Raw genomic sequence first — 86,606 nt, 5'->3', positions numbered from 1 at the left:
TACGAATAATAGCAATTATAAACTAGAGCGATATTTATTTACTAAAGATACTTTTTAATCTGCTTTAATTCAGAAACTTGAACATTATGTGCCGGCAATTCTTCTTTATGGTAATTAAAACATATAGTTCTTAAACCTGCTGCCTCTGCTCCCATTATATCTGCTTCATAGTTATCTCCTATCATCATACTACTATCGAGTTTTGCGCCGGATTTTTGTATTGCCTGTTCAAAAATAAATGGATTGGGTTTTTTAACCCCTGCTTCTTCACTATTCGTTATTGTTTTAAAATAATGTAGTATTCCAGAATTTGACAGCTTCATGTTTTGTACTTCTCTAAAACCATTGGTAATGATATGCAAATCATATTTTGGATTAAGATATTCTAATAAATCTTGGGTTCCATCAATCAAATAGTTATGAAGTGGTAAAAAATTAATATAATCATCAGACATTGCATCTATAACTTCTAAAGAAAATGCGATATCAAGATGCATAAAAGCTTCTGTAAGCCTACTTCTGCGGAGTTGTGTTTTACTTACTTTCTCTTCTCTGTATAATTTCCAATATTTCATATTAATTGGCTGATATATAGCCAGAAAATCTTCTATTTTGGTATTAACATCAAATTTTTCAAAAATCATCTTAAATGCTAAAGATGAGTTCCTGTCAAAATCCCAAAGAGTATGGTCTAGATCAAAAAAAATATGTTTTATTGTATTATTCATCTTCTGCTGTCCAAATAAATTCTAAAATTGATTTCCAAAAAGGTTCATTTTGTAAATCACTAAACAATGTATTACAAAAAACCGGAATAAAAATTCCATTTACCTTTTTTACTTTATCCATATATACGCTGATTTCTTTTCTTGCAGACATCAGGTCATTAATATCTTCTCTATCGCCCTGACTGGCAAAACAAAATGAATGTACCACCAAAGGAGTTTGCACCTCATAATCAAGATCATAGAACATAAACGGAGTGCAAGTTCCTGCCCTAAAACCTGATTGCTTGGGATATCCCATAGAGTAATCTTCTCCTATCTCTAATTCGATAAAATTGCGATATGCTTCTGGTAATTTTATTTTGAAAAAAGAACAAAGTGAATATCGAAGTCTTCTGTTAACAATATTCTCTATTCGTAACTTTTCCTTTTTCAACAGTGATAAATCAGAGATAGCTTCATATGAGACCTTTAATCCTACATCAATATAATCTGCAATATGCTTAATGATTGCATGGTGTTTTGGGCGATTATAACCTACATTTTTCTCATATTTAGAGTAATCTCCTAATCCAAATAGCACTTTAGCTTTTCTTTTTTTCTTTTTTTGAAGTTGAATTATAAAATCAAATACATCATATGGATCTTTTTTAAATCCAATTAATACTTTTATCCTATCTGTTAGTTTATCAAATTGCAATTTCCACAAATCACGAATCCCTCCTCCTATAGATCGTAAAACTCCTTTGTTTTTATACACAAAAGTCTGAGCTACAGAAACAACAGGTATAATTGTAAATTTCTTTTCTCGAAATTCGAGGTTAGGGTATTTATCTAAAAGAACTTTTTTGAATTTATATGCCCATATATCTACTACCGGATCCTGTAAAAAATCATGGATATACCCAATACTTTCTGTAGCCGGAAAACGTCCCATATCATCTTTCACATGTGGCAAATATTCCTCATATCGTGTTAAGAGATAAAAAGTAGCCGCAAAAATATCAAAAGGCAATGCAGAGTCGGAATGCTTTACATCAAAAAAACATTTTGTTTCTTCCCAATCAAAAACCTGAACATCTATATCATTTAGTCCATGTTCAAAAAGTAAATCAACACTCTGAAAATAAAGTTCCTTTCCCAATGGTTGTTTACCGTATGAAAGCTTAGGTCCATCATGAGCGATAAAAGGCTCTATTTTAGATGTCAGATCAACATCAAAACCTAATATTCGCTTACATATTTGTTTAAATGTGTAGGATACTCTGGGGGTAATTTTTTGTACGTGAATTAATAGCATATTGTTGTATTATGACTTATGATTTATAATTTCGTAAGTCTCACTTTTATAATATGGATTCGTCTGCAAAGCTAAAATAGTTTTTTTCTGTAATAACAAGATGATCCAGTAGATTGATATCCAAAGTTACTCCTGCCTGTTTTAGTTTCTGGGTTAACATTTTATCTGATTGACTAGGCATCAATACTCCACTAGGGTGATTATGTCCCAGTATTATTCCTGTTGCTCCATATTCTAGTGCAGATCTAAAAACGATTCGAGCATCTACCAGAGTTCCTGTCTTTCCCCCAACACTTATCTGCTTTTTCTGGATTACTTTATTTGCATTATTCAAAAACAGCACCCAAAATTCTTCATGCTCCAGATCACCCATGATAGGTTGAAAAAGATGAAAAGCATCTTTGCTACACGTAATTTTTGGTACTATGGGTACGTTTTCATCTCTTCGTCTTCGCCCTAATTCTAAACCGGCAACAATAGTTATAGCCTTAGCCTCACCAATTCCTTTAAATTTCATCAATTGTTTCACTGATAATTTTCCCAACGCATTAATTTCATGATCTACACTAGACAAAATACGCTTACTTAATGCAACAGCACTTTCTTCACGATTGCCCGAGCTAATAAGTATTGCGATCAGCTCTGCATCTGTTAGCGTATTTTTCCCTTTAGCGATTAATTTTTCTCTTGGACGATCATCTTCACTCCATTCCTTGATAGAAAATGAAGAATTTAATTCACTCATATAATAAGTTTAACAATTAAAAATAGCTAATAAATCCTATCTGTAAGTATAAACTATTTATCTCAATTACAACAACTTATTACCGAATTAATATCACTATATTAACACTTCATTTACGATCAAATAACATTATTTTTCTACATATATTTGTTTGAAAATGAAAGTTTTACTATATTTGGACACCCTTAATCCAAAAATGAATATTTTAACACCTTCAAATTGACCTATTTATGAAGAATATTTTTACTTTCGTTTTACTTCTTGCGACCATAAGTTTTTATGGGCAGGATAAGAAGATTTCGTTTCTTAGTTTAGTAGGAAATAACATACAAGTCCCTAGAGGATGTGAAGCTCAATCTCAATATGAATTGCAGGCTTGTGACGGAACATCTATTAAATGGGATTATTATAGTGATGACATGTTATCTGCAGTTTTTGATGCTACAATAACGGCATTTGCAGAAAGTAATAGTTCAAAAACAGAAGTAACTTTTACTTCTTTTGGCGCTCAACTAAAAGGATATAAATTTAAGATGGGCACTACTTTCCAATATTTTTTGAAAGGAACAATTAAAGATCAACCGCTAATGATCAATCTGGGAACTCCAAAAGATATTGCAAATAATGACGATCTAGATGGGTTTCTAAGTCTTTTCTTTGATGAGGTAAGTTAAAAAAACATATATATAATATTCTATAAAGGCTAATCATATGATTAGCCTTTATTTTTTTGGTATAAAAGTGGTATTTTTGAGTATACGTCATCTAAAAAATTTGATATGAAATCTCTCCTCGATTCAACTGCACAAAACGAAATAGAAAATCGTATAAACAAACTATCTGTTACCAGTACTGCTATCTGGGGGAAAATGAATGTTTCGCAAATGTTTCATCATTGTCAATTTCCATTAAAAATTGCTTTAAAAAAAGATCATCCCGAGCTTAAACCTAATGTATTTGCAAAGCTATTCTTCAAAAAATCTATGTATAATGATAAACCATGGAGAAAAAATCTACCAACGCATTCAAAATTAAAAGTAGTTGAACAAAAAGATTTTGAAACCGAAAAAGAAGAACTTTTACATCTTGTAGCCAAATTCTCTAACCAGAGAGACAAAAAAGAATGGGAACCTCATCCAATGTTTGGAAAATTTACTAATAAGCAATGGGGACAACTACAATATAAACATCTGGATCATCATCTTCAACAATTTAATGCGTAAGTCTCTAAACATTAATATAAGAGTATTTTGAAGTATTTAAGCTGCGAACTAACCAATAAGTATAGTAAACTTACAATTAGAGGCTATTAAAAACACTTTCAGTTTTCAATCCAATGTTTCACTTCATCAAAGTCTAATCCTCCATAATTACCACTACTCATAAGTAATAATGCTGAATTAGCTAAGTCTTTCTGCTTTAAGTATTGCTGAAAACTCTCTGGATCAGTATAAATAATCAAATCATTACGATTAAAAGCTTCAGCGATTTGGGAAGCAGAGACTTCTTTAAGTTGTTTTATTTTTACTGCATGAGGAGAATAAAACACTACCGCTTCATCGGCTGCGTTTAAAGCTCCTTCATACTCTTTTAAAAAAGAAGCATCCAGACTACTATACGTGTGTAACTCGAGACAAGCCACCACATTTCTATTTTGATATTGCTCTTTTACTGCTTTTGTAGTTGCACTTACTTTAGATGGACTATGAGCAAAATCTTTATATGCCACAGCATTATCACTCTCTGCAATTTTTTCTAATCGTTTTGATGCTCCTTTAAAAGAAGCAATAGCCTCATAAAAATCATCCTCATCAATTCCCATATGTTGGCAAATCCATTTTGCTCCGGCAAGATTATTTAGATTATGTGCTCCAAATATTTCAATAGGCATCTCTCCTTCGGGAGTATTTAATAAAGTTTCTCCATCCTCTACACTATACTCTGGGGTGGTATATTCAAATTTTCGAATAGGATTTTCTGTTAATTCTGCTAATTTTTTTACCTCAGGATCTTCTTCATTATACACCAATGCGCCTCCGTTAACAATAGAATTCATAAAAATTCTAAACTGATCAACATAAGTATCAAAAGTCGGAAATACATTGATATGATCCCAGGCAATCCCACTTACTAAAGCAATATTGGGGTGGTACAAATGAAATTTTGGCCTGCGATCAATCGGTGAAGACAAATACTCATCTCCTTCTAAAACGATAAAATCATTTTCTTCTGTGAGGTGTACCATAGTATCAAAACCTTCTAACTGCGCTCCTACCATATAATCCACCTCTTTATCATGATAATGCAATACATGCAAAATCATAGAGGTAATCGTTGTTTTACCATGTGACCCTCCTATTACTACACGGGTCTTATTTTTGGACTGTTCATACAAAAATTCTGGATATGAATATATTTTCAACCCTAATTCCTGAGCCTTAAGAAGTTCTTCATTATCTTTTTTGGCATGCATCCCCAAAATAATTGCATCAAGATCAGAAGTGATTTTTTCTGGAAACCAACCAAATTCATTTGGTAATAATTCATACCGCTCTAATCTTGATTTTGAAGGTTCAAAAATAGTATCGTCACTTCCTGTTATTTGATATCCTTTTTGATGTAATGCTATGGCAAGGTTATGCATCGCACTACCTCCAATAGCTATAAAATGTACACGCATAGTAAACTCTTAAATAAGAGAGTAAAGATACAATTAACAATTAGCTAATAAAATAATGAGGTAATGAAAAATAATTTCGGTTCTTATTATTTTCCTCATTAGATCATAAGGTTTCCTAAACAAAACAGAGACTTCCCTCATTTATCATTTTATCTATCCATTTTTAAGCCTTACTTAGTCTTCAAATAAAATGTGGCAGAAATTTTGATTTATAGCAACAAAATTATCTTGGCTCATTTCAAATACGTAGTTTTATGATGTTATTTATGAATTATGAAGCGTTATCATATAAAATAATACAGCATTTCTTTACGTTTATTTCACAACCTAAAATATATATGATGAAAAAGCATATCATCCTTATTATAATCTGTATATCAAACCTGTATATTATGAAAGGTCAAAATGACTATCAAAGTGATTGGAAAAAAGTTGAAGCTTTTAACCAGGAAGGGTTACCAAAATCTGCTTTGGAAGTAGTTGAAACTATATATGGTAAAGCCAAAAAAGAAAATAATGACAACCAGGTAATCAAAGCGTTACTTCACAAGGCGAAGTATATGCTTACTCTAGAAGAAAATGCGCAACTTACCATTATCAAAAACTTAAAAAGTGAGATTGATAATAGCAAATTTCCAAAAAGAAACATTCTGGAAAGCATTCTTGCCAATTTATACTGGCAGTATTTTCAACAAAATCGATGGAAGTTTTATAATAGAACTCAAACTTCAGAAAAAGTTGATGTCGAAGATTTTAGAACCTGGGACCTAGAAACATTATTTGCAGAAACGCATCTTTATTATCAAAAATCTCTTAAAAATGGGGTTTTAGCCCAGCAAACAAATCTTAATGCATTTGATCAAATCTTAGACACTCGTAGTGATTCTAAAAAATATCGTCCTACACTGTATGATTTTTTAACTCATAATGCTTTAGATTTTTATAAGACTTCTGAAACGAATATTACCAAACCTTCATATGCTTTTACTATAAATGACAAGAAATACCTACAGGAACACACTGTTTTTTCATCTTTAAAAATAGAAACTAAAGACTCATTATCATTACAGTTTAATGCTTTAAAACTATTTCAGGATTTAATAAAATTTCATGCAAGAGATAAAGCTCCAGATGCTTTGACCGAAGTAAATATAGAACGCATAAAATTTGTATCAGAAAATGCTGTTTTTGGTGATAAAAAAACCGTTTTACTCGAATGTTTACGATCAGAAAAAAAGAAATTTGCCACCCATAATGCTTCAGCTTTATATGATTATGAAATTGCGAATTTATATAAAGAATATGCTTCTACTTATATTCCAGGAGAAAACGATACGCATCGCTGGAAATTAAAAGAAGCCTTAGAAATATGTGATGCTACAATTAAGAAGTTCCCTGATTCGAGAGGAGCCAATCAATGTAAAGCATTAAAAAGTCAGATACTTCATACCGAATTAAGCATCAAAACCGAAAAATATGTTCCTATACAGAAACCTGGTAGATTACTAATCACATATAAAAACCTTAATAAGCTTTATTTTAATGCTTTTAAAATTACTCCTAAGCAACTAAAAGACTTAAATAAGTTATACAAAACTGAAGATCAGATCAAATTCTTGAGTTCCTTAAAGGTAACTAAAACATGGGAAGCAGAAATTTGCGATGAACATGACTATCAAACACATACTACCGAAGTATTATTACCAGAACTAGAGCAAGACTCATATCTTATTTTAGCAACTATATCAAAAGATCTTTCTCAAAAAAGCTTGTTTTCTTATGGAAACACCCAAGTTAGCAATTTGGCATTATCAGAAAACAGGACACCGCAAAAATCAATTTTTCAGGTTTTAAATCGTAATAATGGAGCGCCTATTGCCAATGCTAAAATACATTTGAAAACAAGTAATCAAAGAGGATACGGTAACAAATTAGATAAAACACTAATTACCGATGCAAAAGGCCAGGCATATTTAACAGTAAACACATATCACTATGATGTTAACATTACTGTTTCGTATGAGAAAGATGCTGCCAGATTTGAGGGGTACTATCTAAATCAATCTTATAAACCAGATTATAGTACCAAAACCAATACTACTACTTTTCTTTTTACAGATCGTAGTATTTACAGACCTGGACAAACTGTATATTTTAAAGGGATTATGATGTCTTCTGATGGCAAAGAAGAATTTAAAGTAGTATCTAATCAACCCACTTTTGTTACACTAAAAGATGTAAACGGGCAAGATGTAAAAACTTTACAATTTACAACTAATGATTACGGATCTTATAGCGGTGAGTTTATTGTCCCTGCTTCTGGACTTACTGGGGTGTATACCATACAAACTAATAATTATAATAATACTTCATTTTCTGTTGAAGAGTATAAACGACCTAAGTTTGAGACTAAATTTAATCCGGTTACAGAGACCTATAAAGTTAATGATGAAATAAAACTAACCGGAGTTGCAACGGCATATGCCGGTAGTGCAATTACTGATGCCAAAGTAGTGTATAGAGTACACCGTAAAGTGCAATATCCCCGTTGGTGCTATTGGTATCCAAGATACACAGTAGAACCTCAGGAAATTACCCATGGAGAGACCATAACCGATGAAAAAGGGGAGTACAACATTAGTTTTAAGGCACTCCCCGACCTTGGAGTATCTAAAGAGGATTTACCAATCTTTAATTACGAGGTTACGGCAGATGTAATTGATATTAATGGAGAAACACGCAGTAGCACAACGATAGTTAATGTAGGATATCATGCGTTAACCGCAGATATTGCAATCAAAGATAAGATTGATAAAACACAAAAAGACAACACATTTACTATAACAACTATAAATTTAAATAATGAATCTGTTGCAGCAGCAGGAACGGTTAAGGTATACAAGCTGAAAGCTCCTAAAAAACCTATGCGAATTCGACCATGGAAAGCACCTGATTATGAAGGTTTCAAAGAAGAAAAATTCGCAGCACTATTTCCTCATGATGCTTTTAAAAATGAACATGATTATCGAAAATGGGATAAAGGAAATATAGTACTAGATAAACCTTTTAATACTGCATCGACAAAAGAAAATGAAGTAGGAACACAACAACTTTCTTTAGGCACTATCAAAAAATGGGAATCGGGTAAATATGTTATTGAATTAAATACCAAAGATCGATTTGGCCAGGACGTAAAGGACATACAATATATCACACTATATAGTCAGGAAGATAAAAATATTAGTGATCAGCAATTGTTTGAAATCACAACAAATAAATCGACTTACAAAATTGGAGACGAAGCGATTATAAAGTTTAGTTCTGCTTCAGAAGACATAACAATCACAGTAGATATTGAGAAGAATCATAAAATTATTGAGACAAAACTTATTAAACTCTCAAAAAATAGTAAAACTATCAAAATCCCGGTTACAAAAGAGGATCTGGGAGGGTTTTCAATCGGATATAGCTACCTAAACTACAACGGTTATCAGAGTGGAGCAATGATAATTCCTGTTCCTTATGAGCCTACAGAGCTTAGTATAGAAACCAAAACTTTTAGAGACAAATTACTTCCTGGTCAACAGGAAACCTGGAGTTTTACAATCAAAGGTCCTAAAGGAGATAAGGTTAGTGCAGAACTATTGGCTAGTATGTATGATGCTTCTTTAGATCAGTTTAGACCTCATCAATGGTATTTTGATCCTATCAATCGTCCTACATATTATACACAAAGTAAAAGACATGCTACACAGAGTTTTGGAGTACTCACATTTAGATTACAAAACCATAACAACCCATCGTATCATTATAGCAGTCAAGGGTATGATCAATTAAATTGGTATGGTCTATATTTTGGGCAACAATATTTTGGAGGTCGAAATAAAAATTATGACATTATGGAAAGCGGAGCTCCCGCTCCGATGATGAAAAGATCTGCCGCCAAATCTGCCGTTTCTAATGAAGTTGCAATGGAAGAAGCAGAATTTAATGATGATGGGGTTGCCGGAGTTGCCGGTGACGTTGCAGAGAAAGACAAAAAGGAAAGTAAAGCAAATAAACCGCAAGAACAGCAATCTCTGGAAGGTGTTAAAATTCGGAAAAACCTACAGGAAACTGCTTTTTTCTTTCCGCAGTTAACCACTGATGCAGACGGCAATGTAAGTTTCAATTTTACTGCTCCCGAAGCATTAACAAAATGGAAATTACAGCTACTATCACATACCAAAGGTTTAAATGCAGCAACAACAACTTTAGAAACAGTAACTCAAAAAGAGTTGATGATTCTTCCTAATCCACCCAGGTTCTTAAGAGAAGGTGATAGAATTATATTAAGTTCTAAAATATCAAATCTTGCTACCAAAGATCTTAATGGTATTGTAGAGTTACAACTATTTGATGCTTTAACCAATAAAGTGATAGATACAAAGCTTCAAAATAATAATGCTCGTCAAGATTTTATGGTAAAAGCCAAAGGAAACACTAATGTATCCTGGGAGCTTCAGATTCCTGATGATGTACAGACTGTACAATATAAAATTATAGCCAAAGCAGGAGATTTTTCTGATGGAGAACAAAATGTGCTTCCGGTATTAAGTAATCGAATGCTAGTTACCGAGACACTACCTATGTGGATTCGTTCTGACCAAACAAAAACATTTACGCTAGACAAATTAAAGGATAACACCTCCAGTACACTAAAACACCATAAGCTTACTCTGGAGATGACCTCTAACCCGGCTTGGTATGCTGTACAGGCACTACCCTACCTTATGGAATATCCTTATGAGTGCGCAGAACAAACGTTCTCTAGATATTATGCAAATACTTTAGCTAGCCATATTGCTAACTCTAATCCCAGAATCCAGGAAGTATTTAACCAATGGAAATCCAGTGATGCACTACTAAGTAATCTTGAAAAAAACCAGGAATTAAAATCTCTGATGATTCAAGAAACGCCTTGGTTACGTGATGCACAAAGCGAAACAGAACAAAAGAAACGAATCGCTTTGCTGTTTGATCTTAATAAGATGAATAATGAACTACAATCGGCATTAAACAAATTAAAACAAATGCAGTATGGTTCTGGTGGATTCCCGTGGTTTCAGGGAGGGCGAGAAAATAGGTTCATCACACAACATATTACCACAGGGTTCGGACATCTAAAAAAACTAGGGGTTACGAAGTATGATGGAGATACCGCAAATATGCTACAAAATGCAGTTCGTTTTCTTGATGCAGAATTTGTAAAAGAATACAAGGAGCTTAAGCGATATTGTGAGAAACATAAGATTGACATCAATAAAAACCATTTAAGCTATACTCAGATTCATTATTTGTATATGCGTAGTTTCTTCACAAATATCAAAAGGCCAAAAAATACTAACGAGGCCTGGAACTACTACCTGGGACAATCTAAAAAATATTGGTTAAGTCAAAGCCTATATGCACAAGGAATGCTAGCCTTAATAACACACAGAAATGATGATAGCACAACAGCTAACAAAATCATAAGATCACTAGATGAAAAAAGTGTATCTAGTGAAGAATTAGGGATGTATTGGAAATCAAATACAGCAAGTTGGTTCTGGTATCAGGCTCCAATCGAAACTCAATCTCTAATGATTGAAGTCTTTTCTGAAGTAGAAGCAGAACCAAAACGAACTGAAATTGTTGATAATCTAAAAATCTGGTTACTTAAAAACAAACAGACCAATCGTTGGAAAACTACCAAAGCCACTTCTGATGCCGTATATGCATTATTATTGCAAGGCAGTGATTGGCTATCGGTAACGGATATGGTAGACATTGTATTGGGAGATCAAAAAATCGATCCAGGTAAAATGGAAGATGTAAAGGTCGAAGCTGGAACAGGGTATTTTAAAACCTCCTGGAATGGTAATGAAATAAAACCTAATATGGCAACTGCCAAAATCTCTAAAAAAGGAAAAGGTATTGCCTGGGGAGCTTTATACTGGCAATATTTTGAAGAGTTAGACAAAATTACTTCGGCAAAAACACCACTATCCTTAAAGAAAAAATTGTTCTTAAAAAAGAATACAGATACCGGTGAAGAAATTACAGAAATTACTTCAAAAACCAAACTAGAATTAGGTGATCTGATAAGAGTGCGTATCGAATTGAGATCTGATCGCGCAATGGAGTTTGTTCACATGAAAGATATGCGTGCATCTGGCCTGGAACCAATCAATGTAATCTCACAATATAAATGGCAAGATGGTTTAGGCTATTACGAAAGTACTAAAGATGCTTCTACTAACTTTTTCTTTGATTATTTACCCAAAGGAGTATATGTTTTTGAATATGATCTTCGTGTCAATAACAAAGGAGATTTTTCTAATGGTATTACTACTATACAGAGTATGTATGCACCAGAGTTCTCTAGTCATTCTGAAGGAATTAGAGTAACCATCAAATAGAATAATAAATTTCTTTTAATTATTTTAGCCCTCATTTAGAATACCGAGCATGATTCGGTATTCTAAATGAGGGCTAACTAATATTTATACTTTATCATATGAGGTTAATCAAAAAGATACTGAAATACATTGGGGTTATTTTAATACTTCCAACACTATATCTCATAGTATCTCTGGTATTAACCTATATTCCGGTAAACGGAAAAAAAGACAACGAAGAAAAGAATCACACCGTCTATTTAAGTTCTAATGGTGTTCATTTAGAAATTATCATTGCCAAAAATGATTTAAACACTATTGTTTTAGATGACCAGTTGAATACTCCTCAGGTGCAATATTTCTCATTTGGCTGGGGCGACAAAAACTTTTATGTCGAAACTCCATTATGGGCTGATCTTACTTTTGTTAATGGATTTCAAGCTTTATTTCTTAATACTCCAACCTTATTACATGTTACCAGACATTCTTCTATGCAGGAGGGCTGGATAGCTCTAAAAGTCAATCAAAAACAACTTAGAAAGATAAACCAATATATATCTGCTACTTTTAGATTAAATGGTGAAAATAAAAAGATAGTATTACCTGGGTTAGGATATTATAAAAACGATGATTTTTATGAAGCTACAGGAAATTATACGTGCTTTAACACCTGTAATACCTGGGTAAATACCGGATTAAAACAAAGTGACATAAAAGCATGTTTATGGACTCCTTTTGATTTTGGGTTACTTAACATGCATAAAAATCAATCCAGATAGATAAAAAAAAAGACCTGCTTGGTTTTAAACCAACAGGTCTGAGAATATTATAAAGATATGATCTATTTCTTAGGCATCATTACCGCATCTATAGTATGAATAAGTCCATTAGATGCTTTAACATCTGTAGTTACTAAATGACCTCCATTACCCATTTGATCTATAAGAAAAACTCTATCTCCTTTCATTGTTGCAGTCAATAATGCTCCTCCTATTGTTTTTAACTTTACACTTCCATTACCCTCATTAATCGCAATAACAATATCCTCTTTTGTAATTACACTAGGTATGATATGACAACTTAAAATAGTCTTTAGTTGCTCTTTATTTTCTTGTTTCAATAGCTTTTCTACAGTAGTAGGGTTTAATTTATCAAAAGCTAAATTTACTGGGGCAAATATGGTAAACGAACCTTTATCCTCTAACGATTTTGCTAATTCGGTCACTTTAATTGCAGATGTGAGTGTAGAAAACCCCTTATCCATAGAGGCAAATTCAAGTATAGTAGGTAGTTTTTCCTTAATCGTTTCCGATGATGCCACATTCTGTGCTATCAATTTATCGTTTTCTTCTTGCGTAGTCCTATCATTCTTCGTTTCGCTACAAGCGGTAATTAACAACAACCCTGATAAGGTAAAAACAGGTAATACATTTCTAATTTTCATTGTAAGAATTTTTCGTTTTTTTGTTTGTATAGGAACGGTATAGAAATGTTTTTCTTTGGTAAACTTCGGTTAAATAAATCTTAACAAAATACTAAATTCATTATTCAACAAATTTTAAAAAGCAAAGAATAATACCATATGATTACTCTATAAAGGTAGTAGGGATGACCAAATTATGAACGTTAACTTATTATCCGTAGCGTTTCTTCTAGTATTCGTTTTTTAATCATATTCGTAATGAATTTCTTAATCTAGATTATTTTTTTAGTCATCTTATATATTGAATTTTGTCTTAAGTAATTAAAATCAAAGACATGGAAACAGATAGAATCAATATTAGTGAGGTTAACCCAAACGCTTACAAGCCCATTTTTGCGCTTTATAATGATATCAAAAAAAGCTCATTAACTGATTTAGAATTTTTATTGATAGAAATTAGAGCATCACAAATTAACGGTTGTGCTTATTGTGTGCAAATGCATATTCAGGAAGCTGTTAATCTAGGGGAAAAACAATATCGTATACATGCCTTACCTTTTTGGAGAGAATCCCCTTATTTCACAGAAGAAGAACAAATCATCCTCGAAATAACAGAAGAGGTAACCCATATTTCTGTAAATGGATTAAATAACGAATTATATCAAAAAGCCATTCATCTTTTTGGTGAAGAAAAAGTAGCAGATATTATCATGGCAATTTGCTGTATTAATGTATGGAATAGAATAGGAAGAGCTACTTTAATGACTCCAATACCTTCTCAAGAATAATTAATTATTATTTTATATCAAGCTCTTTTTAAGGATGAATATTGATCTAGGGGATATATCCTATAGTAACTTATTTTGGACTTAGTCTGATCAAAGAAAAACATCTCGAAATTGGGTATGTTATTGAATAAAAAGTGAATTGTATCGAATTACATCAAAACAACATAATTCGATACAATTCACTTTTTATTCTTCTTATTTTTGGGTCTTCTAATGATTACTTCCCTACTCATAGCTATTTTATTATTTCCTTAGTTGCGCTATCGACATCTACAGCTTCTAATCTATAAATCAATTCTCCGTATCTAATTCGGCTAGGCATATCTTCATATACATCAATGAATGTACGATCTGTATAAGTTTCTGAAATTAAAAAAGGTCGATCTCCTTTATAAGTTTCTACTACCAAAATATCATCTTGATATGTTCCTACTGCTTTAGACATCGTATTTACCAACGAGTTCCCTTCATAAACTGCTGCCATATCTACAACTCTAAAATCCTTGTTCATAGCTAGATCAAATCTGTAATAATTATAGTTTGATTCTTCTGGATTAGGTAGACTAAATGAAAACTCAAATTCGTTTTCCAGCACATCTTCATGATCCCATACTTTTACCAAATAAGTACCCGGAAGGAGTTTTGTATTTACAACATTTTCAGAATCAATTATTTCATTTATTGCCCAAACATTACTTGGTGTACCATTTTCATAAATCATCTCAAAAGTGACTGACTTTTGTTCTTCACTAGTATTAAACATTCTAAAATATTGTCTGGCTCCATCATATTCATTTTCTATAATACCAAGAATACCCCCACATAAGATCAAAAAAACGACAAACCCAAGAAAAATTTTTATAATTGTTTTCATATTAAACTTTCTGAAATGTATTACCTGTTGCGCTTAGCGCTTTTTCCCTAAGGCTTTCATTTTCTTCTTTATGTTTTTTTAGTATAATTGATTTAATAAGAGTCATCAAAATCATTCCTGGAACAAAAGCTATAACACCTCCCAAAGCTCCTGCCAATTTATAGCCTGGTAAAAAGTCTAATGGCGCTATACGATTAGCTCCCATATAAGCCCCCACAAACATAAAAGGAAAGACTATGCCATACATTAAGAAACTACCAATCTTTGTAGATTCTGAAACCTCTATATTTAGGTCACTAAAATGTTGCTTCTTCCAATTTAAAGACAAAGAAGCTCCGATTTTATTTCCTTTTCTTATTTTTATATCATAACTCCAATCATCTTCTATTTCGGTATCTTTCCCTAAAGAAACTATATATTCGTTTCCAAAATCATTATTTAACTTAGCTGCTAATCCAGAAACAAATTCTTTGATTTCTTCTTTTGCTGCACTTACTTCTTTTATGTTTAATTTGTAAACCATCTGGCTATTATTCATGTATTAAAAATTACTTGATTCTCTTTAATTGTGCTTTCTATTTCTTTTTCAAATCGTAACCATTTTGGTAGTAATATTAAGATAGGAAGAATCCCAGAAACTAATATTCTTGCCATTGTTGATGGTGAAAACCCACTTATAACTAAATAGTTGTTACCAGATTTAGTTTTCCACTTAATAGAAGCACCTACCCAGTTATTCTTTTTAATGACAATGTCTGCTCCTATCAAGGAACTTAAATACACTTCATATCCAAAAGAAGAAAACATCATATCCAGATAGTCTTTTAAGGCTTTTTTGGTAAGAGTTTTCTCTGTGATTATTTGAATCTTTTTTGCCATATTTATTTTCTTACAGTTCTTTAATCGTTTATCTTAATGTAATGTTGGCAATCTCTTTTTTTGTTATTCAGATCTAAACACTACAGCTTTTGATTCAATTCATTTTCCCATTCTTCATAATTTTTCACAATGATTCGATATGTTTCATTTTGCTTATCTGTAACCTCTAGGACATTTTTTGTTACGCCGTGTTTTCCTTGGGTTATTTTCTCTATATCTTTAAACTCAAGGTTAAATCCAAAACTTTTCTTTTCGACCTGTCTTTTTAATAAAGCGCCTAAAATACCTAACCCACTAACTCCTGTCTTATGCGCATCTAAAACAAGTCTATTGGGTGTTAGGTAAAGTGTTCCTTGCATCAAGTTTAATTTTGATTTGAGGTATCCTACTTTTTCTTCTTTTTGGATTCCTTCTCTTACTAATTCTTCTTTCATAACTATTTTTTTACCAGCTAAGTAACAGTCTTTATATCAGCATCTATAGCTTCAGTTCATGCCGTTTTTTCATATAGCTACACGAGTATTGTCTATTTCACTTTATCACAACTTAATTCTCCTCTATGACCAATAGTATGTTGCTTGATGTTTTCATCATATTGCCCATTACCTAAATAGGTTTTTAAAAATCCGAAATTTCTATAACCACAGCCCTCATTATCAGAATACAACACATCTCCTTCTACATAATTCCCTTTAATATTACCATAATCATCTTTTAAGATTTGCCAATCTAATGTGATCATAACTTTATGAAATTTCACTCCTGGCCAGTCTTTAGTATTTGCCCATAACTCAATTTGTTGCATCATTTCTGCTTCCAAATTTGCATTACGCATTACAGGAGTAGGCGCTCTTTTTGCTTTTAAAGCTCCTTCTTCAATTTCTTTAGCCATCATTATTAAATCTTCGGTGCCCTCTGTTGTGTCATAGGTAATCGTACCAAAATAGAGTTCATCTTCTTGATCCATTTTCCCATCGGTAAGTGAAATCCTTAAATTATGCTTATAAGGATCTAAGCGCTCCCCCATTCTCCCTAGCAAAAAGGAAGCCCCATCTCTATCTATTTTCATACTCGCTAAAGAAGAAGGAACTACTTGAAACACAACATAATTTTTTTCTAAATCTGCTTTTTTCAGACTTTTCACAGTACACTGATTTACTATTTCATTTTCTTTTGGCAACAGGTCTTTTTCCATTTTATCCATCCCGATAGTTATCCAATAGTGATTTCGTCCAAAATTATCTTGAAAATGATTACTTAGTTGTTTCAAATAATAGCTTTCTTTCATTACTGTAGAAAAGTAAGCTACTCCCCAAATTTCATCTCCAATTTTAAAATCTGTTTTGATTGTTGAGATATCTTCTTTACCAACGGTAGGCTCTTTAGAGAAGAAAATTATTTTCCCTACATTTTTTTGATGAAAATCTGAAGTTGCTTCTTTCACAAAATATTCAAGGGGTCCCTTTTTTTCTTCTTCCTTCTTTTTTTTCTTTCCCCAGAGGCTTCCTAATTCATTAGATAATTCGGATTTAATACCTAATTGCTTTTTTGCAGCTTTTAGTTCTTTTTTACTAATTGCCAAAACTTCCTTTTTCACAATTAGGTTCATGTCTCCCAATACCAGAAGTGTTAAAAGATTATTTCTTTTTGTCAGAACATGATTTTCTTTAGTATTAACACTTTCATAACTACCTGGCAAATTTTTTAGTGATGAAAAAGCCATCTCTAAAGCCCCTCGATACGTGTCGAATGTTGCTTTTATACTTCCATCTCTTCTATTAAGAATAGTGATTTGGTTTATTTCATTTCCGCTTACAAAATAGAGTCCATCAGGGATTTTTTGAGCGTTTGTCTTTACAGAAAACAATACTAAAATGACAATGAGGATATTCTTAGATTTATTCATACTTATTAAAGCAATTTTTTACGTGCTCAAATATAGATATCGGTCAAAACAAAAAAAGCATTACTTCATATCCGCGTTACTTTTAGTGATATTCGATATGCATTATTTGATATTTGAAAATTAACAACGAATCTTTTTAGCTTTTTTATTGAATGGTATTATAGCTGCATATAACAATGCAATGAGAAACCCTAGAATGTTCATTCTTTTGGTTTTCACTTTTCAGAAAAGGAAATTGAAGAATTATGAGTGCTTTTTTATTAGAATAATAACAAGTATAGCAAAAATGAAAGAGGGCTACGCTAAAAAAGTTAATGCGTAATTTTAATAATGAAGCAGAGTTGATACGCTACAAAACAAACCAATCGTAGCTTAATCAAAACGTATCTGTAATTTGATTTTTAGTTGCTATAGTATAGAGAAAAGCAATATTTTATAAATGAAATACCATTTTTCATACGACAAAACAGTAATTCTTTTTTTGCGAATACGAAACACACTCTAATTTAAGAAATCAAAGTTTTAATCATTCAACATTTGCCAAAGTTTATCCTTTAGCTCCTGCAATCCTTGTTGTGCTACCGAAGAAATAAACAAATAAGGAACGCTAAGTTGTTGATCTAACTCAACCTTCATTTCTTTTTTTAGTTCCTCATCCAGCATATCAGATTTTGATATTGCTATAAGTCGTTCTTTATCTAATAAATCAGGGTTGTAACGTCTTAGTTCATCCAAAAGAATTTCATATTGTGCTTCGATATCAGGGGCATCTGCCGGAACCAAAAACAACAAGGTAGAATTACGTTCGATATGACGTAAAAAACGATGTCCTATACCTTTACCTTCTGCTGCTCCTTCAATAATACCAGGGATATCAGCCATCACAAAGGTTTGAAAATCTCTATACTCTACAATACCAAGGTTTGGTTTAAGTGTAGTAAACTCATAATCGGCAATTTTCGGTTTTGCTGCAGTAATAACCGATAGCAAAGTAGATTTTCCTGCATTAGGAAATCCTACCAATCCTACATCTGCCAGTACTTTGAGTTCTAGAGTAATATCATGTTCTTGCCCTTCTACGCCGGGTTGAGCATAGCGAGGTGTTTGGTTTGTTGGGCTTTTAAAATGCCAGTTACCTCTACCTCCCATACCGCCTTCGGCAGCAATATATTCCTGTCCTATTTCGGTAATTTCTTTAATAATATTTTGGGTCTCGCTATCCCGAATCACTGTTCCTAGAGGTACATCTACATAAACATCTTCTCCATCAGCCCCAGTACTCCTGCTTTTACTACCATGCCCTCCGTGATCAGCTCTTAAATGACGTTTAAATTTAAGATGATGTAGTGTCCACATATTAGGGTTTGCGCGAATAACAATATGACCTCCACGACCACCATCACCACCATCGGGGCCTCCTTTGGTAATGTATTTCTCACGATGTAAGTGTACAGATCCTTTCCCTCCGTTCCCGGAAGTTATATGTAATTTTACATAATCTACAAAATTCCCTTCTGTCATAATTCGTTTCCTATATCACCCTAATAAAAATCAGGAACATTTCAATTTTACGTTTACTACCCTGGATTAGATTCTGCTTTCACAGACTAAAGTTTGTCTATCACGCTACTCAATCTCTCTGTAATCTCATCAATACCACCTACTCCATCTACTCCAAAATACTTATCTTGTTTTTGGTAGTAATTCTTTAAAATGGCTGTTTCGTCATAATATACTTTAATACGATTACGTATCACTTTTTCATCCGCATCATCGGGTCGCCCTGATGTTTTTCCTCTTTCGAGTAATCGTTGTACCAATACCTCATCATCTACCTCTAGAGCTACCATTGCACTAACCATTGTGTCTTTTGACTCTAGCAAGTTGGCTAGTGAATCTGCTTGGGCCTCGGTTCTTGGAAATCCATCAAAAATAAAGCCTTTAGCCTCTGGATTTTTATCTACTTCGGCATTAAGCATATTAATTGTAACCTCATCAGGTACCAATTGGCCTTTATCAATATATGATTTTGCCAAAGTACCTAGCTCTGTTGCATTTTTTATGTTGTATCTAAACACATCTCCTGTAGAGATATGTACCAGATTATATTTTTGTTTTAAAACTTCTGCCTGTGTTCCTTTTCCCGCTCCTGGAGGTCCGAATAACACCAAATTTGTCATGTTGTTTGGTTTTAATTGATAAACTTCTGTAAGATTACGTCCTAATCCATTATAATCAAGTCCGTATCCTACAATAAATCGGTTTGGGATCTCTATCCCAATATAATTTATATTAATTTCTTTGGTATATGCCTCGGGTTTATAAAATAGAGTAGCAATTTTGTATGTTAAGCACCCTTTTTCTACTAACATCTCTGTTAGCACTTCGATTGTATTACCAGTATCTACAATATCTTCTAAGATCACTACTGTTCTTCCTGAAATCTCTTCCCCTAATCCAACTAACTCTTTAACCTTGTGTGTAGTTTCTGTTCCTTCATACGAAGCTAATTTCACAAAACTAATTTCGCAATCATGATCAAACCGTTTCAAAACCTCTGAAGCAAACATAAAAGCACCATTTAACACTCCTATAAACAAAGGGTTTTTATCAGCCAGATCTTTATTTAATCTATCAGATACTTTATCTATCGCAGTCTCTATTTCTTCCTCGTTAATAAAAGGAATAAACTGTAAGTCGTGCAGCTTTACCATTCTATTTTATACTTGTTCTGGTTTGATTTTTTAATTTAAAGCCGCAAAGATAGTGATTAGAAATGAGCATAGCTAAGAATTACGGCATCAACCTTCCTACGACTCCAGACAGGCTAAAATGGTTGTTATATAAATCATATATAGCTCTAGATTGGTATAGATTTAATCATCAACATATAAAAAACATACCTATCAAATAAGCTTTCTTATAGTTTACTTATTGCATTTACCTTACATTATTGTGGTTATTCCTTCTGAAAAAATTATTTTTGCATTTTATGATAAATTTGAAACCCCGAAAATGACAAATTTTTTCTCGTCAAACTTTAAGTTAGGAATATTAGGAGGAGGTCAATTAGGCAAGATGATACTCTATGATACCCGAAAATATGACATCCAAACATATGTCCTCGACCCAAGTCAAGATGCTCCTTGCAAAATTGCATGTGATCATTTCCAACAAGGTAATTTGATGGATTATGACACTGTTTATAATTTTGGAAAAAAGGTAGATGTACTTACTTTTGAAATTGAAACCGTAAATCTAAAAGCTTTAGTTCAGCTAGAGAAAGAAGGTAAGAAAGTCTATCCAAGTTCAAAAACTCTGGAGAAAATACAAAATAAAGGGAAACAAAAGCTTTTCTACGAAGAAAACAAAATCCCTACTGCAGAGTTTACCCGATTTTCTAATAAGGCACACCTTACCGAAGGAATTACCAATAATAGAATCAAACTTCCATTTGTCTGGAAAAGTACGCAGGGAGGATATGATGGCAAAGGTGTTTCGATTGTTAGATCTGGAGCCGACTTAGCAAAACTTCCTGACACAGAATGCATTGCAGAGCATCTAATTGATTTTAAAAATGAATTAGCTGTAATTGTTGTTCGTAACCCGAGTGGAGAAATCAAAACTTATCCTGTGGTAGAAATGGAGTTTCATCCAGAAGCCAATCAGGTAGAATATGTGATTTGCCCCGCAAGAATCGATGCTAAAATTGCTCAAAAAGCAATAAAAATTGCAGAAAAAGTATCTAAAGCCTTTGAACATGTAGGGGTACTGGCTGTAGAAATGTTTCAAACACAAGATGATAATATCCTTGTAAATGAAGTTGCACCAAGACCACATAACAGCGGGCATTATAGTATAGAGGCCAGTTATACTAATCAATTTGAGCAACACATAAGAGCCATTTTGGATTTACCTCTGGGAGCTACAGAAAGTAAAGTAGGTGGTATCATGGTGAACCTGGTAGGCAAAGAAGGATATACAGGAGATGTTATCTATAAAAACATAGAAGAAATCATGAAAATGAAGGGCGTTACTCCTCATATTTATGGTAAAAAACAAACACGGCCTTATAGAAAAATGGGGCATGTTACCATAATTCATGAAGACATCGACGAGGCTAGAAAAATAGCCGAAAAAGTAAAAAACACAATACAAGTAATTAGCTAATAAAGGTTTAGAAACTTATTTTATATACCTTCATACCTTATTATAACTAATAACTTTTAACAAACAAACACTAACAATAACAAACAATATAATGAGCAAGGTGGGAATAATAATGGGTAGTACTAGTGATATGCCAGTAATGGAAAAGGCTATCGAAGTATTACAAGGTTTTGATATCGAAGTCGAAGTAGATATTGTTTCGGCACATCGTACTCCAGAAAAATTATTTGACTATGCCAAAAATGCTCATACGAGAGGCATACAAGTTATCATAGCCGGTGCGGGTGGTGCTGCCCATCTTCCTGGGATGGTGGCTTCATTATCTCCTTTACCAGTGATTGGTGTTCCTGTTAAGTCACGTAACTCTATCGATGGGTGGGATTCTGTTCTATCTATTTTACAAATGCCTGGTGGAGTTCCTGTAGCTACTGTAGCTCTAGACGGAGCTCTAAATGCAGGTATTTTGGCAGCACAAATTATAGGCTCAAATGATAAATGTGTTTTAGATAAAATCTTAATCTATAAAGAAGGATTAAAGCAAAAAGTAATTGAAGGAGCTAAGCAGATAAAAAAATAACAAAAAAAAGAGTCACTTTTCAGTGACTCTTTTGAATATCAGGCCTTACAAAAGAATATAACAATATTTATTAACCAACTTAAATATATTACACAAAAAATTCATCGTAAGACCATTACTCTTAAAACCTACAACAAAGGTAAAACCTTACTTTAATTACACAATAAAAGTAATGCTAAAATATTCATAATTTTCGATGAAATACGAATATAATCGATAAAGAGCAATAATTGAGTGTTTTTTAAAGACTTTTTGATCGAAAAAACAGACAGAAAATCAGGATTTTTGCCTAAAAACCTGTTTTTTGGCAAAAAATAGAAGACAAAAGAGCCACAAAAATGCAGCTCTTTCGATATATTTGGTCTTTGCATTAGAATAATTATTTATATTCATACCCCAAATAAAAATAACCTTCTATTCTTAATACTAGACCATACTAATAAACCTAATCAAATCTATTGGTATAAAATTTAGTTTACTTAAAAACGCCCATAACCTGGAAGTGTTTTTCGACAAAAGACTATTTTTTCCGATATAAGGACATATAATAAAAAAATAAGAAGAAATTATCATTACAACAATGAACAATCCACTATTAAAACCATTTGATGCTGCACCATTTTCAGAAATAAAGTCAGATCATTTTCTACCGGCTATAAAAAACGGTATTTCTATCGCCAAAAAACAAGTCGATGCAATAGTCTCTAATCCCGAACTACCTTCATTCTCTAATACCATAGAGGGTTTGGAATATTGTGGTGAGCTATTAGACAGAGTTACCAGTGTCTTTTTTAATTTAAATAGTGCTGAGACCAATGAGGAAATTCAAAAAATAGCACAAGAAGCTTCTCCTTTGCTTTCAGAATTCAGTAATGACATAGCTCTTAATCTGGATTTATTTAAAAGAATCGAAGTGGTATACAAACAAAAAGAATCATTAGATCTTAATCCAGAGCAATCCAGACTTCTTGAAAAAAGATATAAATCATTCTCGAGAAATGGGGCTAATCTTCCTGACGAAAAAAAGGAGAAACTTAGAGAGATCGATAAAGAACTTTCTACACTAAGCTTAAAGTTTGGTGAAAACGTGCTCGCCGAAACTAATAAATTCGAGATGTTGCTTACCGACGAATCTGATGTATCTGGTTTGCCAGAGGGAGCAAAAGAAGCCGCTAAATCTATGGCAGAAGCAAAAGATAAAAAAGGATGGTTAATAACTTTGGATTATCCTAGTTATATTCCTTTTATCACTTATGCTGATAATCGCGAACTGCGAAAAAAACTTGCTCTTGCTTTTGGGTCTAAAGGATTTCACAATGACGATCTTGATAATCAGGATATTGTTTTAAAAATTGCAAATCTTAGACATCAACGCGCTCTTCTTTTAGGGTACTCCTCTCATGCCGACTATATACTCGAAGAACGAATGGCAGAAACACCTGATACTGTATTTTCTTTTCTAAATGAAATTTTGGAGAAAGCCAAACCTGCAGCAGAAAAAGAATTTAAACAACTAGAATCTTTTGCAAAGGAATTAGATGGGATTGATCAATTACAAAAATGGGACGGAGCCTACTATTCTGAAAAACTAAAACAAAAACTCTTTGATCTTGATGATGAAAAACTGAAACCTTATTTCAAGTTAGAAAATGTAATCGATGGAGTCTTTACTGTAGCTTATAAACTGTTTGGACTTCAATTTAAAGAAATCAATGATGTAGACACATATCACGAAGAGGTAAAAACGTATCGTGTTACAGATCTTGATGGTAATTTTGTTTCATTGTTTTATGCAGATTTTCATCCAAGACCAGGAAAGCGTAATGGAGCATGGATGACTTCTTATAAATCACAAATGAGGAAAAATAAGGAAAACATAAGGCCACATGTTTCTATTGTCTGCAATTTTACAAAACCTACACCTAGTAAACCTTCTTTATTAACGTTTAATGAAGTAACTACTCTATTTCATGAGTTTGGTCATGCATTGCATGGTATGTTGGCTAATACTACTTATCCAGGCCTATCAGGAACCAGTGTATATTGGGATTTTGTAGAATTACCAAGTCAGGTTATGGAAAACTGGTGTTATGAAAAAGAAGCTTTGGAGCTTTTTGCCAAACATTATGAAACAGGTGAAATAATCCCTATGGAATTGGTTGAAAAGATTAAAGAGTCTGCTACTTTTATGGAAGGTATGACTACACTACGCCAGTTGAGTTTTGGGTTACTTGATATGTCTTGGCATTCTCAAGATCCTACTGCTATCAAAAAGGTAAAGGATCACGAGAAAAAGACTTTTTCTACAACATCTTTGTATCCTAATGTAGACGAAAACTGTATGAGTACAGCTTTTTCGCATATTTTTCAAGGAGGGTATTCTGCAGGGTATTACTCGTATAAATGGGCAGAGGTATTAGATGCTGATGCTTTTGAATATTTTAAAGAAAATGGAATTTTTAATCGTGAGATTGCTACCAAATTTAAGGACCATGTTTTATCTAAAGGAGGTACAGAAAACCCAATGATTCTTTATAAACGTTTTAGAGGACAAGAACCTAAACCCGAAGCATTATTAAAACGAGCAGGATTAATTAAATAAAAAAATACCATATGAAGTCTGTTGAAGTTTTTAGCTTCAACAGACTTCATATGGTAAGATTTAATACACCTTTATTACTATTTTATAATCATCTGCTTTGTAGCACTTTTTGATCCATTAAAAAGTGTCAAAAAGTATACTCCAGAAGAAAATTTTGAGGTATTGATTTGAGTAGCTTTACTTTTAAGCTTCACCTCTTGTACGATATTTCCTTTTACATCTACAACCAACACACTTCCTGATTTCCATAATTCATTATTAACAGTAAGCTCTATATGACCTTCTGTTACAGGATTAGGGTAAAAATCAAAAGACAAGCTATCATCAGATAATAAATCGACAGCAGAACTTCTTGCAAAAAGAGCTCCACAAGGCCCAATATGATTCCAACCATTATTATTGGTTCTTTCATAAAGATTACCTTGATACGTTACTCGATCTCCAGGTTGGTAATTTGTAGAAGAGTTATATGGCGCAACACCAGCACAAGGATCACTGCTTCCTCCTGTGGTAGTTACATTTATCACATTACTTGCAGCAGATACATTACCAGCAGCATCTTTTGCTTTTACACTAAATGTATAGGCAGTACTAGCTGTTAATCCAGTGATATTAGCTGTGGTTCCAGAAACAGAAGTTTCAACCGTATTTCCTTTATACACATCATATCCAGTCACTCCAACATTATCTGTAGAAGATGTCCATGATAAAGTTAGTGTAGTTTGGGCTACATTTGACGATGCTAATCCTGCTGGAGTAGAAGGTGCCTGAGCATCTCCTCCAGTGGATCCCCCGATAACAACTGTATAGTCCTCTACCTCTCCATATTCAAAAGATTCACAAGCTGTAGGGATTGCATTATATTTCATAGAAACTCTCATTCTTGTGCTTCCATTTTTTGCTCCTGCTGGCACTGTAAAACTACCACTCACTGGTGTTGTTTTTGAAGCTGCTTTACTCCAAACTAATTCACCAGAATCAGCAAAATCTTTATCCTGGTTATAATCAATCCACACAGCATATCCTTCATTATAACTAGTTCCTGACCATTTTGGTGTAACCGTAATGGTATGTGATGTTCCTTTAGAAAGGTTGGTCGTTTCTGCTGTAAAATCACTATACCCTCCGCTTCCTGCAGTAGAGGTTTTATTTATTGTTCCTAGAGCAACTTTACCAATATATTCATCTGATGTTTTTTGCCCATTAGAAGCACAATATCCTGTTGGAGGATTACCACCAGAACCTGCATTAGAAATCTCTATAAGATACTCTAGAGCTAATTTTGCAAATTTGGCTGCATGAGTTGCATTTGCCGTAGGAAAATTAGATGATGTATCTCCAGAAGTATGAATCTTAGGGTTACTCTCACTAAATTTTGCTTCTATAGGGAATGCTGTTTCATATCCCTGTTGTGCAAAGCTATGGTGATCAGAACATCCATAGTTACATGCAGAATTGCTATACGTAATTTTATGTGTTCCTGAAGCATTATAGTGATCCATTAATTTCTTTAAGAAATTATTTAAAGAAGTACTATTGTATGAATCTGTTGTAATAAAGACATCCTGTGTAGAACCTTTATAGTTCGTCATATCCAATTGCATATAGCTCACTATATTCACATTACGATTTTTATAATCTCTCGCGATTTCTTTAGACCCTACCAAACCGATTTCTTCTGCGGCAAATGCCATAAATTCAACTGTTCTTTTTGGTTTGTAATTCATACTAAACAATACTCTGGCAACTTCTGTAATTGTTGCAATACCAGAAGCATTATCGTCTGCTCCCGGAGCATCACTCTGATTTCGTGGCGATGTCGAATCTAAATGCCCTCCTAAAACCACATACTCATTTGGTTTTTCTGTACCGGTAATAGTCATAATAACAGATGGCATAGAGGTCCCAGAATGATTTACAAGCCTAACAGATACATCACTACGACTACCAGCAAGTCCTTCCCATTTTGCTTTTAAATCTGTAGAAGCTCTTTTTGCGCTAGCTTTAGTATGGAAACGAGTACCATAATTCTCAAGCTCTTTAATTTGTCTATCAATATTAGAGTTATTTACCAGCCCCAAACTTTGATTTACCAATTGATTCTGGGTAATCTCAAAAGCGACTGCTGCTTTTGCTAAGGAACTATTTTTTGATTTTTGAATTGAATTAGCTTTTACTATTGCTTCTATAGCAGCTTTTTCTGAAGTCTCATAAAAATATCCTGGTCCATGTCTTAACCCGGTGTGATGCAATTCTTCTGCCGAATGTGCATTTAGCATTACTGCACTATACTCATTAACAGATTTAATGATTTTAACATCATTTGGGTGATTTTCTTTTAGTTTTAATGCATCATGAGCATCCATGGTTGCATAAAACATTTTTGATCGCTCCTGCGCGTATAAACATGATGTCAATACACTTAGCGATACCGCCAAAATAAATAGATTTAGTTTTCTCATCGTTAGTTTAATTTGTTGAGTTTGTATTTGTGTTTGTTTAGCTAAAGTACATAATATCAAGGTCGAACAAAAGACGTTTTATCATAGAATAATCAAGGTAAATCCGTAATAATCCATCAATTATAAAGAAGATAAAAGGTGAATACGTTTTATTAATTATCATCCATAAAACTTGAGATCTTTCACTCATTCTGATGGATTATAGTAACAACAAAAAGAAATTTGTTTCTACCAAATTATTAGATACGTACTTTACCCTAAATTAAGGTGATTCCAAAATTTACATCTTACCCCTTGTAGTAACCAAGTCCTTTTTGTGAAGCGATGTTATAGATCAATTGTAAAGATCGGGAAGAATCCCGGGTCGCATTACAAATGTCCCTAAGTAAGTTATTGAGTTTCATAAGTTGATTTTTGTGTATTTAAGCCAACTAAACTATCAAAAAAGTCTTGTCAAGACAATATATGCATGTCCTAAATCAATAAAAAGATGTCCTAAAACACAATTTAGTACACCCTAATTAAGTATATCACATACAATAAATCATATTAAAATACAGCTAACTCGGATTATTGGTCATTTTCAAAATACATTATTAATCTTTCAATATTTTTTGAAAGTTTGAAATTTTTCATATATTTGTAACATGAATTACGATGAAGCAAAAAATAAGTTTATTTCTACCTGGGGATCTTTAGGAACCTTATGGGGTATCAATAAAGCTATGGCACAGATCCATGCCTTATTATTAATATCTCCAGAACCTCTTTCTATGGAGGATATCATGGAGCAATTACAAATCTCCAGAGGAAATACCAGTATGAACTTACGCCAATTGATGGATTGGGGTATTGTATATAAAGAAAATAAAATGGGAGAACGAAAAGAATATTTCACCTCAGAAAAGGATGTACAAGAGCTGGCAAGGCAAATCGCCAAAGAAAGAAGTAGAAGAGAGTTGCAACCAACTATTAAAATCTTAAAAGATGTTTCGAACATCGATGAAGATGGAACTGCAAAAACCAAAGAATTAATAAAGCAAACCAAAGCATTACATGAAATGGCGGATACATTAGATATTTTAATGAACAGAGTTATTGGTCAGGATCATAACTGGATCACAAAGGCATTGGTAAAACTTATTAAATAAAAAACAGCACCCAAAAGAAAGGAGAATATCTCCTTTTTATTTTCAATGTTAGTTTCAATTTTTTCTGAAACTTTAAAATTATAGAAATATGAAATTTAGTATCCCGAACTGGTTAATTATTATAGGTGGTATTGGTCAAATATTCACTGCATTAATATATCCATACATAAGACATAAAGTATTTGATTGGTATACCGATGTAAAACAATTAAAACCACTTAATCAAGAAATTGCAAAAACTTACGGAAGGTACATTCAAGGTCTTAATTTTTCTTTTGGGTTGATAGCAATCCTACTTCCCTCCCATCTTAAAGGGCAATCTGAATTAGCGATTGCTTTAACTGGATTAATAGCAGCATATTGGGTTGGTAAAGTTGCAACTCAAATAGCATATTATCCTATGTATGAAATTCCGAAAAAAAAGATATTTAAAATAGGTAGCTATTTTATGAATTGCCTATTTGTACTTTTTGCTACTGTTTATACCTCATTGTTAATCTATAACTGTATTGGTTTTTTTAACCTTTAATAAAACTATATCATCATGAGTACACTTACCATATTACATAAACTAAAGCTTAAAAAATCTGCTACAAAAGAAAAAATAATCAGGTTTTATGATGAAGCAACAGAAGATTATGAGTTCTGGAGTACCGATTTCAATATGCATTTTGGATACTATATTCCCTTTAAAACCAATATCCTGAAAAGAGATTCAATGCTTAACGAAATGAATCAGCAGGTTTTTGATCGCTTACAAGCTCCTAAACAAAATTCACTTGTAGCAGATCTGGGATGTGGTATTGGTGGCGCTATACAGTATGGATTAAGAAAGTATCCTCTACTACATATTATTGGTGTAACACTTTCTTCTTTTCAGGTTAGAGAAGGAAATAAAAGATTACAACATAAGAATGGGGTAATTTTAGAAGAAAACTATTGTCATACATCTTTTAAAACTAGCAGTGTAGATGGAGCTTATGCTATAGAGAGTTTCTGTCATTCTGGGCATAGTAAAGAGGCTTTACAGGAAGCATATAGAATATTAAAACCAAATTCTAAACTAGTGATTGCCGATGCGTTCTTAAAAAAAGATGAAGAACAATTATGTATAGGTAGTAATTATTGCTATGAACAACTTTGCAAAGGATGGAGTCTAGAAGGTTTAGGAAGTATTAAAAAAGTAAAACAGACTTTAAAACATATAGGTTTTAAGAATGTAAGTGTCGAGGATGTATCATTTAGAGTTGCGCCTTCTGTTCTTCATGTTCCTTTTGCAATTACAGGGTTTATGTTAAAAAAACTATTTAGAAAAGAAACTCTAAAACCACAAAGTTGGAAAAACCTAAAAGGATCACTATTTGCACTACTTTCTGGTCTGCATACCAAAAGTTTTGGATATTATTTAATCACTGCAGAAAAATAAAATTAGAAAACATATGAAAAAAATAGTCATAGCAGCAGGAACAGGTTTTCTTGGAAAAGTACTCATAGCATATTTTAAAACGAAAGCAGAATCTATTACAATTCTAACCCGTGGAAAAAGTAGAATAGAAAATAATGTTCAATTTATTCATTGGAACGCAAAAACCTCTGGAGATTGGACACATGAACTAGAGAATGCAGAAATAGTAATCAATTTAGCAGGCAAGTCAGTAGATTGTAGATACACCCAAAAGAATAAAGATCGTATTCTAAATTCAAGAGTAACCTCTACAGCTATTTTGGGAGAAGTCATAAGTAAATGCAAAAACCCTCCCAGAATCTGGCTAAATTCATCAACCGCAACCATCTATAGACATTCTTTAGATAAAGAAATGGATGAAATTGATGGAGAAATAGGAACTGGTTTTTCTGTTGATGTCGCTACATCATGGGAAAAAACATTTTTTAGCCAACAAACTCCTAAAACCAGAAAAATTGCATTAAGAACCTCTATAGTCCTAGGTAAAAAAGGAGGAGCTTTGCCATCAATTCTTAATTTAACCAAAATCGGATTGGGAGGAAAACAAGGCTACGGAAATCAAAAATTAAGTTGGATACATGAGCTAGATTTTGCAAGAAGTATAGAATTTATTATAAATACTCCTAGCATTGAAGGTGTGGTAAATATTGTTTCTCCTAAACCAGTAACCAATTCAACCTTTATGAAAACACTTAGAAGGGTTGCAAAAATTCCCTTCGGAATTCCTATTTCAAAACCTATACTAGAATTTGGAGCAAGAATTATTAAAACAGAAACCGAACTTATACTCAAGAGCAGAAATGTAATTCCTTCAAAACTTATACATAATGGATTTCGGTTCTTGTATCCCGATATTAAACCAGCGTTAATTACTCTTATTTAGAAAATTATGACAATCATTCGACTAACAACTCAAATAAAAACTCCTGTCAAAAAAGTATTTGATTTAGCTAGAAGCATTGACTTTCACACAATATCTGCAGAAAAAACAAAAGAAAAAGCCATAGCAGGAAGAACTTCGGGGTTAATCGAATTAGGAGAAACCGTTACCTGGAGAGGACGGCATTTTGGAATTTATCTCATTCACAAAAGTATAATTACAGCGTATGATTATCCAAACAACTTTACCGATAAAATGATCAAAGGATGTTTTAAAACTTTTAAGCACCAGCATGTTTTTCATAAAACACCAGCAGGTACAGAAATGATCGATATACTCAAATACGAAACCCCCTACGGTGTTTTAGGCGTTTTTTTTGATCATCTAATCCTAAAAAAGCATCTTACCCAATTTCTTACCACTCGTAATCAATCTATAAAATTGCATTTAGAATCCAAAAACACAGTAAAATCGGTTCATAAAAGCTATTTATAAGGATTCAATATTAATAGGCACAAAGTACTGATTCGTTAAAGCATATATAGGATTCAACTTTTTATCCTATTTTTGGAGAATATAACAACAGGAAATATAATGTCAACAAATACCATAGACCCTAATGCGTGGGTGGATAAGTACAGTGATTACCTATTTAACTATACCATTGTAAGAGTTGATGATAAAGAAATTGCCCAAGATTTAGTGCAAGAAACATTCTTTGCCGGACTTAAATCCATGAAAAATTTCAAAGGTGAAGCAAGTGAGCGTACTTGGCTTATTTCTATTCTGAAAAGAAAAATCATTGATCACTATCGTAAAATAAATAGTAATAAAGGTAAAGCAGAAGTAAGAATGAACTACACTTCTGATTCTGAAACTGAAGGTGACTGGTTAGAAGAACGTGTTGCGGATCCTTTTGATGGTAATGCAGAAGGCGAGATCGAAAACGAAGAGTTGGGGTTAGCCATACATGATTGCATGGGGAAATTACCTCAAAAACAAGCTCTTATTTTTAAATTAAAAACAGTACAAGGTTTCGATACTGAAGCTATTTGTAATGAATTTGATATCACTGCGTCTAACCTATGGGTGATCATCCATAGAGCACGTACAGCTATGGCTGAATGTCTAGAAAAAAATTGGTTTTAGGAAAAATGAGTAATAAAAAGGGAATATTAGTAAATTGTTCAGAAGCAAATCACTTCTGTGATAAAAATCAGTATAAAGAAGCTACTTTTTGGGAAAAAGTAAAGTTAAACATACATTTGATATACTGTAGAGCTTGTAGAAAGTACACTGCAAAAAACATGAAATTAACCAAATTGGTAAAAAATCCAAAAGTGATTAGTATCAATCGTTCTGATAAAGAAGCAATGAAAGAACGACTAAAACAAAGAATGTAATCCTAAATAGTTATAATGCCCTCGAATAAAAGAATTACCCAAATAGTACAATGAAAACTACGAATAAGAAGAAATTACTTGTATCCTGTGAAGAAGCAAAACATATTTGTGATAAAAACCAATATGGAGAAGCTTCTTTTCTAGAAATAGTTAAACTTAACATTCGTCTTGTATATTGCAAAATAACCCGGGCGTATTCTAAAAGAAATACAAAACTCACAAAAACCCTCAACAAATCTAAATCACAATCGATCAGCGCTTCAGATAAAGAAGCTATGAAAAAAGAAATACAAAAAGAATTAACTAAATAAGGATTCCAGAATAACCAGAATTAGTAACCACATTATAGGAACACTCTCTACCCAAAAAGAACAATAATATTCTGATTGTTTTTTCTCTGTTCCCCACAAAAAGAAAAGACTTATTATAGTTATCAATATTGTACTCAAAATTTCTATCGAAGATAATAACTCATCTTTTGCGGCTGTCAACAATAAAAATATAACCAGCAAAATACTACCAAAAAGCTTAGTTCTTGTCACTCCAATTTTTTGTGGAACCGTTTCTAACTCTGCATTATCATACTGCAAATCTCTTACCTCAAAAGGTAGCATCATAACAACGATAAACAAAAACCGTTGAACCATTTCTATTAAAAAATTTGAATCTAAATTTCCATTAACATGTACTAATGGAACCAGTACAGTCATACCAGCCCATATCATACCTATAATAAAGATTTTCACCCCTGCAAGACTCCTTAAGTTCTTCTTGTTAGGAAAAACCGGTACAACATATAAAACAGTAAGTGCTATAAATGGAGCCATATATATCCACGTATCAATCGACACCTTAAACGAAAGATAGATAAAGGACAAACAAGAAAGAATGGTCAAAACACGAATCCCTTTCATTGATTTGGTCAATCTTTTGTGGTAAAGTTTAGAGACTTTAGAGTATTTCACAAAATTATATGCCATAATAGCACCTAAAAAAGAAAAAAGGATATAGGTAAATTGACCAGATATTCCATATTTCATAAAGGTAATTTGCACCAAAGCACATATAGCTAAAGCAACATGAATACTGCCGTTAATATAGAATCTGAATATGCTTTTTAAGGTTTTCACGTTACTTAATAGGGGTTATGTGTTAACAAAACCCGAATTTGGTTAAAAACTTGATAGGTCTAGGTTAATTAATTGTGAAAGTTTTAGCAATTAAATATGTATTTTTGAAATCTCAATTTCAACTGTTTTTTTTCGCTATGAAAACCGATTCCTTTAAACTACGTCATATAGGTCCTTCAACAAAAGATCTAGGTGAGATGTTAAACACAATTAAAGCAGATTCTTTAGAACAATTAATATATGAAACTGTTCCTGATGATATTCTTTTAAAAAAATCGTTAAATCTAGATTTTGCCTTGAGCGAACAAGAATATTCTGCACATATACAAAAGCTTTCTGCAAAAAATAAAGTATTCAAAACCTATATCGGTTTAGGATATCACGAAGCTAGTTTACCTGCAGTTATACAACGTAATATCCTTGAAAACCCGGGATGGTATACCGCATACACACCTTATCAAGCAGAAATTGCACAAGGTCGATTAGAAGCTTTGTTAAATTATCAAACCATGATCTGTGATCTTACAGGTATGGAATTAGCTAATGCCTCTTTATTAGATGAGAGTACAGCTGCTGCAGAAGCAATGACTATGTTATTCGCTGTACGATCCAGAGATCAGAAAAAAAATAATGTAAACAAGTTTTTTGTTTCAGAAGAAATATTACCTCAAACACTTTCCTTATTACAAACAAGAGCAATCCCTCTTGATATTCAATTGGTAGTAGGAAATCATCAACAATTTGATTTTTCGACCGAGTTTTATGGTGCTATTTTGCAATACCCAGGTAAATCAGGTCAAGTATATGATTATGCTGATTTTGTTGAAAAAGCTCACCTAGCAGAAATCAAAGTTGCTGTAGCTGCAGACATATTAAGCTTAGTATCATTAAAATCTCCGGGAAGCTTTGACGCAGATGTTGTCGTAGGAACTACACAACGTTTTGGGATTCCTCTTGGATATGGTGGACCACATGCTGGCTTTTTTGCTACAAGAGAAGCATATAAAAGAACTATCCCTGGAAGAATTATAGGGGTCACTCAAGATTTAAATGGAAGTCGTGCATTACGAATGGCATTGCAAACCCGTGAACAACATATTAAACGAGATAAAGCAACTTCTAATATCTGTACTGCACAAGTACTCTTAGCCGTTATGGCCGGAATGTATAGTGTATATCACGGTCCGGAAGGCCTAAGTTATATCGCTTCAAAAGTTAATGCATCCGCAGTAACATTAAGTGCAGAATTAGAAAAATTAGGTTTCAATCAACTTAACACAGCTTATTTTGATACCATTCGCATACAAGGTGATACAACCAAAATAAAAGAAATTGCCGAAGCTAGTGAAGTAAATTTCTTCTATCCAGATTCAGAAACAGCTTCAATTTCTTTAAATGAAGCAACAACAATTGAAGATTTAAATACGATCCTATCAATTTTTGCGAAAATTGCAGGAAAAGAATATACTCCTATTCAGGAAATTAAGAATTCAAATACCATAGATAAAAATCTAAAACGTAATACAGAGTTTTTAACAAATGAAGTATTCAATTCTTACCATTCTGAGACAGAATTGATGCGTTATATTAAAAAATTAGAACGAAAAGATCTGTCATTAAATCATTCTATGATTCCGTTGGGGTCCTGTACAATGAAACTTAATGCAGCGGCAGAAATGTTACCTCTTAGTGATCCACAATGGGGAAATATTCATCCTTTTGCTCCAGTATACCAAGCTCAGGGATATCAAGAAGTTCTAAAAAAACTCGAAGAACAACTTACAGAAATCACAGGATTTGCAGCTACCTCTCTACAACCAAACTCTGGTGCACAAGGAGAGTTTGCCGGGTTAATGGTAATTAGAGCATATCACGAATCGAATGGAGATCATCATCGTAATATTTGTTTGATTCCTTCATCTGCTCATGGCACTAATCCTGCCTCTGCAGTAATGGCAGGAATGAAAGTAATTGTTACCAAAGCTACCGAAGAAGGTAATATTGACATAGATGATCTAAGAGAAAAAGCATTAAAATATAAAGATAACCTTGCTGCTTTAATGGTTACCTATCCATCTACACATGGAGTATATGAATCTGGGATTAGAGAAATCACTCAAATTATTCATGATAATGGCGGACAAGTATATATGGATGGTGCCAATATGAATGCACAGGTTGGTTTAACCAATCCTGGTGCAATAGGCGCAGATGTATGTCACCTTAACTTGCACAAAACCTTTGCTATACCTCACGGTGGCGGTGGACCTGGTGTTGGCCCAATTTGTGTTGCACAACAGCTAGTCCCTTTTTTACCAGGCAATCCAATTATCACTACCGGAGGAGATCAGGCAATAACAGCAATTTCTGCAGCTCCTTGGGGATCTGCCCTGGCATGTTTGATTTCTTATGGATATATTACTATGCTTGGAGTAAATGGTTTAAAAGAATCTACTCAATATGCTATTTTGAATGCTAATTATATCAAAGAACGCTTAGATGGGCATTACAATGTATTGTATGTAGGAGAAAAAGGAAGAGCTGCTCATGAAATGATTATAGACTGTAGACCATTTAAAACAAATGGTATAGAGGTTACAGATATTGCAAAACGACTTATGGATTATGGATTTCATGCTCCAACGGTTTCTTTCCCGGTAGCAGGAACTATTATGATCGAACCTACCGAAAGTGAAAGTAAATCAGAATTAGATCGTTTTTGTGATGCAATGATCTCGATACGCAAGGAAATAGCCGAAGCTACAGCTGATAATCCAAATAATGTAATGAAAAACGCGCCGCATACTATGGCTATGCTTACAGCAGACTCTTGGGATTTCCCGTATTCGAGAGAGCAAGCAGCATATCCATTATCATATGTAGCCGATAACAAGTTTTGGCCATCTGTTCGTCGTGTAGATGATGCATATGGAGATAGAAACTTAATTTGTACATGTGCTCCTATTGAAGAGTATATGGAAACAGAAGCTTAAAAAAACTATTATCCCATAAATGATAAAGAGGTGACTTTATGGTTACCTCTTTTTCGTTAACCATACTATGATTAGAAAATAAGTGTAATTTTTAAAACTGCACAGCAAACCGATGAAAGATATCACTTCAAGACAAGACATAGAATTCTTAATGAACGCTTTTTATAAAGACGCTTTTGCAGATCCCGCTATTGGTATCTTTTTTACCAAAATTGCAAAAATTAATCTCGAAGAACATATTCCGGAAATCACAGATTTTTGGGAACAACAATTATTTAGAACAGGAAATTACAAAAAGAATGTGATGCAGATTCATAAAAACTTAAGCAGTAAAAAAAAGTTAGAAAAAATCCATTTCGATACTTGGCTATCCCTGTTTCACAAAACAGTAGATCGTAATTTTAAAGGAGAAAAAGCACACCTTATCAAAACAAGAGCCTTATCCATTGTAACGGTTATGCAACTAAAAATAGAATAGGCTTTATTGATTATAAATTTGGATTATGCATTAAAAAAATTGGTAAGTACAGTGGTATATTCCGAAGCAGATTTAAGCTGTAATAGATTTTCTAATACACAATCAAGGTTTAATCAAATACATAACAAAAAAGGTTGGGCATCGTAGTATCTGCTATGCGTGCATAATAAAATGATTCTTATTGTGTACCTTACCATTCCATAATATATAATTGGGTACAATGAATATCAAAATAACGGGTACAGGGAGCTATATTCCTAATGAAATTGAAAAAAACAACGACTTTATCAATCATGAATTCTTTACCGAAAACAAGGTCTTAATCGAACATAACACTACCGCTATAATTGATAAGTTCAAAAAAATTACTGGTATTGAAGAACGTAGATATGCCTCTGCCCATCAAAACACTTCTGATTTAGCATTTCTTTCCGCAGAAAAAGCAATTATAGACTCAAAAATTGATCCTGAAACCCTTGATTATATTATTGTAGCCCATAATTTTGGCGATGTAGACAAAAACTCCTCTCAGGCAGATACTGTCCCTAGTCTTGCAGCAAGAGTAAAACATAAATTAAAAATAAAAAACCCGTACTGCGTTGCATATGATTTGCTTTTTGGGTGCCCTGGTTGGATAGAAGGAGTCATACAAGCCCAATCATATATAAAAAGTAATATGGCTCAAAAATGTCTTGTTATTGGGGCAGAAACTTTATCTCGTGTTATAGATAAACATGATCGGGATTCTATGATTTATTCTGATGGATCTGGAGCCGTGATACTAGAAAAAACAAAACAACCAGGAGGGATAATTTCTTCAATAAGCGCTTCTCATACACTTGAAGAAAGTAATTTTCTATTCTTCGGAAAAACAAACAATAACATCTCTAATGATGATACGAGATACATCAAAATGCATGGGAGAAAAATATATGAATTTGCTTTAAATCAAGTACCAAAAGCAATGAAAGTCTGCCTTGACAAAACTGATATTAACATCACAGATATCAAAAAAATTATCATTCATCAAGCTAATGAGAAAATGGATGAAGCTATTGTAAAAAGATTCTATGATCTATACGACCAGGAAGTACCAGATGGTATTATGCCCATGACTATTCAAAAGCTAGGAAATAGTAGTGTTGCTACTGTTCCTACTCTATATGACCTTATTTTGAATGGTAAAGTAAAAAACCAATCCATTAAAGAAGGAGATATTTTGCTATTTGCCAGTGTTGGCGCAGGGATGAACATTAATACTCTTTTATACCAATTTTAAACCTTTTGTAAAATTCTCTTGGATGTGCAGATAGTAATCTGGGTAATTGTCTATTTTTACAATATAATTACTGATTTGACTATTATGTACGAAGGAAATTTTCCTCACCGACGATACCAAAAAACTTTAGAATTTCTTAGAGAAAATACCCCTGCCCCAGGTACTGTTCTGGATTTGGGCGTTAGAAATCCTTTTGTAGAGTTTATGGAAAAAGAAGGATATACAGTATCAAACACTTCTGGCGAAGATCTAGACCTCAACACAGAAGCTGTACAAAAAGAAGATATCCAAATTGTTACTGCTTTCGAAATTTTTGAGCACCTTATCGCCCCTTTTAATGTTTTACGTGACATCAAAGCTGATAAATTGGTCGCCTCTATCCCTTTAAAGTTATGGTTTTCTTCGGCATATCGTAGTAAAACTGATCACTGGGATAGACATTATCACGAATTTGAAGATTGGCAATTTGATTGGTTACTCGAAAAAGCAGGTTGGGAAATTAAAGCAAGAAACAAGTGGGCACATCCCGTTAAAAAAATTGGACTACGTCCTTTATTAAGACTTTTTACTCCCAGATATTATATTGTATATGCAGAAAGGGTAAAAAAATCTTAATATGACCTTATAATAGTAAAGCCCAAACGGAAACCTAAAATTATTTTTTTTGAATATATCTATTATCATACCAGCTCATAATGAGGAACGATTTATCAAAGAAACTCTTGATTCTCTCGTTTCACAAACATTGCTTCCTCAAAAAATAGTGGTAGTAAATGATAATTCTACAGATAATACTGTAAATATTATAAATAAATTTACAGATAAGTATCATTTTATATCATTGATCAATATCAGTAATTCTTCTAAAGAGCATATGCCCGGAAGCAAAGTGATTAATGCTTTTTATCAAGGTTTTCAGGCTTTGGATACTAATTATGACATCATTTGTAAATTTGATGCCGATCTGATTTTTCAAAAAAACTACTTAAAAAGTATCGCTGAAGTTTTTGAGTCTGATTCAAAAATCGGTATAGCTTCTGGCATCCTATACATCGAAAAAAAGAAAAAATGGATATATGAGCATATTGCAGACAAGAATCATGTTCGAGGACCAATAAAAGCATATCGAAAAGAATGTTTTGAAGCTATTAATGGGCTTAAAAAATCAATTGGCTGGGATACCTTAGATGTATTATTAGCTCAATATCATGGATGGAAAACCAAAACATCTCATAGTTTGATTGTAAAACACCTTAAACCTACAGGAAAAAACTATAATAAAAACACAAAATACGTACATGGTGAAGCCATGTATAAAATGAGATACGGGTTTTGGATTACACTAATTGCCTCTATAAAGTTGGCTCTACTTAAAAAACGACCAAGCCTGATCAATGATTATTTAACAGGGTATTATAAAGCAAAAGCAAGAAAAGAAGTATTCCTTGTTTCTGAAAAAGAAGGAGATTTTATTCGTAAACTTCGTTGGAAAAAAATGAAAAAGAAACTCATATAGCGAATAGCTCTAATTAGAAAAACTAGTACTTCTTTAACTTTTTTACAATAAATTATTCTTACATTGAACCATTAATTTTTTAAAAAATAATTTCATGAAAATCAAACAACTTCTTTGGGCATTAAGTTGCATATTATGCTTAGCTTCCTGTAATAAAGAAAGTAAAGCAGAAAAAGTAGATTACGTGCTTTTCTCTGGAAAGGTAAGTAATGCCGTAGAAAATGAGATTAATGTATTCGGAAATGGTAATGATTTCAAAAAAGTAATCTCGATTAATGAAGATGGGACATTCTCTGATACTTTAAAGATTGAATCCAAAGGCTCCTATCGTTTTATGATTGGCCGCGAAAGGTCACCCTTGTATTTAGATCATGGGGATCAACTAGAATTAACAATAGACACTAAGCAATTTGATGAAACCATAAAATACACAGGTACTGCTGCAGATGCCAACAACTATCTGGCAGAAAGAGCCTTAATAGAGGAAAGCCTTTTTGCTGGTGGCCCAGAAGGGTATAAAAAACTCTTTATTAGTGAGGTAGATGAATTTAAAAAATTAGTGTCGCAAAATGAACAAGCTAAAAATGATGCGATTAAAAAATATAAAGATTTAGATCCCGAATTTGTAACTACTCAAACTAAGGATAATCACTATGAATATTTAGCAATGCTAAATAATTATCAATCGACTCATAGTCATTATGCCAAAAAAGAAGACTATAAAACTCCAGAAGGTTTTTTGGATGAGTTAAAAGATTTTGATATTGACAATGCAGAAGATTATGAGAAATCTAGCGCTTATAAAAGATTAAGTTCTGATGTTTTCTATAGAATTTCTCAAGAAAAAGCAGCCAAGGATAGTATTTCTATGGATAAAGCAATGATGGAGAATTTGGCTCAAATAAAAAGTAAAAATATTAGAAATGCTTTTATGAAGAACATGGCATATCAAGTATCTCCAAGAAATGAGAATGCAGCAGAATTGTATGATATGCTTATGGCAGCCTCAGACGATGAAGAATTTAAAAGTGAATTAACTAATAAATTCGAAAAAATAAAAGTGCTGGTTAAAGGTAATGAGTCTCCTGTATTTAATAATTACGAAAATTATAAAGGAGGTACAACTTCATTAAGTGATCTTAAAGGAAAATATATATACATTGATGTTTGGGCTACCTGGTGTGGACCATGTAAAGCAGAAATCCCACATCTAAAGAAAATCGAAAAACAATATCACAATAAAAATATCGAATTTGTAAGTATCTCTGTAGATAAAAAACCACAACACGATGCCTGGAGAGCAATGGTTAAAGAAAAAGAATTAGGTGGAGTTCAATTATTCGCAGACAACGATTGGGGATCTCAATTTATTGTAGATTATGGCATAAGAGGAATCCCAAGATTTATCTTAATTGATCCTGAAGGTAAAATTGTAAGTGCAAGTGCACCAAGGCCATCTGACCCTAAACTTGTAGAAGTTTTTAACGAATTAAGTATCTAAGATTAATTTCTTATTCTTTAAAAAAATACAAATCCGCAAATTCTACTACTGTAGAATTTGCGGATTTGCTTTAAATAAACTACCCGTTTTTACTGCTCTTCAGAATAATTTTGATTTAAAAACAGACAGACTTGTCTATTTTTAAAATTATTTTGTAGTTTTGTATCGTGAAACACTCTTTAGTAAGACAACATATCATAGAAACTGCCTCTGATCTCTTTTACCAAAAAGGATATAATCGTACTGGTATAAATGAAATCATAAAAGAAGCAAGTATAGCAAAAGCAACACTATACAACCATTTTGCCTCAAAAGAAGATATTTGCCTTGCCTATCTAAGGTTTAGAAATGATCTATTTACAAAAAATATAAAAACCTTTGTAGGCAACGCCAAAAAAGGAAAAGATCAACTTTATGCTTTATTTCATTTTCTCGTAGAATTCTTTTCTGAAAAAGATTTTAATGGGTGCTGGTGTGTAAATACTATTGCTGAAATCCCAAGAGAAAACGAAAAAATTAGAAAAGAGATACAAAAACAAAAAGAAGAATTTATTGAATTCATAAAAGAACTGGTAGAGCAGAACTACAGTCAAAATACAGCTTCAGAAAATGAAGCACTCGCCAAAAGAATTTATTTAATATATGAAAGTTCTATTTCTGAAAGTAAGTTACACCAGAATCAATGGCCAATAGACACAGGTCTATCTCTTTGTAAAAGCATCGTGAACTAAAAAAATTTCATCAACTATAGACAGACTTGTCTGTCTAATTTTATTAATCTTAAAAACAATAGAAATGACAACATTTAAAAACAAGACAGCCTTAGTTGTTGGCGGAACTAGTGGAATTGGTAAAGCCACCGTAAATACTCTAATCGAAGGAGGTGCAATAGTGCATGTAGTAGGGAGGAATATATCCAAAATACCAGATGCAGATAACGTAATTAAGCACCAGGTGGATATTACAAATGCCGCTAGTGTAAATGAATTAACCGATACCATTTCTGGATTGGATCGTTTAGATTATCTCGTAAACGCATCCGGAATCTTTGGACCAAAAGCATTTTTGGATCATACAGTAGAGGATTATGATTCTTACCAAGATCTTAATAGAGGTTTCTTTTTTATTACTCAATCTGCCGCTAAAAAAATGAAAGAAAATAATAGCGGGGCCATTGTAAATGTCGGTTCGATGTGGGCAAAACAAGCTGTAAAAGCGACTCCTTCTTCTGCCTATTCTATGCAGAAAGCAGGGCTACACACTCTTACTCAACATCTGGCTATGGAGTTGGCAGATCACGGGATTAGAGTAAATGCAGTATCACCTGCTGTAGTCGAAACCCCAGTTTATGATAGTGTCTTTGGAAGTGCCGAAGAAGCAAAAAAAGCATTGGTAGGGTTTAATAATTTTCATCCTATAGGAAGAAATGGAACTCCGCAAGATATTGCAAATAGCATAACTTTTCTATTATCAGATAAAGCTTCCTGGGTAACCGGTGCAATATGGGATACCGATGGTGGTGTAATAGCTGGACGTAATTAACCAATCGCATAAGGCTAGCTCCATATAGTATTACTACTATCACTTGCCTTACTAAAAAACAAGAATTGTAAATTCATAAAATAATACCCGAGTAAAGTCTCAAAAAAGAGGCTTTACTCTTCATATTTAACCATAATGAAATCAGAAGTACTTATAATTGGCGCCGGACTAACGGGGTTATTACTAGCCTATAAATTAAAGAAGTCATCTATTTCTTTTAAAATCATCGAAGCCAGAAGTAGAATTGGAGGTAGAATACATACAATTCTTACTAATGATGAAACCCCAATCGAAATGGGAGCTACCTGGATAGGGATCCAGCATCAAGAGTTGTTAAAAGTATTAGAAGAATTAAAACTTCCTGTTTTTGAACAATTTATGAAAGGGACTGCCCTGTTTGAATCTCTATCTACTACCCCACCTCAACAAATACAATTGCCATCCGATCAGCAACCAAGTTATCGAATACAAGGAGGAACTATTGCTTTGATTAACACTTTGGCCTCTTCTCTAACTAAAAAAGAACTTATTTTAAATGAAAAAATAACGGGCATTAGTTATTCTAAAAATGAATTTGAAATTAATACTGCAAACCACAACTATCATGCGCATAAAGTAGTATCTACAGTACCACCTATGCTTCTTGTAAACACTATACAATTTAATCCTTCTCTACCTGATAATATTATCGAAATAGCTAACAATACCCATACCTGGATGGGAGATGCTATAAAATTCGGGATTTCATACAAAAGACCATTTTGGAAGGAAAACAAATATTCAGGAACTGTATTTAGTAATGTAGGCCCCATAACAGAATTATATGATCATTCAGATAATAGAAACACCAAATATGCTCTAAAAGGCTTTTTACAAAACGAAATGCATCTGGAGACCGAAAAGAACAGAAAATCCAAAGTAATACATCAACTCCAAAAACTCTTTGGTAATGATGCTTTAGAATACACCCTGTATAAGGAAAAAATCTGGAGAAAAGACTCCAATACCTTTAAGGATTCTCAACATTTTATCTTTCCTCATCAAAATAATGGCCATTCTGTTTACCAAAATGAATTTTTTGACGATAACTTATTTATTGCCGGGGCTGAAACCGCAATCCAATTTGGAGGATATATGGAAGGTGCAGTTAAAAGTGCACAATCCATATATCAAAAATTAAAAGGATAATCCCTACTCTAACACAAAGGATAGCACTTTTCCTGTGGCTCCGTTAGGAAAAGCAATTCCTAATAAAGCCGAGATAGTAGGTGCAATATCCGGGATATATGTTTCTTGAGTTGTACTTCCTTTTTGTATTCCTTGTCCAAAAAACAATAAAGGAGCATGAGTATCATAGGTTAAACCACTCCCATGAGTTGAACCTGTTTTAGAATAAGATATCGTAGCAGGATCCATTACATATACCACATCACCACTTCTTTTTTGATTATACCCTTTTTGAATCAATGCTGCTATACCCGTAACATATTCACCTGTTTCTAACTGGTTTCTTGTAAACACTTTATCAATTTGATTTTCCTGAAGTATATAATGAGCGAGTGCTTTCTCTAGCTTCTCAGCAGATATTGCATTCTTTTTCAATACATTATATTTAAAGAACACTTGATTATTTGATATATTTTCGATCAATCCATCTACCTTAAATTGTGCTTTTACAAATGCTTTAACTTTGGTTGTAAATGCATCTCTATCAAAGTAACCTGCAGGAATTTTAACCGATTTCAAATATGACGGTACATGTACAGCTCCATGATCTGCTGTAAGAAAAACAGTATATTGCCCTTTACCCACTTTAGTGTCCAAAGCATCAAAAAAACGTTCTAAATCTTTATCTAATCGTAAATATGTATCTTGAATTTCTTTAGAATTCACTCCAAAATTATGTCCGACATAATCTGTACTAGAAAAACTCACTGTAAGAAAATCAGTAGTCTTATCTGCTCCCAGTTGCTCTCCTTCAATTGCAGCAATTGCAAAGTCGGTGGTTAAGCTGTTTCCATAAGCTGATGATTTAATAATATCATATCCAGAATTTTGATCTTTTAGCTTTCCTAAATCATAAGGAAACGTAGCTGTTTCTTTACCTTTATATCCGCCCTCGAACTCATTCTGATCCGGACCACTTTCTGCATATGTATTAATATCATAAAGAGTATTCCATACTTTTAAGTAAGATTCTGCCTGGTTAGAGGTATTAAATTTTTTAACCCAATCTGGCAATTCATTACGATAATAGGTACTTGTTATCCATTTCCCTTCATCTTTACCTCTAAACCAATATGCACCATTCGCAGAATGACCAGCTGGTAGAATAGCACCTCGGTCCTTTATTGCAATACCTATTGTTTTTCCTTTTAATTGTGTATGCAATCTATTTTGATCGCTTATAGTAGACGTTTTCATGCGATGAGGAGACATTCGTTCCATTTCGCTACCAGATCCTACTGCTTTAACTAATGAATCGCTTGCGCAATATACCATTGCTTTGCCAAATTTATCATACCAGTGATTAGAGATAATTCCATGATTTTTTGGTGTAGTTCCTGTATATACAGAAGCATGACCAGGGCCTGTATAAGTGGGCACATAATTAAAATGATTGTTTTTGCAATTAAAACCTTCATTTATCATACGTTTAAAACCCTTATCTCCGAATCGATTATAGAAACGGGTTAAATAATCATATCGCATTTGGTCTACAACAATACCAACTACCAGCTTAGGTGAGTTACTGATCTCAACGGCTTCTTGCGCTTTACAAGGCATGCAGCACAATGCAACTAATAAGATTAGAAATATTCTTTTTGTCATTATATTTTGAATTTAAATAGCTAAAATACTATTAGTACAAATGTAAAACTTTAATAGAAGGTTAAATGCTATGGATATTTTTTTTTCTATTTTAGCCTTTCTAATTATAATGCATGTTTTACTTAGACGATATTGGTCGCTATTTTTTAATGTTAAAAGGCGTTTTTAGTCGAATGACTAAAGGTTCTGTAATACGGAACCTGATATTTAAAGAGATAGATGATTTAATTATTGGTTCTTTAGGAATAACCATATTTCTAGCCTTTTTTATTGGTGCTGTTGTAGCTATTCAAACTGCGCTCAATCTTACTAACCCCTTAATTCCAAAAAAACTTATTGCTTTTGCTTCAAGACAATCTGTAATACTTGAATTTGCACCAACATTTATTTCAGTTATCATGGCGGGTAAAGTAGGTTCTTTTATTACTTCAAGTATTGGTACAATGAGGGTAACCGAACAGATTGATGCATTAGAAGTAATGGGTATTAATTCACTTAATTATTTAGTTTTCCCTAAAATCATTGCAATGCTCACTTACCCCTTTATTATTGCAATAGCTATGTTTGTAGGTGTATTTGGAGGATACGTTGCTGGAGTTTATGGAGGATTTATTTCTAGCGCAGAATTTTTGACTGGACTACGAGAAGAGTTTATTCCCTATCATCTGGTGTATGCTTTTATAAAGACTTTTTTATATTCTTTTTTATTAGCAACCATTCCATCATTTCATGGATATTATATGAAAGGTGGCGCACTAGAGGTTGGTAAAGCCAGTACTTCTGCTTTTGTATGGACTACGGTGTCCATTGTTATATCTAATTATATTCTCACCCAATTATTACTAAGCTAATGATAGAAGTTACTAATCTGCATAAAGGTTTTAATGGAGAAGAGATTTTAAAAGGAATCACTACAACCTTTGATAGAGGCAAGACCAATCTTATTATCGGTACCAGTGGTAGTGGTAAAACTGTGTTTTTGAAATGTCTACTTGGGCTTTTTACTCCAGAACAAGGTTCTATTTGCTATGATGGCAGTACTTATTCTGAACTCAATGAAGAACAACAAAGAGACCTAAGAGAACAAATGGGAATGGTTTTTCAAGGCAGCGCTCTATTTGATTCTATGACAGTAGAAGAAAATGTAATGTTTCCTCTAATGATGTTTACCAAACAGAAAAAAGAAGAAATGTTAGAAAGAGTTCATGAGGTTTTAGATCGTGTACATCTTGAAAATGCTGAGAAAAAACTACCTTCAGAAATTAGTGGTGGAATGCAAAAACGTGTTGCTATTGCACGTGCTATAGTAACACGACCAAAATATTTATTCTGTGATGAACCTAACTCTGGGCTTGACCCTAGAACGGCTATTGTGATAGATAATCTTATTAAAGAAATTACCGAAGAATACAATATCACTACTGTAATTAACACCCATGATATGAACTCGGTAATGGAGATCGGAGAAAAAATCGTTTTTCTTAAAAATGGGAATTTAGAATGGGAAGGTGACAAGACCCAAATATTTAAAACCGATAATAAGGCAGTAACTGATTTTGTGTACTCTTCTAATTTGTTTAAAAAAGTTCGAGACGCTCAGTTAAAAGGATTATAACATTAGTCTAGCTGTTTAAATAAAAGCTATCTATTAAGTATTAGTTCGCCTTACCATAGATAATAGTACTCCACTAAAAATTAATAGAGTCCCTATAATTTTATTTTGCAAGTGAACCTTTTCTTTATTTTCAAGGTATTTTTTTAGTCTGGATGCAAATCTAACATACAAAAAAAGACTAATTCCATCAATTACTAGATAAGTTATTCCCAACAAGAGTACTTGAGGTGCAAAAGCAAGACTTTCATCAATAAACAAAGGAAACAATGCAGCAAAAAAAACAATTGCTTTTGGGTTTGATGCCGACATAAAAAAACCTTCACTATATAATTTTAAAAAACTTTTTTCCCTATTCTTCTTTTTGAATTGTTCGACATTTGGTTTTGAAATAATTTTTGTCACTCCCATATATATCAAATACCCAACACCAATCCATTTTATCAGGCTAAAAATTTCTCCCGAAGAAATAACAATAGATGCTAACCCCAGCGAAGACAAAAGTATCTGTATAGTGTTTGCAGATAAGTCCCCTAATATAGTTCCAACTGTTTTTTTTGTTCCGTAATTCATACTATTAGCAGAAGCAAGTAGTACACTTGGCCCAGGAGTTACCCCAATAATGAAAACTGTTCCTATAAATGAAATCCAAAGCGTAAGATTCATATCGATTGTTTTTTATAATTATTCTAAAAATAGTAAAATAACGCTTGCAAATCCAAGACTAGTATTATTAATTTAGTCTAAGCAATATTGTTCGTTCTTAGTTTATTTTGTTTAAAGTTATTCTATTTTTCTTTTACTTCACCCCATTACTTTTTCAATACCATGCTTCGATTTTTCTAAAATGATTTTTAGTTCACTCTTTTCTATATCAGTCAAAGGCTTTAATGGGCTTCTCAAATTTCCTCCCTCTTCTCCTAACATAGTTAAACCTGCCTGAACCGCTCTTGGTAGTCCTTTGTTAACTATAAATTTCAGAAGATTGATCTGTTTATAAAACATGTTCTGCGCATGTTGTAAATCATTTTCCCGAATGGCATCATACAACGCAATATTAAGTTCGGGAATAAGGTTTGGAGCTGCAGTACACCAACCCGTTGCTCCTGCAGAAAGAGCGGCTAATGCTAAAGGATTCGAACCATTATAAAAAGCTACATCTTCCCCCAATTCTTTTCTTAAATAGTGCATACGTTGCACATCACCTGTGCTTTCTTTAATCATGGTAACATTAGGGATTTCTAGCAAACGTTTTAGTAATGCAGGTGACATGTCTACGCCACTTGTAGCTGGATTATTATAGGCCATAATTGGAATAGAAATCTGTTTTGCTACCGTGTCGTAGTGCCGAACGATCTCATCATCTGTCAATTTCCAGTAACTCATTGGGATGATCATAACTGCTGTAGCACCAGCTTTTTCTGCAAACTTAGCATGATGCACTGTTCTTTCTGTTGTTAGATTCGAAACTCCAACTAAAACAGGAAGCCGTTTATTCACTTGCTGAATTGTTGCTTCGGTTATTGCCTCTTTTTCCTGATCCGTAAGATAAGGAAGTACACCTGTACTTCCTAAAGGAGCAATACCGTGAGATCCATTTCTTATTAATCGTTCTAAAAGTTTTCTAAACAAATCAATATCTACCTTTTCATTAGTATCAAATGGTGTTATTGGATAAGCAATCACACCCTTAAATGGTACATTTTTCATAATATATATTTTTTTTGATGATTATAAATCTCTACCTTCTTCTTCACGAAGTGCTACACCTAAGTTTTGAAGTTGTGGCGCATTTTCGCTGGCAATGTATTTTGCATTTTTTGTACTACTCAAATTTTTATGACGATGCCAGGTCCAACTGGGAATATAAACAGCATCTCCTGCTTTCCAATCCACTCTCACACCTTCTATTTCGGTATACCCTTCTCCTTCGATTACATACAATAATGTTTCATACGTATGCCTATGTTTATTTGTCATTTGATCTGGTAACAAACCTCCAATCGTCATACTTACATTTTTACTAGGTAGATCTATAAAAAAAACAGGATGTTTTCTTTCTGTAGAGAACTGATCGTGTACCCCTGCATTTTCTACATTTTTATGTATTAATGTATCGGGCATTACAAATTTTGGTCTTGCAAAAGTTTCATGAAAATCTTTTGAACTGAATTTTTTTTCTTTAGTTTCCATTGTTTTCTAATTTTTTGTTCATTGTATTATTACAATGTAAAAGTATTTCATATTTGGACTATCTTTATGGTACAGAAAATACATAAATAGATAGTCCAGATGCTTAGACCTTGGGAACTTCAAATTAAAATCGATCTTACTAGTAAGAAAGCTATATATCTACAAATTGCAGATGCTATTATTAATGCAATTAAAAATGAGCAATTACATAAAAACCAGGCCTTGCCAGGAAGCAGACAATTAGCAGAATTAATAAAAGTAAACAGAAATACGGTTGTTGAAGGTTTAAATGTCTTAATCGCAGAAGGGTGGCTTGTTTCTAAAGAAAGAAAAGGAACATTTGTGGCTAATGTTTTTCCTAAACAGAACCAACATAAAAGCGTATATAGGCAAAATACTATTGATGATGAGCATTCATCAAAACCATTAATTGTTTTTGATGATGGGTTTCCGGATAGTAGACTTGCTCCTACCATAGCATTAGCAAGAGCATACAGGCAAATTTTTAATCGCAAAGCTCGTTGGCAAATGATGGGGTACAGTAGTGAACTAGGGGATTCTGAGTTTAGAAATGCAATGGTACAAATGCTAAATTTTAAGCGTGGGATGAATATTTCAATTCATGAAATTTGCATCACAAGAGGTAGCCAAATGGCAATGTATTTAACAAGTCATTGTTTATTAGAAAAAGATGATTTTGTACTAATAGAAAATCCAGGTTATAAACCAGCATGGCGAGCTTTTGAAAGTATTGGAGCCAATCTTCTTCCTGTTTCGATAGATGATCAAGGGCTAAGTATCGATGATGTAAAGTATTATTTAAAAAAGCATAAAAAGATAAAAGCAATATACACAACTCCTCATCATCAATTTCCTACAACTGTAACAATGAGCCTGCAAAGACGCTTAGAGTTAATCTCATTATCTAATCAATATGGGTTTACCATCATTGAGGATGATTATGATAATGAATTCCATTTTGGATACAGGCCTGTTTTACCGATTTCTAGTTTTGATAACGTTCAACATTTTATTTACATAGGAACATTAAGTAAGATCATTGCACCTGCTCTGCGTATTGGTTATTTGGTGGGAAGCCAAAGTTTTATAAAAAAGGCAGGAGATCTTCGTAAAATTATTGATGTACAAGGTGATAATATCATGGAGCAAGCTATTTTACAACTAATAAAAGACGGAGAAGTAAAACGTCATCTAAAAAAAACCTCGACAATATACAAAGCCAAAAGAGACTATTTCGAAACCTTACTTCATACATATCTAAAAGAAAAAGTATCTTTTAGTAAACCAGATGGAGGGCTTGCTTTTTGGTTGGTGCCTAAAAAAGAGGTAGATGTTTTTCAGATTGCCAAAAAACTAAACATGCAAGGTATAGATATTATTACACCCAATAAATTTAGTTTTATCAACCCCATACATGGTTTCCGTTTAGGGTATGCGTCATTATCTGAAGAGCATTTAAAAAAAGGAGTTATTGCACTTTCTAAGTTATTATAACGATATACCACACAAATCTCATCGTTATGTTCTTATTTATGATAATGATCTAAACCTGTTGTACTCATTACAGGAGTGAACTCTATTATACTATATTCTGCTACTTCTTTTTGTATTAGCGGATCTTTATCTAAGATTCTATAAACTTCTTCTTCAGACTCACAATTTGCAATTACAATTCCTCCATTTCGAGGTGATTTAGGCCCTCCTATTATAAATTTCCCTGTCCTGTATTGTTTTGAAATATAACTACGATGGGCTTCAGTAAAACGATTAACTTCTTCTATTGGTTTAACAAAATTAAAATTGATAATAAACATCGTATATTTTTTTAGTTCTTAGTTACAATTTTGACATCTAAACTATTCCGGTTTTATATCTAAATACCGTTCTTTTATGATATTAAAATGTCTTAATTCATGTCCCGCTATATGATATGCTAATCCCCTGACGGTTCTTTTATTAATATTTCCGTCAGATACACCACTTCTCATAAAACAATCATCTGGTAAATATTTAAAAAGGGCTATGGTCGATTTTCTTACCATCTCATATTCATCAAATATACTTTCTAAACTTCGATCGTTAGCTTTAGAATAAATTGCATACTCATTTTCTTCGAATCCCGGTAAAGACGTTTTGTCATTTCTTGCATACCGCAATGCCCGGTAAGAAAAAATACGTTCATCATCAATAATATGTACCAGAATTTCTTTAATAGTCCACTTATTCTTAGCATACCTATGGTACAATTTTTCTTCCGGCAGATTGTATATAAAGTTTTTGATTGCTATGAAGTTATTCCACAAATGATTCAAAATCTTGCCGTCATCCTTCAACAAGTCTATGTATATGTGAGAATAAGATGGAAACTCACCAGATACAGGTTTATCAATTATTCTCATAGCACTTTGTTTATATTGTTATTCGCCCAGGTTTCTATTAAAAATCTGGCGATAGAATCTGGTCTTGAAAGTGTTAGCTCATCTTTTGAAACACTCTCATATAGTTGTTCTGCCGAAAACCAACCCGCATCTTTAATTTCTTCGCCATCTACCTGAAATGCCGTATGCTCTACCTCAGCTACAAACCCCATCATTAAAGAAGATGAAAACGACCATGGTTGCGAATCAACATAGCGTAAATTGGTTACATCTACATTTACTTCTTCTTTCATTTCTCTTACCACAGCATCTTCAAGGGTTTCGCCAATCTCGACAAATCCTGCAAATGTCGAACACATATATCCATTATCAATTTTTCTTTTACTCAATAAACATAATGACTGCCCCTCTTTTGGTTTATATTCAATAAGTACAATGATAGCTGGTGAGATTTGTGGATAGAAAATAGTAGCGCATTTCGGGTTTTTACATTTTTTGCTATGCCCGTTTTCCCAACTTTTAGTATCTGATCCACAAGCACCACAAAACCTGGTTATCTGATGCCACTTATTAATCCCCAAAGCATAGGCCAAAAGTGCTGCCTCTTCGTTTTCTAATTGACCTCCCAAATCTCTAATATCATAAAACCGACCTCCTTTTAAAATTTCTGAAACACTTTTCACATTTGCCTCTGTTAGCTCGGCTGTCCATATTTTTTTGTCTTTCTGTACTCCCAAAAAAGAGCTGTTAAGTGAAATCTGATTGAAGAGTTCTAATGGAAATAACGCCAACTCTTTTCTTTTTCTCTCTTGAAAGAAGTAAAATTTATGCTGAAACGAAATAATTAAAACATCATTTGCAGAAATGGTTGAAGAAACTCTTCTGTTTTCAATATCTCTATCAAAAAAGGGATTGCTATAATATTGTTTTTTCATTTCGAGGTATAATTATTTGCCCAGATTTTTGCCCATTTGCCCAGAGGAGATAATAATTCGAATAACTCTTTTCCCTGCTGAGTTAAGATGTATCCATCAATAGAACGTTCAATAAGGTGAGATTCAGTTAATTCTTTTAATCTCTTATTTAACGTAGTAGGAGAAATTGATTCGCAATATTCTTGTAACTTTCTAAACGTACTTGGACCTTTGTATAAATGCCATATTACTCCCATAGTCCAACTTCTTCCTAATAGATCAAAAAGAGCCATAATAGGTTGACCGGTTTTTGATCCTCTAACTGGTTTTCCTGGTTTTGGTGTTGCCATAATAAATCTTGCTACATATTTGATAGCAAAGCTACATAAAGTGTAGCAATCAAACAACAAAAATAATACTTAAATAAAATATCAACTCTACCTCCTCTATTATATATTCTTTTAAAAATGATATTTTTCGATTTCTTTTTCTGACATCATATTTGATTCATAGTATCCTCGGTAGATGGGATTAATTATATACTATTTTATAATTGCACTTATATAGGTATAGAAATTCTTTGAATTTTCTATCATGTGCCAATGTCCTACACCTGTATAGAGTTTATTTGGAATATATTGCTCGTTTATAAATTCCTGAGTTTCTTTTGGGGTATCCAAATCGCCCCAAATATATACCTTATTACAAGTCAATTTCTTGAACTCAAACCCACATTGATTGTCCTTAATATATTCCTGACTCGTAATCGCCCAGTTACGCATTCCCTGAGGCTCAGCAAACCTAAGACTACTATAATATCTTTTATATCGTTCTTCTTTTATTGCATTTTCAAAAACCTCCTTTTCAAAGGATTCTATAAATTCTGCTGCTGTAGTATACTGCAAAGGTTTGCTTGAAAAATAGCTATCTGCTTCTGTTAGATTCCCCTCTATATTGATATAATAATTAATCTTATTTACTAATTGTTGGCAGACCCAGGTACCTATTAGCGCCCCTATCGAATGTGCCACAATATTTACTTTTATATTGTTCTCTGTTTCTTTTTCTATTACTTTGGAAAGCAAATCTGCTTGCTCTTTAATCGATATATAATCAAAATTCACAGGGCTAACTCCAAACCCGGGAAGATCTACAACATAAAGATTAAATTTGGATACTAGATCAGAGTTAAAAACCTCTTTATATGCTAAACCAGAATCAGCAAATCCATGTAAAAACCAAATCGATTGTTTAGTCTCATCTACGATATTACATCTTATAAATACACCATCAACAACTTTTATTGTCATATATCTTATTTTTTTAAAATGTAGAAATTATCATTTGTGCTCAAAAAATCTATATGCTTTTCATGACATATTAATGCATTCTACCTTTTATAATTTGCTAGTCATTTTACCAAGATTTATTTTTTCGACTTTCGTAAAATGTATTTCCCTTACAAACTCCATTTTTCCCCATAGGTAAGTATTACCTTTTAGTCCTTTTGTAGTTTTCATTCTTCTGTTTAATCGTCCTGTTTCTTTATCAGTTGCTTTTCTCCTTTCTCCTAGCTCTCCATAGAGTTTAACCGCTGGATAATTAGGAAAATTTCCTTTAAACAATGATTTGATCCAAAAAAAACGATTACTATTTACTCCCAAGGCACATATATTTTTATTTGCTTTGGCATGTTCTGGCAATTTTGAAGGGAATTTTTCAAAATAAAAACCTGTTTGATTGTCATTCAGAAATAATGATCCTATTGGGGTAACGGTTGGGTTATTATCAGCATCAACAGATGCAATTGACACATAAAAATTAGATTTAAAACTTTTATTAAAATGCTGTCGTACTGCGTTCCAATTTGTTTGTATATCCATACAGTTTCTTACTTTTTTAGTATCCTATATTTAATAGCTCTTTATATGGATCTCCTTTCAAGCCTAAAAGTTGAGCAAACGCCTGTTCGGTTTTTATTCCGTTAGATTTTAATTCTTTTATTTTAGACCGAAATTCAACTCCTTTTTCCTTCAAAATCTTATATTCTACGATCATATGCCTATATGCATCTTGTTTTTCGACAGGAATATTTTGCCCAAAAATTTCTATATCAAAACCACTGGATCGAAATTGACAAATCGTTCTTTTTATTTCATCAAATATTCGAGTCGATATCACAAAACTGTTTTCTTTTTCAAATGACTTGATAATTAACTTTGAAAACTTTGTATGATCTTCACATTCACAAATGATATCCAGATCACTTTCCGGCACATCAATATCAATAGGTATAGTTCCTGTAAGAATTGGGGTATATACTCTCAATACCTGCATAATATCTAACTTCAATAAGACATCGTATGTTTTTCTTTGTCGAATATTTCCAAATTTTAAATATTCTATATTTCTAAAATCTGTCATGACTAATTAAACAAAAACTATTATCAGTGTAAGGTATAAAACAGCTATAAAAGTATATTATAAAATTAAGTTAATGCCTTTCAAAATAACCATTTGATCCTTTATCGTCACTTTAAAAGTATTACCCACAAACTATTTCATTAATTCACAAGGTTACTTATATCTAATCCTGTTTGTTTTTTAAATATAGAGAAGACTTCATTTTTTTATCTCCCTGTTTTCAGTGAAATAATGGTATCAGCAATTCACCTTATAAAGATTCTGATATGTTTTTTGTTCTTCAGAAAAACAAACTACTATCCTACTTGCCTCTTGATGGATTTAACTTTACTTCTGAATTCAAGATTTGAAATTGTATAAATCAGGTATTCTGGTTTCAATATATTAGTTTACATACCATTTATTCTTTGTTGTATGTAGTTTGTTTTTGTATTGTATTAATATCTATTCTATATCCAGTAGCATTTTGTCCATCTGGACTCCCTATTATTATACCGTAAAACACATTACCATCAATCAATATGTTTTTTTTATTGTATATAGATAGATCTAATCTTTGATCTTTGCTCATTACGGGTATTGCTATTTCATCATCTAACAGTATTTCCCAATCCCAGAACATATGGCCAGCCCCTTTTCCTGTTTTATTGGGAGTATATGTTCTAAGTATTCCTTTAACAATTATTCGTTTATTTTTATTTTTTTCAAGGCATTTAAAATTAGTACAAGTAGTATAATTCTGATCTTTTAGAACCTTACCATCTTTTCCTTCTTGTCCATATGAAATCGTGATTACCATAATCAAAAGAAGAATGGTACTAAGCTTTGTATCTATTTTTTTAAACATTGGAATATATCTTTTTGAAATCACACAAAATAATAACACTTGTGTACCATTACCAAACATCGAGAATAAAAACAATGTTGCCTAATGTTTAGCTGTTTATTTATATTTTACTCAGAGCTAACCTTTCTATGGTTCTACTTTTAATTAAAAGCCATATTGTCAATAAAAATTCACCTAAAAAAGTATAGTCAGAAAGAGTAGGTATTTGCAGGTTTGGATAGAGAAACAAGAATATCGAATCTAGGGTATAACCAATACCTGCAATCACTAACATCACTCCGATAAATTCAGAGATTCGAGTATCTAATTTAAAGATCAAAATACCAAGTGGAAAAAGCCAAAGTCCCCAAAAAATTACAGCAATATGTGCACCATGATTGTGAATGGTTGAAAAGAAATCCGTTAGATTTTGGCTTTCTGTTGCAGAGAGATCACTCATACCATTAATTACTATCATGGCAAAATGATTAACCTCGTTAACCAAAGAAATGGCTGCTCCAAATAACATTAAGATTAGCATAGATAATCCCATTGTTTTATTAATGGATGACAATAGTCTATAGAGGTAAATTACAAGCAGGATACTAATAACATTCATAACAAGAATACTAAATATTCCTACTCTAAACATAAATGAGTTGTTTTTAATGTTTTCTACGGTTTTTGCAATATCCCCTTTTATTTCTATTTGAGGCAGAGCATAAACAAAACCATACATACCTATTATAATAAGTGCTAAATAAAAAAAACCTGCCATTAATGCATTTTTTGTCGGTTTGATGTTTTCGATGTTTTTCATTTCATTTATTTTTCATAGGTGAATACCTCTTCTAGAGATTTATTAAAAACTTCGGCTATCTTAAAAGCTAGCTCTAGCGTAGGGGAATATTTTCCTTTTTCGATTGCCATTATTGTATGCCTTGTAACCCCAACTTTTTCTGCTAATTCTTGCTGTGTCATTTCCTTGTCGAGAAAGCGCAATGTTCTAATGGTATTAGTTATTTTAATGTCTTTCATTTTAAATACTTTTTTTTGCGTAATAAAATTCAGATAGATTCTGGACTACAAAAGCAGCAAATATCGAAAGGAATAGAAGTTTGAACATAGTCGTAATTGATATTCCCAGAACGAGAAGTCCCATCGTTATCACAAAGCCGATCATAAATGTGTTGTTGAAATTTCGAGTGGCTCTAAGTTTGATCAGTTGACCAAATTCATCTGTTAAAAATTTCTCCTCTCTCTTTTTGGTCATAACAGAATTCATTATACTGTATAACACATACAAAACAATTCGTGAAATAATCATTATAGGAATAAACAGTAGTATTGAGGCTCCCCAAAAAGGTAATTCTCCCATAGATAAAATTTTGTTATTATAAACATTTAATAGAATGATATAATAACTTAGAAATGTGATGATATCAATGATCAAAAATACAATTGGTCGTTTTTCTTGTGTTGTCATATGTTTTCATGTTAAGTTAACAAAATACGACACAAAGGTAATGATTTTTTACTCAATGTAAAATATTTTTAACATTGCTTGTTATTTCAACCCACTTTACGAAGATTAAAATTTAAAAAAAAATTAATTGATTATTATGAATACCAAGGAATTACAGGCACTATAAGAGTATAAAAATTCTTACTACTAATTTATTCTACATACAATGTATCTGCTTTCATTTCTTTGGTTATCCATTCTTGTAGTTTGTTTACTCTAATGGTATTAAGGCTATCGGATACCTGAAATTTCCATCTAGGGAAGATAACTTGCACGGTATCTACTTTTAAGAAGTTTGACTTTTGCACCTCGCCATATCCTAGTTCTGCCAAATCAGGGAATCGTATTTTTGCATCTTTTGCTATACTGGCGTATGGCATCACAGTTATTGGAACCACTTTATTCGCTTCTCTAAGTTGGGTTTCTAGACCCGCCATCTTAATCTTAAGATCTTCAATCTCATCCAGAAGTTTATCGTTTTCTTTTTCTACACGATTTAACTGCACTATAGATCTGTCGTATGCTTTGGATATCTGATCAATACCTCTCGACTTATTACCATTTATTGCTAGTGCAAAATCACTAATACTAGTATATTTTTTAATTTCATTTTGCAAATCACTTACTGTTGCTTCATTAATTTCCCCATCAAAATATAATTTTATAGACTCATTATTATAGTCGTAAAAATCCTTTCTTAGGTACAAATTTTCATTAGCATCAATTTCATTAGCTTTAAACGCTTTATAATCCCGATCTGCATTACTTTCATTAAGAGTAACATAAAATGTATAACTCGCAGGTATCATTACCAATATTGCCAATAAAGAGGCTAACTGTGCAATACGTTTCCTTTTAGCAGAGTTAGCGTACCGTAACATAGGAAAACGCAATAATTTGGAAACAATAAAAGTAGATAATGCAATAAATGTGGCATTAATAGAAAACAAATACAATGCTCCCAAAGCATACTCCAATTTCCATTCTGCAATACCATATCCTACCGTACACAGAGGAGGCATTAACGCAGTAGCAATAGCTACTCCTGCTATGGCATTAGGCATTGTTCCTTTTTTCGACTTGGCGACAATCAATGCCAAACCTCCAAAAACTGCAACTAATACATCGAGTATAGTAGGTGCCGTCCTGGATTCTAACTCGGGAGTCAATTCTGTTAACGGAGAAGCCCAGAAATATAAAGTGGCAGCAAGAACACTTAGACCTACCATTACACCCAGGTTAACCAGGGATCGTCTTAAAGTATCAATATCATTAATAGCAATGGATAACCCAACTCCAACAATCGGCCCCATTAATGGAGAAATTAACATCGCTCCTATCACTACTGCGGTAGAACTTACATTAAGGCCAATAGACGCTACAAATACCGAAAAAATAAGAATCCAGGCATTATGTCCTTTAAAAGGGATATCATTTTTAACATCCTCTATCGTTTGATCTTTATCTGTTTCTGATCTTATATCTAATAGTTCTCTAACAAATGTATTAGCGCTGGCAAAAAGACCTTTGGCATCTCTCTTTACTGTTTCTGCCATCTCGTCCTGATCAGGAACGGGTTGATTTGTATTTTCTGTCATTGTACTTTATCCGTATTGTTCTCCGTATGTTTCTTTTACTTTTTTAAGCACCTTTTTAATATCCTGTTCTTTCTTTTTGGGATAGATTAAAAGCACTTCTTCTTTATCTATAATAATATAATCCTGTAGCCCATCGACTACTACTATTTTATCATCAGACGTTCTAATCATATTACCAGATGCATCTTCTGGTAATACTCTGGCATTAACTACAGCATTATTAGCTTCTGTTTTATCCAACTTATCGTATAACGATCCCCAGGTTCCTAAGTCATTCCAATCAAAAGTTGCCGGAAGCACGTATACATTATCTGCTTTCTCCAAAATAGCATAATCAATAGATATATTCTCTGCCAGCGGATAATTTTCTTGTATAAAATCGTTCTCCTGCATCGTATTATAGACGACCGACCCTTTTTTGAATAAAGCAGTCATCTCTTGCTGAAATTTTGCAAAAGCAGTTATAATACTTTGCACACTCCAGATAAAAATCCCGGCATTCCATAGATAGTTTCCTTCACTTAAAAACTTTTTGGCAGTATCATAATCTGGTTTCTCTGTAAACTGAACTACTTTTTTCTTAGCGTCTTCGCTTTCTTTATTATATTGAATATAACCATATCCTGTATTAGGAAATGTGGGTTGAATTCCTAAGGTCATCAAAATATCATTTTCTAAACATGCTTTAAAGCTATATTCTAAATTTGCTATAAATGCATTTTCATCCTCGATCCAATGATCACTAGGAGCGACTACCATTACTGCATCGGGGTTATCTTTCTGGATCTTTAATGCCGCATACAAAATACATGGTGCGGTATTACGCATTGCAGGCTCCGTTACTACCTGTCGTTGTTCTGCTTCTGGCAACTGTTCTAAAACCAGATCATTATATCGTTCGTTAGTAAGAATAAATATATTTTCTTTGGGAACGATCTTAGCCAGACGTGAAAATGTACGCTGGATCAACGTTTCTCCAGTTCCTAACATATCGTGGAACTGTTTTGGAAACTCTGACGTACTCACAGGCCAAAACCTTGATCCTACTCCACCTGCCATCAATATTGCATAAAAATTTTTGTTCATAATCAATTTAATAGTTCAACTTCTGCGTTTGGGTTAAAAAGGTAAATTCTGCCAGTATTGAGTTCTACGCATTCATAGCGTTTTACTTTCTTATTACCTTTCTTAAAGACTTTTCCATTGTATAAACGGAAGACACTTCCGAGGGGTAACTCAAAGATATAATTTTTATCATTAGCAGGGTCATATTGTTTTAATGCCAATGATAACTTTTCATCGGTATCACTACTAGCTCTTGGGTTTTTAAAATGGTGCGCTATAACTGGTAATAATCTGGTTGGAAATACTTCAGGATTAATATAGGGTAACATTAATTGCTGGAAGGTTTTTTTCCATTCTATCCCATGCGGTTTTATATAACGTCCATATTTCTCAAAAGCAACAAGATGTGCTACTTCATGAATCAATGTAATAAGGAAACGGTATTTATTAAGAGATGCATTTACAGTAATCTGGTGTCTCCCATCCGGCATTTTGCGATAATCTCCATGCCGAGTAACTCTCTCATTAACGATTTTAAGATGTACATTACATTTTATAACGAGATCAAATGCCTTATCTACAGATCGTTCTGGAATATATTTCCTTAATATTTCTTTCAAATGCACAAAATTATTAATCTTCCTTTTACTTGCGCAAAATACAAAATTAAGCGCACGGGAATAGCACGCTTAATTTAATATTTTTTTTACTTTTTTACCCATTTAAAATACACAAAGATTACACCCCCTAATACTAGTAATGGCCAGATATAAAACAATAGCAATGTTAGGTTTTCTATAATCGACCAACCAAAAGACAACCCTTGTTTTGCTTTGTCTAAAAAACGAGGTTGGTATTCTGCAGGCTCTTCTTTTGGAATTATAGTTTGATATACATCGACCTGAACTGTACTATAAGACACTTTATTACTTAAATATTTTAATCTTCCCTGAGCAGATTCGATTTCTTCCTGGAGTAAACTAAGCTTTTCTTCGGTCTTTAAAATATCCTCTACCGTTTTAGCCCTTGTTCTTAAAATGGTTTCATAACGCTCTTTTACATCCAATTTTGTTTTTAATCGTGATGTAATATCAATATACTCTTCAGTCACATCTATTGTAGATATATTTTTATAATCCACGAATTCTGCCAACCCACACACACTATCCAAAACAGTATCGAATTGATCTTGAGGAATTCTGATCGTAAAACGATTTTCTTTAGTATAATTTGTATTTGTAAATCGCTCGTCAGAAATATATCCTTGGTATTTTAAAGCTATTTTTCTAGCCAATACCGTTGCTTCTTCAACATCTTTCACTTTAATTCGACAATTAGCATTCTTAATAATCTTTAGCTTGGTATCAACATTATTTTTTTTAGTTTTCACTCTATCACTATCCAGCAGCGTTACTTCTTCTGTTTTTTCTTCAGATTCAATACTTGCTAACACAGGTGTTTCTCCTGTATCTTCGAGCATAATATTCTCTGAGTCTAAAGCATATTTACTTTCTCTATTAGAACAAGAATATCCCAATAATGTAACTCCTACTAAAATTATTATTCTGCTTATTTTAAATTTGTTCGTTTTCATTTTTTATATTTTTTATCTTGTTAAACTGAAAACAAACTTAAAACCAAACCTCATCTATCTATTGTAGAATACTTGTAAAGGAATTGTAAAACATTTTACAAAACATAAAATATTCATTATCAAAATATTACAATCATAACATCTGAAGAAAAAATACTATTCGATCTCCTTAAAAAAGCAGTTGCGCAACAGTTTTTAAAGGAAAATACTGCTTCGAGTTATGATATTTCTGATTGGAAAGGACAGGATATTATATGGTTTCAGGAAGATTTACAAAAACGAGTAAAAGCTTCGATTAGCGAAAAATCTTTCTATAGTTATTTTAAAAATTCTTCAGAAAAATTACCTCGTGTTGATATCCTTAATCTACTCTCACAATACTGTGAATATAGAAACTGGAATGATTTTAAAAGTAATCACACCGTTTCTTCAAATTCTACAAAGGCTCTAGATATCCCTAAATGGTTTTGGGTTGTACCATTAAGTCTTGGTCTATTCATGATAACATATTTCTTAATTCCTACTGAAAACACCTTTAGTTTTTGCTTTATCGATCAGGATAGAAATCGACCTATTACTAAGATTCCTATTGATATTATTATACTAAACGATGAAGAATCTCCCTTTTACTCAAAAAGTGATAGTACAGGCTGCTTTATCTGGAAAACAAAAGATGATTATATTCGTTTTGTAGTCCAGTCTCCTTATCATAAAACCGATACCATATATCGAATATCCTCTTCTGATCGTCGTGAAGATTTACATATTAAGACAGATGATTATGCATTGATGCTTCATTATTATGCTAACGGAAAAGTTAACGATTGGCAAAACAGACGAAAAGAGTTGTCTAGAATAATAGCTAATGATGCAACTATTTTTCAGGTACTACCACAGCGATTAGGTATTGAAATGTATACCAAAGATGAATTTATAAATAAACTAACTACACCAACACAAAGCTTAAAAGATATTGAAATTATAGAATCCCGAAGATTAAATGGACAGATTGTTAAACTAAAATTCAGGATAAAATCATGAAAAGATTGATATACATCATAGTTCTTTTGTTCTCATTTGGCTGTGCTAATAATGCATCTAAATCAATGGAAATGGATACTGTAGAGAGTTTTGAAAAAGTAGAAGAGCAATCTGAGCTTTCTGAGCATGATGCCTACACCCTGATAATCTCCCAGAAACTTCAGGAATATCTGGACAAAAAGACATTGGCCAAGACCAATCCTGATTTTACTGTAGATACAAATAAAAATGAATTGCTCTCTATAGAGGAAGGAGCCCAGCTCAAACATATTAATTTTATCACTCCTTTTGAAACTGTTTCAGATTCTGTAAAAAAAGTAGTAACACAAGTTGTTCTTGAACATCAGACTGATACTATTATAACATTGATTAAAACGTCTATCATTACTATTGATAACGAAGTTTTTAAAACGCATAAAATAGAGTTCGAAAAAACAGAAGGTGTCCAAAATTAATAAAACCATCGATTAAGATATAATCGATGGCTTTTCATATTCAATTTTATAACATCAACAGTGTAGTAAGGTCAAGGATCTGTTTACCAAGCCCAAACTCTATATGATGACGTTTTATCATTCCATGATTTTTTCCAGAACCACCATCCCGATAGAGTGTAATTCCTTAAATCGTTTACTCCGGCAACAGTTTGGAAATATGGAGAATAAAAATTTAAGGTTCTACCGTTATAACAACTATGCTGGTATAATCTCACATATGCTCTTCTCCCCCATGGTTTGGTAAATATAAGAGAAGACATATGGTCATTATATCCTCCCAAATTCCAATCTTTATAATAGTATTTATTCGTTCTTCGTATACCTGTCATTTCTGCAACATAGTTTATATGGTAGTAGAAATAGAAGTTTCCGGTACCATTAATCGATCCATCGACACAAGCTCCCTTAGTTATTTGCTGTTCTGATCTTTCCTTAGGAAAATCTCCTGCTAGTTTAGCAACATATTCATCCACCTCATCATTAGTATTAAAAACTTTTACATTAATGGTTGTTTCTCCTTCTTTTTGATCTTCAAAAAACAATCCTTGAGGAGCGTCTTTTTTTCCAAAAATACGCTCTGCCATTTGTACATCTCCATCTACTTTTACCACTTGGGATTCTTTGGTATCTAAAACATAAAGGACTTTAAATTTTTCCCCATAATAATCATAATTGTGTACAATCTCCACAATTCCTTGTTCTGGGGCTTTATCTTGAAGACTCTTAGTTGATTCAACACCAGATTCTTCGATATTTATTTCATCTTTATCACAACTCGTAAAGACAAAAAGCATCATAACTGACACTACGCAGAATTTAAAAATTATTTTCATTTTTTATGGTTTTAAGATTCCTACTCTATTTAAGGCTTTTCGGAGTTCGCCTATAGCTTTGGTTAGGGCTATCAATCATTTTTGGCGCCTTTAAAACTCTTAATAGCATATGTAAATGTATTCTTTTTCTCCTAAGTAAAAAGGGGGAAATATCCCCTTTTCTAAAAAAGAATACCTTACTCATAATGTGTACATCCATCAAAGCGTATAATGGTTACCCATTACCTACTTAATGAATAACCACTATGTGTTTTTATTAAAAAAATCAAGCTATTGCTCTAAGTAGTAAATACTATAGTGTTCGGCTATTGTAGCTTATATTAAAACTTTTGAAATTGGGGTTGATATAAAACAATTAATAAAGGAATAAGGATTCCTTTGACACTTTATAGAAGTGGTCTCAAATATACTTCTAAATGATTGTTGTTACATAATAAAACAGGTCTCACAGATTTTAAAAACATGTGAGACCTTATTAGGTTATGGTGTACTACTAGACACCTGAAGAGCTTTTCCGTTATAAAATTTATTTCCGTTTAAGGAGAATTCTTTTATATATTTTGCCATTTCTATTGCAGTCAAAGGTGCTTGATATCCCGGGAATGCTTCTTCCAACATTTCGGTCTGCACAGCTCCAAGAGCAAGAACATTAAAAGCAATGCCACTTTCTTTATATTCTTCTGCCAATAACTCGCTTAAGGTAATTACCGCACCTTTACTAGAACTATACGCTGCTAATCCAGGAAACTTCATACTTCCCTGTATGCCTCCCATACTACTTACAGTAACCACATGGCTTCCTGATTTCATATATGGTAAAGTCAAACGTGTAATTTCAGCTACTCCAAAAACATTTACCTTATACACCTCTTCAAAATCCTGAGTAGAAATTTCGCTAAAAGGTTTATTTAATAATTTACCAGCATTATTGATCAAGACATCTACTTCTTTCCACGAAGAAGAAATATAGTTACTCATCTTTTTAAGATCTTGTGGGTTACAGATATCAAAAGAAAATGTATGTATATTTTTATGTTGTAGGGCATAGATAGGCTTTTCATTTCTTGATAATGCCAAAACCTGATGACCTTCATCGGCAAATAGCTTTGCCATTTCATACCCTATACCTCTACTTGCACCTGTTATGATGATATTTTTCATTCTTCTGTAAAATTAAGCCCTATAAAAAATCATATGTTTCTTGACTTTTCAGATAGTCTCTTTTTATTAATTTAACTTAATTTCTTTATCCGATGTATTTGCCATTTTTGTAAGCACAGGAACACAATTGTTAATGAGTTCTGCCATAAATTCAAAATTCATTTCGGATGCTTCATCATCTACATGATGGTAATAGTCATAGTTTGTAAAATCAAAAGTAGAAATAGTCTGACAAGGCACCTTAAATTGTTCATAGAACGGATAATTATCGCTTCTTCTAAACAGTTGAAATTCTTTGGCTTTTGGTAAATACCCTATCAGTTCCGAACCTGCATATTCATTCATTTTTTGAGCCATATTAGATATTTCATACCCAGTAATATAGGCTTTATAGGGTTTATCATTTAATGGCACTCCTATCATTTCAAAATTAACCATAGCATACACATTAATATTCTTTTCTTTTAATACTTCTGCGAGATGTGCCGATCCTAGTAATCCTCTTTCTTCTGCTCCAAACAACACAAAAAGAATACTACGCTTGTTATTTTTCAATTGAGCAAACTGTTTAGACAGAGAAATTACCGCACTGCTCCCTGCTGCATTATCATTAGCGCCATTAGCAATTACATCTCCATTAACTTCTTTTCCTTTACCTATATGATCAAAATGCGCTCCTAATATGATATATTCTTTTGATAGCTCATCATCTGTACCTTTAAGAAATCCAACAACATTATATGTTGCTGTTCCTTTTGCATCAAAAGCGTCTCTATAAGTTTCAAAATAAGGTGCTATTTTATTTTTTTTAAACTCTTCTTCAATAAATTTTGCGGCTTTTTCTAGACCTTCACTTCCAGTATCTCTTCCTTCTAACTCATCACTAGCTAAAAAATCCACAATATTCTTAACATCAGAAACTTTAGTCTTTTCTACAGAAGTACTTTCTGTTGTCTTAGCTTGCGGTTGAGCAATTGTTCCTTGTTTGCAATTGATAAATAAAACCGAAATCAGGATGATCAATATGTTCTTTGTCATAAAAATATGTTTTGGATAAAGATAAAAAATCCCGCTTCATTAGAAGCAGGATTGAATATGAATATTATAATGGTGGTCATCTACGCAAGCATAGTAACCGGATTTTCAAGATACTGTTTTAATGTTTGTAAAAACTGAGCTCCTGTTGCTCCATCTACAGTTCTGTGGTCACAAGCTAAGGTCACTTTCATTGTATTACCAACTACAATTTGACCATCTTTAACAACTGGTTTTTCTACAATAGCACCAACTGAAAGTATAGATGAATTAGGTTGGTTAATAATTGAGGTAAATTCCTGAATTCCAAACATACCAAGATTGGATACCGTAAATGTACTACCGCTCATTTCTTGCGGAGTTAATTTTTTATTACGGGCTCTACCTGCTAAATCCTTAACCTTCGCTCCTATTTGAGTAAGAGACATATGATCTGTAAAAGGCAAAACAGGAACTACCAATCCATCTGGTACCGCTACAGCAACCCCAACACTAATATGTTTAGCATATCTAGTTGCTACGTCTGTCCACTGTGTATTAACCTGTGGGTGTTTACGAAGTGCCATTGCACATGCCTTAACCACCATATCATTAAAAGACACTTTGATATCTGGTAATTCATTAATCTTCTTACGTGAAGCCATTGCATTCCCCATGTTTACCTCGATAGTAAGATAGTAATGTGGTGCGTTAAATTTAGAAGCCGAAAGACTCTTAGCAATAGCTTTACGCATTTGTGAATTTTTCACTTCTTCGAAACTTTCTTCTCCTGCTGGAGTAAACGTTTGTGCTACAGGAGCAGAAGTTGTTTCTTTAGCTGGTTGCGAAGTACTAATGCCAGCTGCTGAAGAAGGTGTAAATGATTCTACGTCTTTCTTAACAACACGTCCGTTTTCACCTGTTCCTTTTACCAAAGAAAGGTCAATTCCTTTATCAGCTGCAATCTTCTTTGCCAACGGAGAAGCAAATATTCGTCCTCCTGACGAAGCACTTCCTCCTGAATTTGCAACTGTTGTTTCTATTTTTTCTTCTTTTGCAGGGGCAGTGTCTTTTGCTACAGTAGCTGTTGCTGGAACACCATCTTTAAGTCCGGATACATCTGTTCCTGCAGGGCCAATTATCGCCAGTAAAACATCCACCGGAGCTGTTTGCCCTTCTTCTATACCAATATGCAATAAGGTTCCGTTATAGAATGACTCAAACTCCATAGTAGCTTTATCTGTCTCTATTTCGGCAAGGATATCTCCTTCTTCAACAGTATCTCCTACTTTTTTCAACCAGGTAGCTACGGTTCCTTCTTCCATTGTATCACTAAGACGAGGCATAGTAATAATCTCTACGCCATCAGGAATTGTAGTCACTTGATTAGAAGCGGGAGCAGATTCTTCTACTTTTTCTTCTTTTACCGGTTCGGCATTTGGTGTAGTATTTCCATTTAATAAATCAGAAATATCTTCATTTTCTTCTCCGATAATAGCAAGCAATTGATCTACTGGAGCTGTCTCTCCTTCTTCAATCCCTACATGAAGTAGTGTTCCTTCATAGAAAGACTCAAACTCCATTGTCGCTTTATCTGTTTCTATTTCAGCAAGGATATCTCCTTCGCTAATTTTATCTCCTTTTTTAACAAGCCACTTCGCAACCACTCCTTCTTCCATGGTGTCGCTCAATCGCGGCATATTAATTACTGTAGCCATAATTTATTGTGGTTTGTGTGATAAAAATGGATAATTATCCTGTTCGTATACAACATCATACATCACATTCTTCTCAGGGAATGGTGATTCTTCAGCAAACTTTTGACATTCTGCAACTCTATCCTTTACTCGTTTGTCTATTGTTGCAATTTCTTCATCTGTAGCGTGCTTTTTCTCTTTTATAATATCCAAAATCTGAGTTATTGGGTCTATTTTTTGATATTCTGCTACTTCTTCCTTGGTACGATATTTTTGCGCATCACTCATAGAATGACCTCTATATCGATATGTTTTTAATTCTAAAAATGTTGGCCCACCACCTGTTCTTGCTCTCGTAATAGCCTCATCCATAGCCTCTGCTACTTTTATAGGATTCATTGCATCTACCGGACCAGAAGGCATTTCATATCCCTGTCCTAATTTCCAAATATCTGTATGATTTGCTGTTCTTTCTACAGATGTTCCCATAGCATACCCATTATTCTCTACACAAAACACTACAGGTAATTTCCATAGCATTGCCAGGTTAAAAGTTTCATGTAATGATCCTTGGCGAGCAGCTCCATCACCAAAAAACGTAAGCGTTACTGCATCTCTTTTATGATATTTATCTGCAAATGCCAAACCTGCTCCCAAAGGTATTTGTCCTCCAACAATCCCGTGTCCTCCATAAAATCGATGCTCTTTTGAGAAAATATGCATCGATCCTCCTAAACCTTGAGAAGTACCAGTAGCTTTACCATACAACTCTGCCATTACTCGTTTTGGATCAACCCCCATACCAATTGGCTGAACGTGATTACGATATGCTGTAATCATTTTATCTTTGGTAAGATCCATCGCATGTAAAGCTCCCGCCAAAATTGCTTCCTGACCATTGTATAAGTGTAAAAAACCTCTTACTTTTTGCTGAATATAAACTTGAGCTAACTTATCCTCGAATTTTCTCCAGAAAAGCATTTCTTCGTACCAATTTAGGTAAACATCTTTGGTTATCTTTTTCATTTAGTTGTACTGATGTGTATGTCTAAAAAAACTAGCTACAAAACTAGCCATTATTTATTTTTTTCTCTTATTTTTTAAGAGAACGAAAAACAAAAATAACATATTCGAAATTAAGGGGAAAGGAGTTTGCTGATAAAATCAACGAAAACGTTATAAATATGAATTATCAAAAATAAGCGGCAATATATTAGATAAAGAAGATGACTTAACTACTTTTCCTGTTTCTCCCATAAAATAAATAGCAATTGGTATATTTTGTTTCACCTCATATTCTGCTATTGCTTGTCTGCAGGCACCGCAAGGAGGTGTTGGAGTTAGTAATTGATATTTTAAAGATTTGGCAGAAAGCGCCATGGTAACAATAGGAACTTCTGGAAAATTAGCCCCAGCATAGTATATGGCTGTACGTTCTGCACACAATCCTGATGGATAACAAGCATTTTCCTGGTTATTTCCTAAAACCACCTCTCCATTCTCTAATAAAAGTGCTGCACCCACCAAAAACTCAGAGTAAGGGGCATATGCCTTATCTCTAATTGCAATCGACTGTTGCATCAATCTCTGAATATCTTCTGGCAATTCATCAAATGAATCATATACCTGTAAGACAGATTTTATCTCTATTTCTTTCATGTGTATATTATATTATTTTCTAACACCTCTTCATATCGTATTATTAATACTCATACAGCTTTCTTTTAAATACCCCAGAGTGCACATCGTATTCCTTCAGTTTTAACTACAAATAAAAGTATCACAATGTACTATAAACAAAAAAAGTATCAAACCCTTCGGCTCGATACTTTTTTTATATTATTATACTGTATTTTCTAGTCGTAATATTCGTCTCCAAAATTAAAGGAAAGACCAAAACGTAATGTTCCTTCAAGTGGACTTCTAACAGAAGAAGTAGAAAATAAATATGATATATCTAAGTTTACGATATTATATCTAAAACCAGCACCCAGTGATAAGAATTTACGTGCTCCTTTTTCTTCAGATTCATTGAAGTATCCAGCTCTAAATGCAAATACATCACGATACATATATTCTGCTCCTAGTGACCAGGTAATTTCTTTTAATTCTTCGCTAAACCCATCTGGCGCATCTCCCCAAGAAGAAAAGATAGATCCAAATGCGCTTTTACTATTATACTCATCGTTTGCAGCCTGCTGTTCTTCTGCAGTGATATCACCATCACCATTAGTATCCGGATCTAAAGGAGTAGGTACCAGCAATTTACTAAACTCTATTGAAGGAGTAATTCGATTATCTTCATTAAGGATAAAATCAAATGCAGCTCCTAATCTAAAATTAGTAGGTATAAAGTTTTCTTGACCTGCATCATCATATTTTATTTTTGGCCCTATATTAGAAATAGTAGCTCCTGCTCTCCATCTACCGTTAAAAGAATTAAAAGCAATTTCATCACTTCTATAAAAACCAGCGATATCTACACCAAAGCTTCCCGCTGCACTAGCATCTGCACCCAGACCTTGTAATCTAAGATCTGAACGTAAATAACGTCCTGCTACTGCCATAGAGATCCTATCACTCAGTTTTAATGCATATGAAACATCAAGAGTTAATTCATTTGGCTTTTGAACATTAGGCTCATCATTAGGCCCTTGTCTAAATTCTATATCCCCTAAGCTAAAATATCTAAAACTTGCTGCTACAGCACTTCGTTCATTAATACGGTTATAATAATTTACATTCCCCAAGAATATGTCATTAACCAGATTACTTAAGTAAGGAGTATAGTTAACCCCAACCCCTTGCTTATTTTTTATGAATGCATATTTAGCTGGATTCCATTGTTGTGAAAATGCATCTGGAGAAGTAGCAACCCCTTGGTCTGCTAAACCAGCCGCTCTTGCATCTGCAGCTATTAATAAAAATGGAGTAGCAGTTGTTATTGCTCTGTTTTGTTCCTGAGCCTGAGTTTTAAAAGTGAAAACTGTAACACACAATAGGCTAAGGGTTAATAATCTTTTCATATCCTTTAAAAATTGAGTTTGACAAATATATAGTTATTTAGTTAGTTAAGAATAGTGAGTTCTTAATTTTTTTAAGTTGATGGTTTATAAACGCTGATTTTAAGGATATCTTATATTTCATTTTAGTTTCCGTGATTAATTTTTATTAAAACACCTCAAATATACGTTCTCGACTCCCATTTAATCTTTTAAATTTCAAGTGATTGGCAATTTTACCTCTTCATAAGTTTGCCTACCACAATAAGTGAAAATAATGTTAAATAATTGCATTATTTAACGTTTTGTTAAGAATTATGTTTTTTGCAAAAAAATAAGCGCAATGTTTTTTTTTAATATTTTAAATTTCTTGTTTTTATTACATCACAAATAATAAACTCATGAATATTGCGTTAAACCAGAGTCGTTATAAATTCATAAAAAAATGTGAATTGATAATATTTTGAAAAAATTAGGGTAATTTTAACGTTTATTATTTATATTGCAAGCCCTAATTTCTACTTAAACGAACTTAAGATTATGAAAAACGCGTTTATTTTTAAGTCGCTAATGGCACTTTCCATTAGTGTTTTACTGTTTAGTTGTTCTAAGAACGATTATGGGAGCAGTTCTAGAGCCACAGGTTGGAAATACAATTCCAAAGATGGTGGATTTCAGGTACAGACAAATTACAAAGAGCAAGAGACTGGTCCTGGTCTAGTATTTATTGAAGGAGGTACATTTACTATGGGACGTGTACAGGATGATGTAATGCACGACTGGAACAACACTCCAACTCAACAACACGTTCAGTCCTTTTATATGGATGAAACCGAAGTTACCAATGTTATGTATTTGGAATACCTTGATTGGTTAAAAGGAGTATATCCTCCTACAGAACCAAAATATAGGAACATATATTATGGAGCTCTTCCTGATACTTTGGTATGGAGAAATCGACTTGGTTTTAATGAAATGATGACCAATAATTACTTACGTCACCCTGCGTATGCTAATTATCCTGTTGTAGGGGTAAATTGGATTCAAGCAATAGAATTCAGTAATTGGAGGACTAATCGCGTTAATGAAAGAATTCTTGAAGAAGAAGATGTAATTAAAAAGAATGCTCCTTTTGAAGATGTTTCTGCAGAAAGTACTTTTGACACAGACACATACTTAAACGCTCCTACTCAAACTTATGGAGGTAATGATGAAGCCATCAGAGGTGGTAGAGCATCAGAAAAATACGCAAAAACAAATGACTCTACTGGTCTATATATACAACGTAAAGACGGATTACTTTTACCCAAGTACAGACTTCCGACCGAAGCTGAATGGGAATATGCAGCTTTAGGTTTAGTAGAAATTAGAAGTTACAACATCTATAGAGGTAGAAAAAAATACCCATGGACTGGAAAATACACACGTTCTGGAAAAAGAAGAACTCGTGGAGATCAATTAGCTAACTTTAAGCAAGGTGATGGTGATTATGGTGGAATCGCTGGATGGAGTGATGATGGTGCAGATATTACTGCTCCTGTAAAATCTTACAACCCTAACGATTATGGTTTATATGATATGGCAGGAAATGTTGCAGAATGGGTAGCTGATGTATACAGACCTATTGTAGATGATGAATATAATGACTTCAACTACTATAGAGGGAACGTATATACCAAAAATGCTATCAATCCTGACGGAACTGTAAAAATTGTTATGACAGATTCTATAGTATATGATACACTTAGTAATGGAAAAATTATAGCTCGAGTATTACCTGGCGGAATTTTACAAGTTCCTATTGATGAACAGGAAACATATATGAGAACTAACTTTACAGATAGTGACAACAGAAACTATAGAGATGGTGATAAAAGTTCTTCTAGATACTATGAAGGATTTCAGGATCAAGCCACTCCTAACAGAAGAATGTATAACGCACCTATTCATTATGTAGGCCCTGATGCAGAAGATAGCACACAAATGGACAGAAGATATGATGAATCTAGTAAGAGAACTACTATCGTTGATGATGAAGTACGTGTATACAAAGGTGGTTCTTGGAAAGATAGAGCCTATTGGTTAGATCCGGCGCAAAGAAGATTTATGCCTCAAGATATGGCCACAGATTATATTGGTTTCAGAAATGCAATGTCTCGTGTTGGTACTAAAGCCAGAAAGAAAAAAACACCAAGGCACCAGAAGCCAAAAGGATAATAGTTTAGAATTTAATTAAAGTTCGTTATAAATACAAAAGCCCTGTACATATTTGTCAGGGCTTTTTAATATCATATAGTTAATGACCATCACCCAAATACATCAATTATTCTTAGCTAGCAGTGGCGTGTGTACAGATACTCGAAAAATTGAGCATAATGTTATCTTTTTTGCTTTAAAAGGAGAGAATTTTAATGGAAATACGTATGCGCAAAAAGCTCTGGAACACGGAGCAGCATATGCAATAATTGATGAAGTAGCATTTAAAACTACAGAAAAACATATTCTTGTGGATGATGTTCTAAAAACACTACAAAACTTAGCTTCGTTTCATCGTCAATACCTAAATATTCCTATCATTGCTTTAACAGGAAGTAATGGAAAAACTACTACAAAAGAATTAATCAACAGTGTTCTCTCGTCTTCTTTTAAGACAACCGCCACTAAGGGTAATCTAAATAATCATATAGGCGTTCCTCTTACGCTTTTATCAATGACCAAGGAAACTCAAATAGGAATTGTAGAAATGGGAGCCAATCACTTGGGGGAAATAGCATTTTTATGCTCTATTGCTACTCCAGATTATGGTTATATCACAAATATTGGCAAAGCTCACCTAGAAGGTTTTGGAAGCATTGAAGGTGTTTTAAAAGGAAAAACAGAGCTTTATGATTACTTAAAAAAACATGATAAACTAGTTTTTCTTAATCTTGAGGATAAAAAACTAGTGAATGCCTCTTCCGAAATAAGGACATATAGTTTTTCACAATCCAATACAAGTGATACTATTATTAAATTGACAGATACCAATCCTAATGTAATTATCTCTTTTCAAGGAGATACCATACACAGCAATCTAATAGGTCAGTACAACTTTACAAATATTGCTGCGGCTATAGCTATTGGATCCTATTTCAAAATTAGCTTAGATAAAATCAAAGGCGCAATAGAATCCTACACCCCTACAAATAATCGTTCGCAAATCATTAAAAAAGGAAACCATACAATTATTCTGGACGCTTATAATGCAAATCCAACAAGCATGGAAGCCGCCATCAATAATTTGGCTCAATTACAATACGATACTAAAATTGTCTTTTTGGGAGATATGTTTGAATTGGGTGATGATGCATCTCTAGAGCATCAAAAAATAGTCGATCGGATAAGTGATACAGAAACAAACGAAATATATTTAATCGGGAGTCATTTTTTTACCACTAAATGCACTAATCCGAATGTTCGAAAATTTAAATCTTATGAAGATCTTGAGACTAGTTGGAGTCTAAAAAATCAAAAAGATGTTATTCTTATCAAAGGATCACGAGGCATGAAGCTAGAAAGAATTCTGGATCTTCTCTAACTAAGCTATAGTATCGTTTCTTACAAATGCTTCAAGATTATCCAAAGATGCCTTCATAGACTTCTTAATGGCTTTTTTTATCAGAAGAAACAACATAAGCTTATGTACTATTGATTTTGCTTTAGGATAGACCTCTACAGTAAGTAAGCATTTATTACCAGGTAATGGTTTTATAATAAAAAACTGATACAGTGCATGCAAAGGAACATCCGTAGTACGTTCTCCGTACACAATCTCATCAAGGCTAGCTTTTTTGGTCACTGTTGTAAAATTGAGTCGTTTTCCATCAATTACACAGACATGTTCGGTACCTAATCGAGTAACTTCCCCTGGGTTGTACTCGAATTTATCAACTCCCTTTGCCCAATAATGTCTATAACTATAATTAGTAATATATTCTAATAATTGTGCTGCAGGAATTTCAAACTCTCTCTTTAAAACTATAGATGGAGAATATTGAAAATCTACCACTTCTGGAATAGCAAAAGGAGTAAGTTTTAACTTATTTTTATTTATTTCAGAAAACAAATAAATAATCTCCTTAGTATCATAAGTATCTTTACTCTCTCTAAAATGATATAATTTACTCTTATAATCAACAGAAAGTCCAATAGTTTTTGATACTTCTTCACTTAATAAAGCATAGTTATCACTTACAATAGAATTTTTAAGCAACCTATGAGCCTCAATAACTACCTGACCAAAAGGCTTGCGCTTTTCTTGAACCGTAATAAACTGTAATTCCCCACAATGCACTACTATTTTTAATTGTAAATTAGGTGCTGTAGCACATGCATTACAAGGGCAAACACGATTTTTCTCTAAAAGCTTAAGATGGCTATAAAATGCAGTAAACATTGTTTCTACCTGCGCCAGTAGCTTTTCTTGTGATGGGATTTCATTTTCTTTATAAAAAAACAATGCATCCCCTTCTACTTCCGCTAATTTCAAATCTTGTGTATTGGCATTAATCAAAACCTCTAACAACTCAGAAATCACGTGTTGACTATGTTCTACCTCGGTATTCTGAACAAAGTGCGTGAAACCCGAAATATCTGGTATAAAGAGTAATGATTTTGCCATCTGAAAATATACTATTTGTTTTGACTAAAATGATAAAAAGCATAATCCTTGTATACTTTTCGAATCATAGACTAACTATTTCTATGTATAGGTAGTAGGTATTTTTCTTTATACCTAACAATATACAAATCCTTATTGATCATCAACGTGTCAATAAATCTATTTAACTCTTCATTACTATTTTATGGTTTGATCATTTTTAGCTTATTCACTTTAGAATTCTTCTTGGTGTCAAAAAAAGCAATCCATAAATAACTAACCCTGCATAGGTTATAATTCTTTATTAGAAATGTCATTTATAAATCAGTCTTTTTGTATAAATACATCCACTCATAAATACTGATATCAAAGGGGTCATAAGCGCTGTTTCCACTACCTTTCCCTGTATTATCATAAGTTCTCGACCAAGAGTCATGACCGATACCAGAGTATATGGTTATCTTGGCTTTTGTTGTTGGGTTTTCTGCATTAATTGCATTAACCATTGAAATCGATTTATCATGTGAAATAATCCTATCTGCATCCCCATGAAATGCCCAAACAGGAATATTAGTAAATTGATTTCCTGTTGACACATCTCCCCATCCTGCGATAGGAATTATGGCCGCTACATATGATTTATTGCCTTTTGAAGAAACATAATCATAACAACCTTTCCCTCCCATACTAAACCCTGTCATATATATTCGTTGCGTATCTATCTTTAGGTTATCAATCAAAAAGGTAATAAAATTGTGCAAGTTTTCCGTATTCCAAATAGATGGAGATTGGGGCGATACAACAATCATAGGATGTTTGGGATTCCATTGATTTTTATGTATTAATGACGGAAGGCCATCAAATAAAATAGAATTTAAATCATTTGGGTTTACAGAGCTATCTCCTCTTGCTCCACCTCCATGTAAGTGGATCAATAAAGGGTATTTTTCTGTATTGGCGATATTATATTGAGAAGGAACATATGCATAGAATCCATATTGAGATTTTGTAGATCCTCTTGGATACGCCATCTGCACACCTGACGAGATTGTATTTAACTCAACAAGATCATTTGCATTTATACCTATAACACCATCACTTGAGCTACAATTGGTAAGTAATTGAATAGTTAAGAAAAACAAGTAGCTCTTTTTTTTAATAATAGAATATGCCATACTGATCTATATTATAAAAAAACCATGATCATTTTTGAGAAAAGAATGTCTCAAAACATCCTCTATCTGCCATAGTTACAAAACATTGAGTATTATTTTTCCCTCCAAAAGCAATATTAGTTGGTTTTTTTCCTTTTAGCTGTACTTCTCTTAGTTCTTTACCTTCAGGTGATAATACTAATACAGTTCCTTTATCACATCTACACACATATAAATTCCCTTTAGCGTCACATCTCATACCATCTAAGCCAAAATCTTTGAATGTTTTGAATATTCTTTTATTAACGGGTTGGCCGTTATCCATTATATCATAAACCCAAATGTTTCGTTGTATAGATTCATTAACATACAATTTCTTCCCATCGGGACTAACTTCTATACCATTAGTTGTTCCCATATTTTTTTCTACCAAAACAAGCTTTCGATTAGAAGTCATCCACAAATTACCTGTTCCATTTTTCCAGTTAGGATCACTTGCATACAATGTTCTATTAGAAGAAATAGCAATATCATTTGGTTGGTTCATTGTAGAGTCATGAGCAAAAACAACAACTTCTTTTGATCCATTTTTCAAAAACAGTATGTTATGATTTGTATAATCTGCTATATACATATTATCAGATGCATCAAAACGAATTCCGTTCCCAACACTACCCGTTGGTAATTTTACAAATAAGGAACTTTCTCCTATACTATTAACAATACCTATTGTGCCTTCTTCTTTAAAATTGACTGCATATAGATTCCCTTTACTATCTACTGCCGGACCTTCTATACCTTTTGTAAACTCATATTCTTTAGTAAAATCGTTACCATTATCAATAGGTTTCTCTTTATTACATGAGCAAAAAACCATGACTCCAAAAAACATTACCGCGAAAATTATAGTATTTTTCAATATGTTAAGGTTTTACATTTTTAATTTCTAAACTTGAGATTAGTTTTTTAATTGCTGGTATTATTACTAGTTCTGTGTCAGCAATTGGTTTACTAAGAAAATCAATAATGCCTATTGATTTTTGATGCTCAGTTTTGTTTATACTTCCTCTTGCTATTCCTTTTTTTAGAATAGATGATAGTTCTGCTAATTTTGAAGATAGAGGTTCTAATTTTGCTAAGGTTGGATTATTATTTATTTCACTGAAATCAATATGATTTGTCATCCATTTGTCAAGCATCGATACAACCTCCTTTTTATCAACATCTCTGCTAGATTTTAAATATTTTTTTACACTTTTATTAAATAGTATAGCATCAATAGCATCTGTATTACATGCATCGACAAATTGCGTAAATGGTGAATACGATTTATACTGGATTCCTCCTTTATTTCTTTGGTATGCTTTTAATGGTTCACAAATTTTTGTGAGATTAATCAATGATTTTAAATCTTGATTATTACTAATGTTCCTTAAAATCACATTTCTATTTCTGATATGAGAAATACCTAATTCTTCTAATCTATAATTAACATTCTCTAATCTTTTAAGCATATTATCCGCATCATTAACCTCACTAGATGACCATAGTTTTTCTGCAATTGCAGCTGTTCTAGGCCAAATTCTAGAATCTATAGAAACAGGGGTAACTAATTCTCCCCACATTGTTGCTTCTCCTCCCAAAATATTTTTTAGTTGTTCTTCTGTTAAACCATGATCTTTTGAAATTGGTTCATTTGCATAATGATGTCTAATAGATTTTAGTAAATCTATATAATACCCTTTGGATAACACCGTTTTATAGCCTTGTTTGGCTGCCTTTAACATTGCTTCTTTGCCTCTCCAGGAATGTATAACAACATCTTTAGGTAAGGTTGGTTGCAAAATTTCGTCCCATCCCATCATGATTTTTCCTTGTTCTTTTAATATTTTTTGAATTTTAATATTAAAATACGCTTGTAACTCATGGTTATCTTTTATATTATTTTTCTTCTTAAATTCTTGAATTTTATCGTTTTCATCCCAATGTTTACCTTCATTTTCATCACCTCCAATATGAAAATACTTATCAGGAAAAAGTGGAGCAATTTCTGAAAACACGTCAGTAATAATTTCGTAGGTAACTTCTTTTGTAGGATCCAAAGTAGGGTTAAAAATACCTGCATGTCTTTCTATTTTATAGGTGGTATCCTTACTTGCCATTTCTGGATATGCTACTAACCAAGAAGTTGCATGGCCTGGTATATCAAATTCGGGGACAACTCTAATTCCTAAATTGGATGCATATTCTACTAATTCTTTTATTTGCTCATGAGTATAGTATTGTCCATCTGATGCCAATTGATGAAATTTAGGCCTTGATTTCACCTCTACTCTAAACCCTTGATCTTCGGTTAAGTGCCAATGAAAAACATTCATTTTCACAGCAGCCATGGCATCTAAATTATTTTTTAACACCTCTAGTGGTTCGTAATGCCTAGCGACATCTATCATTAAACCTCTCCAGGGAAATCTGGGAGCATCTTTAATATCAACTCCATGAAAAAAATATTTGGTTTTAGTGTGAGCATTAAGCTGTAATAAGGTTTCCAATCCTCTTATTACACCTATATCTGTTATAGCTGTTAAGGTTACTTTGTTATTTAATATTGAAAGTTCATACGATTCGTCTTCATTTAATTCTAATTTACCTTCTCTTTTATAATCTATAAATAAAGATGGAGTCTTTATTTCAGAAGTTGTTGTCGCAAACCCTTCTTCAATGAATACTCCTGTTCTACCAGATAATCTTCTTAGAAACTTTGTTGTTGTGTTAACTATTTTAGAATTAATATCATCTTTATTTATTGCAATCGTAAAATCTTCTTTAATGATAAATTTTTGACCGTTCTCTTTAATTGTTTTTGGCCAAGGCATTAAATCATATTTTTCTGACAGTTCAGCTTGAGCGTTAGTGTGGAAACATGATGCTATAAAAACAAAAATTAATATAATTTTTTTAATATTTTTCATAACTAGTATTGCATTTTACTTCAAATTTCTGTGATTTGGTGATTAAATAGTGAAAACGATAATCCTTTCTATATTCATTAAAAGCATGAATTACCAGACTAAGTTTATTGCATGTATATCGTAATTTTTTATATCATTATTCTTATACAAAATTTGCAATAATCATGGCTACAAAAAACACTTTTCTATTTTCTGAAATTAATTCTGAAAAATAGCCATTCTTAAAAACTTAATCTGGCATTCATTTATACTCTATTACAAATAGTGAATTAATTTACATCCCACCAAAGAGCTGTAGACATTACATCAGGACCTTGAGCATTAATTGCTTCTTGTACATTAACACTATTAGAGGTTGATTCTGTACTAGAGTATCGTAATCTTCTAGGAACGCTACCATTATTAGGTTGGCTTACCCAAAAATTAACATTATCGGTTATTTGTGGTATTAAATCTACTCTTCTTACCAATGCCCAACTTTCATATCCGTTTGTTAAAGATGCTAACCATCTTTGGTTATAAACCTGATTAAGCTGATCTTGAGTAGGGCCGCTTAATGTAGCAATGGCTTCATTTGTTATAAAATCACCAGCATTTTGACCTCCCCAAAAATTAATATTAGCCAATATCCCGCTTTGGTATAAACTATTAGCATCTCCTCCATACCCTAACAATGCAGCTTCTGCTTGTAAAAAATAGGACTCCGCTGCTGTTAATACCATTACAGGTACTTGATCACTAATATCAGAAAAAGATGTTCCTACTATTTTTGGTCCAGGTTTAGACATATCCTCCCAGGCTGGGGAAACTCTCACATTAGGCATACCTCCGACATACCCTCCGTTTTCTGCTTCTGTTGCAATTTCTGGTAATCTTGGATCATTATTATCTTGCATAAGATTTACAAGTCTATCTGTTAAAATCCATTTAGAGCCTGTAACTCCATTACCTCCTTCACCAGTTCCAAATCCCCAAAAAACATCTTCAAAACCACCGTCTAGATTACCATTAACCAAAGGGTCACGAGATCTAATTAGTGTAGCCTCATTAGTTTCATCTATTAGAGGATTTAATAAACAATCTGCTATGACACTATCAATAAAAGCACCATCACCATCTGCTGTAAATGCATCTCTACTTCGTAATGCCATGCGCAATCGCACTGTATTTGCCAAAGTTTTCCACTTTTGAGGATCTCCTCCATATATAAAATCCCCTGTATCGCCACTAATAGTTGTTGTTGAGTTTCCTATAACATCCATTTGTGCCTTTAAATCTTCTAAAATGCTTCTATAAATAACTTTTTGTGTGTCATATTTTGGTGGCTTTACCTCGAACTCTGGTAGTATAACCTCGGCATAAGGGACATTCCCAAATATATCAGTCATTTTTTGATAAAAAAGAGACATCATAATTTTAGTCACAGCTTGACCATTGGTATCCTCTAATTCGCCAAATTTGATTAATAAATTACGTAGATTCAAACTACTCTTTGTAAATGATTTATCAAATACAGCATTGGTCCAACCTTGATCATTATCATATATATCACCACCAGCCCACCAGCTTCCTGCAACACTTGTTGAGAATTGATGAGAAAATTGTGATGAATATAATAAATTACCTCTCCATGCTACAAATCTAGGCTCTGCAAAAGTAAAATATTGCACTCCTCCCATAATGTTATCTGCTCCACTCTCTTCGGGTAAATTAGGGTTGATATTTATTTCTTCAAAGTCTTTAGTACATGAAGACGTTAAGAAACCAAACATTAATACAATAGTGAAAAATTGTCTTTTAATGTTTGAATAATTTTTATTATTAATATTTTTCATAATATTTTAAATTATTTAGTATTAAAATGACAAGTTTAACTTTACACCATGGCTAGAAGTAGAAGGGAAATCATAAATTTCAATTCCTTGGATAGAGGTATTAAAACCAACTTCTGGATCAAAATTTTGTGTATTCTTATGAAGAATTGCTAAGTTTCTACCAATATAGCTTATAGACATATTTGCAATCGAAAATCTGTCTAAAATACTAGAAGGGAAATTATACGTTAACGATACTTGTCTTAGTTTAACATAACTACCATCAGAAATCCAGTTTTCAGAGATATTACCTAATCTTTGATAATATGTTGCCGGATCAACTCCCCTAGCAGCAACACTTGGAGATAATGTACCATCTACAACGGCATCAGTTGGTACCATAATACCATTACCTCCTGTATAAAATTCTCTTCCTTCTAAGGTTCTAATATCGTTACCATTTGTACTGGCTACAAAATCAGTAAATGAGAAAACATCTCCTCCTGATTTAATATCAATCAAAAATCCAAGTTCTATGTTTTTATATGAAAATGAATTATTAATTCCTAGTAAGAAATCTGGAGTAACATTTCCTATGATTTTATTTTCTCCAACAACTGGCAAACCATCACTATCATAAATCACACGTCCCTGATCATCCCGAGAAAATGATGGACCAACCAAATCTCCATACACATTCCCTTCGGTGGCAGTTAATTGTATAACATCATTAAATTGTCTTGCTATAATAGCAGTGGGTAGTTCATCTACAAGCTTTTCTATTCTATTTTCATTTTTACTAAAATTAAAAGCTGTATTCCATTCAAAATTTGTCAATTTTATAGGGGTTGCTGTTAAAGCGATCTCTACTCCTTTATTAGAAACCAAACCTGCATTAATTATTTTGCTCTGCGCTCCTGTAGTAGAGGGTAATGAGATTGATAATATCTGGTTTTTTGTCTCCTTATTATAGTATGTAACATCTAATCCTAATCGATTATTAAATAGTTTAACATCCATACCCAACTCATATTCTGATGATAATTCGGCTTTTAGATCTTTATTAGGTATTACAGTTCCTGGAGCAGCTCCTTCCTCTGCTTGTCCCTGTGTTAAATTAGGGTCTCCAAAATAGAATAATGTAAGCCCATTATACGGAGCAGAAGATACATTGTATACTGGAGCCAATCTGTAAGGCAGTGTTGCATTTCCAGTTTTTGCCCAACTTGCTCTAAGTTTTATAAGATTAACTTTATCACTATCAATACCAAAAATATCATGCAATAGAAAACTCGTTCCTACAGAGGGGTAAAAAAATGAAAAACTATCCACTGGTAATGTAGAACTCCAATCATTTCTTCCTGTTACTTCAACAAATGCAAAATCATTAAATCCAAATTGGACCGAACCAAATAAAGATTGAGATTTAAGATTACTTAATCTTGTACTAGCTCCTTTAGTTCCAAAATTATTTACTGAAAAAAGTGAAGGATCTAATAAATCTGATGCTTGCACAGTTGTAGATTTTGCTCTGTTCTCAAAACCACTGTATCCTAAAGTTGAGCTTACAGATATTTTTTCTGTTAAATAACCATTATATGATAATAAGAAATCATAATTTGATGTGGTAGTTTGCTGTGTGATTTCTACTAATTGCCCTGAAGGTGCATTATCAAAAACCCCTCGGCCTTTGAATATAGAAGCTGCATAATTACTTTGATCCTGAGAATATCTAGCAGTAGCAGATAAATCATCGGTAAGTTTATATGTTGCACTTATTAATCCTGTATATCTGTTTTTGGTATCTTCATTCAACTTAGTGTTGATTGCATAGTAAGGATTCATTGTAAATGAAGATCCTCCAAAATTATTTGGTGTACCATCAGGATTAACATAATTGGCTTCTAAATCTGCATTAGAAATGTTTCTAGGTTTTAAAATCAAGCTTCGAACTGTATTTGCCTGTCCATCTGTTATATCAGCTCTATTAATTGCTGTATTTTTTACATACGCAATTTTAGCTTGTACTTTTAATTTATCTGTCACATTGGTATTTGTATTTAATGACAAAGATTGACGTTTATAATCACTACCTGATAAAACAGGCTTATTAAATAAATTAGAATAAGACAATCTATAATCTATAATTTCAGACCCTCCAGATAAGCCTACAGAATTTATCATGGTTAAACCTGTTCCATAAAAATCTTTAAAATCACCAGGATTACCACTGTAAGGAGCTGTACCTACACCATCAAATCGTGTTTGCTGACTACCATCTAGTGCAGGTCCCCAACTACCAGGTCTGGTAATATCATGAACCAACTGCCCTGTAGCAGCATCAAAACGACCTTGTCCATAGCTATTCTGTAGTTTAGGAGCAACTAATACATTATCAAAAGTCACCGAAGAAGATAAGTCAACTTTAACTCTGCCTGCTTTACCTTTCTTTGTTGTAATTACAATAACCCCTGCGGCACCTCTGTATCCATAAAGAGCAGTGGCATTCCCTCCTTTCAAAATGTTAATACTTTCAACATCATCAGAATTTATATCGGATAATGCGTTTCCATAATCCAGGCCTCCAGAAAAACTTCCTTCTCCTAAACTACCTCCATCCAAAATAACACCATCTACAACAATCAATGCCGAATTTTGCCCTGGCACTAATGAAGTAACACCTCTAACGGTAACCGACGCAGATCCTCCTATACCTGTTCCATTTTGATTAACCTGAACTCCAGTTACTCTACCAGCAAGATTATTAACTACATTAACATTTCTAACTTTTGTTAATTCTTCGCCTTCTACCGTTTGTATTGAGTATCCTAATTTTTTAGCCTCCCTTTTAATTCCTAAAGCAGTTACTACTACTTCTTCTAAACTTGCAGTGTCATCCTCCATAACGACATCAATAGTCGATGAATCTCCTACTGCAATTGAAACTGTTTTCATCCCTATAAATGAGAAATCTAACACATCTCCTATTGAGGCTTTTATAGTATACCTTCCATCAAAATCTGTTTGTACCCCTCTAGTTGTACCTGATATAATTATATTTACACCTGTTAATGGAACTCCTTGTTGATCTTTTACAGTACCATTGACTTCTTTTTCTTGTTTTGTTTCCTTAACTGGTTCTGGGATTAACTTTTTAACAGTCTTACTGTTTAGTTTATTTTTGACTAAAATAATTTGTCGATCTATAACTTTATATGTTACTCCTTGGCTATCAAATAATTGATCCAATATCTTATAGATTCGTTTATTTTTCATTTTTATTGAAACCAAACGATTTTGGTCTATCACATTTTCATTTGCCAAAAATTTAAACTCAGATAACGATTCTATAGTCTCTAATACCTGTATAACTTTTACAGATTCTAAATTAATAGTAATCTTAGTATTTTGAGAATATGATTCTGCCTGAATTTTAAAGAGAGAAATGAATGTTAATAACAGTGTTAGTTTCATTTTTAAATTCAATTTAGGGGGCGTATATAAACATGCCCCTGAGGTAAAGAATTTTTTCATATTTTTGTGATGATTTAGTTAATAATAAAGATTCATGTCGAAATGATTCATATTGATTAAATCGTATTCTATAATCGGGAAATATGTCACTATTTCTCGATTTTTTTTGCAATACGTTTTTTATTCTATAAATTATATTAAAAGTTTATATCATAGGCATTAATTTGGTTTATTGGTTTATTGGTTAATAAATTTATCGTCTATTTATTGTTATTCTATTTTTTTCAATTGTAAAAGAAAAATCTTCACTACTCTGAAAAGATATTAGTATTTGTTCTATAGTTTCTGTATCAAATTTTGCTAAAAAACGTTTTTCATTTAAGGAGCTATAATTATTTGTAATAACGACATCATAATTTCTTTCTAATATTTTAATAATTTCAGAAAATGGTTTCATTTTAAATAACAACTCTCCTTTAGTCCAAGCTGTGTACTCACTAACATCAACCTCTTTTACATCAATACTCTCTTCAGATTTATCCCAAGTAAATTTATAACCTGGCTGTAATACAGTAGAAGTATTTGTATCAAATTTCTCATCTACTTTATAAAGTCCAACTGATCCTTCTACCAAAACAGTATTCATTTCATTATCTTCTCTATAAGAATTAACATTAAATTTAGTCCCCAAAGCTTGAATATTTACATCTTGGGTATTTACAATAAAGGGATGTAGTTTATCTGTTGCTATTACAAAATATGCTTCACCGCTTAAAAATACTTTTCGATCTTTGCCTTTTAAAAACTTCACTGGATATTTTAATGTACTGCCAGCATTTAAATGAACCATGGTCCCATCGGATAAAACAAGTTGCAGTTTTTTACCATAAGGGATAGATAGCTCATTATATACAAGCTCTTTATCATTTACTTTAGTATTCTTATATTCGAGTTTATCATCGTGATATACACCTACTATTGTTCCTTCCTCATTTATTATTCTTTCATTGTTATTCTCTCGAATAATTTTAACATCCCCATTTTCTAATTTTAAAGTAATCTCATTATCCTCAGTAACCACCTTATTATGGGTACTTAAGACATACAAACTACTAAGCCCAATCACACCGACAAAAATAGCAGCCCATTTATACCACTTTTTATAACTATTCTTTTGTTTACTAATGGATTTCATCAATGTCATATATTCACTTTCAACATCTACATCTTGTAACGCATAATTTAAATCATAATATTGCAGTATATGTGCTTTAAAAGTTTCTTTATTTTCATCTTTTCTTAACCAATCGGATAAATCCATCATTTCGGATGAGCTAATTGTATTGGTCAAATATTTTTCAATTAATTTTTTCAAGTTTCTGCTTTTTTTTCAACACTAACTACTATTCTTTATTGATTAAACGTATGGTCTACCAAA

At 32.9% G+C, this 86,606-nt stretch carries 79 protein-coding genes; 32 read left to right on the top strand and 47 right to left on the bottom strand.

The features are described 5' to 3' along the window. Positions 1-41 precede the first annotated feature (41 nt). From Z054_RS0121510 to radC, 3 genes are read right to left on the bottom strand one after another with little or no spacing between them, the layout of a single operon-like run. Positions 42-728, bottom strand: coding sequence for a YjjG family noncanonical pyrimidine nucleotidase (locus Z054_RS0121510; protein ID WP_024772099.1), 687 nt, complete (start codon positions 726-728; stop codon positions 42-44). After that, positions 721-2,025: a polysaccharide deacetylase family protein gene (locus Z054_RS0121505; RefSeq protein WP_024772098.1), complete on the bottom strand. Its 1,305-nt coding sequence runs from the start codon at positions 2,023-2,025 to the stop codon at positions 721-723. The genes Z054_RS0121510 and Z054_RS0121505 overlap by 8 nt, the downstream gene beginning before the upstream one ends. Before the next feature lie 46 nt (positions 2,026-2,071). After that, entirely contained in the window at positions 2,072-2,770 is a 699-nt protein-coding gene (gene radC, locus Z054_RS0121500) for a RadC family protein (RefSeq protein WP_024772097.1), read from the bottom strand. A gap of 230 nt (positions 2,771-3,000) precedes the next feature. Here radC and Z054_RS0121495 point away from each other — a divergent pair, with 230 nt between their 5' ends. Further along, a complete protein-coding gene (locus tag Z054_RS0121495) occupies positions 3,001-3,444 on the top strand; it encodes a hypothetical protein (protein ID WP_024772096.1) in 444 nt (147 codons plus the stop codon). 105 nt (positions 3,445-3,549) lie between these two features. Next, complete coding sequence (locus tag Z054_RS0121490) at positions 3,550-3,993, top strand: DUF1569 domain-containing protein (protein WP_024772095.1); 444 nt, start codon at positions 3,550-3,552, stop codon at positions 3,991-3,993. Between the two features lie 98 nt (positions 3,994-4,091). On the opposite strand, the gene Z054_RS0121485 is transcribed toward Z054_RS0121490, so the two are convergent. Then, on the bottom strand, positions 4,092-5,450 hold the full coding sequence (locus tag Z054_RS0121485; RefSeq protein ID WP_024772094.1) for a UDP-N-acetylmuramate--L-alanine ligase: 1,359 nt from the start codon (positions 5,448-5,450) through the stop codon (positions 4,092-4,094). Positions 5,451-5,842: 392 nt separating this feature from the next. Between Z054_RS0121485 and Z054_RS0121480 the strand changes: the two genes are divergently transcribed. After that, complete coding sequence (locus Z054_RS0121480) at positions 5,843-11,890, top strand: alpha-2-macroglobulin family protein (protein ID WP_241461439.1); 6,048 nt, start codon at positions 5,843-5,845, stop codon at positions 11,888-11,890. A 98-nt stretch (positions 11,891-11,988) separates the two neighbouring features. Beyond that, positions 11,989-12,648 carry a TIGR02117 family protein gene (locus Z054_RS0121475; protein WP_024772092.1) on the top strand — a complete coding sequence of 220 codons (660 nt, stop codon included), beginning with the start codon at positions 11,989-11,991 and terminating at the stop codon, positions 12,646-12,648. Positions 12,649-12,710: 62 nt separating this feature from the next. Here the strand turns inward: Z054_RS0121475 and Z054_RS0121470 are convergent, their stop codons facing one another. Next, complete coding sequence (locus Z054_RS0121470; RefSeq protein WP_024772091.1) at positions 12,711-13,313, bottom strand: fasciclin domain-containing protein; 603 nt, start codon at positions 13,311-13,313, stop codon at positions 12,711-12,713. Positions 13,314-13,627: 314 nt separating this feature from the next. Between Z054_RS0121470 and Z054_RS0121465 the strand changes: the two genes are divergently transcribed. Further along, the gene (locus Z054_RS0121465; RefSeq protein WP_024772090.1) at positions 13,628-14,080 is read left to right on the top strand and encodes a carboxymuconolactone decarboxylase family protein; all 453 of its coding nucleotides are present in this window, start codon (positions 13,628-13,630) and stop codon (positions 14,078-14,080) included. A gap of 235 nt (positions 14,081-14,315) precedes the next feature. On the opposite strand, the gene Z054_RS0121460 is transcribed toward Z054_RS0121465, so the two are convergent. The 7 genes from Z054_RS0121460 to Z054_RS31095 all read right to left on the bottom strand — a co-directional run bounded on the left by Z054_RS0121460 (position 14,316) and on the right by Z054_RS31095 (position 20,453). Next, a complete protein-coding gene (locus Z054_RS0121460) occupies positions 14,316-14,954 on the bottom strand; it encodes a hypothetical protein (RefSeq protein ID WP_024772089.1) in 639 nt (212 codons plus the stop codon). 1 nt (position 14,955) lies between these two features. Continuing rightward, the gene (locus tag Z054_RS0121455) at positions 14,956-15,492 is read right to left on the bottom strand and encodes a hypothetical protein (protein ID WP_024772088.1); all 537 of its coding nucleotides are present in this window, start codon (positions 15,490-15,492) and stop codon (positions 14,956-14,958) included. Beyond that, a complete protein-coding gene (locus Z054_RS0121450; protein WP_024772087.1) occupies positions 15,489-15,833 on the bottom strand; it encodes a hypothetical protein in 345 nt (114 codons plus the stop codon). The genes Z054_RS0121455 and Z054_RS0121450 overlap by 4 nt, the downstream gene beginning before the upstream one ends. An 80-nt stretch (positions 15,834-15,913) precedes the next feature. Then, the gene (locus Z054_RS0121445) at positions 15,914-16,267 is read right to left on the bottom strand and encodes a hypothetical protein (protein WP_024772086.1); all 354 of its coding nucleotides are present in this window, start codon (positions 16,265-16,267) and stop codon (positions 15,914-15,916) included. A 92-nt stretch (positions 16,268-16,359) separates the two neighbouring features. Then, positions 16,360-17,739 carry a hypothetical protein gene (locus Z054_RS0121440; RefSeq protein WP_024772085.1) on the bottom strand — a complete coding sequence of 460 codons (1,380 nt, stop codon included), beginning with the start codon at positions 17,737-17,739 and terminating at the stop codon, positions 16,360-16,362. Between the two features lie 522 nt (positions 17,740-18,261). After that, a complete protein-coding gene (gene obgE, locus Z054_RS0121430; RefSeq protein ID WP_024772084.1) occupies positions 18,262-19,260 on the bottom strand; it encodes a GTPase ObgE in 999 nt (332 codons plus the stop codon). Between the two features lie 86 nt (positions 19,261-19,346). Further along, entirely contained in the window at positions 19,347-20,453 is a 1,107-nt protein-coding gene (locus Z054_RS31095; protein ID WP_084050520.1) for an adenylate kinase, read from the bottom strand. 301 nt (positions 20,454-20,754) lie between these two features. On the opposite strand from Z054_RS31095, the gene Z054_RS0121420 reads away from it, so the two are divergent. From Z054_RS0121420 to Z054_RS0121410, 3 genes are all read left to right on the top strand, one after another. Then, positions 20,755-21,909, top strand: coding sequence for a 5-(carboxyamino)imidazole ribonucleotide synthase (locus tag Z054_RS0121420; protein ID WP_024772082.1), 1,155 nt, complete (start codon positions 20,755-20,757; stop codon positions 21,907-21,909). A 91-nt stretch (positions 21,910-22,000) separates the two neighbouring features. After that, entirely contained in the window at positions 22,001-22,486 is a 486-nt protein-coding gene (purE, locus tag Z054_RS0121415; protein WP_024772081.1) for a 5-(carboxyamino)imidazole ribonucleotide mutase, read from the top strand. 580 nt (positions 22,487-23,066) lie between these two features. Further along, entirely contained in the window at positions 23,067-25,088 is a 2,022-nt protein-coding gene (locus tag Z054_RS0121410; protein WP_024772080.1) for a M3 family metallopeptidase, read from the top strand. A gap of 77 nt (positions 25,089-25,165) precedes the next feature. Here the strand turns inward: Z054_RS0121410 and Z054_RS30485 are convergent, their stop codons facing one another. Beyond that, the gene (locus Z054_RS30485; RefSeq protein WP_152538639.1) at positions 25,166-27,550 is read right to left on the bottom strand and encodes a M20/M25/M40 family metallo-hydrolase; all 2,385 of its coding nucleotides are present in this window, start codon (positions 27,548-27,550) and stop codon (positions 25,166-25,168) included. A 647-nt stretch (positions 27,551-28,197) separates the two neighbouring features. Here Z054_RS30485 and Z054_RS0121400 point away from each other — a divergent pair. The 8 genes from Z054_RS0121400 to Z054_RS0121365 all read left to right on the top strand — a co-directional run bounded on the left by Z054_RS0121400 (position 28,198) and on the right by Z054_RS0121365 (position 32,760). After that, the gene (locus Z054_RS0121400) at positions 28,198-28,701 is read left to right on the top strand and encodes a GbsR/MarR family transcriptional regulator (RefSeq protein WP_024772078.1); all 504 of its coding nucleotides are present in this window, start codon (positions 28,198-28,200) and stop codon (positions 28,699-28,701) included. 88 nt (positions 28,702-28,789) lie between these two features. Further along, the gene (locus Z054_RS0121395; RefSeq protein WP_024772077.1) at positions 28,790-29,230 is read left to right on the top strand and encodes a hypothetical protein; all 441 of its coding nucleotides are present in this window, start codon (positions 28,790-28,792) and stop codon (positions 29,228-29,230) included. A 15-nt stretch (positions 29,231-29,245) separates the two neighbouring features. Next, positions 29,246-30,127: a methyltransferase domain-containing protein gene (locus Z054_RS0121390; RefSeq protein ID WP_024772076.1), complete on the top strand. Its 882-nt coding sequence runs from the start codon at positions 29,246-29,248 to the stop codon at positions 30,125-30,127. Positions 30,128-30,140: 13 nt separating this feature from the next. Beyond that, positions 30,141-31,049 carry a TIGR01777 family oxidoreductase gene (locus Z054_RS0121385; RefSeq protein ID WP_024772075.1) on the top strand — a complete coding sequence of 303 codons (909 nt, stop codon included), beginning with the start codon at positions 30,141-30,143 and terminating at the stop codon, positions 31,047-31,049. Positions 31,050-31,055: 6 nt separating this feature from the next. Then, the gene (locus tag Z054_RS0121380) at positions 31,056-31,541 is read left to right on the top strand and encodes an SRPBCC family protein (RefSeq protein WP_024772074.1); all 486 of its coding nucleotides are present in this window, start codon (positions 31,056-31,058) and stop codon (positions 31,539-31,541) included. A 99-nt stretch (positions 31,542-31,640) separates the two neighbouring features. Further along, positions 31,641-32,195: a sigma-70 family RNA polymerase sigma factor gene (locus tag Z054_RS0121375; RefSeq protein ID WP_024772073.1), complete on the top strand. Its 555-nt coding sequence runs from the start codon at positions 31,641-31,643 to the stop codon at positions 32,193-32,195. Positions 32,196-32,200: 5 nt separating this feature from the next. Then, positions 32,201-32,449, top strand: coding sequence for a hypothetical protein (locus Z054_RS0121370; protein ID WP_024772072.1), 249 nt, complete (start codon positions 32,201-32,203; stop codon positions 32,447-32,449). A gap of 50 nt (positions 32,450-32,499) precedes the next feature. Then, on the top strand, positions 32,500-32,760 hold the full coding sequence (locus Z054_RS0121365; protein ID WP_024772071.1) for a hypothetical protein: 261 nt from the start codon (positions 32,500-32,502) through the stop codon (positions 32,758-32,760). On the opposite strand, the gene Z054_RS0121360 is transcribed toward Z054_RS0121365, so the two are convergent. Then, complete coding sequence (locus Z054_RS0121360; protein ID WP_051473841.1) at positions 32,749-33,489, bottom strand: UbiA prenyltransferase family protein; 741 nt, start codon at positions 33,487-33,489, stop codon at positions 32,749-32,751. The two genes, Z054_RS0121365 and Z054_RS0121360, sit on opposite strands and share 12 nt — an antisense overlap. A gap of 227 nt (positions 33,490-33,716) precedes the next feature. Between Z054_RS0121360 and gcvP the strand changes: the two genes are divergently transcribed. From gcvP to Z054_RS0121315, 9 genes are all read left to right on the top strand, one after another. Then, on the top strand, positions 33,717-36,572 hold the full coding sequence (gene gcvP / locus Z054_RS0121355; protein WP_024772069.1) for an aminomethyl-transferring glycine dehydrogenase: 2,856 nt from the start codon (positions 33,717-33,719) through the stop codon (positions 36,570-36,572). 112 nt (positions 36,573-36,684) lie between these two features. Next, positions 36,685-37,050, top strand: coding sequence for a group III truncated hemoglobin (locus Z054_RS0121350; RefSeq protein ID WP_024772068.1), 366 nt, complete (start codon positions 36,685-36,687; stop codon positions 37,048-37,050). A 220-nt stretch (positions 37,051-37,270) separates the two neighbouring features. Continuing rightward, the gene (locus Z054_RS0121345) at positions 37,271-38,329 is read left to right on the top strand and encodes a 3-oxoacyl-ACP synthase III family protein (RefSeq protein WP_024772067.1); all 1,059 of its coding nucleotides are present in this window, start codon (positions 37,271-37,273) and stop codon (positions 38,327-38,329) included. A gap of 84 nt (positions 38,330-38,413) precedes the next feature. Beyond that, positions 38,414-38,944 carry a class I SAM-dependent methyltransferase gene (locus Z054_RS0121340; protein ID WP_024772066.1) on the top strand — a complete coding sequence of 177 codons (531 nt, stop codon included), beginning with the start codon at positions 38,414-38,416 and terminating at the stop codon, positions 38,942-38,944. Positions 38,945-38,993: 49 nt separating this feature from the next. Beyond that, on the top strand, positions 38,994-39,845 hold the full coding sequence (locus Z054_RS0121335; RefSeq protein ID WP_024772065.1) for a glycosyltransferase: 852 nt from the start codon (positions 38,994-38,996) through the stop codon (positions 39,843-39,845). Positions 39,846-39,939: 94 nt separating this feature from the next. Beyond that, a complete protein-coding gene (locus Z054_RS0121330; protein ID WP_051473840.1) occupies positions 39,940-41,346 on the top strand; it encodes a TlpA family protein disulfide reductase in 1,407 nt (468 codons plus the stop codon). 167 nt (positions 41,347-41,513) lie between these two features. Beyond that, entirely contained in the window at positions 41,514-42,077 is a 564-nt protein-coding gene (locus Z054_RS0121325) for a TetR/AcrR family transcriptional regulator (RefSeq protein WP_024772063.1), read from the top strand. A gap of 64 nt (positions 42,078-42,141) precedes the next feature. Further along, positions 42,142-42,888, top strand: coding sequence for an SDR family NAD(P)-dependent oxidoreductase (locus Z054_RS0121320; protein ID WP_024772062.1), 747 nt, complete (start codon positions 42,142-42,144; stop codon positions 42,886-42,888). A 135-nt stretch (positions 42,889-43,023) separates the two neighbouring features. Next, a complete protein-coding gene (locus tag Z054_RS0121315) occupies positions 43,024-44,076 on the top strand; it encodes a flavin monoamine oxidase family protein (RefSeq protein ID WP_024772061.1) in 1,053 nt (350 codons plus the stop codon). 3 nt (positions 44,077-44,079) lie between these two features. Here the strand turns inward: Z054_RS0121315 and pafA are convergent, their stop codons facing one another. Further along, positions 44,080-45,720, bottom strand: a complete 1,641-nt coding sequence (pafA, locus tag Z054_RS0121310) for an alkaline phosphatase PafA (RefSeq protein ID WP_035093014.1) — start codon at positions 45,718-45,720, stop codon at positions 44,080-44,082. A 113-nt stretch (positions 45,721-45,833) separates the two neighbouring features. On the opposite strand from pafA, the gene Z054_RS0121305 reads away from it, so the two are divergent. After that, the gene (locus Z054_RS0121305) at positions 45,834-46,571 is read left to right on the top strand and encodes an MlaE family ABC transporter permease (protein ID WP_024772059.1); all 738 of its coding nucleotides are present in this window, start codon (positions 45,834-45,836) and stop codon (positions 46,569-46,571) included. After that, entirely contained in the window at positions 46,571-47,335 is a 765-nt protein-coding gene (locus tag Z054_RS0121300; protein WP_024772058.1) for an ABC transporter ATP-binding protein, read from the top strand. The genes Z054_RS0121305 and Z054_RS0121300 overlap by 1 nt, the downstream gene beginning before the upstream one ends. Positions 47,336-47,368: 33 nt before the next feature. Here the strand turns inward: Z054_RS0121300 and Z054_RS0121295 are convergent, their stop codons facing one another. From Z054_RS0121295 to Z054_RS0121285, 3 genes are all read right to left on the bottom strand, one after another. Continuing rightward, positions 47,369-47,998, bottom strand: a complete 630-nt coding sequence (locus Z054_RS0121295) for a LysE family translocator (RefSeq protein WP_024772057.1) — start codon at positions 47,996-47,998, stop codon at positions 47,369-47,371. A 138-nt stretch (positions 47,999-48,136) separates the two neighbouring features. Further along, positions 48,137-49,042, bottom strand: a complete 906-nt coding sequence (locus tag Z054_RS0121290) for a dihydrodipicolinate synthase family protein (protein ID WP_024772056.1) — start codon at positions 49,040-49,042, stop codon at positions 48,137-48,139. 21 nt (positions 49,043-49,063) lie between these two features. Beyond that, complete coding sequence (locus Z054_RS0121285) at positions 49,064-49,525, bottom strand: cupin domain-containing protein (RefSeq protein WP_024772055.1); 462 nt, start codon at positions 49,523-49,525, stop codon at positions 49,064-49,066. Positions 49,526-49,624: 99 nt separating this feature from the next. Here Z054_RS0121285 and pdxR point away from each other — a divergent pair, with 99 nt between their 5' ends. Continuing rightward, positions 49,625-51,040 (top strand): MocR-like pyridoxine biosynthesis transcription factor PdxR, encoded by a 1,416-nt coding sequence (gene pdxR / locus Z054_RS0121280; RefSeq protein ID WP_024772054.1) that lies wholly within the window; start codon positions 49,625-49,627, stop codon positions 51,038-51,040. A 32-nt stretch (positions 51,041-51,072) separates the two neighbouring features. Here pdxR and Z054_RS0121275 read toward each other — a convergent pair whose 3' ends face one another. The 15 genes from Z054_RS0121275 to Z054_RS0121205 all read right to left on the bottom strand — a co-directional run bounded on the left by Z054_RS0121275 (position 51,073) and on the right by Z054_RS0121205 (position 61,870). Further along, positions 51,073-51,360 (bottom strand): YciI family protein, encoded by a 288-nt coding sequence (locus Z054_RS0121275; protein WP_024772053.1) that lies wholly within the window; start codon positions 51,358-51,360, stop codon positions 51,073-51,075. Positions 51,361-51,402: 42 nt separating this feature from the next. After that, positions 51,403-51,945, bottom strand: a complete 543-nt coding sequence (locus Z054_RS0121270; RefSeq protein WP_024772052.1) for a DinB family protein — start codon at positions 51,943-51,945, stop codon at positions 51,403-51,405. Further along, positions 51,942-52,859, bottom strand: coding sequence for an NAD(+) diphosphatase (gene nudC / locus Z054_RS29000; RefSeq protein ID WP_024772051.1), 918 nt, complete (start codon positions 52,857-52,859; stop codon positions 51,942-51,944). Before nudC ends, Z054_RS0121270 begins: the two co-directional genes overlap by 4 nt. Continuing rightward, entirely contained in the window at positions 52,856-53,188 is a 333-nt protein-coding gene (locus Z054_RS0121260; RefSeq protein WP_024772050.1) for a winged helix-turn-helix transcriptional regulator, read from the bottom strand. The genes nudC and Z054_RS0121260 overlap by 4 nt, the downstream gene beginning before the upstream one ends. A 192-nt stretch (positions 53,189-53,380) precedes the next feature. Beyond that, complete coding sequence (locus Z054_RS0121255; RefSeq protein WP_024772049.1) at positions 53,381-54,148, bottom strand: alpha/beta fold hydrolase; 768 nt, start codon at positions 54,146-54,148, stop codon at positions 53,381-53,383. Between the two features lie 87 nt (positions 54,149-54,235). Continuing rightward, positions 54,236-54,721, bottom strand: coding sequence for a hypothetical protein (locus Z054_RS0121250; RefSeq protein ID WP_024772048.1), 486 nt, complete (start codon positions 54,719-54,721; stop codon positions 54,236-54,238). A 16-nt stretch (positions 54,722-54,737) separates the two neighbouring features. Beyond that, positions 54,738-55,262, bottom strand: coding sequence for a DUF4269 domain-containing protein (locus Z054_RS0121245; protein WP_024772047.1), 525 nt, complete (start codon positions 55,260-55,262; stop codon positions 54,738-54,740). A 400-nt stretch (positions 55,263-55,662) separates the two neighbouring features. After that, entirely contained in the window at positions 55,663-56,109 is a 447-nt protein-coding gene (locus Z054_RS0121240) for a hypothetical protein (protein WP_152538638.1), read from the bottom strand. Positions 56,110-56,209: 100 nt separating this feature from the next. Further along, on the bottom strand, positions 56,210-56,908 hold the full coding sequence (locus tag Z054_RS0121235) for a DUF4386 domain-containing protein (RefSeq protein ID WP_024772045.1): 699 nt from the start codon (positions 56,906-56,908) through the stop codon (positions 56,210-56,212). A gap of 5 nt (positions 56,909-56,913) precedes the next feature. Beyond that, on the bottom strand, positions 56,914-57,126 hold the full coding sequence (locus tag Z054_RS0121230; protein ID WP_024772044.1) for a helix-turn-helix transcriptional regulator: 213 nt from the start codon (positions 57,124-57,126) through the stop codon (positions 56,914-56,916). Between the two features lies 1 nt (position 57,127). Continuing rightward, positions 57,128-57,574 (bottom strand): hypothetical protein, encoded by a 447-nt coding sequence (locus tag Z054_RS0121225; protein ID WP_024772043.1) that lies wholly within the window; start codon positions 57,572-57,574, stop codon positions 57,128-57,130. Between the two features lie 191 nt (positions 57,575-57,765). Beyond that, the gene (locus Z054_RS28995) at positions 57,766-59,211 is read right to left on the bottom strand and encodes a DUF389 domain-containing protein (RefSeq protein WP_035093009.1); all 1,446 of its coding nucleotides are present in this window, start codon (positions 59,209-59,211) and stop codon (positions 57,766-57,768) included. Positions 59,212-59,217: 6 nt separating this feature from the next. Further along, the gene (locus Z054_RS0121215; RefSeq protein WP_024772042.1) at positions 59,218-60,297 is read right to left on the bottom strand and encodes a mannose-1-phosphate guanylyltransferase; all 1,080 of its coding nucleotides are present in this window, start codon (positions 60,295-60,297) and stop codon (positions 59,218-59,220) included. 2 nt (positions 60,298-60,299) lie between these two features. Then, complete coding sequence (locus Z054_RS0121210) at positions 60,300-60,896, bottom strand: SprT-like domain-containing protein (protein WP_024772041.1); 597 nt, start codon at positions 60,894-60,896, stop codon at positions 60,300-60,302. A gap of 86 nt (positions 60,897-60,982) precedes the next feature. Then, positions 60,983-61,870: a DUF4349 domain-containing protein gene (locus Z054_RS0121205; protein ID WP_024772040.1), complete on the bottom strand. Its 888-nt coding sequence runs from the start codon at positions 61,868-61,870 to the stop codon at positions 60,983-60,985. 498 nt (positions 61,871-62,368) lie between these two features. Between Z054_RS0121205 and Z054_RS0121200 the strand changes: the two genes are divergently transcribed. After that, positions 62,369-62,911, top strand: coding sequence for a hypothetical protein (locus tag Z054_RS0121200; RefSeq protein WP_024772039.1), 543 nt, complete (start codon positions 62,369-62,371; stop codon positions 62,909-62,911). Next, on the top strand, positions 62,908-63,366 hold the full coding sequence (locus Z054_RS0121195; protein WP_152538637.1) for a hypothetical protein: 459 nt from the start codon (positions 62,908-62,910) through the stop codon (positions 63,364-63,366). The genes Z054_RS0121200 and Z054_RS0121195 overlap by 4 nt, the downstream gene beginning before the upstream one ends. Positions 63,367-63,449: 83 nt before the next feature. Here Z054_RS0121195 and Z054_RS0121190 read toward each other — a convergent pair whose 3' ends face one another. From Z054_RS0121190 to porV, 7 genes are all read right to left on the bottom strand, one after another. Then, complete coding sequence (locus tag Z054_RS0121190; protein WP_152538636.1) at positions 63,450-64,241, bottom strand: hypothetical protein; 792 nt, start codon at positions 64,239-64,241, stop codon at positions 63,450-63,452. 480 nt (positions 64,242-64,721) lie between these two features. Then, positions 64,722-65,402 (bottom strand): SDR family NAD(P)-dependent oxidoreductase, encoded by a 681-nt coding sequence (locus Z054_RS0121185; protein ID WP_024772036.1) that lies wholly within the window; start codon positions 65,400-65,402, stop codon positions 64,722-64,724. Positions 65,403-65,468: 66 nt separating this feature from the next. Then, on the bottom strand, positions 65,469-66,440 hold the full coding sequence (locus Z054_RS0121180; RefSeq protein WP_024772035.1) for a M28 family metallopeptidase: 972 nt from the start codon (positions 66,438-66,440) through the stop codon (positions 65,469-65,471). An 80-nt stretch (positions 66,441-66,520) separates the two neighbouring features. After that, the gene (locus tag Z054_RS0121175; RefSeq protein WP_024772034.1) at positions 66,521-68,134 is read right to left on the bottom strand and encodes a pyruvate dehydrogenase complex dihydrolipoamide acetyltransferase; all 1,614 of its coding nucleotides are present in this window, start codon (positions 68,132-68,134) and stop codon (positions 66,521-66,523) included. A 3-nt stretch (positions 68,135-68,137) separates the two neighbouring features. Continuing rightward, positions 68,138-69,139 carry a pyruvate dehydrogenase (acetyl-transferring) E1 component subunit alpha gene (pdhA, locus tag Z054_RS0121170; protein ID WP_024772033.1) on the bottom strand — a complete coding sequence of 334 codons (1,002 nt, stop codon included), beginning with the start codon at positions 69,137-69,139 and terminating at the stop codon, positions 68,138-68,140. A 150-nt stretch (positions 69,140-69,289) separates the two neighbouring features. After that, a complete protein-coding gene (locus tag Z054_RS0121165) occupies positions 69,290-69,772 on the bottom strand; it encodes a cytidine deaminase (RefSeq protein ID WP_024772032.1) in 483 nt (160 codons plus the stop codon). A 197-nt stretch (positions 69,773-69,969) separates the two neighbouring features. Further along, positions 69,970-71,139 carry a type IX secretion system outer membrane channel protein PorV gene (porV, locus tag Z054_RS0121160; RefSeq protein WP_024772031.1) on the bottom strand — a complete coding sequence of 390 codons (1,170 nt, stop codon included), beginning with the start codon at positions 71,137-71,139 and terminating at the stop codon, positions 69,970-69,972. A gap of 516 nt (positions 71,140-71,655) precedes the next feature. Here porV and gldJ point away from each other — a divergent pair. Continuing rightward, positions 71,656-73,332 carry a gliding motility lipoprotein GldJ gene (gene gldJ, locus Z054_RS0121155; protein ID WP_024772030.1) on the top strand — a complete coding sequence of 559 codons (1,677 nt, stop codon included), beginning with the start codon at positions 71,656-71,658 and terminating at the stop codon, positions 73,330-73,332. An 82-nt stretch (positions 73,333-73,414) separates the two neighbouring features. Continuing rightward, positions 73,415-74,692, top strand: a complete 1,278-nt coding sequence (locus Z054_RS0121150; protein ID WP_024772029.1) for a UDP-N-acetylmuramoyl-tripeptide--D-alanyl-D-alanine ligase — start codon at positions 73,415-73,417, stop codon at positions 74,690-74,692. Here the strand turns inward: Z054_RS0121150 and Z054_RS0121145 are convergent, their stop codons facing one another. The 7 genes from Z054_RS0121145 to Z054_RS0121115 all read right to left on the bottom strand — a co-directional run bounded on the left by Z054_RS0121145 (position 74,693) and on the right by Z054_RS0121115 (position 86,543). Continuing rightward, complete coding sequence (locus Z054_RS0121145; protein WP_024772028.1) at positions 74,693-75,775, bottom strand: DUF2652 domain-containing protein; 1,083 nt, start codon at positions 75,773-75,775, stop codon at positions 74,693-74,695. A gap of 296 nt (positions 75,776-76,071) precedes the next feature. Beyond that, on the bottom strand, positions 76,072-76,929 hold the full coding sequence (locus tag Z054_RS0121140; protein ID WP_024772027.1) for a carboxylesterase family protein: 858 nt from the start codon (positions 76,927-76,929) through the stop codon (positions 76,072-76,074). A 28-nt stretch (positions 76,930-76,957) separates the two neighbouring features. Continuing rightward, positions 76,958-77,827, bottom strand: coding sequence for an SMP-30/gluconolactonase/LRE family protein (locus Z054_RS0121135; RefSeq protein ID WP_024772026.1), 870 nt, complete (start codon positions 77,825-77,827; stop codon positions 76,958-76,960). A gap of 4 nt (positions 77,828-77,831) precedes the next feature. Further along, positions 77,832-79,880 carry a beta-N-acetylhexosaminidase gene (locus Z054_RS0121130; protein WP_035093004.1) on the bottom strand — a complete coding sequence of 683 codons (2,049 nt, stop codon included), beginning with the start codon at positions 79,878-79,880 and terminating at the stop codon, positions 77,832-77,834. Between the two features lie 269 nt (positions 79,881-80,149). Beyond that, entirely contained in the window at positions 80,150-81,715 is a 1,566-nt protein-coding gene (locus Z054_RS0121125) for a SusD/RagB family nutrient-binding outer membrane lipoprotein (RefSeq protein WP_024772024.1), read from the bottom strand. Between the two features lie 21 nt (positions 81,716-81,736). Beyond that, complete coding sequence (locus tag Z054_RS0121120; protein ID WP_161635321.1) at positions 81,737-85,168, bottom strand: SusC/RagA family TonB-linked outer membrane protein; 3,432 nt, start codon at positions 85,166-85,168, stop codon at positions 81,737-81,739. Between the two features lie 253 nt (positions 85,169-85,421). Beyond that, entirely contained in the window at positions 85,422-86,543 is a 1,122-nt protein-coding gene (locus Z054_RS0121115; RefSeq protein ID WP_035093001.1) for a FecR family protein, read from the bottom strand. Positions 86,544-86,606: the final 63 nt, after the last annotated feature.

Source organism: Aquimarina macrocephali JAMB N27, assembly GCF_000520995.1.
Taxonomy (GTDB): Bacteria; Bacteroidota; Bacteroidia; order Flavobacteriales; family Flavobacteriaceae; genus Aquimarina; species Aquimarina macrocephali.
Note: the sequence above shows the minus strand (reverse complement) of the source record. Positions and strands in the feature narration are given on the sequence as shown.

Coding starts and splice junctions, on each gene's coding strand:
- Z054_RS0121510 (WP_024772099.1), bottom strand. CDS start 728: ATGAATAATACAATAAAACATATTTTTTTTGATCTAGACCATACTCTT.
- Z054_RS0121505 (WP_024772098.1), bottom strand. CDS start 2,025: ATGCTATTAATTCACGTACAAAAAATTACCCCCAGAGTATCCTACACA.
- radC (WP_024772097.1), bottom strand. CDS start 2,770: ATGAGTGAATTAAATTCTTCATTTTCTATCAAGGAATGGAGTGAAGAT.
- Z054_RS0121495 (WP_024772096.1), top strand. CDS start 3,001: ATGAAGAATATTTTTACTTTCGTTTTACTTCTTGCGACCATAAGTTTT.
- Z054_RS0121490 (WP_024772095.1), top strand. CDS start 3,550: ATGAAATCTCTCCTCGATTCAACTGCACAAAACGAAATAGAAAATCGT.
- Z054_RS0121485 (WP_024772094.1), bottom strand. CDS start 5,450: ATGCGTGTACATTTTATAGCTATTGGAGGTAGTGCGATGCATAACCTT.
- Z054_RS0121480 (WP_241461439.1), top strand. CDS start 5,843: ATGAAAGGTCAAAATGACTATCAAAGTGATTGGAAAAAAGTTGAAGCT.
- Z054_RS0121475 (WP_024772092.1), top strand. CDS start 11,989: ATGAGGTTAATCAAAAAGATACTGAAATACATTGGGGTTATTTTAATA.
- Z054_RS0121470 (WP_024772091.1), bottom strand. CDS start 13,313: ATGAAAATTAGAAATGTATTACCTGTTTTTACCTTATCAGGGTTGTTG.
- Z054_RS0121465 (WP_024772090.1), top strand. CDS start 13,628: ATGGAAACAGATAGAATCAATATTAGTGAGGTTAACCCAAACGCTTAC.
- Z054_RS0121460 (WP_024772089.1), bottom strand. CDS start 14,954: ATGAAAACAATTATAAAAATTTTTCTTGGGTTTGTCGTTTTTTTGATC.
- Z054_RS0121455 (WP_024772088.1), bottom strand. CDS start 15,492: ATGAATAATAGCCAGATGGTTTACAAATTAAACATAAAAGAAGTAAGT.
- Z054_RS0121450 (WP_024772087.1), bottom strand. CDS start 15,833: ATGGCAAAAAAGATTCAAATAATCACAGAGAAAACTCTTACCAAAAAA.
- Z054_RS0121445 (WP_024772086.1), bottom strand. CDS start 16,267: ATGAAAGAAGAATTAGTAAGAGAAGGAATCCAAAAAGAAGAAAAAGTA.
- Z054_RS0121440 (WP_024772085.1), bottom strand. CDS start 17,739: ATGAATAAATCTAAGAATATCCTCATTGTCATTTTAGTATTGTTTTCT.
- obgE (WP_024772084.1), bottom strand. CDS start 19,260: ATGACAGAAGGGAATTTTGTAGATTATGTAAAATTACATATAACTTCC.
- Z054_RS31095 (WP_084050520.1), bottom strand. CDS start 20,453: ATGGTAAAGCTGCACGACTTACAGTTTATTCCTTTTATTAACGAGGAA.
- Z054_RS0121420 (WP_024772082.1), top strand. CDS start 20,755: ATGACAAATTTTTTCTCGTCAAACTTTAAGTTAGGAATATTAGGAGGA.
- purE (WP_024772081.1), top strand. CDS start 22,001: ATGAGCAAGGTGGGAATAATAATGGGTAGTACTAGTGATATGCCAGTA.
- Z054_RS0121410 (WP_024772080.1), top strand. CDS start 23,067: ATGAACAATCCACTATTAAAACCATTTGATGCTGCACCATTTTCAGAA.
- Z054_RS30485 (WP_152538639.1), bottom strand. CDS start 27,550: ATGAGAAAACTAAATCTATTTATTTTGGCGGTATCGCTAAGTGTATTG.
- Z054_RS0121400 (WP_024772078.1), top strand. CDS start 28,198: ATGAATTACGATGAAGCAAAAAATAAGTTTATTTCTACCTGGGGATCT.
- Z054_RS0121395 (WP_024772077.1), top strand. CDS start 28,790: ATGAAATTTAGTATCCCGAACTGGTTAATTATTATAGGTGGTATTGGT.
- Z054_RS0121390 (WP_024772076.1), top strand. CDS start 29,246: ATGAGTACACTTACCATATTACATAAACTAAAGCTTAAAAAATCTGCT.
- Z054_RS0121385 (WP_024772075.1), top strand. CDS start 30,141: ATGAAAAAAATAGTCATAGCAGCAGGAACAGGTTTTCTTGGAAAAGTA.
- Z054_RS0121380 (WP_024772074.1), top strand. CDS start 31,056: ATGACAATCATTCGACTAACAACTCAAATAAAAACTCCTGTCAAAAAA.
- Z054_RS0121375 (WP_024772073.1), top strand. CDS start 31,641: ATGTCAACAAATACCATAGACCCTAATGCGTGGGTGGATAAGTACAGT.
- Z054_RS0121370 (WP_024772072.1), top strand. CDS start 32,201: ATGAGTAATAAAAAGGGAATATTAGTAAATTGTTCAGAAGCAAATCAC.
- Z054_RS0121365 (WP_024772071.1), top strand. CDS start 32,500: ATGAAAACTACGAATAAGAAGAAATTACTTGTATCCTGTGAAGAAGCA.
- Z054_RS0121360 (WP_051473841.1), bottom strand. CDS start 33,489: ATGAAATATGGAATATCTGGTCAATTTACCTATATCCTTTTTTCTTTT.
- gcvP (WP_024772069.1), top strand. CDS start 33,717: ATGAAAACCGATTCCTTTAAACTACGTCATATAGGTCCTTCAACAAAA.
- Z054_RS0121350 (WP_024772068.1), top strand. CDS start 36,685: ATGAAAGATATCACTTCAAGACAAGACATAGAATTCTTAATGAACGCT.
- Z054_RS0121345 (WP_024772067.1), top strand. CDS start 37,271: ATGAATATCAAAATAACGGGTACAGGGAGCTATATTCCTAATGAAATT.
- Z054_RS0121340 (WP_024772066.1), top strand. CDS start 38,414: ATGTACGAAGGAAATTTTCCTCACCGACGATACCAAAAAACTTTAGAA.
- Z054_RS0121330 (WP_051473840.1), top strand. CDS start 39,940: ATGAAAATCAAACAACTTCTTTGGGCATTAAGTTGCATATTATGCTTA.
- Z054_RS0121320 (WP_024772062.1), top strand. CDS start 42,142: ATGACAACATTTAAAAACAAGACAGCCTTAGTTGTTGGCGGAACTAGT.
- Z054_RS0121315 (WP_024772061.1), top strand. CDS start 43,024: ATGAAATCAGAAGTACTTATAATTGGCGCCGGACTAACGGGGTTATTA.
- pafA (WP_035093014.1), bottom strand. CDS start 45,720: ATGACAAAAAGAATATTTCTAATCTTATTAGTTGCATTGTGCTGCATG.
- Z054_RS0121305 (WP_024772059.1), top strand. CDS start 45,834: ATGTTTTACTTAGACGATATTGGTCGCTATTTTTTAATGTTAAAAGGC.
- Z054_RS0121300 (WP_024772058.1), top strand. CDS start 46,571: ATGATAGAAGTTACTAATCTGCATAAAGGTTTTAATGGAGAAGAGATT.
- Z054_RS0121295 (WP_024772057.1), bottom strand. CDS start 47,998: ATGAATCTTACGCTTTGGATTTCATTTATAGGAACAGTTTTCATTATT.
- Z054_RS0121290 (WP_024772056.1), bottom strand. CDS start 49,042: ATGAAAAATGTACCATTTAAGGGTGTGATTGCTTATCCAATAACACCA.
- Z054_RS0121285 (WP_024772055.1), bottom strand. CDS start 49,525: ATGGAAACTAAAGAAAAAAAATTCAGTTCAAAAGATTTTCATGAAACT.
- pdxR (WP_024772054.1), top strand. CDS start 49,625: ATGCTTAGACCTTGGGAACTTCAAATTAAAATCGATCTTACTAGTAAG.
- Z054_RS0121275 (WP_024772053.1), bottom strand. CDS start 51,360: ATGTTTATTATCAATTTTAATTTTGTTAAACCAATAGAAGAAGTTAAT.
- Z054_RS0121270 (WP_024772052.1), bottom strand. CDS start 51,945: ATGAGAATAATTGATAAACCTGTATCTGGTGAGTTTCCATCTTATTCT.
- nudC (WP_024772051.1), bottom strand. CDS start 52,859: ATGAAAAAACAATATTATAGCAATCCCTTTTTTGATAGAGATATTGAA.
- Z054_RS0121260 (WP_024772050.1), bottom strand. CDS start 53,188: ATGGCAACACCAAAACCAGGAAAACCAGTTAGAGGATCAAAAACCGGT.
- Z054_RS0121255 (WP_024772049.1), bottom strand. CDS start 54,148: ATGACAATAAAAGTTGTTGATGGTGTATTTATAAGATGTAATATCGTA.
- Z054_RS0121250 (WP_024772048.1), bottom strand. CDS start 54,721: ATGGATATACAAACAAATTGGAACGCAGTACGACAGCATTTTAATAAA.
- Z054_RS0121245 (WP_024772047.1), bottom strand. CDS start 55,262: ATGACAGATTTTAGAAATATAGAATATTTAAAATTTGGAAATATTCGA.
- Z054_RS0121240 (WP_152538638.1), bottom strand. CDS start 56,109: ATGTTTAAAAAAATAGATACAAAGCTTAGTACCATTCTTCTTTTGATT.
- Z054_RS0121235 (WP_024772045.1), bottom strand. CDS start 56,908: ATGAAAAACATCGAAAACATCAAACCGACAAAAAATGCATTAATGGCA.
- Z054_RS0121230 (WP_024772044.1), bottom strand. CDS start 57,126: ATGAAAGACATTAAAATAACTAATACCATTAGAACATTGCGCTTTCTC.
- Z054_RS0121225 (WP_024772043.1), bottom strand. CDS start 57,574: ATGACAACACAAGAAAAACGACCAATTGTATTTTTGATCATTGATATC.
- Z054_RS28995 (WP_035093009.1), bottom strand. CDS start 59,211: ATGACAGAAAATACAAATCAACCCGTTCCTGATCAGGACGAGATGGCA.
- Z054_RS0121215 (WP_024772042.1), bottom strand. CDS start 60,297: ATGAACAAAAATTTTTATGCAATATTGATGGCAGGTGGAGTAGGATCA.
- Z054_RS0121205 (WP_024772040.1), bottom strand. CDS start 61,870: ATGAAAACGAACAAATTTAAAATAAGCAGAATAATAATTTTAGTAGGA.
- Z054_RS0121200 (WP_024772039.1), top strand. CDS start 62,369: ATGATAACATATTTCTTAATTCCTACTGAAAACACCTTTAGTTTTTGC.
- Z054_RS0121195 (WP_152538637.1), top strand. CDS start 62,908: ATGAAAAGATTGATATACATCATAGTTCTTTTGTTCTCATTTGGCTGT.
- Z054_RS0121190 (WP_152538636.1), bottom strand. CDS start 64,241: ATGAAAATAATTTTTAAATTCTGCGTAGTGTCAGTTATGATGCTTTTT.
- Z054_RS0121185 (WP_024772036.1), bottom strand. CDS start 65,402: ATGAAAAATATCATCATAACAGGTGCAAGTAGAGGTATAGGGTATGAA.
- Z054_RS0121180 (WP_024772035.1), bottom strand. CDS start 66,440: ATGACAAAGAACATATTGATCATCCTGATTTCGGTTTTATTTATCAAT.
- Z054_RS0121175 (WP_024772034.1), bottom strand. CDS start 68,134: ATGGCTACAGTAATTAATATGCCGCGATTGAGCGACACCATGGAAGAA.
- pdhA (WP_024772033.1), bottom strand. CDS start 69,139: ATGAAAAAGATAACCAAAGATGTTTACCTAAATTGGTACGAAGAAATG.
- Z054_RS0121165 (WP_024772032.1), bottom strand. CDS start 69,772: ATGAAAGAAATAGAGATAAAATCTGTCTTACAGGTATATGATTCATTT.
- porV (WP_024772031.1), bottom strand. CDS start 71,139: ATGAAAAGATTATTAACCCTTAGCCTATTGTGTGTTACAGTTTTCACT.
- gldJ (WP_024772030.1), top strand. CDS start 71,656: ATGAAAAACGCGTTTATTTTTAAGTCGCTAATGGCACTTTCCATTAGT.
- Z054_RS0121150 (WP_024772029.1), top strand. CDS start 73,415: ATGACCATCACCCAAATACATCAATTATTCTTAGCTAGCAGTGGCGTG.
- Z054_RS0121145 (WP_024772028.1), bottom strand. CDS start 75,775: ATGGCAAAATCATTACTCTTTATACCAGATATTTCGGGTTTCACGCAC.
- Z054_RS0121140 (WP_024772027.1), bottom strand. CDS start 76,929: ATGGCATATTCTATTATTAAAAAAAAGAGCTACTTGTTTTTCTTAACT.
- Z054_RS0121130 (WP_035093004.1), bottom strand. CDS start 79,880: ATGAAAAATATTAAAAAAATTATATTAATTTTTGTTTTTATAGCATCA.
- Z054_RS0121125 (WP_024772024.1), bottom strand. CDS start 81,715: ATGAAAAATATTAATAATAAAAATTATTCAAACATTAAAAGACAATTT.
- Z054_RS0121120 (WP_161635321.1), bottom strand. CDS start 85,168: ATGAAACTAACACTGTTATTAACATTCATTTCTCTCTTTAAAATTCAG.